Here is a 113,143-nt window from a genome sequence, read left to right as displayed (position 1 = left end):
GGCAATCGCTTCGTCTACGGACGAGACTTTCAGGCAGGGCAGGATGGGGCCGAAGATCTCCTCCTGCATCACCGGGTCGTCCGGCTTCACGTCTTTCAGGATCGTGGGTGCGAGGTAGCGGTCGGCCTTGTCCACCTCGCCGCCGACCACGATCTCGCCTGCGCCGAGCAGCTTCTCGAGCCGCTCGAGATGCCGCTCATTGACGATGCGTGCGTAGTCCTCGGAGGCTTGGGGGTTCTCACCGTAGAACTGCTTGGCCACCTCGCGCAGCGTACTGATGAAGTCGTCGTAGATCTCCTCCTCGATCAGGCAGTGGTCCGGGCGCACACAGAGCTGCCCTGCATTCATGAAAGCCGCCCAGACGATGCGCCTCGCCGCCACGTCGAGATTGGCGTCCTTGCAGACGATGGCCGGGCTCTTGCCGCCGAGCTCCAGGGTGACGGGCGTCAAGTGCTTTGAGGCCGCCTCCATCACGATGCGCCCGACCCTGCCCCCGCCGGTGTAGAAGATCTTGTCGAAGCGCTCGCGCAGGAGGGCCAAGGTCTCCTCCGCCCCGCCCTCGACCACGAAGAAGCAGTCTGGGTCCAGCACCTCCTCGGCGATTTTGCGCAGGAGGGCGGAGGCGTGGGGCACGGCCTCGGACGGTTTGAGCACGGCGCAGTTGCCTGCGGCGATGGCGCCGATGAGGGGGCCGAAAACCTCCTGGAGCGGATAGTTCCAAGCGCCGATGATCAGCGCGACCCCCAAAGGCTCCGGCGCGATATAGGATTTGGCCGGAAGCGTCGCCATCGGCGTGCCCACTTTACGCGGCTTCGCCCATGTCTCGAGGTTCTTCGCGGCGAGCTTCGCCTCCTTGGTCAGATAGTCCACCTCGGCCACTGCCGCCTCCAGGGCTGGCTTGCCGAGATCGGCCTTGAGGGCCGCGACGATCTCGTCCTCGTAGCGGGCCACCGCCGCGCCGAGCGCCTCGATCTGCCGGCGGCGCCAGGCGAAGTCCAGCGTCCTGCCTGAGGCGAAGGCCTCTCGAAGGCGTTTCACGTCCTCACCGTAGCTGATGCTGCCGGCAATCCCTTGCGAGCCGTCCATGGCGTCTCTCCCGGTTCGTTTGGGAAGCTCTTACGCCATGACCTAGGTGTTGGCTAACTGCCCGGTCAGTCGGCTAGGAAGGCGAGCGCCGGGATGTCCGCCAAAGGCACCTGCCACACCTGAAGGATGGGCTCTTCGCCCTCCTCCACCGGACGGCTGGAGGTGAAGACCAGGCTCTTGCCGTCGGGGGTGATCCGGCCTGCAAACTCAGCATACGCTGTGTTGACGGCAGGGCCTAAGGACTGCGGCTCCGTCCATTTCCCGTTCTTCCTACGGAAGACAAAGAGATCACCGCGCCTTGCGCCTAGCCGTCCGTCGATGGAGAGCAGCATGGTGTTGCCGTCGGCGGACACCCACGGGTTGTCCTCCCTCGCCGATGTGTTGATCGGTGCGGGGAGGGGTTCGGCTTCGAGGAAACCTCCCTGCCCGTCGCTTCTCGCGACGAAGACGTCCCGCTCGCCGGACCCCTCGTCTAGGCGTTCGGTGAAGAAGTAGAGGTCGCCCTCTTCGGTCAGGCTGGCCGAGCTCTCGTTGTGGACGTAGCGAAGCCTGGCGATCTTGCCGCCGCGCACGCGGTTGATGTCGGCCTGGTCGAGGGGTTCCGGCTCCTCTGTCCCGTCCAGTCGCCAGCGGTAGAGGTCGAAATCGTCGACGACGCCCCGCCCCTCGTGACGCGGGCGCTGGCGCCTCCACGAGAAAAGAAGGCTGCCGCCGTCTGGGGTGTAAAGGGGCCAGTCCACCCGGTCGCCTGCGGTGACGGCGACGAGCTCCGGCCTCGACCATCCAGACCCCCTACGCTGGGTACGGAAGAGCTGCTGGGGACAGCGGACCACCGTGCGGCAGTCGCTCTGGGTAAAGAACATCTCGCTTCCGTCCGGCGAGAAGCCCGGCGAGAGGGTGGCACGCCCGTTCTGACCAAGGTCGTCGGGATAGAACCGTTCGGCCTGCCCATGCGCGAGGGCGGGAAGGAAAGCGGCAGCGGCGAGAAGCGGTTTGAGCATGAGCGCAACCCTACCGTCCAGAACCAGGCGGTTGGCGGCGTTTTCCGCTGCGCTTTCGGCGTAGTGAGGCGTTTGGAGTGGTCTGCGCGGCGGATCGCGCCATTTTTTCGGGATGGACGATTTCGACCGCAGGCTCCTGAACGAGCTGCAACGCGACAACAGGCAGAGCTACGACCGTCTGGCCGAGGCGGTGAACCTCTCGCCGACCGCCGTGCGCAGGCGGGTGACGGCCATGCGCAAGAGGGGGGTAATCGCCAAGGATGTCAGCATTCTCGCTCCCGCCGCCTCGGGGGTGACGGTGATCGTCTCGGTGCGGTTCGAGAAGGAGAGCCACGCCACCTACCGCGCCTTCAAGGACAAGATGCTGGCCCTACCCGAGGTGACCCAGTGCTACGCCGTGTCGGGCGAGGTGGACTTCATCCTGATCGCGCAGATGCCGGACCTGGCCGCCTGGGACCGGTGGATCGACGAGCACCTTCTCAGCGATGACAGCCTGGCACGCTCGACGACCAACATCGTCACCAGCGAGGTGAAGTTCGAGACGGCGGTGCCGGTCTAGGGTCCGGACCCTAGCTCTCGTCCTTGCCGAACAGGAGCTCGGACTGCATGTCGACGATGGCGGCGAAGATCTGCGGCGGGAGGGTCTGCCCGGTGGAGGTCGATGCCGCGTGCGGCGCATAGGGTATCTCGGTGACCGGAGGGGCGGCGTGCCTGGTGGGCACCGGTCCCCTGGGGGCGAGGGGCACCTGAACGTCGGCGGGCGTGCGAGGCTCTTCCACGCCGATATGGAGCGCTAGCTTGCCCTTGAACTCGGCCACGCTGAGGGGCCGGGCGCCATCGAAAAAGAGGCTTTTGTTCGCCCCTGCCGCCTTGGGGTCGATGGCGGCGGCCTCCGCCCCCTCGCCCGCCTGCAGCATACGGATGGCTCCCCGCTCGCCGAGGAAGTGCGCCATATAGACCTCGGACGGGTTCGCCTCACGGCCCAGCGCCTGCGACACGCGGGCCTTGGCCGCCGAGAGGGTCTTGCCTGCGACCTTGGCGGCGATGTCGGGCTTGAAGCGGAGGTTCAGGATCTCCTCACGGCGGGCCGGGTCGGCGACGACCAGCTTGCGGCCCTCGCGCGTAATGTCTTTCGCATAATCACCAAGACCGAGCGCCTCGCCGTGCTCTTTCACCGCGCCGAGCCAGGTCTGGTCGATGAACTGGAAAAGGCCGGAGGCGGAAGATGTCTTGGCCTTGGCATCCGCCTGCAGCGAGCTCTCGCGCTTGGCGACGCCGAGGAGGAGGTCGAAGTCGAGGCCGGACTGGCTCGCCGCGCTTCTGATCGCCTGCTTGATTTGGCCTGCTGCGCCCTCAGTGGACTTCAGGGCGGACAGGGGCTCGATGCTCGTCACTTGGCCTCGCCTAGCGTCTTGCCCTGAAGCTGAAGGACCTCTTCGAGGGCGCGGGTTTCCTCACGCCGCCGGTCTAGCGCCTTCTGTTTACGCTGGCATTGCGCCTCATAGGCCTCGAAGCGCTTCTGGTCCGCGAAGCAGTCCTCGAGCTGGCGCCTCGCCAGCACCTCGGCCTGGGCGATGCGCTCGGCCTCCTGACGGAGTCTGTCGGCGGCCATGAGGGAGGCGCGGGCGTAACCGGCGGCGGCGCGGGCGGCGGCGGGGTCCTGAAGGCCGTCCTCGTAGCCCGTCTCGATGCCGCGGAGGGTGTCGACCTGGCGCTTGAGCGCATCGGCGCGCCGCTGCTCAAGCTCGCCGCAGATGCGGGCGGCCTCGTCGGCGCGGGTCTTGAAGGCGCGGTGGATCTTGTCGGGGTTACGCATGGTGCCCCTCTCCCCAAATCGAAAGATTTGGACCTCTCCCTAGGGAGAGGTTTCTTNATGCGGGCGGCCTCGTCGGCGCGGGTCTTGAAGGCGCGGTGGATCTTGTCGGGGTTACGCATGGTGCCCCTCTCCCCAAATCGAAAGATTTGGACCTCTCCCTAGGGAGAGGTTTCTTGTCTCTCCCTGGGGAGAGACCGGCATCTTCGATGCCGAGAGAGGGGTCACTAATACACCATCTGGCTTTCGCCGCCGCGCTCGATGACGATGACGCCTGCCTCGGCGAGCTCCTTGGCCTTGCGCACCATGGTCGCCTTGGCCGCTTCCACGTCGCGCATGAGGACCGGGCCGAGCGTGTCCATGTTGTCGAGCAGGATCGTCCGTGCACGCTCGGAGAGGTTGCCGACGATCTTGTTGCGCACCTCGAGGTCGCAGCCCTTGAGGGCGTAGGTGAGCGTGTCGCTCTCGCAGGAGCGGATGACCGTGCGCAGGGAGTGGGGGTCGAGCTCCATGAGGTCGTCGAAGGTGAACATGAGCTGCTTGATCTGGAAGACCTCTTCCTCGTGCTGCTCCTTGAGGTATTCGAGGAGCTGGTCGGAGCGTTCGGTCTCGGTACGGTTGAAGATCTCAGCCATGTGGTTGAGGTTGTTGGTCTCCTGGCTGGACTGGTAGTTCAGCATCAGGTCCCGCTGGAGCATCTCCTCGATATCGGCGAGGACCTCCTTCGGCACCGAGTTCATAGAGATCATGCGCTTCATGACGTCGGGCACGGTCTTTTCGGGCAGGTTGGCGAGCACATGGGCGGCCTGGTCGGCATCGACCTTGGAAAGGACCACGGCGATCGTCTGGGGATGCTCGCCGTTGAGGTATTTGGCGAGCATGTTGTTGTCGACCATCGCGATCTTCTCCCAGGTGGATGCACCACCGGGGCCGCGAATGTAGTTCATGATGTCGACGACACGGTCCGCCGGGAGGAAAGACCGAAGCATGCGCTCGGTACTGTCCGCCGAGCCGATGACCGAGCCGCCCTGGCTGAACTGGGAGGTGAAGCGGCGGATCAGCTCTTCGAGCACCTCGCCGGTGATCGAGCCCAGGGTCGCCATGGACCGCGTGATGATCCTGACCTCGCTGTCATCCATTCGCTCGAGGAGGGGGCCCGCCTGCTCCTCGCCGAGGGTCAGCAGCATGACCGCGACCTTCTCAGGACCCGATAGGGCGTCGACGTCGTTTCTGATCTTGACGGTGGGCATAGGGCTTCCCTCGGGTCGTCAGGCTAGAAGAAGGACATGACGAGGCTCTCCGAAAGGAGCCTCCATCCGTCGATGAGAACGAAGAAGATGATCTTCATGGAGAGCGATACGGTCTGGGGCGGCAGCATCATCATGCCCATGGACATGAGGATGGCGGCGACCGCGAGGTCGATGACCAGGAACGGCATCATCAGGAGGAAGCCGATCTCGAAGGCGCGGGTCAGCTCGGAGATCATGAAGGCGGGGACGAGCTGGCTCAGCGGCGGCAGGTCGGGATCGGCGGCCCTGCCCGGATAGAGCATCTCCTCGATCTCCTGATCCGTCATCATCCCGGCGGGAAGCGTGTCTTCGGGCAGCTCGTCCATCTGGCGGGCGGCGAGGTTCTCGAAGAAGAGAAGGTCGTCGGGCTCGGTCTGCGCCGCCATGAAGCGTTGGAGGGGAAGGGTCGCCTGGCGCAGCCCCGTGCCGGTGTCGACCTGGTCCTCCATCATCGGCACCACGCCGTTGTTCCACGACTCCTCGAAGGTCGGCGCCATGATGAAGCCGGTGAGGAAGAGCGCCAGCGCGATCAGCACCATGTTGGGCGGCGCCTGCTGCAATCCGATGGCCGAGCGCAGGAGGGAGAACACCACGACGATCCGGATGAAGGAGGTGGTCATCACCAGGATGCCCGGCGCCAGGCTCAAGACGGTGACGGCCAGGAAGAGCTGAATCAGCCTTCCCGAATAGGATGCCCCTTCGTCGCCAAGGTCCAGGGTGACCGCTTGCGCGGAAGCCTCGGGCGCGATCATCAGCGCCAGAAGGACCAGGGTGACCAGGCCTGCGTTTATCGCGAGGCGCTTCATAACGGTCAGTCTACGTTAGGCCGATCAGTGCAGGTTCGGCGAGTTGGTAATGATTTCCGTCAGCGTCACGCCGAGACGGTCATCGTCGACGATGACGATCTCGCCGCGCGCGACGGGTCGGTGGTTGATGTGGATCTCGACCTGCTCGCCCACGCGGCGGTCGATCTCGACCACGGCGCCGCGGCCGAGCTTGAGGATGTTGCCGATGGGCAGCTTGGCGCGGCCGAGCACGACCTGCACCTCCACGGGCACCTGTCCGAGGGCGGACATGTTGGTGTAGGCGCCGAAGCCGCCGCTCTTCTGGGCGGGGCCGGCGCCGCCTGCGTCGCCCGCGCCGCCGATCATGGCGTCGAGGGTCGCGGCGATCTCCGCCTCGCTGGCAGCGCCCTGCTCTTCGCCGGGCTGGCCTGGTTCGGTGCCGGGGGCGCCGTCATCGGTGGGCAGACCGAACGCCTCGGGATTGTCCTCGGGGGTGTCGCTCATCTTACTCTCCAACAGCAGGCGGGTTCGTCTCGCCGCTCGTCAAACTTGCCAGGGTCTGCGTGAACACTTCGTCGATCTCACCGGTAAAAGCGTAGGGGTCGAAGGTTACCTTTCCGGTTAACCATGCAACCTCCAGTGGAGGCTGATCCTCCCCTGCGACCGGCTCGAAAGTGATGCGGTGGGCCGCTGCCTCTTCGTCCGTGGGCATGCGGAGGACGGCGCGAAGAGCGGGCAGGAAAGCCTCCGCCGCGCGAATGGTTACCCGCTGCTTACCGCGCACCGCGCTCAGCGCGCGCATGGTCACGTCTTCGGCGAGGCGCTGGGCCTCCTCCTCGCTGAGCTTGCGGGCGAGCTGGTGGACGAGCGCCAGCATGAGCCGCGAAGTGCGGGTCTGGAGGCGCTCGAAGAGCTCCTCCTCCTTCGCGCGGATCTCGGCGAGGTGGCCGGTCAGCTCCTCCACGGCGCCGTCGAGGCGGGCGGCGATGGAGGCACGCTCCTCGGTCTCGCCTTCGAGGCGTCCGGCGGCGCGGCCTTCCTCATAGGCGGTGCGGCGGGCGTTCTCGATCAGCTCGGCCACCTCCTCGGGGGTGAGCCGGTCGTCCGGCTCCGGCAGCTCGGGCTCAAGACCGGGAAACTCCTCCGGCTCCGAGAAGTCCCTCAGATTGGCAAACGCGGCGAGGCTCATGCCGCGTTGCTTTCCTGCTCGTAGATCCAGGTGCGGAGGATCGCGACCACTTCTTCCGGGTACTGCTCGGCGATGCTGCCGAGCTTCTTGATGGAGGAGGCTCGGACCTTGCCGTCCACGTCGCGCAGCTCGAGCATCATGTCGAGGTTGTCGGCCACGGACTGCTTGGGTGCGGCGAGCGCCGGGTGGCTGGTCGGGTTGCCGTCCGCACCGATCATGCCGGGCAGGCCGCCGCCCTCTTCCCCGCCGCCTAGGCCGAGATCGTCGAGGCTGAGCTCGCCCATGGCCACCGGCTCGAGGTCGGTGCCGGCCCCTGCGCCGCTCGGCAGCAGCCTCGAGAGGACCGGGCGGACGATGCCGAAGATGATGGCGATACCGATCAGGAGCAGCGCGACGGCCTTCGTGATCGAGTCGAAGTTGCGGTAGACCACCTCGGTGATGTTGCTCGGCGCGAAGCGCGGCATGGTGTCGTCGAGGTCGACGAAGGGCAGGTTCTCGACGGTGATCTCGTCCCCGCGTGAGGCATCGAAACCCACGGCCGAGCGCACGAGAGCGGCGAGCTTCGCCAGCTCCTCTTCCGTGCGCGGCTCATAGGTGACCTCGCCGTCCGCGCCGGTGATTCGCTTGTTGTCCACGATGACGGAGATGGAGAGCCGCTCGACATCGCCAGGCTCGATCACCTGCTCGGAGCGGACCGAGCTGATCTCGTAGTTCACGACGCTTTCGGAGCGTTCGAGGTTGGAGCTGTTGCCCTGCGCGCCGCCGACATTGCCGACTTCCGATTCGGGTAGGTTCTGCTCGACGGTGACCGGCTGGTCGCCATCGGCGCGGGTCTCAGCCTCGGTCTCGTCGATGGTCTGGCGCGAGCGGAGGGCGGTCTCCTTGGGATCGAAGCGCTCCTCGCGGCGCACTTCCCTCTCTGTGCGGAGGTCGGCGGCCACCTGCACCCGGACGCGGCCCGCGCCCAAGGTGGGGACCAGCACGCTCTCGGCGGCCCTTGCGAGCCGGGCTTCGATCTCTGCCTGGAGGCCGTTGACCGAGGCGGCGCCCGCCATGGGGCCGTTCTCCTCTGCGAAGACCGCGCCCATGCGCGCATCGAGGACGGAGACCTTGCCGGGGTTGAGCTGCGGCACGGCGGAGGCGACGAGGTGGCGGATGGAAGCGGCCTGGTCGCCGTCCAGCGCCCGCGCGCCCCGCATGCGGACGACCACGGAGGCCGTGGGCTCAGCCTTCTCGCGGCTGAAGGGGTCGCGGCGCGCCATGACGAGATGCACCCGCGCCGATTCGACCGTGTCGAGGGTCTGGATGGTACGGCTGAGCTCCCCCTCCATGGCGCGGAGCCGCGTCATGTCCTGCATGAAGGAGGTAAGGCCTAAGGAGGACTTGTCGTCAAAGAGTTCGTAGCCGACAGCGCCGCCGGACGGCATGCCCTTCTCGGCCAGAAGCATCCTCAGGCGCGGAATGCGTCCCTGCGGCGCGTAGATGGTCCGTCCGTCCGCCGACAGGTTGACGGGGACGTCCATGGCTTCGAGCTCGGAGACGACCGCGCCGGCATCGGCATCGGTCAGCCCTGAGAACAAGACCGACATCTGAGGTTTCGAGAAAGCCAGGATGATCGCCACCAGCGCGGCGATGACGAGGGCGCCTACGCCGCCGGCCATCATGAGCCGGTTGGCACCCATATCCTTCAAGCGTTGAACGATGTTCTCCATGTTCACTGACATTCTGCCTAGCGTCAGGGAGGTTGTGCGAGCCCAGCCTTTAAACTGGCGTCAAAGAGGGCCCTGTACCCACTGAGACGTGGCCGAACGACCGACTCTCTTGCCGGTAAGGTTTTATGGATAATTCTGAACAGACTCTGAACAAGCCGCCCACGGCGATGGAAAAAGTTAAGGCGCAGATGGCCAAGCTCGGCCCTGCAGCCTTCGGCTTCCTCGCCTTCTTCACCGCGGTGGGCTCGTTCGCGACCGGCGGCTACATCTCCTTGGGCCAGGAGGGGCTGGTGGAGCTGGCGGGCAAATTGAGGACTGAGCCCGACCCCGCGCTCCGCCCCACCCACGAGTGGATCGAGATCGAGAAGACCATCTACCAGCTCGACCGCCGGGAGGACGCCAAATACGTGCTGGCGAAGTTCACACTCCGCGCACCGATCGACAGCGCCGAAGAGGTGCGCCGCCGCCTGCCCGAGGTCGAGTTCGCGCTGCAGACCTATATAAGAGAGCTATCGAGCCGCGAGCTTCAGGGCGCGATGGGCCTCTACAATCTGCGGAATGCCTGCCTCTTTCGGGCCAGGCGCATCCTCGGGCGCGATGCCGTTGACGACATCTTAATAGGTGAGCTCCTAGTCGAGTAAACGAAACCTTTCTTTCCAGGACGAACCGGTGAGTAGGCGTATGAGAACAGCAGCAGCGGTCGACCCCCGGCAGGTGATGGAACGCCTGGCCAATTCGGGCGTCACCCATGAGCGTCTTCCGATGCTCGACGTCGTCTTCGACCGGACGGTCCAGATGCTGACGGAGAGCTTCCTGCACCTGACCTCGCAAGAAGTCGCGGTGCAGCTCGAGGACATCTCCTACGCACGCTTCGCCGACTTCATGGGAGAGCCGCCCGAAGCGCCGGTCATCGCCATCGTGCGCGCGGTGGCTTGGGACCAGAGCTTTCTTCTGATGCTCGACGGGAGCCTGGTCTTCACCATGGTGGAGATCCTGCTCGGCGGTCAGCCGGGTGCGGACTACCGCCAGCGTGCGGCACAGCGCCGCCCCACCTCGATCGAGCTGCAGCTCACCACCCGCATCTTCCGCCTCATCGCCGACCGCCTCGCCGAGGCCTTCGAGCAGATCGCCGAGGTCGAGTTCAGGGTCGAGCGCCTGGAGATGAACCCGCAATTCGCGGCCATTACCCGCACCACTTCGGCCTGCGTCCGTTCGCGCTTCCAGCTCGACATCGCCCGCTCCAAGGGCGAGCTGCAGGTCCTCTTCCCCTACGCCTCGCTGGAGCCCGTGCGCGAGCATCTCAGCCAGATGTTCGTGGGCGACCAGTTCGGCGGCGACCGCTCCTGGCACCGCCATTTCGAGGACGCGCTCAACAAGACCGAACTCTCCTTCGACGCGGTGCTGCACAGCCAGCTCACCACCCTCGCCGAGGTCATGGCGTGGAAGCCGGGCCAGACCATCTCCTTCGAGAGTTCGGGCGAGAGCGAGGTGCGTTTTATGATGGAGGAAATGGAGTTCTTCCGTGGGCCGATGGGCCGCAAGGGCGGCAAGATCGCCGCTCAGGTGGAGGAGATCCTCATCGCTGGCCGCCAGGAGGAGGAAAGCTCCGGCGGCGGGTTCGGGTTCGGTGATCTATGATCAGGGTGGTTCTTCTCGCCGGGGTCTCCACCGCCACCGTGGCGGTGCCCGCCGTTCTTCTCTCCGGCCCTTCGGTCGAGACCCAGCGCCCCGACGAGAACAGCCGCGAGTTCGGCGAGCACGACCGTCCCTGGGCGGAGGATGCGCTGGAGGACGGCTATGTCATCCCCGAAGAGGTGACCCCCGCGGTCAAGCGCGGCCTCGCCCAGTCCCAGGCCAAGGTGCAGGAGATGCTGGAGCAGGACAGCCTGCCCCTCCCCGCAGCCCGCATCTCTTCGATGGCCGCCGTCACCGAGGTGCTCGCCACCATCGGTGCGGAGCGTGAGAAGCTCGATGCAGAGTGGGCGCGTCTCGAGGATCAAAAAGCGGAGGTGGCGCTCGCCAACCGCCGGGCGCTGGAGGAGATCGAGCGCCTCGAGGACCTGCGCGCGGAGGTCACCGCCCTCATCGACGAACTCAAGGTCGAGGAGGACGAGAACCTGCAGCAGGTGGTCGACATGGTCGCCAACATGACGCCCAAGAACGCAGCCCGCCTCCTGCAGCAGAACGAGCCGCGCTTCGTGGTCCAGGTCCTCGACCAGGTGGGCGAGCGCAACGCCGCCGACATCCTATCCAAGATGCAGACAGCCAAGGCCACCGAGCTCATGGAGATCATGGCCGAACGAGGGCGGCCCGACGAGCAGATGTTCTGAGGGTTAGGAAGCCGACCGGACGAAGAGCTCGTTCTCTATCTTATTAAATGCGTTGGTATACACCTCTGCATCTAGTACCGGCTTGTCATCCGACGAATTTTGTCCCCAACCGGACGAAGATTTTCGAGCATTTACGAAGTTCAAACGAACTCGAGTTTCGCCGTTCATTTCTTCAATGGTAGCAGTAGCTCTTGTGCTTGATGTGTATCGGTTTGCTCGCGCGCCGATTAATGCCAGCTCAAGCATATTCGTGGAGGTCTCAGCAGTGCTTTCCGCCGTAATAAATCCTGTAGATACATCAGCTTGCCTAATGGTGTAGCCGAGGTTCTGGAACATAGACATCACGGATGCAAAAGTCTCTGACTTCTCTGCCTCGAATGACCTAGTCTGCATCGACTGTATCTCAAGGGGAGTCAATGAGACTTCGGGAGTAGTGGCGCAAGCGGTCATGAGAATGGAGCACACGGCTAGAGTGGCAAAACGCATAGGTCTCTCCTAGAAGTTACTTGATCGGCTTTGGAAATCCGAGACGACGTCATTCTCATCAAACTTTATGATGAGGGTCATCATTCGGTTAGATTGACTGAAGCCAGCTGTAGAGCGACCTTGACCTGCAAGGATTACTGACCATCCACCGGTTGTTGACTCAGCCTGCGCAACCGTGGCCTGTCTCTGGTAACTCCAAACCTCTCTGCCCGCACCATCTCGCGTGACAATATTTGGGGAGCCGAACGACTCTAAAACTTCAGACTTAGTTGTGCTGTCTACAACAAGGTTGGTCTGAACATTCCCTTGGGTCAGTATCGAATTACGATTATCGACCGGTGTTGGTTCAGTGGCACATGCGGAGACTATTCCGGCAGTGATACCGATTGAAATTAGAAGACTTCGCATACTCGCTCCCAGCTAGGAGAAGTGCGTATGTCGAAGTTAACCAGGAAGCAACAAACTCATGCAGTTGTGCCGAGACCGTCCCGCTACCGCCGCCCGGTCTCCTGCACGATCAGCCGGTCGATCAGCACGCCGGTGATCTCGCCGATGCCAAAGGTGGTCTCGAGGTCCGCCTTGATGGCCTCCTTGATCTCCTCCGGGTTCAGCTTGCCCGGCTTGATCTCGCCGCGGCGTTCGAGCTCGAAGAGGGTTTCGAGCACGGTGGCGCGGACATGGGGGCGGTTGTTGGAGAGGAAGCTGACCTGGTCGTAGGCCTCCACCTCGATATTGATCTCGGTGAGGAGGAAGTAGGGCACCCGGCCGCCGTCGAAGAGCGGGATGGTGAACTGGCCCGCATCGAAGATGACCGCCTCCTCGTCGATATTGGTGCCCTGCTGGCGAATCTTGTCCGACATCTGGGAGATCTCGGCGAGGGCGTAGCCGCCGCCGCCGCAGACCACGGTCAGGATGAGGAGGATGACGATCTTGGGCACGCTTCTCTCTCCTAGAAGGGGACGACGACGTCGTAGACGCGCTGGCCGTAGCCCGGCTGCTGCATCCGGCTGATCGTGCCGCGGCCGCCGTAAGCGATCCGCGCCTCGGCCACCTTGAAGTAGGGGATGGTGTTCTCGCCGGTGATGTCCTCGGGGCGGATGACGCCCGCGATGCGCAGCTCACGGAGCTCCGCGTTGACGCGAACTTCCTGGCGGCCCGCGATGACGAAGTTGCCGTTGGGCAGGCGCTCGGTGACCACGGCGGCGATGCGCAGATTGATGCGCTCGTTGCGGTTGATCTCCCCCTCGCCCCGGCTCTCCGACGAGCTTTCGAGGTCCACCGAGGGCTCGAAGCGGTCGGGCAGCGCATCGTCGAGGGCGCCTGCGATGCCGAAGAGGCTGCCCACCTCGAACTCGTTCTCCGCCTCGCGGCTGCGGCTCGTCGTGTTGCGCAAGCGCGCCTGGTCGGAGATGTCGATCAGCACGGTGAGGATGTCGCCGACATTGTTCGCCCGCTGGTCGCGGAAGAACGAGCGCTTGTTCGCCTCCCAGAGGCTGTTGGGGGACTGCACCGGCGAGTGGTCGGTCGGCATGGGCATACGGACGATCCGGGCCTCGCGCTGCTCACCGGGGTCTCCCACCTCGGAAAGGTCCGGCCCGTCGAGCGGGTTGTCGAAGCTGGCGCAGGCCGAGAGAGCGAGCGCGGCGGCGGAGAGAGCGGTGAGCCTTCTGAGCATGATCGTTCCCTATCGGATGATGACGCGGCCCGGAGCCACGATTTCGGCGCTGACCTGGCGGTCCTGCCCCTTGGCCTGCACACGGACGAGGTCGCCGATGGCCCCTTCGTCCAAAGCACGGCCCATGGAGGAGAGGGTCACGCCGCTCCGGTCGTAGATGATCTCGACGGCGGCGTTCTTGGCCACCACCAAGGGCGCGCCGACATCCTGCGCCCTGATCGGACGTCCGGCCGCCAGCGAGCGGCGGACGGCGAAGCCTTCGAGGTCTTCTGGCAGGATGAACACCTCCCCCGGCACCTGACCGAGCGGCACATAGCGCAGCTCCAGATCATCGAGACCCAGCGTGTGCCCTCGGCGCAGTGTCCTGACGGCGGCGACGACGGGTACGCTGACGACCGCGCGGCCCGAAATGCGGGCGGAGGTAGCGCCGAGAGCGATCCTGGCATCGAATCGGCCCGTGCGGCGGTCGAAGCGGGTGACCTCCACCGTCTCCACCCGCCCGCGAACAGGGGTGATCTCGGCGATACGCACCTCGGCGTCGTCGGAGAGAAGTGCGCTCCGGCGCACCGCCTCCTCCACCTTCTGGACGAGGGGCACCTCTGCCGCGGCCTGACCGAAGAAGAGGAGAAGAGCCGTAATGGATGCAACAAGCCAGGGCATTCAGCCTACCTCATATTGGAGATGCGCTGCGCCATCTGGTCGGCGGTCTCGATGACCTTGGCGTTCATCTCATAGGCCCGTTGGGCGGAGATGAGGTCGGTCACCTCCTCCACCACGTTGACGTTGGAGTTCTCGACATAGCCCTGACGGATCGAGCCGACACCCTCCTCGTCGGGAAGGCCGAGGAAGGGCTGGCCAGAGGCAAGGGTCTCGCGGAACATGTTGTCGCCGAGGGCTTCGAGACCCGCCTCGTTGATGAAGGTCGCAAGGCTGAAGCGGCCCGCGAGCTGGGGCTCGTCCTGACCTGGAACATAAGCGAAGACCTCGCCCGAGCGGTTGACGGAGATGTCCGAGACGTTCTCCGGCAGGGCGATGCCGGGGTCGAGCTCGAAGCCTTCGGGGGTCACGATGGCGCCCTCGGGGGAGAGCTGGAACGTGCCCGTGCGCGTGTAGCTGTTGGTACCGTCGGGCATCCGCACCACGAAGAAGCCGCGGCCCTGGAGCGCGAGGTCGAGCTTGTTGCCGGTCTGCTGCAGGCTGCCCTGCTCGGTGATGCGGGCGACGGCGGCGGGCTTCACGCCGAGACCGATCTGCACACCGACGGGCACGATGGTGCCTGCATCCGAGGAGAAGGCGCCGGAGCGCTGCTGGCTCTGATAGATGAGGTCCGAGAACTCCGCACGCCCGCGCTTGAAGGCGGTGGTGTTGATGTTGGCGATGTTGTTGGAGATGACCTCGACATTAGTCTGCTGCGCCATCATGCCGGTGGCCGCGATCTCGAGAATACGCATCAGTGTCTCCTTATGGTCACGGCCCTGCCCGCCGTGAGTTCAGTTGTTCCGCCTACTGGTTCTTGGACAGCCGGGCGATCGAGTCCTTCTTGGTCTTGTGGATGTCGTTCGAACTCTCCGCGACCTGGGTGTAGGCGCGGGAGAGCTCCATCAGCTTCACGATCTCCTTGACCGGGTTGATGTTCGAGCCCTCGATGGCGAACTGCTGCACCGAGCCGTCCTCCTTCAAGAAGCCCTCGGCGGCGCCGGTGTAGCGGCCGCCCTCCTCCCGCACGAGGTTCTGCGGATCGTTGAAGTCGATGATCCCGATACGGGCGATCTCGATGGGCAGCGGCTCGCCCTCGAGGTTCACCGAGATCGTGCCGGCCTGCGAGATGTCGACGCTCTGCGCCTGCTCCGGGATGAAGATGCGCGCGCCGCCCTGGTCGAGGATCGGCGATCCGTCGAGGGCGGTCAGCTCCTGGTTGGAGTTGATGATCATGCGTCCGTCGCGGGTGTACTTCACCCCTTCGGGCGTCTCGACCTGAAGCCAGCCCTCGCCGACCACGGCCACGTCGAGCTGGTTGCCGGTCTGGTTGATCGAGCCGGTCGAAAGATCCGTATAGGACGCCCGGTCGATCACATAGGAGACGTCCTTGGCTGGACCGCTTTGAAAGGTGTACTGGTCGAACATGATCCGCTCGGCCTTGAAGCCGGTGGTGTTCACATTGGCGATGTTGTTCGCGACGAGCTCAAGCCGTCTGTTGAGGGAGCTCTGATATGAAAGGTTGACGTAGAGGGAGGTATCCACGGCCAAAAGCCCCTTCGAGATGCCTGGCGGACAGCCCGCCTTCGCGAAACGCAGGATTAAACTTCGGGCTCTCAGTTTAAACCCGGATTTCAAGGTGGCTTTATGCGTAGGCTGAGAAGATGGACCCTGGCCTCGGGTGCGGCGCTGGCCGCCCTTCTGCCTGCGGAGGCGGCGGCGCAGCGCAGCGCCTACGGCATCGACTGGTCCTGCGGCTACCGCGACGGCGCGGACTTCGTGCGCAAGATCAAGCAGGCCTATGAGGACGATCTCTCCTGCCTCGCCGGCGCCGGTTTCTGGGAGGAAGCCTACCCCCGGATCGGCGGCGCCATGGACGAGGACCGCCAGCGGCTGAAGAGGCTCCTGGGCGCGGTGCTCGAGGGCAATCTCGAAGGGATGGCCTTCCTCCTCGAGGACCTCAAGGCTGGCCAGGACGAGGCGGCGCTGTGGCTTCTCGTTGCCAACGGCGAGCGGGGGCTGCCTGAATCCACCCGCCGCACCCGGACCGTCGCCGTGAACCTCTTCGCCTCCCTCCCCCCATGGGCTAGGGAGCGGTTCAGCACGCAGCTCGCCGACGCGCTTCTCGCCGAGGGGGACACGAGGGCCGCCCTCACCCTCGCGACCGCCCTTCGAGCGATTGCTACCGAGAAGGACGAGGTGGCCAAGGCCGCGATGATCCAAGCCCGCGTCATCGAGACCTTCGGCGACGTGGACAAGGCGGTCGCCCTATATGACGAGGTGACGGAGATCGGCTCAGACCGCTTGGTCGCCGAAGCCGAGCTGCGCAAGATCGCGCTGATGTGGCGCACCGGCTACGTCAAGACCGACGAGGCCGTGGCGGTGCTGCGCGAGCTCGTCACCGTCTGGCGCGGCGAGAGCCTCGGCACCGGCATCACTCTGGCCTTGGCGAGGGCCTACTTCTTCGACCAGCAGCTCGCCCAGGCCATGCGGCTTCTCTTCTCGGTCTACGGCTCGAACGCGCCGGAGGAGGTGCGGGAGGAGGCGCGCAAGCGCATCGTCTCCCACGCCGAAGACCTCTTCATCCGGCGCACCGACCCCTCGACCATCGGCGACCTGATGGATGTCTACGAGCTAGTGCGCCCTCTCATGGCTGAGGAGGACGAGTTCTGGCTGGGTGACCTGAAGCTTGCCGAAGTGCTGGTGGCGTCGGGGCTGATGGCGAGGTCCGAAACCCTCCTGCGCAACGCGAGCCCCGAAGCGGTGGCGGCGGCGGGCGGGGCCGAAGCCTCCCTCCTCGCCGCCAAGCTCAGCCTCGCCTACGGCGACCGGCAGGGCATTCTCGACCATCTTGCCAAGGTGCCGCGTCAGGGCCTGACGAGCCGCGAGCAGCTCGACCTCGCCGTGATGGAGGCCGAGGGCGCAAAGATCGAGGAGCTAATGGCCTTTCTCGTCCCCGGCGTTCACAGCAATGTCGTCGCGGTCATCGCGCGCAGGGCCTGGAAGGCCGAGGCCTACGGCCTCTACGCCGCTGCCCGCTCCTTCGAGACCGATGGCCAGAGCTGGCGCGAGCCCGCCGCCGCCTACCTCTCCTCCGGCGCGAGGCTGAGCGGCGAGGAGCAGGCCGCCGCGAAGGACACGCGCACCAAGGTGCTCGCCGCCACGCCGAAACCTTCCGTTTACCACGCGGACGACTTGCGCCCTCTCCTCTCGCCTAGCGCGGAGGTTGCAGACTTAGCCCTCAGTTTAACCCAGATCGGGCAAGAGCTGTCCCAGGATACGCCCGAGCCGTCCACGGACGAGCCTGAAGGCGGCAACGCGAAAGACGAGAAAACACGATGAAGTTCGGCGTCGGATTGATCATTGTCACCATCTCCGTGCTCGGCGGCTATCTAGGCGTGGGCGGCAAGCTCGGCGTCCTCTGGCAGCCCTACGAGATCATCATCATCGTCGGCTCTGCCGTCGGCGCCTTCGTGATCTCGAACCCCAAGCACGTCATCTTCTCGACGGGCTCCACCCTGATGGGCTCCATCAAGGGGGACGGCCTCAAGAACGAGGACTATATCGAGCTCCTCTCCCTCCTCTTCACCATCTTCCGTGAGGGGAAGGCCAAGGGCGTGATGAGCCTCGAGAACGATATCGAGCACCCCTATGAGAGCGGCCTCTTCCAGAAATACCCCCGCGTCCTCGCCAAGAAGCGCGCGGTGGCCTTCGTCTGCGACTATCTCCGCCTCATCTCTCTGGGGGCGGAGGAGCCGAAGGAGCTTGAGAACCTGATGGATGAGGAGATCCACACCATCCAGAAGGATCTCTCCCGCCCAGTCACCGCCCTCGGCTCGGTCGGCGAAGCCCTGCCCGCCTTCGGCATCGTCGCTGCGGTCCTCGGCATTATCAAGGCCATGGCCTATGTGAACCAGGCCACGGAGATCTTGGGTAAGATGATCGCCGGTGCGCTCTGCGGGACGTTCCTCGGCGTTCTTCTCTCCTACTCCATCGTCATGCCGCTCGCTGCCCTCATGGCCCAGCGCCGCGACGAGATGGTCAACTACTATTCCTGCATCAAGTCCGGGCTCGTCGCTTTCCTTCACGGCTACCCGCCGCAGATCGCCATCGAGTACTCGCGCAAGGTGCTCATGGACGAGGTCCAACCCTCCTTCGATGATGTCGAGAAGGCCACCTCCGAAGCCATCCGCGCCGCTGCCGCCGACGCAGCCTAAACCCCTCGAAGCCCCAGGGCGGGAGACTGAACCATGGCCGGCAGGCGCAGCGACGACAACGGGATGAACTCCGGCATCTGGAAGATGGTCTATGCGGATTTCACCACCGCGATGATGGCCTTCTTCCTGATCCTGTGGCTCGCCAACACCGCCACCGATGCCGAGCGCGACCTTCTGGCGGACTACTTCAACCCCATCTCGATCAGCCGTGACAGCTCGGGCACGGACGGGGTGCTCTCGGGCCGCGCCAACGACAAGGACGGGGTGCAGACCAACGATCAGGCCCAGGACGATGCGCCCCTGCCCATGGGCGCAGACACCGACACCATGACCGCCACCGGCCCCTCTCTCATGGACGATGTGCTGGAGGGCTCCGGCGACAGCGGCGCCGAGGCTGGCCTTGCCGCCCTTGAACAGAAGCTCAAGCTCGCCCTCGAGACCCGCGTCGATCCGCTCGGCCTTCAAGACGTGGTCTATATCGAGCGGCGCAGCGACGCGGTCTACATCCAGATCCACGACGACCGCGCCTTCAACATGTTCGGCGTCGGCCAGGCTGCCCTCTCCCCCGAGGCGCAGGAGATCTTCAAGGCCCTCGGCGAAGCGCTGCGCACCGTGCCTAACGTCGTGCGGATCGCAGGGCATACGGATGCTTCCGGTTTTAGGACCGGCGGCCGGGGCAATTGGGAGCTCTCCTCCGAACGCGCCAATGCCGCGCGCCGAGTGCTGGAAGAAGCTGGCCTTCAAAGCGACCGCGTCGAGGCCGTCGAAGGCCGCGGCGCCCGTGAACTCGCCATCCCCTCTCGGCCCGAAGACCCCAAGAACCGCCGCATCACGATCAGCGTCCACGCGGATGTGGCGGCGTCGGGCGACCTGCTTTTTTCTCCGGTGAACTGATCAGGCACCCTGCGATCCTCCCCCTTCCAGGGGGAGGTGCCCGAAGGGCGGAGGGGGACTATCAAAAATCGCTTTTGCTGGCGTCGACTCCCCTCCGTCAGCTTCGCTGACACCTCCCCTGAAGGGGAGGAAACGGCGCACGCCACCCCAACCCTTAACATTCCCCTACTGACCATCAGCCCGCGCTTTATGCCGGTTTAAACGAGCTGTCCTACCCCGCCTGATGAGAAGGAGCGCCCGCGCTCCGCCCATGCAACTCAGGCCGAGGACGGAACGATGTCGATTGGTAGTGCGCTTCAGACAGGTGTGAACGGGCTGAGGGCCCAGGCGACGAAGCTCGCCACCATCTCGGACAACATCGCCAACTCCTCCACCGTCGGCTATAAGCGCTCCACCGCCCAGTTCTCGACCCTCGTCGTCAACGGCGCTGGCGGCGGCTCCTACACGGCGGGCGGCGTCACCACCCAGATCAGGACCGAGGTCTCCCGCGCCGGCACCATCCTCGGCAGCGATACGAACACGGACCTCGCCATCGCGGGCCGCGGCTTCTTCGCCGTCGCCAGCCAGCCCGACGGCACCGGCTCGGCGGTGACCCGCGCAGGCTCCTTCCGTGCCGACCAGTTCGGCAATCTGCGCAATGATGGCGGCTACTACCTCCAGGGCTTCGCGCTCAACGCCGACGGCACCTATGCCAATGGCGCGCCGAGCCTGACCACCTTCGACAGCATGGAGACGGTCAACATCGCCTCCATCCAGGGCTCCGCCCGTCCAACCACGGAGCTGAACTACGCAGGTAACATTCCCGCAGGCGCCGCAGGCCCCTTCCAGGCGAGCGTTCAGTACTTCGACGAGTTCGGCGGCAACCAGACCATGACCCTCAACTGGGTGCCGAACGGCGCTCCGGGCTCGAACATCTGGGACCTGCAGATCTTCGACGGCACCACCGCAGGCCCGCAGATCACCACCATCGCGGGCATCGACTTCACCGGCGGCACGGGCTTCACCGCAGGTACGCCGGACTTCCCCGCCGGTGCTCCGGCTGCAGGGCCTGGCTACACGGTGACGGGCTGGGACGAGGCGACCGGCTCGGTCACCATCCAGCTCCCCGGCCCCGCCGCCCAGGAGATCACCATCGCCCTCGGCGACCAGGGCGGCCTCAACGGCATCACCCAGTTCGGCGGCGATTTCACCCCTCAGACCAATGTGGACGGCTCGGCGCTGGGCAAGCTGCAGCAGGTGGACATCGAAGAGGACGGCACGCTGGTCGCGATCTTCGACAATGGCGAGGTGCGCCCCGTCTACCAGATCCCGATCGCCGATGTGGTGAACCCGGAAGGTCTGACGGCGGTGGACGGCAACGCCTTCACCCTTTCCGCCAACTCCGGCGACCTCCGCGTGGCGGTGGCGGGCTCGGCCAATACCGGCACCATCTCCGCCGGTGCACTCGAAGGCGCCAATGTGGATGTGGCCCAGGAGCTGACCGCTCTCATCGAGACCCAGCGGGCCTACTCATCCAACGCCACCGTCGTTCAGACCGCAGACGAGATGCTTGAGGAAGTTTCAAGACTCGGCCGCTAATACCACACCTGCTGTAGACTGAAGGCTAACCATGTCGCTGACGACCGCCCTCTTCAACGCCAAGTCCGGCCTCGCCTCGACCCAGAGGCAGGTGGCGGGCACGTCGAACAACATCGCCAATGCACGCACCCCCGGCTATGTCGCGCAGGAGGCGCGCATCACGGCGAACAACACGGCAGGGATCGGCAGCGGCGTCAGCGCTTCCGTCGTCAGAAGCCCGGTCGACAGCATCCTCCTCCGCGATGTACGCGCCGAGGCGGGCAAGCTCAGCCTCATCGACGTGCGCGCTGGAGCCATCCAGCAGCTCGCCCAGGTCTCCGGCGATCCGGGCGACGAGCGCTCGGTGGCCTCCTCGCTGACCAAACTGGAGACCGCCTTCCAGCGCCTCTACGACAGCCCCGAACGGCCCGAGCTCCAGCGCGAAGTGTTCTTCGCCGCGCGGGACCTCACCGACAAGTTCGCCGCCGCCCAGGACGCCATCAAGACCTCGCGCGAGGCTGCCGACCGAGAGATCGCCGTCGGTGTCGCGACCGTCAACGACGCCCTTTCCAGCATCGCCGACCTCAACCTCAAGATCGCCGAAGGCCTCGGCAATCCGGACATCGAGGTCTCGGGCATCATGGACGAGCGCGACCGCCTGATCGACGTGGTGGCCGAGCAGATCGGCATCAGGACCTTCACCCGCGACCGCGGCGAGGTGGTCATCACCACCACCGAAGGGGTCACCCTCCTCGACGGTACGCCGCGTGAGATCACCTTCACCCGCACCACCTCGATCGACGCCAGCACACGGATCGACGCGACCCCTTCCCTTCTGTCGGGACTGGAAGTGGACGGCTTCGGCATCGAGCCAGGCCCGCTGGCCGGTCCCCAGGCCCTGCGCAGCGGCGCCATCGCCGGGCACTTCCTCGCCCGCGACGTGGACCTTATCACCTATCAGGAGCAGCTCGACGCCCTCGCCAAGGAGGTCGTGGTCCTGTTCCAGCAGTCCGACGCCCAGGTGGCGGCCCTTCGCTACGGCGCCTTCAATGGCGGCCCCGAAGCGCCGGTGGACGTGCCGGGCCTCTTCACCGATCTCGGCAACGGGGTCGATCCGACTGCAACGGATGCGGATATTATCGGCCTCGCCAGCCGTCTTCGGGTGAACGACCTCGTCAACCCCGACGCACCCGGCGGCGACCTCACGAGGCTCCGCACCGGTATCGTGGCCACGTTCCGCGACGATGCGGCAACGCTCGACTTCTCGACCTTCCCCCCGACCGTGGGCGGACCGGCCTATGACAACCCTGGCTCTCCCACCTTCGACGGCTATACGGATCAGCTCGAGAAGTTCCTGACCGGCCTCGCCGCCCCCAGGCCGTTCGCTCCCAATGGCGGGCTGACCTCCGAGACGAGCCTTCAGGCCTTCGCGAGCGAGTTCGCCAGCGGCATCCAGACCGACCGGGCCAACCTCGAAGTCCTCTCCGAGCGCAGCCGGGTGATCTTCGACACGCTGGAGATCCGCAGGCAGAACGAGAACGGCGTCAATGTCGATGAGGAGAGTGAGAAGCTTCTCGAGCTCGAACAGGCCTACGCCGCCAACGCCCAAGTCATCAACGTGATCGCCAGGATGTTCGACGAACTCCTCGCCCGCGTCGCGTAAGGGAGCCCTTCGATGAAACCGATCTCCACCTTCGGCCAGACCACCCTTCGCAACACCCAGCTCCGCCGCCTCGAGGGCGAGCTTGCGACCTCCAACAACGAGCTCTCGACAGGCAAGAAGACCGACGTGGCCCGCTCGCTCGGCCCCGGCCTCATCCGCCTTCAGACCATCCGTGATCAGATGGAAGTGAACGAGAGCTATATCCGCTCCGCCGAGCTCTTCAAACAGCGCTACGACCTGATGGAGAACTCCTTCTCCCAGGTCGAGGCGGCGGCCCAGGACCTCATCAAGGTGGCGACCGTCAACGGTGCGGACGCTTTGGACAGCGCGTTCTCGATCAACCTTGTCGCCGACGGCGTTCTCGACAGGATCGCCAACGTCCTCAACGTCTCGATCGGTAGCCGATACCTCTTCGGCGGCGCCAATGTGAACGAGCGCCCGGTCCAGCCCTTCGACGCTCCGAACGCGAACGGCGTGCGGCCCAACGAGGTGATCCAGGCAGCCATCGAAGGCACCGGCCCGGCGGCGCCCCTCAATACCGGCGTCGATCTCAGCCTGCCCGCTAGCAATGCCGAGGCGCTGGAGCTGCTCGCCCGGTTCGAGTCGATCTTCGGCGGCGCGAACTTCGCCGCAGGTGCCCCGCTCGACGATTTCAGCTTCGAGGGCAACCTCTTCAACGGCGAGATCGGCGGCGCGCTCTCCGAGATCCGCCTGGCCAACAACCAGTATCTCCGTATCGAGAACGACCAGTTCGTCCAAGGGGTGCGCGAGCTCTTCCAGGGCGCTTTCATCCTGTCCTCGCTGGACTTCGACCAGATCCCCGATCAGGAAGCCTACCGCACCATCATGACGGGCCAGGACGGCCCTCCCCCGGTGCCGGGTGCCCTCTCCCTCATCACCCGCGGCCTCAGCCAGATTCAGGAGAGCCGTACCCAGATGGGTCTGCAGTACCAGCTCGTGGACAGCGCCGAAGAAGCACTGCGCAGCCAGAACGCCCTCTACAACAACCAGATCGTCGGCATGGAGAATGTCGACCGCGCCGAGGTTACCACCAGGCTCCTCGACATCGAGAGCCAGCTCCAGGCGAGCTACACCGTGACCGGCCGGGTGATGCAGTTAAGGCTGTTCAACTTCGTCAGGTAACTTTAGGGCGGTCAGCTCGCAGAGTTGGCCGTGTTTGTTGAGTGCCGAGCACTGAGCGCGGCCAGCTTCGGTGACCGCCCTACTCTTTTCGGCGCTTTCCCATGGCGACGCGTTAGCGGCGTCCATGGGACCCAACTCCTGTGGGTGCGATGATGTTCAGCGTTCAGGTGATGGGTCCCACGGACCGCTTCGCGGCCGTGGGAAGGCGCCTAGAAGGAAGCGCCCAGCACTTGTGGCTGCCCTCCTTCGCTTTGGGGGCAGTTATGGGGATACGGGGGCGCGCGGGCGTGGCCACGGCTGGTGGTGGTTGTTTATTCTAGGGTCGGCCGTGGCCTGAAGTGACCAAACCACCGCCCGCTCGCTAGGTCTTCTTCTTCTGGCGGCCGATCCGCAGCTCTCGCCATCCGCCTGTCACTACACAAGGCGCGAAGACCCGCCCGGACCCAAGAGAAGTGACGTCTCTCCCCCGCAAGGCCGGATGAGGGGAGCATAGAACAGGGCGAGAGGGCGAGGATAAGTCCGTAGGGTGGACGCCGGTAGGCGGCCACCTGTACCAAGGCCCAACGCTGCAAGGTGGCCGCTGCTCGCGTCCACCCTACAGGGTTGCGGCGCTCACAGATGTTTGGGGGTGGGCAGCCGCCCTACGCTGCCTTCTTCTTCGCAGTCAGCGCCTTGCGCCCTCCCCCGCCAAGGCGTTGGACGACCGTGTTCTCCGGCTTGTCCATCTTGTAGCCGCGGCAGTAGACCGTCTCGATGAACTGCTGGCCGCCGGTGGCGTCCGACAGTTTTTTCCTCAGCTTGCAGATATAGACGTCGATCACCTTGTCGAAGGGCTCGCAGTCCATGGATCCGTAGACGGCGGAGTAGACGCTCTCCTTCGAGACGACCCGGCCGATGTTCTGGGCGAGGTAGGAGAAGATGGCGTGCTCGCGGTGGGAGAGCTTGATGCGCTCGCCAGCAACCTCGGGGTCGCGCCCGTCGTAGAAGATCGTCAGCTTGCCGAGCTTGAAGGCGGTGGATGCCTGGCCCAGCGCCCGGCGGGAGCGGGCGAGGATGCGGGCTTTCAGCTCCTCGGCGTTGAACGGCTTGACCACGAAATCGTCCGCGCCCGCGCTGAAGGCCCTGATGGCGAGCGCCGGGTTTTTCACGTCAGATAAAAGAATGATGGGTGTACCGCCTGCTGAAGCATGAAGCTCCTCGATCAGGCCGCAGGGCTCCTCCACCGAGCCGACCAGGATCGCACCGTAATGGGTGAGGTCGCGGCCCGCGACGGCCTCGATCTCTTCGCTGGTGGACAGGATGTCGACGTCGATCTGTGACTGCGCGCAGCGGCCCTTGAGCGCTTCGGCAATCACGGCGTTCGGTTCCAACAGGATAATCCGCATGCTTCCTCACCGTATCTGTGGCGTCCCTTTTGCCCTCGGGCCGCCGCGCCCGTCGCCGTCCGAAACTTCTGCCGGGACGAGGAGCTAACCTTGTTTGAAAGTAAATTGGTGGAGAAAGTGTTCGCATACCGCCTATCCAGGGTAGGCACACGCCTTGCCATACAACCTATCCGATAGCGGGCGGTTGAGTGATCCTTTAAAGTCCGTTTCATCAGCGCGCCTATGATTGCGCCCATGTCTTCTTGGCTCATCAGCGCTGCTTCACGACTGCGCAGGCGGAGAACCGCCTTGGCTGGGACGCTGCTCGCCCTTGGCAGCGCCCTCCTACCCCTTGCCCCCTTGGGCGCGAACGCCTCGCGCCTGAAGGACATCACCAAGATCGAAGGTGTCCGCGAGAACCAGCTCATCGGCTACGGCATCGTCGTCGGCTTGCCCGGCACCGGCGACCGGACGCAGAACGCGCTGTTCACCGAGCAGTCCGTGCGCGCCATGCTGGAGCGCTTCGGCGTGGCCCTGCCCACCGACCGCATCCTGCAGACGAGGAACGTGGCCGCGGTCATGGTCACCGCCTCCCTGCCCGGTTTCTCACGCGGCGGCGACCGGATCGACGTGACGGTCTCGGCGCTGGGCGATGCCCGCTCGCTTCAGGGGGGCACGCTGCTGGTCACCCCGCTGACCGCCGCCGACGGCAATGTCTACGCTGTCGCCCAGGGACAGCTCATCATCGGCGGCTTCCAGGCACAAGGCAACGCCGGTTCGGTCAGCCGCGGCGTGCCCACGCAAGGCCGCGTGCCCGAGGGCGCCACGGTGGAGCGGGAGCTGGCCTTCCCGATCAACGATCTCGACCGGGTGCGGCTGATCCTCAAGAACCCCGACTTCACGACGGCGAACCGCATCGCAGGCGCCATCGACGCGCGCCTCTCCGGACGCTTCGCCCGCGCCGTGGACCTCGCCACCGTCGAGGTCACCGTGCCCGCCGCCTATCAGGGCGAGGTGACGACCATGCTGGCCGACCTCGAGAGCATCGACGTGGAGGCTGACGAGGTGGCCCGCGTCGTCGTCGACGAGAGCTCAGGCACGATCGTCATCGGCAACAATGTCCGCATCTCGCCAGTGGCCATCACGCACGGCAACATCACCATCCGCATCTCCGAGCGGCCCCAGGTCAGCCAGCCCTCCCCCTTCTCCCGCGTCGGCGAGACGGTGGTGGTGCCGCGCACAGACATCGTGGTCGAGGAGGAGCTCGGCAACGGCTTCCAGGTAATCGAGGAGAACGTGACCCTGCAGGAGCTGGTCGACGGCCTCAACGCCATGGGGGTCACCCCGCGCGACATGATCTCGATCCTCCAGACCATCAAGACGTCCGGTGCGCTTCAGGCGGAGCTGGTGGTCCAATGACGGAAGTTGCCCCCCTCCAGCCCCTCGGCGCGGAAGCCTCCCCCGAGCTCGACATCGCGGGCGCGGCCCGCCGCCTTCAGGCAGCCAAGCCCGACGAGGCTCGCGAGGCGGCGGAAGGCTTCGAGGCCGTGTTCCTCAACCAGTTCGTGGACACGATGTTCTCGGGCATGAAGACCGACGGCCTTTTCGGCGGCGGCAATGCCGAGAAGATGTGGCAGGGCTTCCTCGTCCAGCACATCGCCGACGCTTTTGCGGCCAGGGGCGGGATCGGCATCGCCGACATGGTGATGGCCGAGATCAACCGCATCTCCGAGCTGCCCGAAGACCTCCCCTCCCCCACTGAAACGCCTGGGATGAACCCGGACGCCACCACCAGCGAGAACGCCGACCATGAAAGAGAACGTTGAGCGCCTGAGCCGGGAAGAGCGTGAGAGCCTCTTCCCCGAGTTTCGCCGCGATGAACGGGCGCAGCCCGCGCCGGAAGCTGAAGCGGCGGTGGAGCCGACCGCCAAGCCCAAATCCGAGCCCCTGGTCCTCTCCGTCATGGCCAAGCTCGCCGACGTGCTTCGCCGCGAGACCGAGGTGATCAAGGCAGGCGACTTCGAAGGCTTTGCCGAGCTGCAGCGGGAGAAGAGCGATCTGATCCGCCAGGCCGAGCGGCTGGAATACAACCGGGGCGCGATGCGGGCCGTCGAGGACCTCGACCCAGGCGAGCTGCAGGCCAGGATCGGCGGCTTCAACAAGACCGTCGAGGGCAATATGCGCGCGATCGGCGCGGTGAAGGATGCGATCGGCCAGGTCCGCTCCCAGGCCATCCGCAAGCTCGAAGACGAGAAAGGCGACGGGGTCTATAGTAAAGATGGTGCTAAGAAAAGTCTCCAGCACCTGTCCCTAAACGGGACGCAAGTTAAGCTCTGAATTTCACGACCGCTTAACCTAGCCCCCCTAGCTTCATCCCAGCACTCGGTTCGTGAGGGACCGCATTGCCCGGCGTCAGAAGGCGCTCCTGTCAAACTTGAGAACTCAAGGAGCCCAAACCAATGGCATCTCTGCTTACCAACGCATCCGCGCAAACCGCGCTTCGCACTCTTCGTTCGGTTCAGTCGAACCTGCAAGAGACCCAGGACCGTATCTCCACGGGCCTGAAAGTTCGCAGCCCCAAAGAAAACCCCGCCTTCTTCCTCGTCGCTCAGACGGTGAAGGGTGACGTTGCCGTTCTCGACGGCCTGAAGGACAACCTGACGGTTGGCGTCAACACGGCGAAAACCGCTTCGGCCGGCCTCAGCGGCATCACCGAAGACATCAACTCCATCCAGTCCGCGCTGACCACCGCGCAGACCGGTACGGCGCTGAAGGAAGTTCAGTTCGCCATCGGCCAGGTCGTCGAGCAGATCGAAGGCCAGATCGACGCCACGTCGTTCAACGGTGTGAACCTGCTTGCTGGTTCCAAGACCACCACGCTGACCACCACCCTGACCCGCGACAACGGTTCGTTCGAGCTCAGCACCTTCACCCTGCAAGCGCAAAACCTCGACAGCCTTGAGCTGGCCGGTGTGGCTCAAGGCGGTTTCACCGTCGCCCAGGCTGAAGCTCAGTTCGACGCACTGTCGCGTGCCTTCAACTCCGGCTTCGGTGACCGGCTCGACGAAAATGGCGACGGCAGTGTCGACCTGACCCAGGGCGCGAACTCCGACTCCGTCATCACCCGCGAGCAAGGTGCGGCTGCGGAAACCTCCGCCAACGCCTTCACCTTCTACGGCTCTGAGGAAGACCGGAACTTCCTGGCCTCGATCGGTATTGCCACGTCCAACCTCGGCAAGGTCGGCAACGACACCAGCCGTGACGTGATCGAGATCACCGACATCACCGCAGCGCCGAGCCAGGCTCTCGTCGATGCGTACTACACGGACGGTGACTCCGGTGGCGCGAACCCCTACACCTTCGCCGGTGTCGCGGGCTACACGAACGGTGACGAAGTTGCTGCGGTGGACTACAACGCCTCCAAAGCCAACGCCTTCGCCACCGCTGGCGGTGACGCGTTCGCCTCGGGTGCCGCGTTCCTTCAGAACGCTGTCTTCTCCGACAGCAACCTGCGTTCGTTCGCCAACGACTCCGGCTTCCGCGCCGTGGCTCGTCAGATCGACGTCGCTGGTGAGACCACCGGCAACGTTCAAGCCGGCTTCGTCATCGCCGACAGCCTGATCGCTCGCGTCAACATCTCGCAAACGGTCATCGGTGTGTTCGAGTCGACCCTCGACAGCCGTCAGAACTTCCTTTCGGACCTCACCGACAGCCTCGAGCTCGGCGTTGCGGCCCTCACGGAAGCCGACCTGACCGAAGAGTCGAGCCGTCTGCAGAGCTTCCAGGTGCAAGAGCAGCTTGCCACCCAGGCGCTCTCCATCGCCAACCAGCGTCCGCAGTCGCTGCTCAGCCTCTTCCGTTAATCGGCAGGCCCCAAACACCGGCCCTCGGGATCATCCCCGGGGGCCACCCCCTTCCTTCTTAGGTATCAAACCAAGAACAATCAGGACGAGAACGATCTATGTACGGCAGGGCCCAGGCGAAAGCCGCCTACAAGCAGACCATCACCGAGACAGAAGATCCGCGCGCGATCGAGCGCAAGGTCTTCCTCCAGATCACCGGTGAGCTCGAACGCGCCTCGCGCGAAGAGCAGTTCCCCCTCTCCAGTTTCGCTCTCGACGCGCTCAGCAGGAACCAGAAGCTCTGGGGTGAGCTGATGTTCGACTGCGCGTTCCAGGACAACCCGCTTCCCGACGAACTGAAAGCCGGCATCATCTCGCTCGCGCTCTTCGTCGACCGCCACACCCCCGAAGTGATCTCAGGCGACAAGACCATGGCGCCCCTTCTCGAGATCAACCGCAACATCATCAAAGGACTCGCCGGAGAAAAACCGGAAGCCGCGCCCGAAGAAAAGACCGAAGGCGCGGAGCTACAAGAAGCGAGCTAACCTCATGGGACTTCGTCTGAGACTGCGCCCCAACGAGCGCATCATCGTCAACGGTTGCGTGCTGACCAATGGCGACCGCCGCAACACCATTACCGTGTCGAGCTTCGGCCAGGTGCTTCGCGGCAAATACGTGCTGCAGCCCGAGGACGCGAAGACCCCGGTGCGCCAGCTCTACTTCGCCATCCAGATGCTCCTGATCTCGGGCGCCGACGAGAAGGCCCTGCGCCATGCGTCCAAGCTGGGCGCCTATGTCTTCACCCAGGTGACGGAGAACGACGCCAGAGCGGCGATCCTCGAGGCGATGGACCAGGTCCACCTTCAGGACTTCTACAAGGCCCTGGTGCGCCTTCACCCGCTGCTCGAGCTCGGTACGGAACAAGAAGCGGCGCCCGCCGCCTCCCCCGACGTGCCGCGCGAGTTGGCCGCGGAGAACGAGGCGTTCCACGCCGCCGCAGAGGCGCGCATCAACGATCAGCAGCTCAGGGCTGCCAGCTAGGAACCGGTCACGCGCCGGTAACGGAGGAAAGCTGCCATGACCTCGACCTATCTCAGCTATCTGACGTTCGAGCGAAATTACGGCCGCCCTCTGGAGCCCATCGACACTGCCGAGGCGGAGGGCCGCCGCGACCTCGAGGCGGAGGAAGCCTATTTCCGCGCCAAGATCGGCTCCGTCTCGACCGGTGCCGAGCTGATCGCCGACGAGCGGCTCCTGAACTACGCCCTCACCGCCTTCGGTCTCTCGGACAAGGCGGACGATCCGGAGCTCATCCAGCAGATCCTCGACGAGGGGGTGTTCGATCCCTTCAGTGCCGATGCGAAGCTGGAGCAGACCGGCACGAACGAGATCGACACCCTGGCCAAGGCCTTCTGGTTCTCCGACGACCTCGTCTTCGATTTCGAGAAGCAGAACGCCATCGACACGGTGGCCAGCCGCTTCGCCACGCGGACACAGCTCACCGGCGCGGCGCTGACCGAGGCGATCACCTATTTCCGCAACAATGTCGGCAGCCTCACCACGGGCAAGCAGCTCGTTCAGGACGACAAGCTCCTGGCCGTGGCACTGACCGCCTACGGTCTCGGCGGCGAGCAGGAAAACCGTGAGCTGATCGGCAGGGCGCTCGATGCGGGCTTCTACAACCCCTCCGCCGGGGACCTCGCCGAGGAGTCCCTGGCCAACACCGCAAGGGACAGCCGCTACGGCATCTTCGCCCGCGCCTTCGCCTTCGCCGAGGTCGGGCACGGCAATGTCCGCAACCCGAAGTTTCTCGACAGCGTGGTCTCGAACTACAACCGCGAGACCCTGAAGGCGGAGGCCAAGGCAGCGCAGGATACCGGGCGCCAACTCCCGCTCGCCAAGTTCAACGAGCGTGAGATCCAGTACTTCCGCGAGAATATCGGCAATGTGTCGTCTGCGGAGGAGCTCCTTGCGGACGAACGCCTCTACCGCTTCGCCCTCACCGCCTTCGACCTCGAGAGCCAGGTGGACAGCCGCGCGCTGGTCAAGAAGGTGCTGGAGGAAGGCGTTGCCGATCCTGACAGCCTCGCCAACAAGCTCGTCGACAAGAAGTTTCGCGACTTCGCTCGCGCCTTCGCTTTCGCGGAGAGCGGTGACCGGAACGTCCGTAACCCGAACTTCGCCGAGGAGGTCATCGGCAAGTACCGCCGGGTGAAGCTCGAAGGCGATGCGGGCGAGGACAATATCGGCGTGCGCCTGGCCGCTTACTTCGACCGCAAGGCCCCCGGCCTGACGAGCTGGTTCTCCGTGCTCGGCGACAAGGCGCTGCGGGAGGTGATCTTCACAGCCCTCGACCTGCCCGACGAGATGCAGCGGACGAACCCGGACAAGCTGGCCGAGATCTTCGAGGACCGTCTGGACCTCGACGAGCTGAAGGATCCCGAGGGCCGCAAGAAGTTCCTGCAGCGCTTCACCCTGCTCTACGACATCAGGAACGGCGCACCGGGCCAGGTGTCGAACACCCTCGCCCTCTACGGCATCGACCCGACCCTCGACGCGGGCGGCGGCGCTGGCGGGATCGTCTCGATCGACCCGGCCACCCTCGGCGCGACGTTCTTCTAAGAAGCCCTACGCCTCAGCCGGCAGCATCTCGGGCGCCACGTGGCCTAGCACCTCCTTCAGCGCCACCATCCCCGCCTCGGCAGGCAGGGTCTCATGGCGGTCTTGGGCGCAGAAGGCCTCGATACCGGGGACGCGTTCGATGGCCCTGTCGGTCTCGGGGTCGGCGCCTCGCTTGTAGAGGCCGATGGCGATGACGTCGCGCTTCTCCTCGTAGACCGAGAGCAGCCTGCGGGCTTCGGCCGCCGCCTTGGCATCGTCCGCGGCAGGATAGCAGTCGGGGGCCAGGCGGGAGACCGATCCGGGTACGTCGATGGCGGGGAAGCGGCCCCTGGTGGCCACTTGCCGCGACAGGACGAGGTGCCCGTCCAGAATACCGCGAGTGGCATCGGCCACGGGGTCGTCATGGTCGTCGCCGTCCACGAGCACGGTGGCAGCCAAGGTGATGTCCCCCTGCTCACCCATGCCGGGGCCTGAGCGCTCGAGAAGATGCGCCAGCTCGCCGAAGACCGAAGGAGGGAAACCCCGGGCCGAGGGAGGCTCGCCCACGGCGAGACCGATCTCGCGCAGGGCATGGGCGAAGCGGGTGACCGAGTCCATCATGCAGAAGACGTGGCGGCCGCGCTTCCGCTGGTCCTCGGCCACGGCCATGGTGAGGTAGGCAGCCTGGCGCCTGGCAAGAGGACTCTCGTCCGAGGTGGCGACGACCACGATGGAGCGCTTGAGCCCCTCCTCGCCGAGGTCGCGCTGCAGGAACTCCTGCACCTCGCGGCCCCGCTCGCCGATCAGGCCGATGACGTTCACATCCGCCGCCGACGAACGCGCGAGCATGGAGAGAAGCGTCGACTTGCCGACACCGGAGCCCGCGAAGATGCCCATGCGCTGGCCGCGGCAGATGGGGGTGAAGGCGTCGATGGCTTTGACGCCGGTGTCGATCATGGCGCCCACCCGGCGCCGCGCGAAGGCTGGCGGCGGGGTGCCTTTGAGGGGGGTGGCGAACGCGCCTTCGGGCAGCGGACCCTTGCCGTCAATGGGCTGCGCCATGGGACCGATGACGCGGCCGAGCCAGCCGTCGGAGACCTTGATGCGGAAGCGTGCCTCAGGGAAGGTCACCTTAGCGCCCGACGCCACGCCTTCGGTGTCGGAGAAGCCCATGAGGAGCGACTCCTCCTCCTCGACGCCCACCACCTGGCAGTCCAGAGCGCTCATGCCCCGGCGCTCGACCTGACAGAGATCGCCCGCCGAGAGGATGCCGGAGAGGCCCTTGACCCTCAAGACCGTTCCGAGGGCGGAGGAGATCTCTCCCTCCCAGACGGGGCCGGGCAGCCCGCGCAGGCGCGACGCCGCCTCGTCGAGGGCGGTGAGGGCTTGGCTCGTGCTTCTCTCGCCAGGCATGCGGTTCTCCTTCATGCAAGCAGCCTCGGTCCTGCCCCCTCGCCTTTTATCCGGGTTTAAAACCTGCCCGCTTCGTTAACGCTGATCCGGGCCGCCGCCCGGCGGGAGGGCACCCATGATCGACGGCATCAGCCTGTTCGCCACGATGACGAACAAGATGGACTATCTGACGGTCCGCCACACGCTCCTGGCACAGAACGTCGCCAACTCCGACACGCCCGGCTACAAAGCCCAGGACCTGCGCACCTTCACCGAGGCGCTGCGCACGGTGGAGCCCGCCTCCATGAAGGCGACCCATGGCCGTCATATGGTCGCCGATCTCGGCAACACCACCTTCCGCGAGAACACCCATGTCCAAGGCTGGGAAGTCGCCCCCTCGGGCAACCAGGTCACGCTGGAAGAGCAGATGATCAAGGCCGCCGACAATGGCCGCGACTACCAGCTCACCACCCAACTGATGAAGAAGCACGCCGGCATGATGAAGGCCGTGCTCTCCACCCGCACTTAAGGAGCAGGATGATGGACGCCATCAGCGCCACCATGAAGATCGCCGCCTCCGGCCTCGAAGCGCAGTCGACGCGGGTACGGATGGTCTCGGAGAACATCGCCAACGCCAACTCGCTCGGCTCCGCCCCCGGCGCCGACCCCTACCGGCGCAAGACCATCGTCTTCCAGCCCACCTTCGACAAGGCGCTCGGCGCCGACACGGTCACCATCAAGAAGATCGGCACGGACCCTGGCGAGTTCAAGCTCTCCTACGACCCCTCCCACCCGGCTGCCGACCAGCGCGGCTACGTCAAGGTGCCCAACGTCAACCCGCTGATCGAGATGACCGACATGCGCGAGGCGACCCGCTCCTACGACGCCAACCTTAACGTCATCGAGCAGGCGCGGGGCATGGCCATGGCCACCATCGCCCTTCTCGACCGCTAAGGGGTAGACTGAACGATGATCGAAGCCGTCTCCGCCCTCGCCAACGTCACCTCCACCACCGGCGTCTCCACCGAGTTCACACGCAGCGGTGCGGTTTCCGGCGCGCCGAAGATGAGCTTCACCGAGGCGATGAAGTCCGCCGCCATGGAGCAGGTGCAGACCGTCCAGCACTCCGAAGCGATGACCATGGGCGCCATGCACGGCAAGGTCTCGCTTCAGGAGGTCGTCGGCGCCACGATGAAGGCCGAGATGGCCGTCGAGACCGCGATCTCGGTACGGAACAAGATGATCGAGGCCTATCAAGAAATCATGCGGATGCCCGTCTGATGACCGAAGCGGACGTCATCCAGATTATCCGCGAGGGTTTCATCACCGCGATGATCATCTGTGCGCCGCCTCTCATCGCGGGCACTCTGACGGGTCTCGCGGTAGCGCTGTTCCAGGCGCTGACGCAGATCCAGGAGATGACGCTGACCTTCGTGCCGAAATTCGTGGCCATCTTCGTGACCATCGTCCTCTGCCTGCCGCTCACCTTCCAGCGCATCTCTATGTACGCGGCGCTGATCGGCGACAAGGTGATCCGGAGCGGCGGGGGGCTCTAGGCCGTCTTGACCGCGGCCTCCTCGGTAGGGGGCCGGTTCGGTACCATCTCTCTTGCGGCACTCTCTTCGCTGGCCATCTCCCTCGCCGTCATGAAGCGGAAGACGGCACGGGCGTCCTTCGTCGCGAGTTTCTCCGGGTCGATGTCATCGCCGCAGAGGGGACGGAGGGCTTCTAGAAGCTCCGCGCGGATCGTCTCGCTCCTGTCCTGCCTTGCCTCCCAGGTCTCGAGCGCTTTCGTCCGGATACGGCGCAGGAGGGATGCCGGGTCCCGCCTCCCCTCCAGAAGGCCGACCGTCATGTTGGCCCGGTCGAGCACGTAGTGCCTCGTGCCCGAGTAGATCGGCACGTCGAGGATGCCGCTGTCATGGGCTGCGATCAGGGTGAGCTGGAAGCGGTCCCCCTCCCGCCACTCAGGAGGTACGGCGAGGAGCTGGTCCTGTAGCTGGGACGTGAAATGAGGCGCGAGGTAGTAGCAGAACTCGTTGAAGGCCTGGACGTTGAAGCTTTCCTTTGAGGTCTTGGTGCTGGCCCATAAGGCGACGGCAGCCTCCGGCGTGATCATCCCGCCCTTCACCGGGACCCCTGCCGCCTCGGCGATCTCCCCCACGGCCTCCTCCACATGGTCGAGATAGGCCTCGCGGGCGGGCGCGCTTCGGAAGACGTCGAGATAGGCTGAGGCGTAGCGCTTGGCGAACTCCCTGACCCCTACTGGCTCCTGCCACGACCAGATGCGGGCATTGGTGAAGCCGGGGCCGTAGCCTGCGAGCTGAAGATCGGGGTAGGGATCGATACCCCCCTCGAAGGCCTCGATGATGCGCTCCGTGCCGCCGTAGGGGAGCTTGAACCCGTAGCGCTGCCGCAGGAGACGGCGGCGCCTCTCGTGGGGGACGTGATGGCCGCTCCAGTCCATGACCGTCAGCTCGCTGCCGAGATAGCGGGCCAGGTCCTGCGCCGCCACCCGGTCCTGGCGGCGGGTGTTCGTCAGAGCGCTGTTGCCTTTGCCGTAGAGCAGATGGCCGGCCATCCCCGCCTCCTTCGCGGCGGCCAGGACCAGCCGGCTGTCGAGGCCGCCCGTGGCGTTGACCGCCGGGCGGCCCGCGCGCTTCGCAACCTGGAGCATGGACCTGGTCGTTTGGGCGTAGGCTTCGACCGCGTCGCCGAAGCGGCCCCGAGCGCGGCGGGGCTCGGTTCGCTCGGCCCTGCGGAGATCGAGACGCCAGCCGCGCTCGCTTCTCGTCAGCGCGGCATACTGATGGCCCCGCAGGCTGAGGACCCCTTCCGCGGTGCTGCGCCAGCCAAGCCCCCTCTCGCCATGGAACGCGGCGACGAGGGCCTGCCGCTCGCCGATGGTGCTGCCAGCCCACGGCGCTTTCATGCAGTCCGAAAGCGAGGTGGCGACGAGGAAGTCCCCGCTGACCGAGGCCGCGACGTAGATTTCGTAGCTGGCGATGGGGTCGCAGAAGACGAAGGCGCTGCCGCCCTGGCGTACCGCTACGCCGTAGTGCCCGAAGAGGTCCGAGCGGCTTTTGAGGGGGGCGCTCGGGTCGAAGCGCCGCAGGAGCTGCGGCAGCGCCTCCCCTCCCCAGCCATCTTCGAAGGAGCCGTAGCTGCCGGTTGCGATGAGCCAGCGGTCAGGCCCTTCGCTAGCGGCGTTGACGTGCTCGATCGAGCGCTTCTTGGCCGAGGCTGCATAGAGGTCGCCCTCCATCGGCGCCGAACGCAGCCCCGCTTCCTTCCATCCCTCCTCCAGCCGCCGCCTGACAGGCGCGCTGTTGGTCACGTAGAACCTAGCCACTCGAAACTTCCTTCCTTCCGAGCCGTCCTACCGAGCGAGCCTTTGCGGGCAGGCCTTCTAGAACCAGCTCACCGCCTCCACCTTCGGAAGGGGGTCGTGTTCCACGCCCTTGCTCTTGGCCAGGGCGGCGTTCACCACACTGACGAAACGGTCCGAGGCGAAGGGCTTGGTCAAGACGCCGATGGCGTAGGCGTGGTGGTTCTCGGCTTCGGCGGCCTGGCCCGTGACGAAGAGGCAGCAGATGCCGTGGGTCTCGCGGAGCATCCGCGCGAGGTCCGTGCCCCTGTCCCCGCCGGCGAGGTCGATGTCGACGAGGGCGAGATCCACGGCGGCATGGGCGGCCTCGAGCGCCTCGGCGTTGCGGGCGAAAGGTCCGAGCACCTGGTGACCGGCCTGCTCGAGGTCGAGCTGCATCATCATGGCCACCATGATGTTGTCTTCCACCAGAAGAACGAGGCTCATCGTCTCTCCCCCCTTCTCAGAGGCAGGTTGAACTCCGCGCGAAAGCCGGGCGAGCCGAAGCTGAAGTCGACCGAGCCGCCGAGCGCCTTCGCGCTGGCCTGCATGAACGTCATGCCGTAGCCGCGCTTGGTGGGTTCGGGGGCGGGCGCGCCGCCTTCCTCCCGCCACACCATGTTGAGCACATCGCCGCCCGACCAGACCAGGTTCACATGGGCCCGGTCCGATTTGAGGGCACCGTGCTTGATGGCGTTGGTGGAGAGCTCGTGCGCGATGAGGGCGATGCTCTGGCCCATCTCCGCACCGACCTCCGTATCGTCTCCCTCCACGCGGAACCTTCCGGCCGTCTTGAAGGGCGCCAGGACCGCTTCGATCAGGTCGCGGACGGGGGTGGCGCCGTAATTGCTGTTGAAGAGCACCTCGTGCAGACTGCCCATGGCCGAAAGGCGGGGCTGGAAGACCTCCTTGAAACTGTCGAAATCCTCCGCATTGCGCGCGGCCAGCGTGTAGACGGCCTGCACGGTGGCGAGGATGTTCTTGACCCGGTGGTTCAGCTCCCGGCGCAGGAGCTCCTGACGTTCGATATGGAGACCGAGCTCGGCCTGCCGCCTGCGCGAGAGGCGCATGGTCTCGACGGCCGTTTCGAGCTCGGAACGGCGCACGGGGCGCTGCAGGACCAGCACCTTGGTGCGCGGAAGCGCCTCCTGAAAACGGGCGAGCGCGCTCATCGTGTTGCCGACGGGGTCGACCAGGAGGATGATCGGCAGGGCCTGCCAGGGCTCCTGGTTCATCAGATAACGCTCAATGGTCTCCATCACCTCCGGCTCCAACGCTTCTTGGGTGAGGATCAGCACCCCCACCTCACCCTGTTCGGCAAAACCGCGCGCAAGGTCACGGGCATCACGGGCGATGCGGATGCCGTCGCCCCGGCTGAGGGACGCACGCAGAAGGTCGGCGTCCCGCCCGGTGGGGGCGAGAAGCCAGACCGGCACCCTTACGGCAGGGCCGGCATCGGACAAGCTGACGCCCCCGCCATTGGACACGCTAGTCGTAGTCCGGCTTGGGCGAGGGCCTGCCTGGGGGCGGCGGGACGAAGTCCTGGATGGAGATGCCTTTCTGGCTGATCTTGATCTGCCTGATGTCGAGGTCATGCGGGCCGTGGCGCTTCTTCACCACCGAGATCGTGCGGCGGATCACCGCTGGCCACTCATACATGCGCAGGAAGATCACCGTGTCGCCGAGGAAGCTGACGTCGATATCCGTGTCCATGTTGTGGCCGAGAAGCCCGCGCTGGGCCACCACCAGCACGGTCAGCACGTTGCGCCGCGCGAGGTACTGCAAGAGGAGCTGCATCTGGATGATGGCTTCCTCGGGCTGCGGAAGGCCGGAGACGTAGCCGGTGAAGCTGTCGATGACGACGACCCTGGTGTCGTTCTCGTCGACGGCGTTGAGGGCCATCTCGTTGAACTGGCCTTGGCTGATCTCCGACGGGTTGAAGTCGTAGAGCCGCAGCATGCCGCTCTTCTCATACTTTCGCATGGGAAAGCCGAGGCCCTCGGAGCGACGGAAGAAGGTCTCGGGCCGCTCCTCGAAGAGGAACATGGCGCAGTTCTCGCCCCGCTCCAGCGCCGCCCATAGGTAGAGCGAACTGAGGGTGGACTTGCCGGTGCCCGCCTGGCCGACGACGAGGGCGGTGGTGCCCCGCTCCATGCCGCCGCCGAGCATCTCGTCGAGATCCTCGATGCCGCACTGGATGAGGTCGCCGCCGGTCTCCTCCGGCGCGAGCTCCGGCACGACGCGGGGGAAGGTGACGACCCCGTCCTCCTGCAGGATGTCGATGTCGTGGTAGCCGTCGAAATAGTCCACGCCGCGCATCTTGGAGACGTCGAGCCGCCGCCTCGCCTTGCCGTAGGCGGGCAGGTCGCGCTCGAGCTGGAAGATGCCGTGGGCCATGCTCTCGACCTCGAGGTCGGTGTGCTCGCGCGGGCCGGTGTCGATCAGCAGCGTCGCGATCCCTTTGTCGCGCACGAGCTGCTTGAAGTTGATCAGCTCGCGCTGGAAGCGGTAGTCGTCGCGGGCGAGCTGCCTGATCTCCACCAAGCTGTCATAGACGAGGCGCTTCGGCTCGTGCCGGTTAATGGCCTCGATGACGGCCTGTCTCGTCGTGTCCAGGCGCACATCGACGGGGTAGAAGACGGTCTGGTCGTCATCCTCGGGCTTTTCCGCCTGCAGCTCGACGATCTCGATCCCGTCCAGCGACCAGCCGTGGCTTCTGGCGATGAGCTCCAGCTCGTGACGGTTCTGGGAGAGGGTGACGAAGAGACACTTCTCTCCCTGCCGCATACCCTCAAGAAGGAACTGCAGCGAAAAGGTCGTCTTGCCGGTGCCCGGCTCCCCCTGCACGAGGTAGGTGTAGCGCCCCGGCAGCCCCCCCTTGAGGATGTGGTCGAGATTGCGGACGCCGGTGGGAATGCGGTTCATCTCCGCGCTTCCTGCTGACTGGCTCATGATCAGCTCCCATGCCTTGTGGTTACCGTTGGTTCGGTGCTTGGACGGGCTGAATAGGCAGCAGGGCCAGGCTTCACCCCTTCCGTAGGGAAAGGCTTCTTCCAAACCTATATCGCGGCGGTACCGACACACGCCGGTGTGACCGCTTTTGCGGTCTTCGCTTGTGACTGAACGCGATTGCCACCCGCCGTTGCGGCGTCCTGTCGCAACCGCTCCCGCCAGGGTGGCGCCGTGCGTCGGCGCCTCGTTCCAGAAGGGTTCAAACCCCACTTTAAACCCCCGTTCATACCTTCGCCGCCGGGGCAGAACGCCCTTTTCACCGGGTCGGCAGAAGCCGTCCCTAGCGCGTTGGAGAGCGAGAACGTGGACGCAGCGCTGCGCCTGATCGGCAACGATTCGAACCGCGACGTGGTGTTCGCGGCCGGGGTGATGACCATTCTGGTGGTCTTGTTCGTACCCCTCCCCGGATGGGCCTTGGATTTGGGGCTCACCTTCTCCCTCGCCTTCTCCATCCTCATCCTGATGGTGGCGCTTTGGATCGAGAAGCCGCTCGATTTCAGCTCCTTCCCGACAGTGCTGCTGATCGCGACGATCTTGAGGTTGGCACTGAACATCGCCTCGACCAGGCTGATCCTGGCCAACGGGCATCAGGGGACGGATGCCGCGGGCGGGGTCATCTACGGCTTCAGCCAGCTCATGGTGGGCGGCAACTACGTCATCGGTCTGATCGTTTTCGCGATCCTGGTGATCATCAACTTCATCGTCATCACCAAGGGTGCGACCAGGATCGCCGAGGTTGGCGCGCGCTTCACCCTGGACGCGATCCCCGGCAAGCAGATGGCCATCGACGCCGACCTCTCCGCGGGCCTGATCGACGATGTCGAGGCGCGGAACCGGCGCAAGACCCTGGAAGACGAGAGCGCCTTCTTCGGCGCCATGGACGGTGCGTCGAAATTCGTGCGCGGCGACGCCATGGCCGGGATGATCATCGTCTTCATCAACATCATCGGCGGCATGATCATCGGTGTGGCCCAGATGGGCATCACCATGGGGGATGCGGCGAGCTCCTACACCACGCTGACCATCGGCGACGGGCTGGCCAGCCAGATCCCGGCGCTCGTCATCTCGCTGGCCGCGGGCCTTCTCGTCACCAAGGGGCGCAACGAGGGTTCGGCGGAGAAGGCGGTCCTCAGCCAGCTCGGCGAGTACCCCAAGGCGGTGCTCATGGTGGCTGGCATGATGGCGGTGATGGGCCTCACCCCCGGCCTGCCCTTCCTGCCCTTTGTCGGCATTGGCGGGCTGATCGCGGTGGGCGGCTTCGTGGTGCCCAGGCGCAAGAAGAAGGCCGCAGCGGTCCTCAGTGCTCAGACGCAGACCCAGGAAGCGCCCAAGGAGATCCCCGCCGAGGAGAGCCTCAAGATCGAGGATCTGGAGCTCGAAGTGGGCTCGCGCCTCCTCACCATGATCTCCAACCCCGAGCGCGGGCTTCCGGCCAAGGTCAAGTCGCTCCGCAGGCGTTTTGCTTCGGAGTTCGGCTTCCTGCTGCCGCCCGTGCGCATCAAGGACAACCTCTACGTTCCGCCTGACGAGTACAGAATTTCCGTGCAGGACGTGGAAGTTGCCAAGGGCCTCGTGCGGCCCGGCTGCGTCATGGCCATCGACCCGGCCGGCGGCGAGGTGGACCTCCCCGGCGAGCCGACCCGCGACCCGAGCTTCGACATGCCCGCACGCTGGCTGCCTGAGACCTCCTCCGAGGAGGCCGAAGGCAAGGGCTACACCGTAGTCTCCGCGGACAGCGTGCTGATCACCCACCTCTCCGAGACGATCAAGGACCACCTGCCGAGCCTTCTCACCTATTCGGCCATGCAGAAGCTGATCGACACGCTCGAGCCTGAGTACCGAAAGCTTCTCTCCGACATCGTGCCGAGCCAGCTTTCCAATGTCGGCCTACAGAGAGTATTGCAGAGCCTTCTCGCCGAGCGGGTCTCGATCAGGAACCTGCCGACGATCCTAGAGGCCGTGGCCGAGAGCACCGGTTTCACGCGCAACCCGCAGACCATCGCCGAGCATGTGCGCCAGCGCCTCAGCAAGCAGATCTCGACGGCTGTTCAAGGCGAGGACGGCTTCGTCGCGGTGATCGCCATGTCCGGGCGGTGGGAGCGCGCCTTCATCGAGAGCCTGCAGGGCGAGCCTGGCGGCGAGCGCATCTTCGCCATGGCCCCCGGCCACGTGCAGGAGTTCATCACCGCCGCCCGCGCCGTGATCGCGAAGTATAAGGACGATGATCAGCCCCCCGTCATCCTCACCTCCGCCGATGCCCGGCCCTTCGTGCGCAGCCTTCTCGAACGCGCAGCACCCCACGTGCCGATCATCTCGCATAACGAGCTGCACAGCTCGGTGGCCATCAAGACCGTCGATCAGATCGCGTGACCGGGCACGCCGAAGAGGAGCCCATGAGTTTCGAACGACGACTGATCTTCCTCTGCGGCGAGGCGGAGGGCGAGGCCTTTCAGAACCATGTCGAGAAGCTCGACGCGGGGCTCGAGACCGTCTGGTGCTCGTCCGTCGCGAGCCTCGACCTCGTCACGAGGTCCGGCGGCCACCGCACGAGGCTCATCAGCTTCCTGACCGACGTCATCGTCCCCGACGAGATCATCCAGCGCCTGAGGCCCAAACCCATCAACATCCATCCCGGACCGCCCGAGTACCCCGGCGCCCACGGGCTGACCTTCGCCATCTTCAACGGCGCCAGCCATTACGGCGTCACCGTGCATGAGATGACGGCCAAGGTGGATGACGGCCCCATCCTGATGGTCGACCGCTTTCCCCTACCGGGGGACGCCGAACTCGTCCCCTACGGCAACGAGGTCTACGCCCGCGCCGTGGCGCTGGCCGATCACGTCATCCACCACTGCGTGCGCACAGAGGGTCCGATGCCGCACGCTAGAGGCGAGGCGTGGTCGAAGCACCACTGCACGAGGAGGAGGCTTAAGGCTCTCTTAACGGCGCAGGACTATCTCACACCCTCGGACCAGGAGCGCCTCATCCGCGCCGCAGGTCCTCTTCTGGAGAAGCCGGAGAAAGCCGCGAAAGGCCATGGTTGAGATCCCGCTCGGCAGCGCCAGCGATCAGCTGACCGTGCTGCTCCTCACCTTCGCGAGGATCGGCACCATCTGCATGCTGATGCCGGGGCTCGGCGAGGGCTATGTCAGCCCGCGGATCAGGCTGTTCATCGCCGGCGCCATCAGCTTTCTCCTCTCGGTCACCGTCGGCGCGCGCATTCCCGAGCTGCAGGGCTTCGGCTCGGTGGTCTTCGCCATGATGAGCGAGGTGGTGGCGGGGCTGATCTTCGGCGGCGCCATGCGGATGTTCCTCGCCGCCCCCCAGATCGCGGGCCAGCTCACCTCGCAGCTCACTTCCCTGTCGAACATCTTCGCGTCCGGCGCGCAGCTCATGGAAGCGAGCTCGATCCTGGGCGCCTGGTTCGTGGCGGGGGCCATCCTCTTCACCTTCGTCTCCGGCATGCACTACCTCATGCTCGACGCGATGGCGGTCAGCTACAACGTGATCCCGCTCGGCGGCTTCCCGAACATGGGCGACGCGGCGAACGCCGTGGTGCGCATCTTCGCCGGGGTCTTCGCCTTAGGCGTTCAGATGGCGGCGCCCTTCATCCTCCTCTCGCTGATCTTCAACATCAGCGTGGGGCTCGCCAACAAGATGATGGCCAGCCTGCCCCTCTACTTCGTCGCCATGCCGATCTCGATCCTCGGCGGGCTCTATGTTCTCGCCTACGCCATCGGCCCGGTTTTGGCTGCGTTCCGCGCAGCTTTCTCCGCCTGGCTGACCGCGCCGTTCGCGTGAAGGAGGGGCCGTGGCTGACGAACCGGACGAGTCCCAGAAAACAGAAGAGGCCTCCCCAAAGAAGCTTGCGGACGCCCGCAAGAAAGGGGACGTGCCCGTCTCCAAGGAGGTCGCCACCTTAGGCTCCATGGTGGCCGCGATCATGCTGATCGCGTTCCTGGCGCCGTCCCTGGTACGGACGATCTCGGGCAAGACGACGCCCTTCGTCGCCAGCATCCACGAGATCCGCGTGCAGAACACCCAGTACGACGTGCTGGCGGTGCTGGGCGAGCTCTTCACCAAGATCATGGCGGCCATGTCGCCGCTCTTCCTGGCCTTCGCCGGGGCGGCGCTGCTGGCGACCCTGGGTCAGAACGCGCTGGTCTTCGCCGTCGACCGCATCAAGCCCAAGGCCGAGCGCCTCAACCCCATGAAGGGGCTGAAGCGCATGTTCAGCCAGGACAGCCTGGTCGAGCTTGCCAAGAACCTGGTCAAGGTCGGCGTGGTCACGGGGGTGGTGGCGCTCTTTACCCTGAACGAGCTGGAGAACTTCACCGCCATGGCGAGCTACGACCTCAACGAGGTCCCCCGCCGCATGCAGGGCATGGTCATCAAGCTTCTGGCGGCGGTGCTGATCGTGATGATCCTCGTCGCTGTGATCGACGTCATCTGGAAGCAGATGGAGTGGAAGAAGAAGCAGCGTATGACCAAGCAGGAGGTCAAGGACGAGTTCAAGCAGACCGAGGGCGACCCCCAGATCAAGCAGCGCCTCGCCGAGATCAGGCGCTCGAAGAAGCGCAAGGACGCGATCGGCAAGGTGCCCGACGCCACGGTCCTGATCATGAACCCGACCCACTACGCCGTCGCCCTGCGCTATGTGCCGTCCGAGGGCGACGCGCCGGTCTGTATCGCCAAGGGCCGCAACCTCATCGCGCTGGAGATGCGGAGGAAGGCCGAGGAGCACAACGTGCCGGTCATCGAGAACCCGCCCCTCGCCCGCGCGCTTCACGCAGCGTTGGAAGAGGACCAGCCCATCCCGCCGCAGTTCTTCAAAGCAGTGGCCGAGATCATCAACTACGTCTACCGCTCGGGCCAGCGCAGCCTGTCGCTGTAGGTTCTAGAAACCGGCGGCCACCTCTCCCGCATGGGCGGGAGAGGTCAAAACCTGGCGCAGTCAGGTTTTGGGTGAGGGCCTCGGCGAAGCCGTTCTGCAACGCTTGGTATCAAAACCTGCGCTCAGAACCCCCTCACCCTCGGTCCCTCTCCCGCAGGCGGGAGAGGGAGGCGGCACTTGCCAAACTTTCGACTGAAGACACTACCCGTCGAGCCCATCCTTTGCATCACCGGCGGGTTTCCTGCACACTTCGCCAAAAAGGGCCGTCTTATGTTCCGTACCGCGCTGCTCGGCATCCTGGCCGGGATGCTTCCTCTCGCCGCCGCAGCCCAGAACACGGGCGGGGTCTTCGGCCCGGTGGTGAACAAGGGGCACCGCTATGCAGAGTACCGCATCACCGTCTCCCCTTCCGATGCGGACGGCCTGGACACCGTCTGGGCACAGCGCTTCCACGTGGAAGACACGCCCACGGACCGCATCATGTGGCGCGTCTTCGCCCAAGTGAGGCGCGACCCTTTCGGCGAGACCGAGTTCGATTCGGCGCAGGCGGAGATCTTCACCGAGCTGCGCGGACCGGAACACCGGTGGCGGACCGGTTTTCGCTTCGACGGCCGGGTCAGGGGCGACGGGCCGGGGCAGATGAGCGTCAACTGGACCAACGAGTTCGCCCTGTCCGAGAAGCTGATCACCAGGGCCGTGCTTCTGACCACTAAGCAGTTCGGCGACCGGGCCTCGGACGGCGTGCTTCTCGAGACCCGGCTCAACCTGCAGTACCGCTTCGAGAACCGCGTCCAGGCGGGGGTCGAGCTCTATAACGGGCACGGATCGACCGCTGACTTCCAGACCGTCTCCGATAGGCTCCAGGTCGGACCCTACGCCTTCATCCCCATCGGCGAGCACTGGCGGGGCTTTGTCGGCGTCCTCGCAACGACCGGAAACGGCGCCTACCCCGCCGACACCCGCTTCTGGCTAGGCAGGAGCTTCTGAGGGCTCCTCCACCCCCTCCTTGACGCCGGACTGGGACGCCAGCTCCCGCACATAGACGTCCTGCTGGGGGAAGGGGATCTCGATGCCCTGCTCGCGGAAGGCTTTGTGGATGGCGACCCTCAGCTCCGTCCTGACGCGGAGGCTGTTCCCCACGTCGCGGATATAGCAGCGTAGGGAAAAATCGAGGCTCGACGCGCCGAAATCCTCGAACACAACCGCCGGTGCGGGATAGTTGAGGATGTCGCGGTTCTCCCTCGCCACCTGCTGCAGGATGCGCATGACCTTTTCCGCGTCGCTGTCATAGGCGGCGCCCACACGGACGATCACCCGGCCCATCTTGTCCTTATGCGTCCAGTTGGTGACCGCCTGGGCGATCAGCTCGGAGTTGGGGACGATGACGGAGGACCTGTCGAAGGTCTCGATCTCCGTCGAGCGGACCGAGATGCGCTTGACGATGCCCTCGCCCGAGGCCGTGACGATCCAGTCGCCCACCTTGATGGGACGCTCGAAGAGAAGAATCAGTCCACTGACGAAGTTGTTGACGATGGACTGGAGGCCGAAACCGATACCGACCGAGAGGGCGCCGGCGATGATGGCGAGGTTCTGAAGGTCGAAGCCCAAGGTCCCCACGCCGATCATGAAGGCGATGACGAGGCCCACATAGCCGATCAGCGTGCGAAGCGAGTTCTGCACCCCTGGGTCGATGCGGGAGCGGGGGAAGATCTGCGTCTCGGCGGTCTTCTGCACCTGGCGGGTGACCCATAGAAGGACCACGAAGATGCCGATGGCCGAGAGGATCTTGCCGAAGCTGATCCTGACATTGCCGACCTCGAAGCCGATCAGCGCGTCGACGATCCATCCGCGCACGTCGGACCACTCGGCACCCAGGATGAGGAGCGCGGGCGGGATGAAGATAAGCACCGCCACCGCGTCGATGAAGATGCCGATCCAGGAGTAGAGGAGCTTCTCGTCCTCCTCGTCGGCGGTGCTGGAGAAGTCCTTGTCTAAGACCCGCACGGTCTCCCGCAGCATGGCCCTGATCGCCATGACGACGCCGAAGAGCGCCACCAGGAGGAACGCCCTCGTAGAGACGTAGTAGCCGAGATTGACCCAGCCGAGGAGCGCCGCTCCGGCGGAGAGACCGCCGAGGACCCGCCCCAGGGTCCGCAGCTTGCCGAAGAAGCTGCGCTTCTTAGGCTCGTCCGGCTCGACCGCCACGGCGGGGGTTTCGGGGGCGCCCGGCGGCGCCTCGCCCTCGACGAGCTTGGTGGGGGCGGGCTCCTCCTCGTCGTCCTTCCGGGTCCAGAGCCCGTCGCGGGAGAGAAGGTAGAGAAGCGCGCCCAGCGACACCGCCACCACCCCCTGCTGGGCGTAGGAAAGAAGCGGCGAGCCGACGAAGAGGTCCGCGCCCCGCGCCAGCACCATGTTGGCCACCAGGATCGCCGCCGCGGAGATGGCGAGAAGCCTGACGGCGAGGAGGCTGCGGCGCGGCAGGGGTGCGACCCGCCATTCGGGCCGCAAGGGCGCGAAGACCGCGGAGACGGCGGCATCGGCAAAGACCAAAGCGAGGAAGCCTAGCCAGAGCGCTTCGGCGAAGTCCTCCGCCTCGTCGGGCACGGCGCCGATGAACTTCAGCGTCTCGATCAGGAAGAACCCGGCCACGATGCCGGGCACCATCTTCGAGGCCGTGCGAAGGGCCGCGACCAGCACGCGCCGCGAGGGGTAGGGCTCAAGCGGCTCGATGCGGCGGAAGATCTGCCTCTCGGTGAAGCGGCGCAGGGGGATGAGGAGCAGGAGCGCGATCACGACAGCCAGGCCGAGATAGAGGAGAGAGCGGGCCAGGCTTCCCTTCTCCCGCATCTCGTCGCGCCAGCCGTTCGCGGCCATGATCGCGTCCTCCGCGCCGCCGAGGAACTCCGCTGCCGCCCCCGTCCAGAGCTGCGGTGAGATCAGCAGGTCGCCGCGCTGCTGCAGGCGTCCGGTGAAGGCGTCGCGCCGCCTGGCCGCGATGGCCTCGCCGATCCTCGTGCTGGCCGCGATGTTCAGGTCGATCTTGGCGCTGAGCGCTGCGAGATCGCCGAGCCGCTTGCTGATCTCGACCCGCTCCTCCTTGAGCGCGTCGCTCTCCGGCGGCTCGCCCTCGGCCGGGATGGGGCCGAGGCGGTCGAGGTCCGAACGCAAGGTCTCGATGCGCTGCTCCAGCGGCACCAGGGCCGTCTGGGCATCGGTGCGGAGGGTGCGCAGCTCCTCCCTCAAGGTCAGGAGTTCGTCAGTGCCCAAGACCTCCGAAGTCAGCTCCTCTTCGATCTCGGCCAGGCGCTGGGTACGGACGGCTACCTCCTCGCGCAAAAGCCCGATCTCCGCCGAGGGCGGCTGGGCATGGGCAAGGCTGAGAAGGGCGAGAACGGCTAGGACAAAAACGCGCATCGGGTGGGCGATAGCGCGGCTGCCGCGAGGTGCAATCCCACAAGGCAGTGAAAGAGGTAAACGAAGGAAGCTGCTGCCGTCTCTTCCGAAAGGCGTTTATATCTTCTGCGAGCTCAGATGGCCCCCTCCGCCCCTTCGGGGCACCTCCCCCACCAGTGGGGGAGGAACACAGCACCAGCGCCGCTCCCTACTTCGCTCCCCCTCTAGAGGGGGAGCTGCCGGTAGGCTGAGGGGGAGGAAGCAGCAGCGCCTGCAATCTCCGTCTGCTTGCAAACGATACAATTGCCGCAAGCAAAGGCTGGGCGGCCAGTGCACGTGTCAGGGGGAGGTTGCACTGGCCGCCCCCGGAAACCGAAGGCAGGCGGGGTCAGGGGGCACAGACGTCCCGCCTCAACCATAAAGATCAGCTTCCGGATGAAGCCTGCTTGGCCGCTCGCCGGAGGGGGCAGACCTCGTATCGCGAGCGGTGAAGGAGGCATCTAGGGATGCGCGAAGAGCTGCGAAAGGCCCAAAAGGGAGAAAGCAGAATTGCGCACGTTCCGTGCAAAGACGCTTCTCGATTGAGCGTTTACGAGCCCGAGGCGAGGGCGACGCGCTCGATTTGATCGGGGCTGACGGTGACCCCGCCATCGAGGATCAGCTTCGTCTCGCCGCCTTCGAAGCGGACCTCGCGCACGAGACCGCCGGAGAGGATGCGGCCGGCCAGACGCTCCTCACCCTCGGCGTTCTTCGCCACGACCTGGGCGCGGTAGACGCCGGGGGCAGCTCTCGCTCCAGACAGGGTCTCTCCGTCCCAGCCCGCATCGTAGCGGCCGACATCGCCGGAGACGTCGAACTGGGCCATGAGGTTGCCGCCCTGGTCGAAGATGCGCAGCTCGGCCTCCTCGGTGGGCGAGGTGATCTCGAAGTTGAAGCGCACGCCGGAGGTGCCCATGGACAGCTCCTCGCTCTCCACCTCGACGGCGCGGCCGAGAAGGTTGAGGTCGCCCTGGCGGTCGCCGGTCGAGAGCTTGGCGGAGATCTCCTTCAGGGTCTCGCCCTGCTCCACCCCCTGCTCGAGCTCGGAGAACTGGGTGAGCTGGTCGACGAACTGGTTCGTGTCCATCGGTTGCAGCGGGTCCTGGTTCTGAAGCTGCTTGGTCAGCAGCGTCAGGAAGGTGTCGAGATTGTCGGTCAGGGCCGAGCGGGCGACCGAGGCGCGGGTCGGTTCGGCGACATCGCTGGTGGTCTGGCTGATCGGGGTAATGGTGCTCATGGGCTTGTATCCTTAGAGGAACAACTGGCGGTCGTCGGCGCTGAGGGCCGGACGGATGAAGACTTCACGCCGCTCTTCGGCGTGCTCGCGGGCCGAGCGGCGCTCGCCGTGCTGTTCGCGGCGCTCTTCATAGGCCTCGCGGCGGCTGCCGCTCTCCTGGTCGTCGCCCTCGCGGTGGGAGAAGCGCAAATCGTCGGTCTCGAACCCGGCCTGGGAGAGGCTCTGCTGCAGACCGCCCGCGCCCCTCGCAAGGGCATCGAAGGCCTGGGCTGTCTCGGTGACGATCGTCACGCGGGTCACCGTGCCCGATTTCTGAAGCTGGATCTGCACCCGGCCGAGCTCTTCGGGGTGAAGGCTGAAGCGCATGCGTTCGACATCGCCGCGGGTGATGAACTGGAGGTTGGTCGCCACCTGACGGACCACGGCGGCGGAAGGGTCGGGGCGGCCCTGAAGCTGCGCCGCGTCCGCGCGGGCCGAGGAGCCGGTGTCGCCGCCTTCGGGGAGGACGGGGGCCGTCTTGGTACGGACCTCGCCGAGAAGCTCTTCCTCCGCAGGCATGACGGGCGCGTTTGCCGCGGTCTGTTGCTCGGCAGTTCTCTGAACCAGCGGCTGCGGGGCCAACGCCTCACGCCGAACATCGTGGCGGACCGGTCCCTTGGCAGGTTCGATCCTGCCCTCGGTCAGCGTCTGGGGTTTCGGCTGGACTTCCCCCGCCAGGACCGATGCGGCGGCCTGCTGAAGCTCCGGCGCGGCTGCAGCAAGGTTCCCTGGTTGCGCGATCAGTTTTGCAGAAGCCTGCCCTTCGCTGGATAGCGGGGTTGTGACAGGCTGGTTCTGCAGGAGGGGCGCGGCCAGTCCGGCCAGCTCCTCGACCTCGCCCAGAAGCTCCGCAAACCCTTGCTGGCCCTGGGGAAGCCCCTGCCCCTGGGCCTCGTTCTTGACGATAGGACGAACGGTCTGAACCGGCTTGGAAGCCACCAGGAGCGCAGAAGCTGACATCGGCACCTCTTTTTACAGCTTCCCAGTGGAACGCAGTCGTCTCAAGGTGAGTTTAAAACTTCGGGGGTCGCACAAGCTGCGTGCCTCTAAGCGTCTGCGTAGAAGTCGTTTCGTGTGCAAACCGAACCCTTCCCCCAGTGCCCTGCGCTTCAGCCGCTCGGGCGCTCTACCAGCGAGAGGCATCACCTATGGCCAGCCAGCTAGGCGTAGCGATCATCGGACTATCAGGACAGGCGGCGTCGGCCGCCGTGGCGACGGTCGAGCTGGCGCGGCGTGGCCGCAGCAGCCGCGCCGACCTTCCCCTCGGCGACCGTCCCAACCTCGCGCCCTATAGCGGCTTCCGCTTCGCCGGTTGGGACATGAAGGGGGGCAGCGTGCTCGACGCTGCCTTCCGTCACGAGGCGGTGGACCCGCAGAAGCTCGGCACGATCGAGGCGGCCTTGCGCGCGGTGAAGCCCTGGCCCGCCCTGACCGGGGACGGCGGGGCGCCCCAGGGCTGCAGCGGCGAGCACAAGCGCGGCGAGATCACCCTCCGCGAGCGGATCGAGTGCATACAGGACGATCTCGACCGGTTCAGACAATCCGTCGGCGGCCGAGCCGTGGCGGTGAACCTCTCCACCCCCGACTTCCTCACCTCGCGCGCCGCCGAGGCCTTCCAGTCCAGGCGGGCGCTCGAGGAGGCGCTGGACCAGCAGGACCGCAAGATCGGCCCCGCCATGCTCTACGCCTACGCCGCCATCGACTGCGGCGTGCCCTTCGTCGATTTCACCGAGAGCCCGGCCACCTGTGCGTCGTCGATCATCGACTTCGCCATCGAGCGGGGGGTGCCGCTCGCCGGACGGCCCCGAGGCACCGAGCCCAGCTTCCACCGAAGCGCCGAGGCCGCACCGCTCGTGATCGAGGTGACCCGCCTCATCGACTACGCCGCCGCCCACGGCGCCCGCGGCACGGTCGAGACCTTGAGCCAGAGCCTCGGCCAGCTCAGCGGCCTCTCCCGCAGCAAGGCCCGCGCAGAGCTCGATATCTTCGGCTCCCTGAAGCTCTGGCTGCGCGAGCAGGAAGCCCGCGCCGACGAGGACGGCACAAGCCAAGCCATCAGCCTCCCCGACCGCCGCGAGCAGAGTGCTGGGGTGAGGTTGAATTAGTTGGCGCTACCGCTCGCTCGCGCTCGCTACTTGAGCGCCGGCTCGACTTCGCTCCGCTACGCTCGCGTTCTTGGCGGGCCATGGTAGTGTGGCGCTTCCCTCCCCCGTTTCGGGGGAGGTGCCCGAGGGGCGGAGGGGGACTCCCAACTAGCGAAGTCCTCAGTAGCGAAGCCCCTCCGACCGCTTCGCGGCCACCTCCCCTGAAGGGGAGGAATTAAAAGAATCTACCCCCTAGCCGCCATGGCCTTCTGCACGAACTTCATCGTCTGGCCCGAGCCGTCCTCCAGCATTTTCTCGCCGTCTTCGTTCAGGATCTCGTCCATCTTGGCGGCGATGGCTTCTGGGGTCTGCTCGCTCTCGCCGAGATAGATGCCCTCGGTCTCGGTGATCCGCGTGGCCGCATAGCCGCCCGCGCCCGCCGCCAGGATGAGCCGCGAGGGGGCTTCGTCGCAGGCCAGGTAGAGAAGCGCCGCCGTGACGCTCTCCGGCGTCATCACCTTCAGCACCTCCTCGGGGATCAGCCCCTCGGTCATGCGGGTGGCCGCCGTCGGCGCAAGAGTATTGACGTGGATGCCCTTGGAGCCGCCTTCGAGGTGGAGCACGTTCATCAGACCCACCAGCGCCATCTTGGCCGCGCCGTAGTTGGACTGGCCGAAATTGCCGTAGAGCCCCGAGCTCGACGAAGTCATCACCACCCGGCCGTAGCCGCGCTCCCTCATATGGTCCCAGACCGCCTTGGTGCAGGTGACCGAGCCCATGACATGGACCTCCATCACCATGCGGAAGTCATCCAGGGACATCTTGTGGAAGCTCTTATCGCGCAGGATTCCGGCATTGTTCACTAGGATGTCCACGTGGCCGAAGGTCGAGATCGCCTCCGAAACCATCTCGGCGACGGCTTTCTCGTCGGTGACGTTGGCGCCGTTGGCGATGGCCTCGCCCCCCGCCGCCTTGATCTCCTCGACGACCTTCAGCGCTGCCTCCGACGACGCCCCCTCCCCCGAGACCGAACCGCCGAGATCGTTCACCACCACCTTGACCCCCCGCTTCGCCAGGGCCAGCGCGTGCGAACGGCCAAGCCCCGCCCCCGCTCCGGTGACGATGGCGACGCGGTCGTTGAAACTGATGCTCATGGGGGCTCCGTTGGGTGGCGTTTGGGGCGCCTTATCCTGCCCCTCCCCTCTTCGCCAGACGGGTACCGGCGATAGGCTGAACCCCATCCAGACCATCGGCTGAGGCGCTACCATATTGCGCTGCAGCGCGCTCGGTGCTCTATCGCTGCGCATTCTCCTTGACACACCGACCTTCCAGAGGATGCGCATGACCGCCCCCTTCCCCAAAGCCGCAGGCTCCCCCGTTCCCGTCACCCTCGCTTACGGCGACGGCATCGGTCCCGAGATCATGGAGGCCGCGATCAAGGTGATCGAGGCGGCGGGCGCGAACATCGCCTTCGAGAGGATCGACATCGGCGAGCGGGTCTACAATGCGGGCCATTCGGCAGGCATCACGCCCGATGCCTGGGAGAGCCTTCGCCGCACGGGGGTCTTCTTCAAGGCGCCGATCACCACGCCCCAGGGCGGCGGGTTCAAGTCGCTCAACGTGACGATCAGGAAGTCCCTCGGCCTCTACGCCAACACGCGGCCTTGCGTGTCGCTGACACCCTTCGTCGACACCAAGCATCCGAGCGTCGACCTCGTCATCGTGCGCGAGAACGAGGAGGACCTCTACGCAGGCATCGAGCACCGCCAAACGCAAGACGTCTACCAGTGCCTGAAGCTCATCAGCCGCCCCGGCTGTGAGAAGATCATTCGTTTCGCCTTCGAATATGCCCGCGCCAACGGCCGCAAAAAGGTCTCCTGCTTCACCAAAGACAACATCATGAAGCTGACCGACGGCCTGTTCCACAAGGTCTTCGACGAGATCAAAACCGAGTACCCCGACATCGAGACCGACCACTGGATCATCGACATCGGCACAGCGCGTCTCGCGGACACGCCTGAGATCTTCGACGTCATCGTCACCTCGAACCTTTACGGCGACATCATCTCGGACGTGGCGGCGCAGATCACGGGCTCGGTGGGCCTTGGCGGCTCGTCCAACGTGGGCCAGCACGCGGCCATGTTCGAGGCGGTACACGGCTCGGCGCCGGATATCGCAGGTCAGAACATCGCCAACCCCTCCGGCCTGATCCTCGCCAGCGTCCTGATGCTGCAGCATATTGGCCAGTCCGAGGTCGCCGAGCGGGTCCACAACGCCTGGATGAAGACCATCGAGGACGGCGTGCATACGGGCGACATCTACAAGGAAGGCCGCTCCGCCGAGAAGGTCGGCACCAAGGCCTTCGCCGACGCAGTGGCCCAGCGCCTCGGCCAGGCGCCCAAGGTGCTGGCCAAGGCCTCCTACGAGAACGGCGCCAAGTTCGCCCTGCCGCAGATCGAGAAGCCCGCGCCGGTGGAGAAGAAGCTCGTCGGCATCGACGTTTTCTGCGACTGGGACGGCAGCGCCGATGCCCTGGCCGAGAAGCTGCAGGCGGCGCAGACCTCTAACGTGAAGCTCGAGCTGATCACCAACCGCGGCGTCAAGGTCTGGCCTGAAGGCCTGCCCGAGACCTTCTGCACCGATCACTGGCGCTGCCGCTTCTCCGGTGAGATCACCAACGCTGACGTGGCCGAGCTGCTGGCCGCGTTCGCGAAGGCGGGGATCGACTTCATCAAGACCGAGCACCTCTACACCTTTGGCGGCGAGCGCGGGTACAGCTTGGGTCAGGGGCAGTAGGCTTCGCCGTCATCCCGGCCGAAGCGAAGATCCGGGACCCATGGACCTTCCGTTTCAGCAGGTGCTACGCAATGGTCCATGGGTCCCGGATAGCCTCCGGCTTCCGGGATGACGGTGGTTTTACAGTTTTTCTAACCCCCTACCCTAGCAGAGCGAAACTCTTTCCTCCCCCGGCGCGAACCCCTATGTGCGCCGCAACAGAAAAACTGATGAGAGACCGCCCGTGAGTGAGACCGTCGCCGAGAAACCTGCCGTGAACCCCAAGCTCGCCAGCGTCGAGAAGGTGCTGTCGGTCCACCACTATACCGACCGGCTGTTCAAGTTCCGTATCACCCGGCCACAGAGCTTCCGCTTCCGCTCGGGCGAGTTCGTCATGATCGGCCTCCTCCAGGATGGCAAGCCGCTCCTACGCGCCTATTCCGTCGCCTCTCCCAACTGGGACGAGGAGCTGGAGTTCTTCTCGATCAAGGTGCCCGACGGCCCGCTGACCTCCGTGCTTCAGAAGATCCAGCCCGGCGACGATGTGCTTCTGGGCAAGAAGCCCACCGGCACCCTGGTGCTCGACGCGCTGACGCCGGGCAAGCGGCTCTACATGTTCTCCACGGGTACGGGCTTTGCGCCCTTCGCCAGCCTGATGCGCGACCCCGAGACCTATGAGAAGTTCGACGAGGTCATCATCACCCACACCTGCCGCCAGGTGAACGAGCTCGCCTACTCCGTCGAGATGGCGGAGAACCTGATCAAGGACCCGCTGATCGGCGAGATGGCCGAGGGCAAGCTGCGGCACTACACGACCTGCACCCGCGAGGAGCACCCCCATACGGGCCGCATCACCGACCTGATCGAAAGCGGCAAGCTCTTCAGCGATCTCGGCGTGCCGCCCCTCGACCCAGCAACCGACCGGGCGATGATCTGCGGCTCCATGGAGATGATCAAGGACACCGCCGCCTTGCTGGAAAAGGCAGGCCTCACCGAGGGTTCCAACGCACAGCCAGCGGAGTTCGTCATCGAGAAGGCGTTCGCCGGGTGATCGATCTCAGAAGCGTCACGCGCAGCGGTAAGCCGAACCAGTTCCTTGCTGCACCGGAGAACTATCTCGCCAGCGAAACGGCCGATATGGTACCGCCGGTCTACTCTGCTGCGCCTGATGCCTTGATGACGAGGCTCCGTTCTCATGTGGAAGCTGAGAAGGCTGTCAGCGACATCGAGACAGCGGGCCACCGCCTCTCCTATGTCGCGACCATTCCGGTCTTCGGCTTCAAGGACGATGTCGACGTGGAGGTGCTGCCTGCAGACGGAGGCAGCACGCTGGCCGTCTTCTCACGCAGCCGGGTCGGCTACTCGGATCTCGGCGTCAACGCCAGAAGGGTGAAGCGCCTTCTGGAGGCTCTGAAGAGCGGCTCTTGAGCCGACACTAGCCCATATGGGCTATCCCCTCCCGCGATCCTGTTTTCTAGGTCGAGGCCGCAGCTACGGATGTCGGCCGTGTCCTCGCCCTTCGACCACCCTCAAGCGCAGATGGACGCGCAGATCGTCCAGGCGGTCTACGCCGTCGTCAACGAGCCCCAGAGCCTGCCTCAGCTGATGGGCCTGTTGGCCATGCGGGTGGAGGGCGTGCTGTCCTCTGCGGCGAGCAGCACCGAGATCACGGCAGCGCTTCTTCACCTGAGGGAGCACTTCGAAAGCGCCTCCGCCCTTCTGGAGCGGCGCGGGCGGACCAGCGACCCCGCTGCCGGTGCCGTGCGGAACCTGCGTGAGAACCCAGGGCCGGCCTTTATTCTCCGCCCGAGCGGCACGGTGCGCTACGCCAATGCGGCAGCCATCGAAGCGTTCGGCCTCGCCGAAGAGCGTGCGCTCCCCGAAAGCCTCTTCACCCCGCCGGTGAGACGGCGGCTGCTAGGCGCCCTCTCCTCCCTAAGCGAGAACAAGCACACCGTCATCGACACGTTCGAAGCCCAGACGAGGCTGGCCGCCAAACCGCTGCTGCGTCTGGCGCTGACCGCCACCTCCACCCCGGAGGGTCTTCTCGGCAAGCTCTCTTCGGCCTCGGTCATCTGGCTCGACTATGTGGGGCGGCACTTCGCCGCCGCCTACGGCCTCACCCCGGTGGAGACCGAGATCACCAAGGCTATCATCATGGGTCAGAGCCTGGAGGACCTGGCCGCGACCAGGGGCCGGGCCATCGGCACGCTGCGCAACCAGAAGAAGCGGCTCCTCGCCAAGCTCGGCATCCACTCCCAGACGGAGCTCGCCTGCCTCTATGCCGGGTTTGCCCAGCTCTCCCGGCTGCCCCCCGAGGCGGACAAGGTCTGGGCCTTCTCCGGCGAGGCTGACCGCGCCAGCATGACCCTGCCCCTGTGCGATGACGAACGGCTTCACATAGAGATGGTCGGGCCGGAGGACGGCAGGCCTGTCCTCTTTCTTCACTCGCTCCTCGGCGGAACGGGGCTGACACCGCAGCATCGCCGCCTGATCAGGCGACGCAAGCTGCGTCTCATCATGCCGCTTCGGCCCTTCTACGGTGCAACGCGGATCGGCGGCGGCCCTCACGGGCAGGCGGAACGCTATGCCGAAGCGCTTCTACGGCTCCTGGACGAGATCGGAGCGGCGAGCGTGCCGGTGATCTTCGCCAATGCCGCCTCCCCCTACGCCTTCGCGCTCGCCTCCGTAGCCCCCTTGCGGGTGGAGCGTCTGGTGGGCGCGGGCGCCCATCTGCCGCTCAAGGAGACGGAGGCGATCAGGGCCATGAACCCGGTCTCGCGGCTGTCCCACACCTTCGCCGCGCACTACCCCTTCATGCTCGACTTCTTCTGCCGCTCCGTCCTGCACATGACGGGGTCAGGCTTCGATGAGGAGTTCGTGCTCGGCATGCTGTTCGGCTCCCAGGCGGACCAGGCCATGATCGCCGACGCCGAGTTCCGCTATTTAGCGCGCAACACCCTGACCTATATCGGCCAGGAAGAGCCTAACCCGGCCGCCAACGAGCTCGCCGTGGCCGCCCTGCCCTGGTACGCGCTCACCGCCGACCAGGGGGTACCGGTGACGCTGTTCTACGGCGAAGAGGACCCCCGCTTCGGCGGCCGCCCGGCCGAGCGCCTGACTGCCCTGCGCCCCCATATCGAGACGCGGACGATGCCCGAGGCGGGCCAGCTCGTCTTCTACCAGCACTGCGCCGAGGTGCTGGACGAAGCGATGGGCCGCAGAAACTCCGTCCCCGCTTGAGGGAACACCTTCGAGGTTCTAGGGCTTCGGACCCGAAGCAGAGAACTGAGAGCGCCCGCCGTGACCCAAGACCCTTCCGTTCCCGTTCTCTCTCTGGCCGAAGGCATCGACGCGGAAGCACTCTACCGCGCGCTGATGCGAACAGGGTTCGTCGTGCTCACCGATCACGGCATCGACCTCTCCCGCCTGCACGAAACCTACGAGACTGTCGCGAGCTTCTTCGCGCTGCCCGAGCAGACCAAGGAGCGCTACGTCGTCGGGCGTGACGGCCAACGGGGCTACACCCCGTTCGGCCGGGAGAACGCCAAGGGGAACCCGGTCCCTGACCTCAAGGAGTTCTGGCATGTGGGCCGGGACGCCATTGCGCCCAATGTCTGGCCGGACGAGCCTGAAGCCTTCAGGCGCGACGTCGCCTGGCTCTACGAGGAGCTCGACCGGGTGGGGCTCGATCTTCTTCGTGCCCTGACGAGCCCGCTCGAGGTGGCTAGGGCTTATTTCGACGAGATGGCGGCGGGCGGAAACTCCGTGCTGCGCCTTCTTCACTACCCGCCCATTCCCGAAGGCAGCGATCCCAATGCCGTGCGCGCCGCCGCCCATGAGGACATCAACCTCATTACCCTTCTCGTCAGCGCGTCCGCGGCAGGTCTCGAGCTGATGGACAGGGACGGCGTTTGGCGGCCCATCGAAGCCCCCGCCGATGCCATCATCGCCGACGCGGGCGACATGCTGGCGCGGATCACGAACGGGCATATCCCCGCTACCACCCACCGCGTGGTGAACCCGGACGGTCCAAACACGTCGCGCTACTCCATGCCCTTCTTCCTCCACCCCCGTCCTGATGCGGTGCTCAGCGTGCTACCGCAGTTCAGGGGGGAAGGTGCGGCAGAGGACATCACCGCAGGAGATTTCCTGGCGGAGCGGTTGGCTGAGATCGGGCTGAAGTGAGTGGCAACGTCCCGGTTCTCATCTCTCCCTCGGGAGAGATCGACATCTTCGATGTCGAGTGAGGGCGAACAGCAAACGTGGTTGGCTCATGAGAGCCCTCACTCAGACCCGCCTTCGGCAGGGGTTTGACCTCTCCCAGAGGGAGAGGTGGGCGCGCATCTTGCGAGATGACGCTGCCGAATATTCCGTGCCATAAACTCCCCAGCGCAGGGGCACCTCATGACGGCAGCACTTCTCTTTCTCTATGTCGTAGCACAGATCGCCCTCGCCGCATGGGCCGCGCGGGGGACGAGCGACGACACCGACTACCTCGTCGCGGGGCGCACTCTCTCCACGCTGCAGGTTGCCTTCTCCGTCTTCGCCACCTGGTTCGCCGCCGAGACGGTGATCGCCACCTCCGCCGAGGTCGCCAGCGACGGCCTGGCCGGAGCCAGGGTCGAGCCGCTGGGCTACAGCCTAGGCCTCGTCGCGCTCGGCTTGTTCCTGGCCTTCCGTTTGAGGGCGGGTGGGTACGTCACCGTGGCCAGTTTCATCGGCGAGCGGTTCGGCGGCAAGGCGGAGCTGGCAGCCGCGCTCTTCACCGCCATCGCCGCGACCGTCTGGGCAGCGGCGCAGCTTGCCGCGCTGTCGGTGATCCTCGCCGAGGTGACGGGCCTGCCCGCTGGGTGGATGCTGCTGCTCAGCACGGGGATCGTTCTCGTCTACGCTTTGGTTGGCGGCCTCAAGGGCGATGTGGTCACCGATGTGCTGCAGGGCGGGATCATTATCGCCGTGCTCCTGGTCCTTCTGGTTCTGGTCCTGATGATGGCGGGCGGTATCGGCCCTGCCTTTGCCGCCGTTCCGGTCAGCGATTTCGCTCTCAACCGGGCAGGTGAAAGCTGGCTGCTGCGCCTGGAGCTCTGGGCGCTGCCGATCTTCGGGACCATCGCCAGCCAGGAGGTCATCTCCCGCATGCTCGGTGCGAAGAGCCCCGAGGTCGCTCGCAAGGGGTGCCTGATCGGCGCAGCGCTTTTTCTCACCGTGGGGATGATTCCCGTCCTTCTCGGCCTCATCGGCCCTGAACTGGGGCTCGAGCTGGCCCAGGACGACGGCTTCTTCACCAGCCTCTCGCGCGAAGTGCTGCCCCCCTGGCTCTACATCATCATTGCCGGGGCGATGGTCTCGGCTATCCTCTCCTCCGTGGACAGTGCGCTTCTGGCGGTCTCGGCGGTGATGACGGAGAACGCCCTCACTAAGCTCCGCCCTCGGACGAGCGGTGCCGAACGGTTGCGCATGGCCCGCCTGACCACGGCATTGGCAGCCGTAGCCGCCATGCTGATTGCGGCGGGCGGGGACAGCGTAAGAGCCATTGTCTTGACTGGGGAGGGGGTTGCGGGGCTTCTGGCGGTGCCTCTGATCGTCGGTCTTTTGACGAGACGAGGCGGACAGTGGCCGGTGGTGGTAGCCTTGAGCACATCAATGCTCCTGACCGCGCTTCTCGACTGGCGTCTCGGTGTGGAAGGCGCGTTCCTCTACGTCCTCGCTGCCTCTACCATCGTGCTGGTCGCGGGTCTGCTAGCCGAGAGCAGGCTTCTCAGGACCAGTCATCCTCTTTAATGCCCTGTATGCTGAGGAGCGCCGTCAGGTCCGCATAGCGCAGCACCACATCGGCCTCGGCCTCCAGTAGAGGCTTGGGCCGGTAGCCGACGCCTAGGCCTGCGGCCCTGATCATGCCGAGATCGTTGGCACCGTCGCCGACGCAGACGACGTCCTCCGGCGTGATCCCGGAAGCGTCCGCCAAAGCACGAAGACGCTCCTCTTTCCCCTCGCGCCCGAAGATCGGCTCGCCCACCTCACCGGTCAGGACACCATCCGCTGACTGAAGACGATTGCAGTACATATCGCGGAAACCGAGGCGTTCGGCGATGGGCGCTGCGATGATATCGAAGCCGCCGGTGAGAAGCGCGGTCCCCGCTCCCCTCGCCTTCATCGTGCGAACGAGGACTTCCGCGCCCGGATTGACGTTGATGCGCGGCTTCAGCGCCGCAGAAGCCGCCGCGATGTCGAGCCCTTTGAGAAGCGCTACGCGAACGCGAAGCGCTTCTTCGAAGCCGATCTCGCCGCGCATGGCCTTCTCGGTCAGCTTGCTGATTTCCTTCTTGAGGCCCACCACTTCGGCCAGCTCATTTAGGCTCTCCTCGGCGATGATGGTGGCGTCCATGTCGCAGACAAGCAGCTTCTTCTCACGCCTCTCTAGCGGCACCACGGCCACGTCGAACCCCTTGGCCTGGCTGAGTGCGGCGGCGAGACGCCCCGCCTGATCCTCAGGCAGATGGACCTCCGCCGCCGCCCTTCCCATGACCACCGGAGAAAGCGGCAGACTACGGACGGCTTGCGCCAGCGCCTCCGGCGCTCTCGGTCCGAGAAGGAGGACGGCGTGGGTCATGGCGAGCCCCTCAGAAGCGAAGCACTGCCGCCTGGCGAACCTGCGGCAGGGCGCGGATGGCATCGAGCGGCGGGGTGCCGTCGGGGCAGTCGAGGGCGATCAGTGCCAGCGCCTCGCCCCCCTCCGCCCGGCGACCAAGATTGAAGGTGGCGACATTGAGGTCCGCCTCGCGCAGGGTCTCGCCGAGCGCCGCGATGAAGCCCGGCTTGTCCTCGTTGACGAGGTAAAGCATGCAGCCAGATAAGCTGGCTTCGAGCCGGACATCGTCGATACGGACGATCCTCGGCTCGCCGCCGAAGAGAGCGCCGGTGACGCTCAGCGTACCGCTCGCCGTCTCGACACGCACGCTGAGGGTGCTGCCGAAGTTGGGTGAGGTCTCGGTCTTCTCTTCGGTGATCTTGACGCCGCGATCCTTGGCTAGGGTCAGCGCGTTGACGGCGTTCACCGTGGCGAGCTGCGGTTTGAGGACGGAGGATACCACGGCGGACACGATCGGCGCCGATTTCAGCTTGGCGACCTGCCCGGCAAAGCGCACCGTGATCCCCTTGACCGCACCGTCAGCAAGCTGACCGGTCAGGCTGCCGAGTTTCTCGCCGAGATTGATGAAGGGGCGGAGCTGCGGTGCCTCCTCAGCGGTGACCGAGGGCATGTTGAGGGCGTTCTGCACGGCGCCGGTCAGAAGATAGTCCGCGATCTGCTCAGCAATCTGCACCGCCACGTTCTCTTGCGCCTCCTGGGTCGAGGCGCCGAGGTGAGGGGTGACCACCACGTTCTCATAAGAGAAGAGCTTGTGGTCCTTGGCCGGTTCGGTCTCGTAGACGTCAAGGGCGGCGCCCGCTACCCGTCCGTCATCGAGCGCTTCGGCCAGGGCGTCCTCGTCGATCAGCCCGCCGCGCGCGCAGTTGATGACGAAGGCGCCCGGGCGGATCACCTCAAACGCTTCACGGCCCAGAATGCCGCGCGTCTTGTCGTTGAGGGGCGTGTGCAGAGAAATAAAGTCCGCCCGCGTCAGAAGTTTGTTCAGGGAGACGAGCTCGACGCCCATTTCCTGCGCCTTCTCCTCGGTCAGGAAGGGGTCGAAGGCGATGACCTTCATCTTGAGCCCCTGTGCACGGCTGGCCACGATCGAGCCGATATTGCCCGCGCCGATCAGGCCGAGGGTCTTGCCGAAGAGCTCGCGGCCCATGAATTTCGACTTCTCCCACTTGGACTGGCGGGTGGAAGCGTCCGCCTGCGGAATGCGCCTGGCGAGCGAGAACATCATAGCGATGGTGTGCTCGGCCGTGGTCACGGCATTGCCGAAGGGTGTGTTCATCACCGCGATGCCCGCGGCGGTCGCGGCCTCGATGTCGATATTGTCGACGCCGATGCCCGCCCTGCCGATCACCTTCAGCTTGGGCGCGGCGGCGATCATCTCGGCGGTCATCTTTGTGGCCGAGCGAATGGCGATGCCCTCGGCATCCTTCAGCGCTTCCCTCAGGGCAGCGTCGTCCTTGCCGAGAGCCGGGTCGAAGTGCACGTCAATGTCTCGCGCTTTCAGAATACGGACCGCGTCTTCGCCCAGGGCGTCGGAGATGAGAACTTTGGTCATGGAAGTTTCCGTCAGTATGCTTGTCTAGTTCAGTTCGGCCTTGGCCTCGGCGAAGGCCCAGTCGAGCCAGGGCACGAGAAGCTCGAGGTCGCGCGCCTCCACCGTGGCGCCGCACCAGATGCGAAGCCCCGGCGGCGCGGCCCGGTAGCCGGCGATGTCGTAGGCAGCGTGCTCCTTGGCGAGGGCGCCGGTCATCGTCTTGACGAAGGCGGACTGCTCGTCCTTGGACAGGCTAGCCACCGCCGGGTCCGTGATCTTGAGGCATACGGAGGTGTTGGATCGGATGTCCTCGGCCGCAAGGAAATCGGCCCAGTCCGTTCTTTCCACCCAGTCCGCCAAAACACGAAGATTGCGGTCCGCGCGTGCCTGGAGCGCCTGAAGCCCACCGAGACCTCTGCCCCAGTCCAGCGCATCGATATAGTCCTCGACGCAGAGCATGGAGGGGGTGTTGATCGTCTCGCCGCGGAAGACGCCCTCGTTGATCTTACCGCCCTTCCTGATACGGAAGATCTTGGGGATCGGCCAGGCGGGCTTGTGCGTTTCGATCCGCTCGATGGCGCGAGGGCCTAGGATGAGGACGCCGTGCTGCCCCTCCCCGCCCAGCACCTTCTGCCAGGAGAAGGTCACAACATCGAGCTTGTCCCAGTCGAGCTCCTGCGCGAACGCCGCCGAGGTCGCATCGCAGATCGTCAGCCCCTCGCGGGCCTCACTGATCCAGTCGGCATTCGGCACGCGAACACCCGAAGTCGTGCCGTTCCAGGTGAAGAGGATGTCGCTCGCCTGATCCACTTCGCTGAGGTCCGGCAGCTCGCCGTAGGGCGCTTCGAGCACGGTGGGGTCCAGCTTCAGCTCGGCGGTCGCGTCCTTGACCCAGTCGGCGCCGAAGCTTTCCCAGGCGATCGCCGTGACGGGTCGGGGGCCGAGCAGGTTCCACATGGCCAGCTCCACCGCGCCGGTGTCCGAGGCAGGCACGATGCCGATCAAATGACTCGCCGGCACCTCCAGCACCTGCCTAGTCAGCTCGATGGCGTGGGCGAGGCGAGCCTTGCCGACAGAAGAACGATGAGAGCGGCCAAGGCTCGGCCCCTCCAGGCGCGAGGCTCGCCAGCCGGGCCGTTTGGGGCACGGGCCGGACGAGAAAGAAGGCTGATCGGGGCGTAGGTGCGGCTTCTCCATGGGCCTTTCTTGGACCTTCCATGCTGCAGTGCAAGAGGCCCGTTCGGGCCGCATCAGCGCATCTGCAGCGCCCTCGAAGCTTGGCAACCGTCGCGACCCAGCCTATCAGTGGAACCGTTATGATGGAAAGCGGTTCAGAACAAGCACCTGCGGGGCTGGTTGCGGAGGCCTCCCTGGCTCTAGGCCGCCTCTCATCGGCCGCCGAGCGCTCGCCCCTCTACCCCTTATGGATCAGCCATGAAACGGGGATAACCGTGGCCCACCTGTTCAGCCGCGGCGCGGCACCGATCGAACCTTGGGAACTGATGGCGCTGGCGGCAGGTCTTCCGGGGGCTCGTCCGAGCCTCGAAGAGAACGCCGCCCGGCGCTTCTGGGCTAGAGCCAGACGGCTCTGGTCTGTCCGCGTGACCGACAGGCCGCTGGCAAGCGTCCCCGAAATCACGAACGAGCTGTTCAGGCTTTCACGGGAGGGAATGCCTCCCGGTGACTTAGCCCTCGAAGCCCCGCTGCGACTGGCGCGATCCACCTGCATCCCCCTGCCCTGCTGCGCTGCCGCCATGCCGTCGCCGGAGGAAGAGGCGTGGAGCATCGTCATACTGGAAGGCCTGAAGGACGCTGCCGAGAGGAGCTACGATAGGCTGCTGCAGCTGGAGTGGGACTTCGCTCGGTGGCAGGCAGCGCTTCCCGATGCGCGCGGCGATAGCCGTCTCGGCGACGTTCTCGTGCTATTGGGGACGACCTACAGCCTCAGTCCCCGCTTCGTGGCGGAGACGTTGAAGATTACGCGGCAGGCCGCCGCAAGGCTTTTGCGCCGTTTGGAAGAGGCAGGGGTGGTTCAGCAGATGGCTCAACGCCAGCGCTGGCTTGTCTATCTGGCGACGAACCTAGGCGCACCGTCGGTCCGTGAAAGCACGACGGCCACCACTGCTCAGATCCGCCCTACGGTCGATACGGCTTCCCTCGACCGGGTGCTGGAGCAGGCCTATGCGGCGCTGGACCGGAATATCCGCCGAGAGGGCACTAGCTGAGCAGTTTTTCGATCGCCTTCAGCACGTCGTCTTTGTTCGCGAGCCTCGCCTTGGGAATGGTCAGCACGTGGCTGCGGCTGCGGCGCTCAATGGTGGCCAGAACCCGGCCCTCCGGGTCGAACACCGACTCAATCTCGCGGGATGGCTGCGGTATGGCCGCATGTTTTAAGCGTTTGAGCGTCTGCGACGCGGTAAGCTTCTCGCCCCCTCCCAGCTCGGCAGCGATCTTTTTCGCCTCCATCAGCAGCGCTGGTTCGCTGTCCGAGCCTAGGATCGAAGACAGTTCAGCAGCGTGGCGGATGCCGATCTCGCGGACGTCCCCATAGGCACGAATCACCTCCTGGGGCAGCTCGCCGATGCGCAGGTACCGGCTAAGCCAGGTGCGGTCCACGCCGATCCGCTCGGCCATGAGGGAGCGGTTGCCCTCGTAATAGGCTTCCAGCGCCCGCCCGTAGTCCCGGCTGCGCTCGAAATCAGAGATATCCTCCCGCTCACGGTTCTCAAGGTCGGAGAGGCGGAACGCCTCCTCGTCGGAGATCTCGCGAATATCGACCAAATAGAGGATGTCCTGGCGGTGCTCTTTCTCGCGTAGATGGCTGACGGCGAAATGTCGCCTGGCGCCGCAGATGACCTCGTACTGGTGCTTCTCACCAGTCAGAGGGCGCACAATGGCGGGCATTTCCTGGCGTCCTGATGCTTTGATCGACTTTATAAGGTCGCCGACGCTGTCGGGCGTCATCAGGTCGTAGAGACGGTTGTGGCCATCCCACATGCGGCAAGTAGAGGGGTCCACCAGCCTGATCTTGCCGTTCTTGAGACGTCCATCGGAAGCTTCGGCGATCAGGCTTTCCCGTTCGGGAGTGTAGGCGCGGCGTTCTTGATCACCGTCGTTCTTCTCCTCCAAGCGCGAGCTGATAGCGTCAGCCAAGATGCGGGCACGTTTTCTAGCCATGGTTAGTCCTCAAACGGGTGTGCACATGTGCACGATAACGGGCTGTGCACATGTGCACACTACGCGATTCCCTCGGCGCGTAGCTTGCCGCGGTGGCTTGGCCAGGTCTGGCGCACTTTCATCTCCAGATCACCCATGACAGCGAGAAGATTGTTGCGGCAGCGGCGAGCCGTCCGCGACTGACCGCCAGTAGCCTCGAACACGGTGCGCATCTCGACCGATGCCGTATCGAACTCGGCCGAATCGAGGAGCGCAGTGGGAAGGATGGAGCCGGAGAAGGCTCGGCCCATGACCTCGCGCATGGTCTCGTGGGCTCCCTTCTGCTCTACCACCTTCGTGGCGAGCAGAGATACGAAGCTGAACTCCACAGGGCTCTCGGTCTGCTTGTTCAGCGCCTCGACCACCTCTTCCAGCATGGCGAGGTAAGCGGCGGTGGAAGCGAAGTCGATAGAGCTTGGCGGGGTGGGGATCAGGATGGCGTTGGCCGCCTGAAGCACCGATAGCGAGATCATGCCGAGGGCAGGCGGCGGGTCGATGATGAGGATGTCGTAGCTCGCCGCTGCCTCGTCGAGACCGGCCTTCAGCCGCGACAACCGCGAGACGTCGCCTTTTACCTGCTGGCTGAGAATATACTCCGCCGAGTAGAGACCAAGATTGGCGGGCACGAGGTCGAGCCCGTCCCAGCTCGTCGGCCTCACCGCATAGCCGATCCCGTCCGAGCGGTCGGCGATGAGATAGGGCAGGAGCGTCGTATCGGTCTCGATGTCGACATCGGGGTTGAAGCCGAACAACGTCGTAGTTGAAGCCTGGCTGTCCGTGTCGATGATGAGCACGCGGTAGCCGCGCTCGGCGAAGTACTGGGCCGCGTGGGCGGCAATGGTGCTCTTGCCGACGCCGCCCTTGAAGTTCTGCACGGCGAGAATGAGGGGCGGGTCTTCGGGGGCGCGGTAGGGCCTGGTGCCGAAATGATCGCGCATGAGGTTCACCTCGCGCAGGGTGTAGCCGGCGCGCTGGCCTGAGCTGCGCAGGGTGGGCTGGGGCAGATCTCCCGCGGCCTCGGCGCGGCGCACCGCATCCACCGAGCGGCCCGCGAGCTGGGCCGCCTCGGTCAGCCGATAGCGCCGCGGCCCGGTATCGGCCACCCGGTCCTCCGCCATGTCCCGCATGGTGGCGATAATGCCGTCAGCCGTCTCCACGAGGCCGCTGATGGTTTCCAGCGTTGCCGCTGATTTCGCTTGCTCGACCAAGAATACTCCTCCCGCCGCAGTTTCGCCGACTAAAGAACGAAAACCGCAGCGCATGCAAGAAGCGCGATTCGCGGCGCGGAGTCTCCTCGTGCTTTGGGGGATGTCCTCAGATCACCCCTCGTGCAATCGCGGCCTCAGGGTCGTGTCTTCACGGACGCCCCAATCGTTCTTTCGAGGACCCGGTTTCGTGTTTTCGGGGCAAAGGTCCGTGAAATCTCCTAGGGAATCCAATGCACTCACCTACTGCTAACCTAGTAACCTTCCTAATTGGAATCTAATCTGAGATTTGCTGGAGTTTTTGGAGAGTTGATTCGAAATCTGCAGCGCGGCTGAGAATCGATCCGAGTGATTCCGCCGTCATCAAGCTTAGCTTCGTGCCTTCAGGGACGAAACAGGCCGTTTGTCCTCGAAAGCACGACTCTTCACCACCCGTCTTTCAAAGCGTAGGATTCCCTAGCCTAACCCGGAATTCCAGAGGCTCCTCACCCCCCATGCTCGTGCTTTTGGGGAAGAATCCCCGAAGACACGAAAGCGAATCGTGGACTCTTCTGCGGCGCGCGTTCCGATAAGCGGTCACGGCGAAGGCGAGAGAGAGACCCCATGGCTGAGCAGATGGCCCTTACCAACCTCGACAGCCCCCTTCACGGCAAGGTGAAGGGGGAGCGCTCAGTCATGGCCTTCCCCTTCTTCGCCTTGTCCAAGGGGCGGCGTATGCAGCCGATCACCTATTCGGACGACTATGTCTCGATCGAGGTACGGCCCAGCCAGACCGGGGTGGCGACGATCTACGACAAGGAGATCCTGCTCTACATCGCCTCGCTGCTGGTCAGCCAGATGAAGCGCATGGAGACGCCGAGCCAGGAGTACAGCTTCACCGCCCATGACTTCCTCCGTGTGATCGGCGGCAACCGTTCGGCCCGCTCCTACCAGCGCATCAACGGCGCGCTGGAGCGGCTGCAGGGCACGCAGATCAAGACCAATATCGAGGCCGGCGGCGAGGGCGAGGACGGCTTCTTCTCCTGGGTCTCGGAAGCCAAGATGAGCTACACGAAGACCGCCGACGGCACGAAGCGCCTGAACCGGGTGAAGGTGCGGCTCTGCGACTGGCTCTACCGGGCGCTGATCAAGGACCAGAAGATCCTCACCTATGACGTCAGCTACTTCCAGCTCTCACCCATCGAGCGCCGCCTCTACGAGATCGCCCGCGTCCATTGCGGCCAGCAGCGCTTCTTCCACATCGGCCTCGAGAAGCTGCAGCGCAAAGTCGGCTCGGAGGACCGGACGGCGAAGTTCAAGGCTGCGCTGAAGGAGGTGCAGGCCCGCCAGCCCATCCCTGAATACGATCTCCTCGTGGTGGACGACCCCCACTCGGACGGCGCGCGCCTGATCCAGTCCGGCGGCTTCAGCGTCACTCCCGGCAAGCGCAACCCCATGGTGGTGTTCAAACCCAAGGGCCGCCCCCGCCGCCAACAGGTAGAGATCGAGGCACCGGGAAGCTTCGAAGGCGACGTGCCCCAGATCGCCAGCGAGCCCTGCCGGGCCAGCGACCTGGAGGTCAGCCCCTACGCCATCGAGCAGGCGAGCCGCCTTTTCCCCGGCTACGATAAATATGCCGTGCTGGAGGAGTGGAAGCGCTGGGCGCTGACCAAGGAGCCGCCCAAGCGGCCTGACGCGGCCTTCCTTGCCTTCTTCAGCACCTATGCCAAGAGGCACCCGCTACCCAATTGATGGCCTACCGTTTCCTGCATACCGCCGACTGGCAGCTCGGCAAGCCCTTCGCCGGTTTCGGACCCGAAAGGGCCGCGCAGCTACAAGGTGCTAGGCTGGAGATCATCCCCAAGTTGGCGGACCTCGCGCGGCGTGAGGGCGCGGCAGATGTGTTGGTGGCGGGGGATGTCTGGGACCAGCTCGAACCCTCGGATGCACTGCTGCGCAGGACGCTGGACCGGCTGGGTGAGCAGAAGGGCGTGCGCTGGTGGCTGCTACCCGGCAACCACGACCACTACCGCGACGAGGGGCTTTGGCAGCGGCTGCAGCGTATCGGCCTACCGCCCAATGTGGAGCTGCTGCTCGACGGCCAGCCGCGGGAGCTCGCGCAAGGGGTGACGCTGCTTTCGGCGCCGCTCAAGGGCAGGCGGGCGGGCCGCGACCTGACCGAAGGCTTCGAGGGGCGGGCCTTCGAGGGTGCCGTCATCGGCATCGCCCATGGCGGGGTGCAGGCCTTCGGTAGCGGTGACGATGCCGGGGTGATCGACGCCGAACGGGCCGAGAAGGCAGGGCTCGCCTATCTGGCGCTCGGCGACTGGCACGCGACCAAGCAGGCGGGGCCGCGGGCCTTCTACGCGGGTACGCCGGAGGCCGACGACTTCCGCACCACCGATCAGGGCAACGCGCTGATCGTGGACCTCGCCGATGCCGACAACCCGGTGAGTCACCGGATCAGCCGCTACACCTGGTCGGCGCAGCAGGAGAGGCTGTCCCCTGGCGAGAAACCTGACGAACTGATGGATCGGCTCTTTCCCTCGGGCCAACGTCTGGACGAAACGCTGATGCGCCTCACCCTCACGGGCAGCACGGAGATCGCGGCCCGCTCGGCAGTCGATGAGGCTTTGAACGAGGCCCAAGACCGGCTTTTCCATCTGGACTTGCGGACGAAAGAACTATCGGTAACCGCCGATGCGGAGAATGTTGAGGAGCTTTTGGGCGACGGGGTGCTCGGACGGGTGGCGCGCAAGCTCGCTGCCATGCAGGACGGCCCCGATGCCGACGAAGCGCGGGCCGCCCTGCGGGAGCTGACCAAGCTGGCGCGGCAGGCCTGATGCGTTTCTCCTCCATCAAGCTGCAGCATGTGGGCAGGTTCGGCGAGGAGGGGGTCGCGCTTGAGGGCCTCTCCCCTGGCCTGAACCTTCTGTGCGAGCCCAACGAGTTCGGCAAAAGCACGATCTTCGAGGCGCTCAGCCAGGCGCTGTTCGTCAAGGACAACGCCAACAGCGCGGTGTCCAACGCCCTGAGACCTCAGGGCAGCGACGCCGACCCCTATATCGAGGTGGCCTTTGACACTGGCGGCGAGGCCTACCGTTTGGCCAAGCGTTTCGCGAAGGGCCGGAAAGACAGCCTAACCAGGCTGGAAACGGGCGTCTCGACCTGGCTCGCGGACGAGGCGCAGCAGAAGCTCTGGCAGCTTGTCGGCGCGGAGGCGTCGGGCAAGGGGGCGCCCGGTCTTCTCTGGCTGAAACAGGGCAGCTCCCTCGACGGCGCACTGGGCAGCAAGGCGGATTTTCTAAGCAAGGATGACAGCCGCACGGTCTCGCAGCTTCTCGTCGGCGAGGTCGAGGATGCGTCGGGCACGGGGGCGGCTTCGCGGGTGGAGGAGCTCGGCCGCAAGGAGCTCGGCGAGCTTGAGCAACCCAAGAAACAAGAGCCCCGCAAAGAGCTGAAAGCCGCGATCGAGCGGGTCGCCGATCTGACGGCGAAACGCGACCAGCTTGCGGCCCGGCTGCGCGAGAGTGAGGAGCTTCGGAGCAAGCTGACCGAGCTACGTGCGACCCTCCGTTCGCTCGACGACCCCGAGGACCGCAAAGCTGACGAAGCCGATCTCGCGGAAGCGAAGGAGCAGGCGCAGGAGGGCCAGAAACTCAAGGCGGAACTTGGCCATACCGAGGAGCTTCTGCGTCGCGACCAAGCGGAAAAAGCGCGGCTGGAGGAGGAGATCGAGCAGTTCGACGCGGAGCAGAAAGCCGCGAAGAACCTGCGGTCTACGCAAAGTATGGCCGCGGGGCAGGTTCAGAAACTCACCGAGGATATTGGTACTACCGAGACCGAACTAGCGGCTCAAGAGGAGCGCCGGACCACCGCTGACAAGAAGGTGCAGCAGACTAATACGGGGCTGCAGGAGTGGGCGACTTTTGTAAGTCTAGCGGAGACCCGGCGGGGGGCGGCAGAGCGGTCCGAGCGTCTAGCTAAAGCGCAATTCGTGGAGAAGGACCTATCGGCGCTTCCGCCGCGGGCCGCTGCTTTCGACCTTCCCGCCCTCCGCAAGGCTGCCGAGCGGTTAGCTCGGGTGGAGGCCAAGCTGGAGGCGGAAGCACCGCGCCTGGAGGTGATCTCCGGGGAGGGCGTGAACCTTGATGGCATGGCGCTGAACCAGGGTGAGCTGCGGACCGTAACGGGGGAGGGCAGGATCGAGGCGGGCGGCGCGGTGATGCGTCTTCATGTTTCTCAGAAAGCAGCGCTGCGCCAAGAGTACGCCGAAGCCGGAAACGCGCTCTCGACGCTCCTCGACACTGCCGAATGCAAGAGCCTGGCAGAGGCTGAGGCGAAGGCGGAGCAGCAGCGCACCGCGGAGCAGAAGCGTCAGGCACTGGAAGCCAGCCTCACAGCCCTGGCACCCGAAGGGCTTCAGGCTCTCGCAGCACGGGTGGAGGCTGACCGGGCCGCTCTTTCTCAAGCTCCGGCTCAGCCCGACACCTCGAAGGAAGAGCTGGAGCGGGGCCACGCTGACGCCCTGGACGAGGCCGCCGACGCTGCCGGGCGCATCAGAGCCCTGGCGGAGAAGCTGGACGGGCTGAAGGAGCGGCGGCGCGACGCCCAAGTGGAGGCGACCACGGCCATGCAAGCGCTGAGGTCGTTGGAGGCGAGGCTTGGCCCTGAAGAGGATCGCCCGGCGAGGCAAGCGAAGCTGCAGGAGAAGCTCGATGCCCTCGGCGAGAAGATCGCTGGCGGCTTCTACCGCAAGACCGAGATCGACAAGGCGCTGCGCCGGGTGCGCGAGGCGGAGACCCGGCTCGCAAGGCTGACCGAAGCCGCTGCCGCGCGGGCGGGGCGCCGCGAGAGCCTGCTACAGAACATCGCCTCGACCGAAACCCTGCTGCGCGAGCGCCAAGCGGAGGGGATCGAGGAGCAGCTCGGCACCGCGGCGGGCGAGCTGGAGCTGGCGACGGAGAAACGCGATGCGTTGGAGCGGCGCCGGGGCGGGCTGAAGCTGCTTCTAGGCCTCCTGGGGGAGGAAGCCGAAGAGCGCCGCCGCCAAGTCACCGGCCCGGTCATGCGTGAGCTTCTTCCCATGACCGAGCGCCTGTTCGGCGAAAGCCAGCTTCGTTTCGATGACGAATGGAACCCCGAAAGCCTTGAGCGACCAGGGGGTAGCATGCGGGTGGCGCAGCTCTCCGCCGGGACCCGCGAGCAGCTCGGCATCCTCAGCCGTCTAGCATTCGCCAAGCTGATGGCGGCGCGCGGCGAGCCGGTGCCGGTCATCCTCGACGACGCGCTTACCTATAGCGACGACCGCCGGGCGGGGGTTTTCTTCGATATCCTGCACGAGGTGGCGCAGGAGACGCAGATCATCGTTCTCTCCTGTCACGAGCGGCTCTTCCGGGACTTCTCCGGCCACCGGATCGAACCGGTTCCGTTCCTTACCGAAAGATGAACATCTCTTGAGCCGCCCGGTTTTCGTGTTAGTCTCTCACTGGGCACACTGCAGGGACTGACGAGATGTCGTACGGAGACAACAAGCGTAACCAGATGGACAAGGCGTTCGGGCCTCTATCCGTCATGGGTTTCGGCACCGCCTCGGCGCTGGGTATCGCGACGGCGGTGGTGGTCGACCTCCTCCAGGCGCGCGAGGCCTCGGCTCTCTACATGATGAACCGCTGGCTTCTCGAAGTGACCGGGATGATGGGTGTCGAGGCGCTGCCGCTCTCCGCCGTCATGGGCATCCTGATGGCGATCGGTGCGGGCTCGATCTTCGTGACCGAGCCGATCTCCATGCGCGGCGCCTATGTCCAGGGCTTCGGCGCGCTGGCCGTCTTGATGACCATGGCGCCCTCGGACCTCGGCGCGCCGCTCCAGGCCCCGGACTACGGCCCGTCCATGCAAAGCAATCCTTCCCTGCGTGAGCAGTTCGAGCCCGCGAGCCTCACCCAGTTCCGCTCCACCAAAGTCGCGGCGCAGGAGGTGGGCAGCTACGACCTGCGTATCCAGGTGGAGTTCTCCAACGGGCTGGAGGGCAGCCTGCAGGAGATGCTCCGCCGCAAGAAGCTGGTGGGCAAGCTCTACAACAAGTCCACCGGCATCAAATACGACCTCTTCCGCAACTCCGGCGCGGAGATGGACTATGATGACGGCACGCTGCGCATCGTCACCAGCATGGACGCGTCTGCCCAGAAGGCGGAGCTCTGGCTGCTGATCGAGGCGGAGGGCTACCGCATCACCGAGGAGCGGTTCATCGCCAGCGTCGGGCCGAACCCCATCTGGAACGTCCAAATGCAGACCAGCCGCCAGCCCCTCATCGTGCAGCGTCTTCGCCACGCCTATCGTTTCTAGCTATAAGCCGTAGCCAGCCGCTTAAACTGTTATATGTCCCCTCCTGAACCGGAGGGGCCAGCGTGGCGGAACGAGCAGTCTTCATTGTCGGCGCGGGACTTGCCGGCCTCGCCTGCGCCAGGGTCCTGACCCGGCACGGTATTCCGGTGACCATCGCTGATAAGGGCAGGGGGCCTGGCGGTCGCTGCTCGACCCGCCGGAGCCAGCAGGGGCGTTTCGACCACGGCGCCAACTACTTCACGGTGAGAGACGAGGCGTTTCGCGCCCAGGTAGAGGTCTGGCAGGGGGCAGGGGCCGTTGGCTTGTGGGAGCCGCGCACCGGCCGCGACGGCGAAGCCAGTAAGAAGCGCGAGCCCTGGTACGCCGGCACCCCTAGCATGAGCGCTCCCATCGCCCATGAGGCGGAGGCGCTCGGCGCGGAGTACGGGCTGGAGATCGCCCCGCTGAGCGAAGGCCGAAGCGGTTTCGAGCTGCGCAGCAAAGCCGGACATCAGATCGCGGCGGCGCCCTTCGTGGTCCTCGCCTGCCCCGCCCCCCAGACAGCACATCTTCTGCCCCGAGGAAGGCTGAGTGAACAGGCTGCAGCGGCCCGCTACGCACCTTGCTGGACACTGATGGCAGCGTTTCCTTCGCAAGAAGGCGGTTTCGAAGCCGAAACCTTCTCGGACGGTGATCTGGACGCGGTCTTCCTACAGTCCTCCAAGAGCGGCCGGGAGGAGGGGACGCGCTTCACCGTCCATGCCTCTCCCCGGTTTTCCGAGCGGTACCTGGAGGACGACCCCGACGAGGTTGCCGGCATTATGCTTGAGGCGCTCGCAGCGAAACGACCGGGCTTGGGCGAGCCCGTCCTGACCATGATCCACCGCTGGCGCTATGCGCGGGTGACGGAGCCGACCGGCAAGGAGTTCGGTCTGGATATGGATCGCGGGCTGGCGACCTGCGGCGACTGGCATATCGGCCCGCGGGTGGAGGCGGCGTGGCTCAGCGGCTACCGTTTGGGACAGAGGCTGGCGAAGGAGCTTTCCTAAGCGCCGAGAAGCCTAGGGATCTGCTTGCGCAGCTTGAAGAAGCCGCGGTCGCAGGACGGCCAGGCTTGGCGGTCATAGTCGCGCAGGATGAAACGCAAGGGTACGCCTTCGCTTTCCAGCTCGGGGGCAAGCCGGGAGAGAAGATCGTGCACCGGCCCCTGGGGCGGGTAGAAGGCGACGATCTGCTCAGCGCCAGAAGCCTTTGCCGCCTCACCGATCTCCTCGGGGAGGAGGGGTCTTCCCTCCCTACCGAAACGGCGAGACCCGCGGCCGAGGGCGTCGGCCAGGGCCTCTTCGGAGAAGCGCAGCACACGCTCTGCGACCCCGAGCGGCGAGCGTCCCGGCGTCGCCGTCACACCGCCGAGGCCGGTGATGTCGAAGCGCTTCGGGTTGAGGCTCTCGGGGTGGAGCTCGTCGTCGTGAAGCAGGAAGAACGTCCTCGCGCCCTCCTTGGGGGGAGGAGGCGAGGGCAGGCCCTCCGCCTCACCGTTCCAGTCGTCCTCTAAGGGTTCGGGGTGCTCGTTCAGCCCACTGGGGTCGTAGCGGCCGTTCGTATGCTTACGGATGTTCGAGACGCGGGCGGCATAGGCCTTACCTCTCGTGTGAAGCCCGGCGGTCCAGCGCCAGGAGAGGGTATTGGAGGCGGCATCGCCGTCCAGAAGGTGGCGGTAGAAGAAGTCCGCTCCAAGCACCCAGGGCAGCCGCAGGGTGAAGATCCAGATCGAGCTGAACCACATGCGGGTGTGGTTGTGCAGATAGCCGACCTGCGCGAGCTCCCTCGCCCAGTCGTCGAAGCAGGCGATCCCGGTCTCGCCCGCGACGGCGCGATCATAGGCACGGCGGCGCTCGGTGCTCAGGCTGTCGAGGGCTAGCTCAATAGCTTCCTGGTAGAGGGTCCAGACATGGGACCGGAGCTCGAGCCAGCCTTTGAAATAGGTGCGCCAGAAGACCTCCGAGACGAACTTGTCGGCATCCCCCGGTCCGTGCTCGGCAACGGCAGCGCGCCCCACCTCCTCCTCCAGCAGCATCCGCCGGGAGAGATAGGGGGAGAGGCAGGAGGTACCTAAGCGCTGGTCCGGGCCGAAATCGGTGTTGCGGGTCTCGGCGTAGCGGCGGCCTGCGTTCGGCAGGAAGTGCTCCAGCCGCAAGAGGGCATGCTCCCGCGTGGCGGGGAAGAAATCGTACTGATCGGATACGTCGGACATGGGCCTCCGCGGGGTTTGCGGAGGAGATAGGGCGGGGGACCAACAAACCCCGCCGTCATCCCGGAAAGCGCGTCAGCGCTTATCCGGGACCTATGGACCGTCCCTTCCCTTCGAAGGCGAGGGTCGGCGCTGTTGCAGCGCTGGTCCATGGGTCCCGGACAGCCTTCGGCTTCCGGGATGACGGCGCAGCTTTAGAGAACCGGACGGAGCAGCCCGGCTATCCCCTCGTCCTCTTCAGGCCCCTCGCGGAAGGTCGGAACGAGGCGTTCCGGCAGGATGTCCTCCATGGCTTGGCCCACGGCCAGCACCTCGGCATCGGACCATCTCGCGCCCATGATCGAAAAGCCCACGGGCAGGCCGCGCACATCGCCCATGGGCACGGTGAGGTGCGGGTAGCCGGCGATGGCGGCGATCCAGCCGGCCCCGGCGCTGCCGCCGATCTTGTCACCGCGCACGAGGTCGATGGCGAAGGCAGGCGCGAAGCTGGGCGCTACGAGAAAGTCCACCTCGTAGTCGGCGAGCAGCCGGTCGATGCCTTCCTCGCGGGTGGCGCGCTGCACGTTGGCGACGGCCTCTTGGTAGTCCTGGCCTTGCGTGCCGCCGGTCTCCTCGCTGCCGGTGAGGATGTCCTGGCCGAAAAGGGCGAGCTGACGCTCCTCCGCCTCGTTGAAGGCGATGACATCGGCCAGGGTCCTTGTCGTGACCGCCGGGGCGGCGTCGGCGAGATAGGCGTTGAGCCCGTCCTTGAACTCGGCCTGGAGCACCAGATAGGCCTCTCCGCCATTGAGGCTTACCTCATGATCCTCGATATCGACCAGAATGGCGCCTGCCTCCTCGGCGCGGCGCAGCGCCTCGTTGAAGACTGCCTGCTCGCGCGGGTCGTCGGACTGCGCGCCGCGCAGGACACCTAAGCGCACGCCTTCCAGGTTGGCGCCTTCGAGGGCCGCTACGAAGTCGGTTGCATACTGATCCGCGTCGAGGGTGGCCTCGTCGCCCTCATCGGTCCCGGCCATCGCGGTGAGGATCATCGCCGCGTCCCGCACGCTGGTGGTCATCGGGCCGATCGTGTCCTGGCTGGCGCTGATCGGCACCACGTGGCGGCGCGAGACGAGGCCGACGGTGGGCTTGAAGCCGACAATGCCGTTGCTGGCCGAGGGACAGATGACCGAGCCGTTGGTCTCCGTGCCGAGCGCACCCCAGGCGAGCCCTGCCGCCACCGCCGCGCCCGAGCCCGAGGAGCTGCCGCAGGTGTTGCGGGTGACGTCGTGAGGGTTGCGGCTCAGACCGCCCACCGCCGAGTAGCCGCTGACCGACTGAGACGAGCGGAAGTTCGCCCATTCGGAGAGGTTGGTCTTGCCCAGGATCACCGCGCCTGCCTCACGCAGCTTGGCGATAGCGGGTGCGTCGCGCTTCGTGTCGTTCTCGAGGAGTGCCAGCGAGCCCGCCGTGGTGGGCATATCGGCCGTCTCGATATTGTCCTTGATGAGGATCGGCAGGCCGTAGAGGAGGGGCTTGTTTTCCGCCTCGCCATAGGTCTCGGCAAGCTGTTCCGCCTGCGAAACGGCCTCGTCGTTGATACGGAGCACGGCGTTGATGAAGGGGCCGCTATCGTCGATCTCGTCGATGCGGCTGAGATACTGCTGGGTTATCGCCGCCGGGGTGATCTCGCCTGCCTTCAGGGCTTCGGGTAGGGTCGAAGCATCAGGAGCCGCCGTGACCTCTTCCTGCTCGTTCTGCGGAGCCTCCGCATCGGTCTCGACTGCGCCCTGCTCGCAAGCCGCCAGCAGCGCAATCAGCGCCGCGCCCGTCAGATGTGTTCTCATCGGATCCATGCCCCTTCTCGAAGGCCGCCTAGGCGGCTTGGTCTTGACCCGCCCTTCTGACCTGCTACGGGCCTTCGCTTCAAGACGGGAAGTCTCCGAAAAGCCGCCGTTGAGATCGTGTGCCGCATGGGGCGACGCACCGGCCGGGGACGCTATGAAAGAGTGACGACATGTCCAAGCGGATCTCCGCCAAGTACAAGATCGACCGCCGCGTCGGTGAGAATATCTGGGGCCGCCCCAAATCCCCCATCAATAAGCGCGACTACAAGCCCGGCATGCACGGCCAGCGCCGCGCAGGCAAGGTCTCCGACTTCGGCCAGCAGCTCATGGCCAAACAAAAACTGAAGGGCTATTACGGCAACATCTCCGAGAAGCAGTTCGAGCGCCTCTATGAGACCGCCGCCTCGTCCAAGGGCAACACGGCGGAGCTTCTGATCGGCCTCCTCGAAAGCCGCCTCGACGCTGTCGTCTACCGCGCGAAGTTCGTGCCCACCGTTTTCGCGGCGCGCCAGTTCGTCAACCACGGCCACGTTATGGTCAACGGTAGGCGGACCAACATCCCCTCCTACCGCCTGCGCCCCGGCGATGTGGTCGAGATCCGCGAGAAGTCCAAAAACATGGCCCTCGTCCTCGAGGCTCTGCAGCTCGCCGAGCGCGACATTCCCGACTATGTGGACGTCGACCCCAAGAAGATGACGGCGACTTACGTCCGCGTGCCTGAGTTCTCCGAGGTGCCCTACGCGGCCACGATGGAACCCAACCTCGTGGTCGAGTTCTACGCTTCGTAGGCCTGCGGATCATCAGAACCAAGAAGAGCCCGGCCGTTGTGCCGGGCTTTTTTATACGCGTTGAGATAATGATTGAGTTCTGTGTGCGATCGTTATGGTAAGAGGCGCTAGGTACTCTTCTTTTCCCCCGTCGCGTAATATACCTTCAGCGACAGCTTCGTTCTGTTGAGCAGCGAGAGCTGACAGTTCCTGAACGCGCTTCCGGATGAAGGGTTCGGAGATGCCGGTCACCTCTGCTAAAACTGTCCACGATCGTTTGCCGATGTCTTCAAGACGCACCTCGCCGCCGACCCTCATAGCGAAACGATCACTCAGATCAGGATACTGGATAGTCGACAGTAAATCGTAGAGTGGAGCCAGCTCGGTTTTGAAACCCCTATATAATAAGCTGAAGTTCTTTCCGTGGGCGTCACAGTTTCCTATAAGCACATTGAAGATGACGGCGTCGAGAAGGCGCAGGACATTGGCAGCGGGGCGGGTCGTGACCCTGCGCACAAGGTTGAAACAATCTCGTAAACCCGGTCCACCTTCACCAGCATATTTTTTCGACGATGGTAGGCCAAGTGCCTGACAAAAGTCTTCCTGATGTATCCGCGCCGAGACATCAAAACTAGTTTCCAACCTATCGTATCGTTCAACAAGAAGGTAAGGTTTTTCTCGCACGTATCGTAACTGTGCCAATGCTGTACTAAGTCCCATGGCGCTAGCTAGACTCAGACAGAACGCTTCATTCTCTGTAGTTCCATTAAACCGGTCGATCGGCGGCTTGAGGATATGCGTGCTCGGTTGCCCAGGAGCGGGGAGTGCCAGACTGCCTTCTTTATCGAGAACAACTGGAAGTTTCCCTTGGGCACCAGCAAGGGATAACCGGATACCCTCCTGTCCAGCCAACATCGGGCGTTTGGGAAGGTTTTCGATCAGTGTCGCAAGCTCGTCTTCGTCCAGTGGCTTACTCACGTGAGCGCTTGAGGGCCGAGGAGGAGCCATTCCTTCCGGCCACAAACTGATCGCTCCCGCAACATCCCCCCCAAGTTCTGCAAGCAACTTGAACTCGTTTGCTTCTGATATGCCGAGTGCCTGAGCAATAGCCTCGCGCTGTCTCTCCTCGGGTAGCAAACCTTCGAAGAACGCACGGCACTCGCTCCGTGAAAAACTCTCTCGTCGCAAGGGGAGGGACTGGGAGACAGGCCGAGCCTCAGCTCGATCAAGCCAGTCACCATCATAGATGAAGCTTAGGTCTCCGCTCTGATCAACAGAGAGGTAGCCAACTACATGCTCCATCCACCAGACGGCGAGCGAGGTGGTCATTCTCACTCGTCTCCTGTTGGATATACTTCAACTCTGATGCCGAGTGCGGAGAGTACTTGGAGGGTCTTTGCAAGTTGCGCGGTGGGTTTGCCAGCTTCCAGCTCGACCAGAAAACGGGTACCTACACCGGCCGCGGCTGCCAGTTCATCCTGACGCAACCCTTGCCGTCGCCGTTCCGTCCGGATCCTATCGCCTATATCGTTCGCACTGATCATCCCGTACGGGAATATTTGCGGTCGGTGCTGCTACGTCAAGACCGATAATTCCCGATCGGGAAGAAAATGCGCCATCCATTACGAACTACGCTCGAATATTCCCGTGCGGGAATCAAGCCGCCTCCAGCACGCCCTTCTCCTGCAGGTAGGGCCTGAGCTCGCCCTTCTCGAACATCTCCCTCACGATGTCGCAGCCGCCGACGAACTCGCCTTTGACGTAGAGCTGGGGGATGGTGGGCCAGTCGGAGAAGGTCTTGATGCCCGAGCGCACGCCCTCGTCGGCGAGGACGTTCATCGAGCCGTATTCGGCGCCTAGATAGTCGAGGATCTGCACCACCGCGGCGGAGAAGCCGCACTGCGGGAACTGGGGCGTGCCCTTCATGAACAGCATGACCGGGTTCTGGTCGATGGCTGACTTGATGGTCTCTTGAGCGGTGTCGGTCATGGTCATCTCCGTTTGGCTTCAGCTAGAGAGCCTTCCGTGTCCCTGCAAGATGCCCCCTCCGCACTGATCGTCGCCGGACCCACCGCCTCCGGCAAATCGGCAGCCGCGCTCGCCTTGGCTGAGCGTCTGGGCGGGGCGGTGATCAACGCCGATGCCATGCAGGTCTACCGCGACCTGCGCGTCCTCACGGCCAGGCCTTCCCCGGAGGAGGAAGCGAGAGCGCCGCATCTCCTCTACGGCTATGTGGACGGGGCGGAGCGCTACTCCGCCGGGCGCTTCGTCGGCGAAGCGGTGGAGGCCATCGAGCGTTGCCGCGCCGAGGGCCTGATGCCGATCCTCTGCGGCGGTACGGGCCTCTATCTGAAGGCGCTGACGGAGGGGCTTTCGCCCATCCCTGAGGTCCCCGCGCCGATCCAGACCGAGGCTGAAGCGCGCTGGTCCGAGGATCCCGTTCGCTTCCGGGACGCGCTTCTGCAGAGCGACCCCGCCATGACGAGGCTCGATCCCGCCGACCGGCAGCGTCATGTGCGGGCCATGGCCGTCCTGGAGGCCACAGGACGCCCTCTATCGTCCTGGCAGGAGGAGCCGCCTGTCCCGCCCCTGCCGGGGTTTCGCTTCGCCGCCGCATGGATCGCCCTGCCGCGGGAGGAGCTCTACCGGCGCTGCGACCTTCGCTTTAGGCGGATGCTGGAGGAGGGGGCGTCCTTGGAGGTAGAGCGGCTCCTGGAGAGAGGGCTCGACCCCTCCCTACCGGTGATGAAGTCCCTCGGTGTGCCCGAGCTGGCGGCGATGCTGCGCGGCGAGCTCTCTCCCGAAGAAGCCGAGGCCAGAGCTGCTCAGCAGACCCGCCGCTTCGCCAAGCGCCAGACCACCTGGTTCTCCAACCAGACGGGCTGGCCGTCCTTCGGGGCGCCCGAAGCGCTGAAAGCGCATTTTCTGCACCAAGCGATGTAACTTCCCCTCCGCGCGCGCGAACAGGGTTTCCGAACACGATCGGAGGCACATTCATGTTCCTAGCAGCAATCATGGCCCTGTTGATGGGCGCCGAACTCGGACCGGCTGTCGGCTCGACCATCCCTGAGGCCGAGCGCTTCGAGGCGATGATGGGCGAGGAGGGCGCGACCATCGTCTTCGTCCGCTCCGTCGACTGGTGCCCGTTCTGCAAGAAGCAGGTGACCGAGCTGTCCGAAGTCAAGGCCGAGTTCGCGGAGGAAGGTCAGCCCCTCATCTTCGTCAGCTACGATGCGGCGGCAAAACAGGCGGCCTTCCAGAAACGCAGCGAGATCGAAGGCAACTTCATCGCCGATGAGGGCTCCGAGCTGATCATGGCCTTCGGCCTTCTCAATGAGAGCCACCGCCCAGGCAGCCGTGCCTACGGCATTCCCCACCCGGCGGTGATCGTGGTCGACGAGAACGGCGTGGTGGAAGCCAAGCTCTACGAAGAGGACTACACCACGAACGCCAAGAGCTACCGCAACCGTCCCGCGGTCGAAACGATCCTCGAAGCGGTCAAGGCCGAGTAGCTTGGGATCCGGACCCGCGAAGGTTGCGCCGCTCCAAGCTAGAACGGCCAGACCAGCACCGGCGGCAGGTCCTGTCCTGTCACCGCGCCATGGGCGAGCCACGCGACGAAGCCGGCGTAACCAAGGGCTGCGAGCCTGACGAGCCAGAGCCCTAGGGTTTTGGGTAGCGCTAAGGCCAGAAGCCCTGTGAGGGGCAAGGCCTGCAAAGCGTGGGTGGCGAAGAAGTGGGCGGCCCTGAGATCGCCGCCCTCGACCCGCCAGCCGAAGAGGCCTGGCTGAGGCCCCTGCACCGAGCCGCCCCATGCACCGCCGCTATAGCCGATCAGCCCGGCGGTCAGAAGCGTCAGGGGGAAGGTCAGCATCAGGCCGTAGGCGATGGAGGCCGAGAGCGCCCGGTTCCGCCCTGGTTCTCGGCTGGCGCGGTGCACCCCCAAACCGATGCTGAAAGCGCCTAGAACGAGGATGATGGCGAAAAGCCCGGCCAGGTTGAACGCCGCTGCTTCCGCGCCGGAATCGATGTTAAAGTGGGAGCGGACGCCGCGCGCGCTGGCCTGCCACAGCCAGATGCTCTCATAGGCGGTAGCCAGGACGAGCCCAGCAATGGTGAGACGGTACCAGAGGCGCCTGGTCGCTCCCTCCCGCAGCCAGTGGGTGAAGAAGGCAAGGCTGAGAAGGAAGACGCCGAGCGAGATGCCGAACTTCACCGGTTTGAGCCAGGTGCTCAGCCCGTCCACCGTTCGCTCGTCGATAAGCCCGAGAACGGCGAAAACGGGCACCAGCAGAAGCTGCAGCACACCCATCCAGGCGAGAACCGGTAAGCGGCGGAACACCGTCGTGATCGCTTCCATACCGGACGCCCCTTCTCGGCTAGCTCGAGCGCCCGCCGATCCGGGAACTATCCTATGATAAGAGGAGCGGCTGGATCAATACGGCCATGCTGGAGGCTAGGGGCAGTTTCGACCGAAAGCGGGAGTAGTTCTCGCGGAGAGCCTACCCTTCTCCATCTCTCCCTCCGGGAGAGATCGACATCTCTGATGTCGAGTGAGGGCGGGTAGAAGACTGAGCTTGGCCGTAAGAACGACCCTCACCCGAAGCCTGCTGACGCAGCCTTCGACCTCTCCCGGAGGGAGAGGTGGGGCAGCGTCGGTTCCCCGCTGAAGTGTTCGAGCTCATCCACTAACTCCTGCCGTCTTTCCTAGGCCCCGCGCTCGGCAGACGGTAGGAACTACCGGACCGCGAAAAGGGGAGAGTGCCGTGAGTAGAGCGACGAGACGGAGTGCCGCCTGGTGGCTGCCCTTGGCGGCGCTGGTGTCGTCCTGCACCCAGGGAGAGGAGCCGGAACCCAAGGGCGAAGAGGAGAGCTACCGCCTCTACCTTCTGGCGGGGCAGTCCAACATGGAAGGCTACGGCGACGTAGCGGAGCTGCCCGAAGGCCTGCGCGGGCCGGTTGAGGGGGCGGTGATCTACCATCTGGCATCGACGCCGGACGACGAGCCGTCGGAAGCGGGTGCCGAGTGGCGGGAACTGAGACTAGGCTTCGGTTCCGTCTACCCGCCCGAGGGGGTGACGGAGCAGTTCGGACCCGAGCTCTCCTTCGGCCGCGCCGTGGTCTCCGGGGGGCCGGTGGCGCTAATTAAATACGCACGCGGCGGCACGGCGATCATGCCGGGGGTGTCGGGCTACGGCTCGTGGGACCCGGCCTATGGCGAGGGCGAGGGGGTGAACCAGTTCGATCACGCACTCGCCGTTCTCGAAGCCGCCAGGGCCGCTGATGATGTGGACGGTGACGGCAGGGCGGAGAGGCTGGTCCCCAGCGGTATCGTCTGGATGCAGGGAGAGGCGGATGCCTTCGGCAGCGCCGAGGCTGCCGCCGCCTACCAAGCCAATCTCGACCGCCTGATCGAAGGCCTGAGGGAGGCCATGGGCCGCGCGAACCTGCCGGTGGTGATCGGGCGGATCGTCGACTCCCGCCCGCCAGGCGGCGAGCCGGTGATGGCCTATGCTGCCGAGGTCCAGGCCGCACAGGCGAGATGGGCGGAGGCCGATCCCTGCGCCTCCCTCGTCACCGCCCTGCCCCAGAAGACCGAACTCGGGGACGGTTGGCACTACGGCGCGGAAGGCCAACTGAACCTGGGCCGTGCCTTTGCCGAGGCGCTTGCGGCGCTGGAGGAGCGCTGCCCTCCCGCGGAGTAGCGGGCGGCTTCTGGCTAGCCCGCAGCGGCGCAGCGCCGGGTGACGGCCTGCAGAACCGTGCTGTTGGGGGTGATGATGTCGGCGAAGCCCTCCGCCTGGAAGGTGATGCTTCCCGCCGTGGTCATGGCGTCGACGATGGGATGAGCCGCGGGGATGCGGGTGACGCCCCGCTCGACGTTGTCGCTCACCCCCCGCCAGAGCCCCACCACCCGAGCCTCGCCCGCCGTGATGGTCATGGCGAGCTCGTCGTCCTGGCCGAGGGGAAGGCTCCTGCTGATGACCAGGTCCTCATTACCCGCCTCGCAGCGGACTTCGAGGATGCGAGGGCCGTTGCGGGGGCCGAAGCGGGCGCGACCACGCTCGCTGACCCAGCGGCTGTCGAGGACGTCCGACCCGCTCACATAGGGCCGCTCGGCTCTCGTCGGCGAGATAGTGGTCTCGGGCGAAGACGGCTTGGGGTCGGGGGGAAGCCTTCTATTGACCGGCTCGGGCTCCCCGCCGCAGGCCGCCGCGACAAGGAACAGGAAGACAAAGAGAAGCCGGCGCTTCCCCATGCCGGCCTCTAGGCCACCTTCATAAAGTCGGGCACGTGGTCGCCGAAACCCTTGACGTCGTCGGCATGGGTCATGGCCGGGCCGTCGTCCCGGCGTCCCCTGCCGCGCCCGCGACCACGCTCGGAACGCTCGCCCCTGTCGCTGCGCTCACCGCGTCCGCCGGAGCGTGAGCCGCGCTGCGGCCGGTCCTCTTCCTTGTAGCCCTCGAAGAACTCCTTGAGATCCAGCTCCTCGATCTCCTCCATGCCGGTGGTCTTGAGGACGGCGCGGAACTGCTTGTCGTCGCCGCCCGTCACCAGCATCACCGCCGTGCCCTTGCGCCCGGCGCGGCCCGTGCGGCCGATGCGGTGGACATAGTCGTCGGCATTGACCGGCACGTCGTAGTTGAAGACGTGGCTCACCTCGGGGATGTCGAGGCCGCGGGCGGCCACGTCCGAGGCGACCAGGAGCTTCAGCTCGCCGTCGCGGAACTTCTGCAGCGTCTCCATGCGGAAGGCCTGGGCCAGATCGCCGTGGATCGGGCGGGCGTCATAGCCGTATTTCTGAAGGCTCTTGGCGACGATATCGACGTTCTTCTTGCGGTTGCAGAAGATGATACCGTTCTTCAGCCCCTCTGCCGTGTCGATCACCTGGCGCAGGGTCGCGCGCTTCAGACGGTCGTCGCCTTTGGGCAGCACGACTTGAAGCTGGCGGATGGTCTCTGCCGTCTGGGCGGGGCGCGACACCTCGATACGGGCAGGCGCCGACAGGAAGGCCTGGGTCAGGCGCGTGATCTCCGGCGGCATGGTGGCCGAGAAGAACAACGTCTGGCGAGTGAAGGGCGTCAGGTTGAAGATGCGCTCGATGTCGGGGATGAAACCCATGTCGAGCATCCGGTCGGCCTCGTCGACCACCATGACCTCGAGACCGGTGAGAAGAAGCTTTCCGCGTTCGAAATGATCGAGCAAGCGCCCCGGCGTCGCGATCAGCACGTCGACGCCGCGGGTCAGCGCCATCTCCTGATCCTTGAAGCTCACCCCGCCGATAAGAAGCGCCATGGAGAGCTTGTGGTACTTGCCGTACTTCTCGAAGCTCTCGGAGACCTGGGCGGCCAGCTCCCTTGTCGGCGCCAGCACGAGGCTGCGAGGCATGCGCGCACGGGCGCGGCCACGGCTGAGGCGGTGGATCATGGGGATGGTGAAGGCGGCGGTCTTGCCGGTGCCGGTCTGGGCGATGCCAAGGACGTCACGGCCCTGAAGCGCCTCGGGGATGGCCTTGGCCTGGATCGGCGTTGGCGTGTCGTAGCCCGCGTCGAGAATGCCCTTGAGGAGCTTCTCGTCTAGGCCGAGATCGGCGAACTTGACGTTCACTTCGTCCTCGGAGGCGGTCTCTTCTTGAGCCTCCGCTTCGGGTTCTACGGTGTCCTGCGTGGCCGTCTCAGGCTCCGCGGGCCTCTCTTCCGCCATCTCGGCGGCGCCGCTCACCACTTCGGGGGCGGGCGTCTGGGAATCGTCTAGGGTCGGCGTCTCCGCCTTGTCGTTGTCAGTGCTCATGCAGTTGTTGCTGGTCTCGGTTCAGGTTGGTGGGATCGGGTTAGCTTTATCCAAAAGCGCCCGGCCCACCTTCCGAAGAAGCAAGCAAGACGCCAGACGGGTCTCTGGCGAATGTCTGACTTTGTCCCGCGCCACGCGCAGGCTGCATCCGCCGCGCGAGGGGAATAGTCGCGCGGCTGCTCGCTGTAAAGATAGCGCAGCTAAAGGCTTGGCAAGTGTTACCTTGTGAGCACAACTCGGTAGCGCGCCTTGCCGTCGCGCAGGTGCTGCATGCCTTCGTTGCAGTCCTCCATGGCGAAGACTTCGGTCTGCGGCGCGATCCCGTGGCGGCCGCAGAACTCCATCATGCGCTGCATGATAATGGGGGGCGCGAGGGAGGAGCCGCCCATCTTCTTCTCCCCGCCGATCAGCTCGAAGGCGCCCGCTTGAAGGGGCGCATCGACGAAGCCGCCCACGGTGACGAAGCGCCCCTTGGCGCAGAGCGCGCCCATATACTGCGACCACGGCAGCTCGGCGGCGGTTGTGTTGAGGATGAGGTCGAAGCTGCCGCGAAGCCTCTTCAGCGTGTCCTTGTCGCGGGTGTTGGCAACGTGGTGGGCGCCGAGCTTCTTGGCCTCCTCGGTCTTGTCGTCCGAGGTGGTGAAGGCCGTGACCTCGCATCCCCAGGCTCTCGCGAACTGAAGCGCCATATGGCCGAGCCCGCCAATGCCGATCACCCCCACCCGGTCCATGGGCGAGACCTCGTACTGGACCAGCGGGTTGAAGACCGTCGCGCCGCCGCAGAAGAGGGGGCCTGCGGAGATGGCATCGACGCTGTCCGGGATCGGGATGCACCAGAGCTCCGACGCGCGCACCCGGTCGGCGAAGCCGCCGTGGCGTCCGACGATCAGTCCCTCGCCCTTCACGCAGAGATTGTGGTGCCCGGAGAGGCAGGGGCGGCACTTTCGGCAGGATCTCGCGAACCAGCCGAGCCCGACCCGGTCGCCCACCTTCACCGAGGAGACAGCGCCGCCGATCTTCGCCACACGGCCCACGACCTCATGACCAGGAACCAGCGGGTAGCTCGACATGCCCCACTCGTTGTCCACCATCGACATGTCCGAGTGACAAATGCCGCAGCTCTCCACCTCGATCTCCACATCGTCGTGCTGGAGCTCGCCGGGGTCGTACTCGAAGGGCTGAAGCTCGCCCCCCTGCTCCATGGCGGCGTAGGCGTGAAAGGTCGTCATGGCAGCTCCTCGATCAGAGGGCCTTAGCTAGATTTTTTGGATTCGGTGTCACGGAGGATTGGCAGACGCTTCCGCTCCTGATAATCACTCGCAAAACGAGCGAGGCCCGATGTCAGACACCACCGCCCCCCGCATGGCGGCTTCCGAAGCCAAGCCGCGGGCGAAGACCATGTACCCCTTCCTGCCGAGCGAGCTGCAGCGGGGCACGTTCCTCCTCTGGCTGAAGCGCACCCATGCCTGGACCGGGCTGTTCGGGGCGTGCGTCTTCGTACTCCTGGGCTTCACCGGCATTCTTTTGAACCACCGCGCGGTGTGGAAGATCGACACGGGCGCGCCCACGGTCTCGGCGGTCGAGTTCGTCTATGAGGGCACACCGTTTGAGGACCGAGACGGTTTTGCCGCTTGGGTGCAGGACAGCTACGGCGTGGCGCAGGAGGCGGGCTCCTCACGAGATGCCCCAACCATTGAGCGGGTCAGCTTCGAGGGTCAGGAGATCGCCGCGGCCGAGCGCTGGGACATGCGCTTCCGCGGGCCGAACGCAGTGCTGGAAGCGAGCTACGTTCCAGCGGCGAACCTCGTGGCGCTGGAGCGGACCGAGCACAGCTTTCTCGGCTTCCTCAAGGAGCTGCACAAGGGCCACGGCATCGGCATCGTCTGGATCCTGCTGATCGACGCGGTGGGCGGGGCGCTCCTCCTGATGAGCCTGTCGGGCATTCTGCTCTGGTCGAAGCTGCACGGACCTAGGCTCGCGGCGCTAGGGCTGCTGGGCGCTGCGGCGGTGTGGCTTTTCCTGGGGGCGGGCACGATGACGATCGGGGGGCTGTAAGGCACTCCTCCCTCTCCCCACGGGGGAGAGGGATCGAGGGTGAGGGGGACCACAGCATCAAATTACAGGCGGTCAGGTGATCGACAGCTCACGCAGTGTTCTGAGAACCCCGAACACATTTGCTGAGGTTGCAGCCCCCTCACCCCCAGCCCCTCTCCCCGCCGGGGAGAGGGGCGCCCGACGTTGCACTGCTCGCTTTCGCTCTCTACCGTCGCCGCTTCAGTAGGAGCACCGAGATGACCTGGCAGCCCGCTAGCTGGCGCGAGAAGCCCGCCAAGCACATTCCCGACGACTATCCCGACCGGGGCGCGCTGGACGCCGTGGAGCGGGAGCTCGCAGGCTATCCGCCGCTGGTCTTCGCCGGTGAGGTGCGCACCCTGCGCGAGCGGCTGGCGGCGGTATCGCGGGGCGAGGCGTTCCTTCTTCAAGGGGGCGACTGCGCCGAGAGCTTCAAGGAGTTCTCCGCCGACAATATCCGCGACACCTTCCGTGTGCTGCTGCAGATGGCCGTGGCGCTGACCTATGGCGCCGCCGTCCCGGTCGTGAAGGTCGGGCGTATGGCTGGCCAGTTCGGCAAGCCGCGATCTTCCGCCACCGAAACGATTCAAGGAGTGACGCTGCCTAGCTACCGGGGCGACAACATCAACGGCATGGAGTTCACCCCCGAGGCGCGCATTCCCGATCCCCAGCGGCTCTTGCGCGCCTACGGACAATCGGCGGCGACGCTCAACTTGATCCGCGCCTTCGCCAAGGGCGGCTATGCCTCGCTTCGCAACGTGCACCGCTGGAACCTCGAGTTCGCGCGCGGGCCGGAGAACGAGCGCTACATGCAGATCGCCGACCGCATCTCCGACGCCATGGCCTTCATGGATGCTTGCGGTCTGACCGGCGGGGGCAGCAAGGCGCTCAACGAGGTCGAGTTCTACACGAGCCACGAGGCGCTTCTCCTGGGCTATGAACAGGCTATGACGCGTACGGATAGCACGACGGGCGACCCTTACGACACCTCCGCTCACATGGTCTGGATCGGCGACCGGACGCGCCAGCCGGATGGCGCCCATGTGGAGTTCTGCCGCGGCATCCAGAACCCCATCGGTATCAAGTGCGGGCCTACCTTAGAGCCTTCGGAGCTCTTAAAGCTCCTCGATGTTCTGAACCCTGACAATGAGGCAGGGCGCATCGTCCTTATCGCCCGCTACGGCACGGACAAGATCGCCCAGCACCTGCCCGCGCTTGTCCGCGCCGTGACGAAGGAGGACAGGCGCGTGGTCTGGTCCTCCGACCCCATGCACGGCAACACGATCAAGGCGGTGGGCGGCTACAAGACCCGCCGGGTGTCCTCCGTCCTCGGAGAAGTGCAGCAGTTCTTCGACCTCGTCCGCGCCGAGGGCGCCTATCCCGGCGGGGTGCATTTCGAGATGACCGGCCAGGACGTGACCGAGTGCCTAGGCGGCATGCAGGCCATCGGCGAGGAGGATCTCTCCTCGCGCTACCATACCCATTGCGACCCGCGTCTCAACGCCAGTCAGGCGTTGGAGCTGGCCTTCACCCTGGCGGAGGAGCTCCGTGAGGGGAGGGAGCGGCGGGCGGCTTAGGGTGTGTGTTAGTCTCTCCCTTGCGAGAGACCGACATCTCTGATGTCGAGAGAGGGGGAGGATACTGGAAGAGAGCTACTGCCCCTCTCCCCAAATCGGAAGATTTGGACCTCTCCCCAGGGAGAGGTTGTAGAGACAGCTCAACCCTCGCTGCGCACCTCGATGAAATACCGCGGCGGGTTGGCGCCCACGACCGGCATTACACGGACCATCGCCTCCTCGCCGAAATGTGCGAAGCAGCCCTCGATCAGACCGCGGCACATATCGGGGAGGGGCACATCGGAGCGGTAGTCGATCATCAGCACGCCGTCGCCGATCTTGTCCGCCTTCACCGTCCAGCGGCGGCCTTCGCGCACCTTGCCGCTGCCGAAGCCCTCGAGATAGGCGAGAGCGCCCTCCACCCCTTCGAAATGCTCAGGGTGCTGCGCGGCGAAGCGGGTGAAGAGCTCGCGGCCATAGGCGCGGAGCTGCTCGGTCTCGCGGCGGTGAGGGTCGGCGAGGCCTTGGGTGCGGAAAGGGTTCTTGTAGGTGACGCCCACGGGGAAGGCGCGGACGACGCGGCCCTCCGGCTTCGGCGCGGCAGGGGGCGGCGATTTCGCCTCCACCACATCGAGGATCGCCGCCAGCGCAAAACCCTTCATTCCCATTGCCCCAAGATAGCCCAAACAGAGCCTTAACCTTAGTGACCGCAGGGTTAACGCATCGTGAAGCCTGGCCCGGCAGAGCATTCTCCGCCGAAGTGGATACCGGTTCGGCGGTTCGAAAATGCGATCAACAAACCACTCTAGAAAACCCGCAGCACCGTGGCCGAGCGGCCCTTGTCGATCAGCAGCGGCATGGCCCGGCCGAAGGGGTTGGGGCGCACGGCGGCGGTGGCCGGCATCCTTAGGGTCTCGCGCAGACCGCGCAGCGCCTCTTCCAGCGCTTCCTCGCAAAGCTTATTGTTGGCGAACAGCATCCGCATATCATCTCCACCACGTTCCCGAGGAAACTTGTTGCGGACAAACAAGGCCAGCCGCCGAAGAAAATGGGGCGATTTTGAGGCAAGAGGGACCCGATTGAGGCAGGTGAGGGCTTGCGCCGGGGGGGCTCTCCCGCGCATGGACGCCTCAGCGTTCGAAGAGGGTCGCAAGATGGCGGAGAAACTGAGGGCAGGCGTCCTGGGCGCCGGTGTGTTCGGCGGCTACCACGCAGGGAAATACGCCGAGAGCGAGCAGGCCGAGCTCGTCGCGATCTTCGACCTCGACATCGCGCGGGCGAAGGAGGGGGCGGAGCGGCACGGCGCCCTCGGCACCTCCGACCTCGACGCTTTTCTGGGTATGGTGGACGTCGCCACCGTCGCCACCCCCGCCACCACCCACTACAAGTTCGCCAGGATGGCGCTGGAGCGAGGTATCCACGTGCTGGTCGAGAAGCCGGTCGCGCTGGGTCTTGGCCGGGCGGACACGCTGATCGAGCTGGCCCGCGAGAAGGGCCTCATTCTTCAGGTCGGGCATCAGGAGCGCTACGTCGCTGAGGGCTTTGGCCTTCTCGGGCGCGGCAAGCCGGAGCGCATCGTCTCGCGCCGCCTCAACCGCTACAGCGTGCGGGCCAAGGACGTGTCGGTGGTGATGGACCTCATGATCCACGACCTCGACCTCCTCGCCAAGCTGACCGGAGAGGGACGCGCCGAGCATGTCGAGGCGAAGGGCCGCTACGAGAAAGGGCCTCATGCCGACCGGGTCGATGCGGTCATGACCATCGGCGGGGTGAGGGCGGAGCTCTCCGCCTCGCGCCTGGAGGACGAGCCGACCCGTGACCTGCGCCTCGTCTACCCGGACGGCGAGGTGCATCTCGACTTTCTGAAGCGCGAGATCAGCAACACCACGCCCGAGCCGGTGAAGGCTGCGTTCGAGGGCGACGACCTGCCGCCCGAGCTGCGCGACCCCCTCTCTTTCGGGACCGAAAGCTTCCTGGCCGCCGTTCGTGGTCGAGCCGAGCCTACGGTTACCGGGGAGGACGGCCGCCGCGCTGTCGCTCTAGCCCTTCAGGTGGAGGAGGCGCTTCGTGGCTGACATCCTCAAACTCGCCCTCGTTCAGCTCAACCAGGTGGTCGGCGACCTCGAAGGCAATGCCGAGCGTATTCTCAAGGCGCAAGCGGAGGCAGGGGACGCGGACCTTCTGGTCACGCCTGAGCTGTCGCTCTCCGGCTACCCGCCGGAGGACCTCGTTCTGCGCACGAGTTACGTCGCCGCCTGCCGCCGAAGGGCGGAGGAGCTGGCCGAGGCCATGCGCGACGGCCCCGCCGTCCTGGTCGGCTGCCCCTGGTGCGACGAGGACGGAGCGGCCCACCCCTACAATGCGGTCCTGCTGATGGACCGGGGCAGGATCAGGGGCATTGCCCGCAAAGTGCATCTGCCCGATTACGGCCCCTTCGACGAGCCGCGGACCTTCGTCTCCGGCCCAGGCCCCCAGCCGATGGAGCTGCGCGGCTTCAAGCTCGGCGTCATGGTCTGCGAGGATATGTGGTTCCCGGAGGTCAGCCGCAGTCTAAAGGAGGCGGGGGCGGATGTCCTCATCGCCCCCCACGGCTCGCCCTTCCGCAAAGGGGTGAAGCGCGAGCGCCGCGAACATGCCGAGAACCGCGCCGGCGAGACCGGGCTGCCCCTCATCTTCGTCAACCAAGTGGGCGGGCAGGACGAGCTCATCTTCGACGGCGGCAGTTTTGCCGTGGACGGATCGCACATGGCGTCGAGCCTCCCCCTCTACCGCAAGGGAACGGATATCGTGACCCTGCGCCGCAGCGAAGAGAAGCGCAGCCTTGAGGGAGGCAAGCGCGCCTCCTGGCCCGAGGACGAGGCGCTGGTCTACGGCGCGCTTCTGACCGGTACGCGGGACTATGTGAGAAAGTCCGGCTTCTCCCAGGTGGTGCTGGGGCTATCGGGGGGCATCGACAGCGCGCTGGTCGCGGCCATCGCTGTCGATGCGCTGGGTGCGGAGAACGTTCACTGCGTGAGACTGCCTAGCCGCTACACCTCGGAAAGCTCGATGACCGACGCCGAGGCCTGCGCCAAGGCCCTCGGCGTGCGGATGGACACGATCCCCATCGAGCCCGGCGTCGAGGCGCTAAGCGGCATGCTCTCGGAGGTCTTCGCCGCCCGCCCGCCGGACCTGACCGAGGAGAACCTTCAGTCCCGGCTGAGAGGCACGGCGCTGATGGCGATCTCGAACAAGCTCGGCTCGATGATGCTGACCACCGGCAACAAGTCCGAGATGGCGGTGGGCTACGCCACCCTCTACGGCGACATGAACGGCGGCTACAACCCGCTCAAGGACGTCTACAAGGTCGAGGTCTTCGCCCTCGCCCGATGGCGCAACCAGGCCAAACCCTCCTGGGCGCTGGGTCCTGACGGGGTGGTGGTGCCCGAGAGCGTGCTGACCAAACCTCCCTCAGCGGAGCTTCGTGACGACCAGACCGACCAGGACAGCCTTCCGCCCTATGACGTGCTCGATGCGATCCTGCGCGGGCTGATCGAGGAGGAGGCGGGGGTCACCGAGATCGCCGCCCGCGGCTTCGACGAAGCCTTAGTCAAACGGGTACAGACCATGCTGTTCCGCGCCGAGTACAAGCGCCGCCAATCCGCCCCCGGACCGAAAGTCTCGGTGCGCTATTTCGGCCGCGACCGCCGCTATCCCATCGTCAACCGCTTCGAGGGGTAGGTTCTTTTGTTTGCTCCCCTTCAGGGGAGGTACCGTAACCAGCGATTTCGCTAGCGGACAGTCCCCCTCCGCCCCTATGGGGCACCTCCCCCACAAGGAGGGGGAGGAAAGCGCGGCGGCGAAATATGTTCCCAGTAAACCAACGCCGCCGCTGGAAGGCACCCGGCCGGGTGCCCGGACCGCATGCGCTCAAGTAGCGAAGCGGTAGCGCACTACTAAGAATGCCTCGCCCCGTCGGAGGCGCTGCGCGCCGTGAGACAAAAGAAGTAACCTTCGTGCCCGCTTCTCGAACAGGAGGATGTGCAACCACGAGGGATGCCTCACCGATGAAAAAACTGATCTCCGCTGCCGTTCTCGGCTTCTCCGCCGCCGCTTTCGTTCCGACTGCGGCCAATGCTGCCGACCCTGTCCACACCGGCCTCTTCAACAACACCGCCGTTGGCGGGTGGGATGCCGTGAGCTTCCATGACGGCGAAGGCGTCGAGGGCTCGAAGAAGTTCTCCACCACCTATAACGGTGCCGAGTTCCGCTTCGCCAGCGCCGAGAACCTCGCTCGCTTCGAAGAGGACCCGGCTCGCTACGCCCCGGCTTACGGCGGCTACTGCGCCTGGGCGATCGCCCAAGGTAACCTGGCGCCGGGCAACCCGAAAAACGCCAATGTCGTCGACGGTGTCCTGTACCTGAACTACAACGACTCGATCGAGGAGAAGTGGCTCGCCGACGTGCCCGGCTTCATCAAGAAAGCCGATCAGGAATGGCCCGAAGTTCTCGGCTAGGACTGAAACCTTTTCGGAGCGCCTAGCGAACAACGTTCTGTGAGCCGCTCTGACTAGCCTTACCCCTTTACCCCTGGCCGGTGCTGTTCGTCCCCCTGATGCGAGCAGCTCTTCCTCCCCTTCACCGGCCTGGGGGCAGGCTGCCCCCGGAGCTCTGCCGCGTTACGGCAGGACCGGGGGTACGCCTGTTCCTGCCGCCTGACATGGCGGTAGAGGGCGACGTCATCGGCATAGAGGTCGTAGACGGACTGCCGGTCGGCCTCGCTGATCTCGTCCTGTGAGCGGCTCTCGTTCCGCTTCGGTAGGGCGGCAAACTCCGCATCCGGCACCAGCTTTTCGGCAAACTCGGGGAAGATTTCCGGCATGCGCTCGAAGCTGATGAGGCGCTTGAGGCGGGCATGGCCGCTGCTATCGGTGAGTTGTTCCGTCTGCGAAACGGCCTGCTTGGGATAGCGCCGAAGCCAGTCCGTCAGAAACTCCGTGAAGCTCATCTTACCTGTCCAGCGATCGGGCTTGTTCCGCTCGAACCAGCTATCCTTGTGCGAGCGGTAGAGGCTGTGAAGCCGCTCGGCAGGCTCGCGGACCACGGCGAAGCTCTCGAACTTCTCGAAGGGCTCTTCTTCGAAGATATAGGCGAAGCGGTCCATGACCTCGCTCAGCGTCATGTGCTTGCCGAAGCGTGTGTGGGCGATGTGGATACTAGCGTGGGGCGCCAGCGCCGCCTCGATAGCCGTCGAGGCCGTCTTGAGGGTGGCGATGAAGACGAAGCGGTGTCGGGTCGAAAGAAGCACCCACGGATAAGTAGAGCGCGGGTGCGGGACGTCGCCTGCCAGTTGGTCGCAGGAACACCGTCATCCCGGAAAGCCTTGGGCTTATCCGGGATCCATGAACCAAACATCAGGGATATAGCGACCAGCCGGTCCATGGGTCCCGGCTCTTCGCTGACGCTACGGTCGGGATGACGCCCAATTATGCCTCAGACGTACTCGACCTTCTCGATCTCGTAGACGCGGCTGCCGCCGGGGGCCGCCACCTCGACGCTGTCGCCCTCCTCCTTGCCGATCAAAGCGCGGGCGATGGGGGAGGAGATGGAGATGCGGTTCTGCTTGAGGTCCGCTTCGAGCTCGCCGACGATCTGGTAGCGCTTCTCCTCTTCGGTGTCCTCGTCGATCAGGGTCACCGTGGCCCCGAACTTGACCGAGGGGCCACTGAGGGAGGCAACATCAATCACTTGCGCGCGGGAGTGCTTGTCCTCGAGGTCCATCACCTGTCCCTCGATCCAGGACTGGCGCTCCTTGGCGGCGTGGTACTCGGCGTTCTCACTGAGGTCGCCATGGGCGCGGGCCTCGGCGATGGCTTGAATGATGGCCGGGCGCTCGACGCTCTTCAGGTGCTTGATGTCGGCCTCGAGCTTGTCGAATCCGGCTTTGGTCATAGGGAACTTGTCCACCATCGGGTGCACCTCGAAATCACGGTCAAAGAAGGGTGCTGCAGTGCAGCAGGGTCAGCGGTTGTAGTCCTGCAGCGGCCTGACTTCAAGGCCGCCCTCCCGCCTGGCCCTGATGGCCCTGACCACCGCTCGCGCACCATTGATCGTTGTAATGGTGGGGATGCGCCGCTGCAGCGCCGTGGTCCTGATCGAGCGGCTGTCCGACACCGACTGCGCCGTCTCGGTGGTGTTGATGACCATGTGCACCTCGCCGTTGATGAGACTGTCGACGATGTGCGGCTGGCCCTCCAGCACCTTGTTGATGCGCTTCACGGTGAGGCCTTTTTCGGCAAGGAAGCTCTGCGTGCCGCCGGTCGCCATGAGGTTGAAACCCATCTCGGCGAGGCGGTGCGCGACCCGCTCGATGGCCTCCTTGTCCTGATCCTTCACCGAGATGAAGACGCAGCCCTCCGTAGGCAGACGAGTGCCTGCACCGATGAGGGATTTGAGCCGCGCCTTGTCGAAATCGCGGTCGATGCCCATGACCTCGCCAGTGGAGCGCATCTCCGGGCCGAGCACGGTGTCGACACCCTGGAAGCGGGAGAAGGGGAAGACGACTTCCTTCACCGCCGTATGCGGAAGGTCTTGCTCTCGAAGGTCGAACTCGGAGAGCTTGGCTCCGGCCATAATCCGTGCACCGATCTTGGCCACCTGGATACCGGTGGCCTTGGCGACGAAGGGCGCCGTGCGCGAGGCGCGGGGGTTCACCTCGATGAGGTAGACCTCGCCGTCCTTGATCGCGAACTGGACGTTCATCAAACCCCGGACGCCCAGCTCCTTGGCCAGCGCGCGGGTCTGGCGCTTGAGCTCGTCCTGGGTTTCGGCGGAGAGCGTATAGGGAGGGATGGAGCATGCGCTGTCGCCAGAGTGCACGCCCGCCTCCTCGATATGCTCGAGGATACCAGGGATGAAGACCTCCTCGCCGTCGCAAAGAGCGTCCACGTCGCACTCAATGGCGTTGTCGAGATAGTGGTCGAGGAGGAGAGGGGCGGCACTGGAGAACTGCACCTTCGACGTATCGAGATAGTTCGTCAGAGAAGCCTCGTCGCGAACGATCTCCATGGCCCGGCCGCCGAGGACGAAGCTAGGGCGGGTGACGAGGGGGTAGCCGATCTTGCTGGCGGCCTCGAACACCTCCTCGCGGGTGGAGGCGGTGGCACCTGCTGGCTGTTTAAGCTTGAGCTTGCGCACGAGCTGCAGGAACTGCTCGCGGTCCTCCGCCCGCTCGATGGCCTCGACCGGGGTGCCGAGGATGGGCACGCCGAGATCCGCCAGGGGCCGTGCAAGGTTGAGGGGCGTCTGCCCGCCATACTGAACGATGACACCGAGAAGCTCGCCCTTCTCCATCTCTCTACGGATCAGCTCATAGGTGTCTTCGGAGGTGAGGGGTTCGAAGTAGAGCCGGTCGGAGGTGTCATAGTCCGTGGACACCGTTTCAGGGTTGCAGTTGACCATGACGGTCTCGATGCCTGCTTCCTTGAGGGCGAAAGCAGCGTGCACGCAGCAATAGTCGAACTCGATGCCCTGGCCGATGCGGTTCGGCCCGCCGCCGAGGATGACCACCTTCTTGCGATCAGAAATGCCCGCTTCGTCGGTGCCGTGCGCTTCGTAGGAGGAGTAGAGATAGGGGGTCGCCGCCCTGAACTCGCCGGCGCAAGAGTCGATACGCTTGAAGACTGGCGCGACGCCCGTCTCCTCACGAAGCTGACGCACCTCAGCTGGCGTGCCGCCCGCGAGCTGAGCCAGCCGCTCGTCGGAGAAGCCCATGGATTTGAGGCGGTGCAGCCCCTGACTGTTCGCAGGCAGACCGTCCCGCTCCACGTCGCGCTCGGCCTCAATGATCCCCTGCATCTGCTCAATAAACCAGGGATCGTAAGCGGTCATGGCGCGGATCTGATCGGCGGGGAAGCCGAGGCGGATGGCCTGGGCCGCGACCCGCAAACGCTCCGGTGTCGGAGAGCTGAGCGCACGGCGCAGCGCCGCCACGTCATCGTCACCGCCCAGGCCCTCGATCTTGATGGGGTCCAAGCCGGACAGACCCGTCTCCAGCCCGCGCAGTGCCTTCTGCAGGCTTTCCTGGAAGGACCGACCGATGGCCATCACTTCGCCCACGGACTTCATGGCGGTGGAGAGAAGCGGCTTAGCGCCAGGAAACTTCTCGAAGGCAAAGCGCGGAATCTTGGTGACCACATAGTCGATGGTCGGCTCGAAGGAGGCGGGGATGGCGCCGCCGGTGATGTCGTTGCCGAGCTCGTCCAGCGTGTAGCCCACGGCGAGCTTGGCCGCGACCTTGGCGATAGGGAAGCCCGTGGCCTTGGACGCTAGCGCAGAGGAGCGGCTGACCCGCGGGTTCATCTCGATGACCACCAAGCGCCCATTCTCGGGATTGACCGCGAACTGAACGTTGGAGCCGCCGGTCTCCACCCCGATCTCGCGCAGGACCGCGATCGAGGCGGTGCGCATTTTCTGATATTCTTTGTCCGTGAGCGTCATGGACGGCGCGACGGTGATCGAATCGCCCGTATGCACGCCCATGGCGTCCACGTTCTCGATGGAGCAGATAATGATGCAGTTGTCCGCCCGGTCGCGGACCACCTCCATCTCGTACTCTTTCCAGCCAAGAAGGCTCTCGTCGATCAGGACCTGCCCGACGGGCGAGGCATCGAGCCCTGCACGGACGATCTCGGAGAACTCGTCCTTGTTGTAGGCGATGCCGCCCCCCGTGCCGCCCAGGGTGAAGGCGGGCCGAATGATGGCGGGTAGGCCGATCTCCGGCAGGGCAGCCATGGCTGTGGCGTAGCCCGCCACCCGGTCGTAATCGACCACCTTACCCTCATCGTTCTTGATGGCGGGGGAGGAGGCGATGGCCGAGCGGGGGTTCTCGAGCCCGATCTTCTCCATGGCGAGGCGGAACTTCTCCCGGTCCTCGGCCTTGTCGATGACGTCCGCCTTGGCGCCGATCATCTCCACGCCGTAGCGGTGGAGGACGCCGGTGCGGTCGAGCTCCAGCGCGCAGTTGAGCGCCGTCTGGCCGCCCATGGTGGGCAGCAGCGCGTCGGGGCGCTCGCGCTCGATGACCTTCTCGACGAACTCAGGCGTGATCGGCTCGATATAGGTGGCGTCGGCGAATTCCGGGTCGGTCATGATGGTGGCCGGGTTCGAGTTGACGAGGACCACCCGGTAGCCCTCTTCTTTCAAGGCCTTGACCGCCTGGACGCCTGAGTAGTCGAACTCGCAGGCCTGGCCGATGACGATCGGCCCCGCGCCGATGATGAGGATGGTCTCAAGATCGGTGCGTTTGGGCATGGGCTTGGTTCTCCGGAGCGCGCGTAAACGGCTGAGCCGTTAGGCCCGCACGCAGCGGAAATCAACGGGGCTTGGGCGCCTGGCGTTCCGGGACTAGTGGGTCATCAGGTAGAGGGCACCGCCGCCCGCTGCCATCAACAGGATACGAGCTTCGCCCCATAGCGACACGCGGTGAATAGCGCGCAGATTGATGAGCGTGATCGGGACGGCAGCCAGGCTGAGGATGACGAAGGCGAAGACCGTTGGCAGCGTCCCGAAATAGACATAGGCCAGGGGAATACCGATAAGCGCCAGCACAGCGCCGGTCAGCTCGCCGACCGCATGGGTCTGACTGTCTCCCTCGCTGAGAAGGAGCTGCTTCAGCAGGCCGAAGGAAGGGGCGATGAACAACGGAGCGACGAAGGGGACGAACTTGGTCGCCTCTTCGTAATCGGCAGGAAGGAAAAGATTGAGAGCGAACTCACCGAGGAAGAGAAAGCCCAGAAACGCACCGCCGCAGACGAGGTCCGCCATCAGCCGGAAACGATTATAAACACCGATGAGCTGTTGAGGGCTGTTGCGCCTGCACTCCGAAAGGGCAGGAAGACAGAGCTTCTGAACGATGGTCCTGATGAGGTTCGTGCCAGCCCGAACCCAGATCATCACCACACCGTATAAGGAGAATGTACGGGCATCGAACAGCCAGCCGAACAGCACCTGGTCGGCTTGGGTGAGAAGATAGGTGCAAAGACTGGCCAGAAGGATCCACTTGCCAAACGAAAAGATCTCGTCAAACGCCGCACGTTCGAAACCAAAGCCCATCCGAACACCGGGAATAATGGTATGGGAGGCTATGGTGATGAAGACGGTTTGGAAGATCGTCCCGATCAGAAGGCTCCACGGACCACATCCGAGCACTGCCGCGCCGATCATCACGAAGAGGCTGAGCACCTTTGAGGTGATCTGTATGAGAGTGACCCGCTTCAGCTCCAGGGTACGGAGTGAGACAAGGAGAGTGGTTGAGGCGAACCCCGCTATTAGGATCGAACACGCCGCCACACTGATAAAAAACGGTGTGATGTCGAGAGCGTAGAGGCTTTCCGCCGGTACCGAGCCCTGGTTGAAATAGAGGAGGGCCGCCAAACACTGCACGACAAGGAAGATCGTCGTGTTGCGGATGATCTGTGTAGACCAGACGGTCCTGAGGAAGGCGGGGTCCTCACCTCGATCGCTGCGGATTACATTCCCTGACAGCCCCACATCGGTCATCATCCCTAGAAGAGTGACCAGGCTGAACGCCACCGCCACCAGGCCGAAAGCCTCCGGCGCGAGCAGACGAACCATGATGAAGTTCGACAGAAGTCTCAGTAGGGTCTGGACCGCTATGTCGATCGTTAGCCAGCTTCCCGCTCCGGCCGAACGCCGGAAAAGCTGGCGCATGGCAGGGCTGCCGAGAAGCTTTTCGCGGTAGCGCCCAGCTAGGTTCTGCAGCGAGTTCGCGGAAACGTTCATGCGGGAACCGTTCCGGGCCAAGGCTTGGCCAGCCCATGAACCGCTTTGCCGCCGGGGGCTTCTGTAAGAACGCGTGCCGCGATCCTGTTATAGGCCACGGCTAATCCGGAGAGGCCCATGATAATGACCTCGAAGTGAGCGCTCATGGACGTCGCGGTGAAGCCGATCATCAGAACGGAGATGCCGGCAACGATGGAAGCACCGATAAAGGCCAGCTCAGCATCGACCGCCCTGAGCTTAGGAAGGGTCGTCGCAGTCCTGATGGTGGGAACCGCAAGGATGGAGACAAACAAGACAGTATAGGGAATGCCGTGTTCTAGGGCCTTGCTGAGATAGGTATTGACCATGTCGATGATACCCTCTCCCTGGCGCAGGTCCTCTAGTTTGTTTCTATAAAGATGATCGCCGAACAAAGGAGCGTCCCAGATGATGTCCATGCCGCGCTCGAAAAGCCGAACCCGGTAGTCGTCGGTACCGCGCTCACCAACCAGCGGAAGGTAGCTTAAAAGACCAGCACCGAACGGAGTGAGCTGCAGCAGAAGAAGTGCGATTATTCCGACGACGCCTCCTGCGAACGCCCGCGACATGGCGTTCCTACCCATCAGCGTCAGCGTTCCAAAACCGATTGCTGCGGCGAGAAACGGAGTCCGTGAGCCGCTCATCAGAAATCCGACCACAAGACTTATGATGACGACACTCTTAGCAATCGTTCCCCTCAGCTTGGCTATCAGCGGAAGGGCAAAATAGAGCAGGCTCGCAAGGATGATCCCGAAGCTGATATAGGCCTGGCCGAAGGTGGAGGTCATGCGAAGGAGGGCCCCACGCGACTTGGTCCGGATCAGCAAACCGAGCAGCTCCCTCGCCCGTCCTGAATAGAAGTTCCAGCCCACCAGCTGGCCGATGATCGCTACCCCGGCGAGCACCATCGCCATCGCCAGGATCGTGTGGATGACATTCATCAGCTTATCCCGAGTATCGATGGCGGACGCCACACCGAAGAACGCTCCGGCGATGATGACGTACTGGGTCAGCATGGCCCTCAGATCGTTTGTCAGGCTCGTCCGGTTGGTGACCGAGATCGCGTAGAAGAAAAGCATCGCCAGCAGCAGCTTGCCGGTCAGCGTGAAGGTCCGGTCCTTCTGCTTGTTGGTCGCAGCCGTCCAGAGCCCCGCAAAGCCTAGGATGGTAAGCGTGGAAAGGTCGAAGACGTAGTTGATGCCTGGTAGTTGGAGAAAGGAGATGTCCTTTCCCGGTACCGAAAGGATGATAATGAAGAAGACTACAGCGAAGTTCGTTTTCCGGGTGTAGAACAGCATCGTAAGTACGACGCCAAAGAAGAAGATCAACGGATGCGGTGAGAGGAAGAAAGCCACACTCAAGACACCAAAGGCCACGCCGACCCGCACGATCTCCTGGGATGACAACGTCTCTCTTCCAAAGAAGAGTAGCGTCGCCAGCGCCCCGCCCCCGCCAATCCCGGCCAAGATGAGCATGTAGAGGTTCTGAGTCACTGCATCGCTTCCAAGCCTTTACAGGCCGCCCGCTGCACACAGCGGGTGTCCAGCATACCACCTATGCCGAGGACTTTATCGTTCTCAGTCACGAAACCGCTGCTGCTCTGCCTTGCTGCCTGGATCAGGCACTTAGCACGCTGTCTGCCACAAAAGGGTTGCTGGCGCGTTCGTGACCGAAGGTGCTCATGGGACCGTGTCCGGAGATGAAGCGCGTGTCGTCGCCCAGTGGCCAGAGCTTGCCCGTGATGGAGTCGAGCAGGGTCTGATGGTGGCCGCGCGGGAAATCGGTTCTGCCGATCGACCCCTTGAACAGGACGTCGCCGACAAAGGCGAGCTTGGCCTCTTTTTGGTGGAAGACGACATGACCAGGCGTATGGCCTGGAGTGAAGTAGACGTCGAACACCACGCCGCCGATCTCCACCGTGTCGCCATCGTCGAGCCAGCGGTCGGGCACCACGTTCTCGCCTTCGCCTTCCACACCGAAGCGCTTGGACTGCTCGGCGATCTGGGACAGCCAGAACACTTCCTCCTCATGGGCGCCCTCGATGACGGCGCCGGTGCGCTCTTTGAGCTCCATCGAGCCTGAGGCATGGTCGAGATGGCCGTGGGTAAGCCAGATCTTCTTGATGTCCGCCTTCATCGCCTCGGCGGCGGCGAGCAGCTTGTCCACCTCGCCGCCCGGATCGACCACTGCCGCATCGCCATTAGCGGCACGGATGATCGAGCAGTTCTGCTGGAAGGGCGTGACGGGAACGATCTGGACCTGGAAGGGGTGCTCTTGGGACATGACGGAAGCAATAGCGCGGAGCGGTTTGCACCGCAAACGGCGATCAGCTGGAGCGGTCCTTGCACTGCTTGTGAACCTTGCCGCCTTCGAGCTGCTCATCTTAAACTCTAAGAAGGCAGCGCAGAGTTGGCAAGGGCGTGACTCAAAACCCAAGAAACCAGGTTTCGCTGACAAGGAAACTCGGGCGGCTTGGATCGGCGAAGGCCTGGAAGATCATTCTGCAGAATGTCCGCGAGTCCCTCGGGCCGTCGGATGCCGCCATCCTTGCACTGAGCGGGTTGATCACTGCGGGCGCCGATTTGGTGCAGCCGATCCCGCGGGTCCTCTGGCCGCTGCTCTTTCTCGGCGTCGTCGTCTTCCTTTACGTGGCGATGGAGCTCGTCTCTCGACCGATCCAGCGAAACCGCCGCCGGGTTCTGAGCCATGTTCTCCTCGCATCGACCGGCATCGTCTTCGCTTCTGGCGTCATCATCGCCTTAGGTGGGAACAGCGACGAGTCGAACATCGCTCAGCTGTTGGATCAGACGTCCTCCATCAGCCGCGATGCGAGCGACATAGCGCAGTCGACCCGCGACATTGCGACGAATACGGAAATGTTGAACACGTCGATCGAAGAAGAGCGCCTGGCGATGCAGATCCAGTTCAGGATCGACCGGTCGGCTTCTTCGGAGAACGTCTTCGAAGGCAGTATCATCTGGCCGCCCAACTACCAGGTGCGGAAGAATTCCTGCGAGTTCACGGTCGGCAATGATGACGGCGCTTTCGTCCGCTACGAAGCCCTGAACTGCGAACGTTTTCGGGCGACCGTGCAGCCCGATGTGGCGAGGCAAGGGATGGGAGGCTTGTCCGGGCTGTCGAGCTACCCTTGGCTTTCAGCACATCTACGGGACGGACGACGCCTCAACATCCCAACGTTCAACATGGCGACGGCAATGATGGGTGAGCTGACTCCACTCATGACGCAGATGATGACTGAGCAGATGACTGGCGGCACCGTGCCAGGTGAGGTCGGCATCGAGGTTACTCGGGTGCGAGGTGACTTTGTGGCCCAGGCTATGAGCGATGGTGAGCCCGTCAAAGACGGTCGGTGCCAATGGTACGACATGTCCATGGCAGTCACCACAGAGCCCATAGGTGGCGATTCGTGCAGGGTGAAACTCGTCGTCGGGCAACTGCTGACTGGCCGGGCGCTCAATCGGGCAGAACTCCAGCTGATTCTGTCGACCGGGATGACAGGACATTCCCAAGCCAAAATACCGGTGCCTCCTGAGATCTTCACCCAGTATGCTGAGCAGCAGGAGAGAAACTTTCCTGACCTCGACCCCTTTGTCTCCGTCAGCTCGATGGCGATAGGTGAGCAAAGTTTCGACCGGACTTCCTTAAAGTATTCGCTCGAGACGGCAGCTGAGTTGAGGGGCGCCTATTTCAAATTGACGGGCCTGAACGCTTTCATTCTCGACCGGTCGTCCGGCCACCTTAGCAACGCTTCAGTGACGCTTGGCGAACGGGGCGTCCACAACAGTATAGACGTGATCGGTGGTTCGGAGCTCAACGGCGGGTTTGCGGCCAGAGAAACACCTGAAGCTGTCGCGTTTTGCTCTGCAGCGCAGGTCGGATCAGATGTGCGGATCACGATATCCGTCTGGACGATCGACGGTGGGGGGTATGCGAAGGGTTACGAGCGCACGCTAGCTAGAAGCACCCAACAGAGCCGCTACGACACGAGCACAATGGACGCGGAATGTAGCACTCCGGGCGCTCTCCCGGTCACTACCCTCCAGCTTCTTGAGGACGCTCCGTCAGTGTCCAGGGACATGACCGTGGTTGCCTTCAAGCAGCGCCTCGTTCAAACCTGTTCGAATGCGTCAGCGTCCGCCGACAACCTCTTATTCTGTATACGCCAAGCCTCGAATGCGATGTTTGGTGGTGACTTCAGACCCAGACTGACGAGCAACGGCTATGTGCTTCTCGGGTGCGGGACGCTCCACGGGCTCTACGTCAAAGCCGTAACACAGCTCGCTCGGCAGGTTGCCATGCCTACAGTGTCGACGTCTCCATCCTGCGAGGTGTACGGAATGGCGGCAGAGGAGCTGCGCAAGGATATGGAGGCGTTTACGGAGCAGCATTCCAACAGAAAATGGACTTTCATTTATGAGCCTTATGCTCAGTTAGCGGCCGTTTGCCGAAAAGGTGGAGAAGGCCGACTGGATGCTTGCGACGCTACTTTCGCGCAAGGCCAACGCTTCCTCCGCACCTGGCGCGAACGGTGCAGCGCATCCTCGAACAGCCGCACGCATGAACAGTATCGCTCGGCGGTCCAACAAAAACGGCAGTCCGCAGAACGTCTTTTTGGGAACAAACCGCTCCAGCAGGGAGGTCATCAGGATGACGCCCCCCTTGCAACAGGTCTCGAGCCAGCGGCGCTGGAGTGGTACCTCGGTCAGATTGAGGCAGAGACCTGTCCGACCGCCTAACGGTGATGCTCGATATGGCTGTCCACGAGCGCCTTGTTGTAGGTTCTGAGCGCCCTGATCTGAGTGAGGGTGCCGAGGAGGTGGTTGTCGTCCTTGGCCTTGGTCACCGGCATGGCGGATACGTCCAGGCGCGCCATCTCGGCCAGCGCCTCGCCTAGGGTCTGGCCGGTGGTGAGGCGGGCGGCGTCTTCTTCCAGGGGCGCGGCGGAGGCAGGGACCGGGCGCATCACGTCGCGGACGCGGATCGTCTGGAGGATCACCCCTTGCGGTCCTTCGGAGAGGTCGTAGCCGCGCTGGTTGAGCTGGTAGTGGAACCAGCTCGTGCCGAAGAAGATCTGCGTGATGACGGTGGCCAGCCCCACCGCCAGCATGAGCGAGGCGGTCATGGTGTAGTCGCCGGTCAGCTCGAAGACGATCAGCGTGGTCGAGATCGGTGCGCCGATGATCGCGCCTGAGACCGCGCCCATCCCTATCATGGCGAAGAAGGTGGGGGAGGCGACGAAGTTGCCGAACACCATGCCCGCGACGATGCCGAAGGCGGCGCCCGACATTGCTCCCAGATAGACCCCGCCGGAGAACACCCCCGTGCCGAAGCGGCAGGAGAGGCAGAGCACCGTGGTGAAGATCTTACCGACGAGGAGGATCGTCAGCAAAGGCAGCGTATAGCCCCCCGCCAAAGCCTCGGTGGTGGCCTGGTAGCCGTAGCCGAGAAGCTCGGGGTAGAAGATGCCCGCTCCGCCCATGCCCACCCCCGCGATCAATGGCAGGAGGGCGGGCGGGAAGTGCCGTTTGGAGATAAGGCCCCGCACCGCGCCTCTACCCCATGCCGCGACGACGAGGAAAACGATCGACACCGCCCCCGCGATCACGCCGAGCGGGATGCCTAGCGCCAAGTCGAGGGGCGCCGCGCCGCCATATTCGGGGATGACGAAGCGGTGCAGGTCTCCGAGATGGGCGCGGGCTATGAGCGTCGCGACGATCGAGGACAGCGCGATCGGCGCGAAAATCGACAGGGCGTAGTTGGACAGCACCACCTCGAGCGCGAACAGCACCCCGGCGATCGGCGCGTTGAAGGCGGTGGAGACCGCGGCGGCAGCGGCGCAGCCGAGGAGGGTGCGGCTGTCCTTGGCCGACAGACCGAACCGTTTCGATAGCGCGACGGAGAAGGCGCCGCCTAGGAGCACGGCCGGCCCCTCCCGGCCGGCGCTCGATCCCGATCCGAGGGCGAGGGCACAGACGGCGGTGTTGACGAGCCCGGCCCTCAGCGAGATCGCCCCCGGCGGCCGGGCGCGGGCCTCGATCACCTCCGCCACCCCCTGGCAGCGCATATCGGGCAGGATGCCGCTGCGCTTCGCCCCCCAGAGGAGCAGCCCCACCAGGGCTCCGCCGATCACCGGCACGATGAAGGCGCGCTGGGTGTTCAGCGCCTTGATCCCCTCGGCCAGCATCGCCGTCGGCTCGCCGTAGGCGGTCTCGGTCATCCACTCGATGGCCAGGGTGAAGCCGATCACCCCGTAGGCCGTCAGCACACCGGTCACCGCCGCGAGGCTCCACACCTTGAGGTCGCTGAGGGCGGAGGCCCGCTCGGCGGAGTGCTTGAGCCACTGATTGGCGCGGATGGCGGGAAAGAACTTCATGGACTGGCGCGCCGCTATCACTCTTCGCCGCGGCTCGCCAGCGGCGCAGTGCGTTCCAAACCGCCCCTTGCGGCATTGGAACTGGGGCGCCACAAACGTGTGTGCTAGGCGACAGCCTTCGAACGACGTGACAAGGGCAACACCATGAGAGCGATCACCTTCGGCCTTGCGGCCCTCCTGGCGGCGGCCAGCAGCCTTCCCGCCGATGCCGAGGCGCAGCGTCGGCGCGGCGGCGATGAGGCGCGGCTCGAGGATATCGAGGAGCAGCTCCGCGACCTGCAGGGCGCCGTCTTCGGCCAGGACCGCGAGGGTGCCCCGGTTCGCTTCCAGGGCGCCGACCCCAGCGGCCGCGCAGCCGCTGCCGCGCAGGACCCCCAGATGAACGCCGAGACGCTGGTGCGCATCGGCGCGCTGGAGCGTGAGATCCAGAGCCTCACCGGCCAGGTCGAGCAGCTCAACTTCCAGCTCCGCCAGCAGCAGCAGATCATCCGCGAGCTCTACGCAGCCGTCTATCCCGACGGCGACGGGCCTGGGCTCAGCCTCGGCGGGCAGGCCGAAGTGGTGCGCTCGGGCGGCAGCCTCGACCCCGTCACCGGCGGCCCTGTCGACCTCGTCGGCGGCGGCGCGGCAGGCGATGCCCTCCCCACCTACGCCAATGCGGAAGCAGCCTTCGCCGCCGGACGCTCGGCGCTTCTCGAAGCGCGCTACGCCGATGCCGAGCGGGCTTTCCTCGCGCTCACGGAGCAGTTCCCCGATAGCGACCGGGCGGGCGACGCCACCTACTATCTCGGCGAGACCTATCTGGCCCAGGGCGACCTTGGCGCTGCAGCCCGCACCTTCCTCGACTTCGTGCGCAACTACCCCGACAACCCCCGCGCCGCCGAAGCCCACCTCAAGCTCGGCCAGGCCTTCGCCCGCGCCGACAAGGTCAACGAGGCATGCCGCGTCTGGGCACGGGGCCTCCAGACCTACCGCGACATGGACGAGAGTCTGCGGCGGCGCATGCAGGACATGCGCGACGTGACTTGTAACTCCTAAGTGGCGCTACCGCTCGCTCGGGCTCGCTACTTGAGCGCCGGCTCGACTTCGCTTTCGCTTCGCTCGCGTTCCTGGCGGGAGAGGTTCGCTTGCTGCCTTCTCCCCCGGCCCGGGGGAGGTGCCCGAAGGGCGGAGGGGGACTCGCAACAAGCGCTTCGCCGTAGGGCGGACAGCGGCGAAGCCGTTGGCCGCGTTTTGAAGCGCGGCGCACCGAACGCGGCCAGCTTCGCTGACGCCCTACGGGGTGGGTCTCTCTTCCGACTGTCTCTTTCTGGCGCTCACCACGGCGAAGACCGTGGTGCCCATCTCCTGCGTGTGTGTTCTCGTTCAGCCTTCAGGTGATGGGTCCCACGGTTTTCGCTGCGCTGCGCCGTGGGAAGCGTGTCTGGGGAACGTTGGTTCAGCACGAAGACCCGTCCGAACCCAAGAGAAGTGACGTCTCTCCCCCGCAAGACCGGACAAGAAGGGTTGTACGCGAAGCTGCGAGGGCGGGGATAAGTTCGTAGGGTGGACGCGAGCAGCGGCCACCTTGCGGCGGTCGGTCCTGGGAAAGGTGGCCGCTGCTCGCGTCCACCCTACGAGGTTGCGCTCGATCCGTTGCCGCCCGACAAGCAATCCGTGACCACGCTGCCCATCACCTGGCCCCTGCCCGAGGGCGAGCCCGCCGCTATCGCCGTTTCCGGCGGGGCGGACAGTTTCGCGCTTTTGCACTGGGCGGTGGGTCAGGGGCATCCGGTCGTGGCGCTCACCGTGGACCATGGCTTACGCGAAGGCTCCGCCGCTGAAGCCCAGGCCGTGCGGACATGGTGTTCGGAGCGAAACGTTCCCCACGAGACCCTGGTCTGGCGCGGCGAGAAACCAAACACGGGTATCCAGGCGGCGGCGAGGGAGGCGCGCTACCGGCTCCTCTGTGAGGCCTGCTACCGGATGGGGCTTGAGCATCTTCTCACCGCGCACAATGCCGACGACCAGGCCGAGACCGTCTTCATGCGCCTGCGCCGGGGGGCGGGCAGGGGGCTCGCCGGAATGAAGCCGGAGCGGAAGATCGCGGCGGGGCCGGGGGACCTCATCAACCTCCACCGGCCTCTGCTGGGCATCCGCCGGGCCGAGCTGCGCGCCTATTCGCAAGCGGCGGGCCTGCCCTTCGCCAACGACCCCTCCAACGAGGACGAGCGCTTCGAGCGGGTGCAAGTAAGGGCGCTGCTCGCAGCGCTGGAGCAGCAGGATTTGCTGACGATGGAGGCTTTGTGCCGAACGGCTGAACGTGTCGCTGAGCCCCTTGAGCACTACGAGAAGTTCGATCGTGACCTCTCATGGACTTCGGTGCGGATGGACAAAGATGACGCCATGCTACTCGAATGGCATCCTTCGGATACGGCCCTCAACCGAGCTGTCTTTGCTTGCGGGGGATCCGCTATTTACCGCGATATCGGTTCACTCGAGGGCAAACCTCTCATCGAGACCACCATAGCAGGCGCCATGCTCGCCATTCGGGACGACCCTTTTTACGATCATCTCGTCTTCCGAGAACCTGCCGCCCTCCTGGGCCGAGCCGACGGCACCCCCGGCCTCGCCCCGGTCCCCGCGCCGCCCGGCTCCAGGCACCTCTACGACCGCCGGTTCATCGTTTCGGTGCCCGAAGAAGCAGCCGATGGCCTTCTCCTCCGCCCTTTGGGCCAGCTTATGCCGCGCGATATCGCCACCTCTACCCTTGCCAGGCAGCGCATCTCGACGCTGCCCTGCCTGGCTGACGAGGGTAACCAGCTCCGCTACCTGCCCGAACAGGCAGTGGAGGCTGTGACAAAGGCACTCGCGGGTTGGAAGCAATGTGACAGCTTCTTATCTGCCATGGCAGGCACATTCCCTGCACACTCTCTGTTGGCAGAGCGGTTCGCAGGCGATGTGATCCGTTATTAGGGCTTTCCCGGTATCAGCCGAGGTCCGGGAGCTGGAAAGGAACCACGAATGAACGGTCGTCACTGGATGGTCTGGGGCTTGATGCTCGCCGTCGCCCTCATGCTCATCTACTTCTTCTCCTCCGCCACGCCTGCCCAGAGCGTGAGCCAGATGAGCTACTCCGACTTCCGCTCCCGCGTCGAAAGCGGCGCGGTGGAGCGGGCGGTGATCGAGGAGAACACGGTTTCCGGCACGCTCGCCGACAACACGCGCTACGTGGTGGCTGTGCCCTCCGGCGCGCAGGTGGCCGAGCTCCTCTACCAGAACGACGTCTCCGTCGAGGTCGTGCCCGAGCAGGACCCGCCGCTTCTCCTGTCGGTGCTGATCAACCTTCTGCCGGTGATCCTGATCCTGGGCATTATCTTCTTCGCCATGCGCCAGATGCAGTCGGGCAGCGGCAAGGCCATGGGCTTCGGCAAGTCCAAGGCGAAGCTCCTGACCGAGAAGCACGGCCGGGTCACCTTCGACGACGTGGCCGGCATCGACGAGGCCAAGGAAGAGCTCGAGGAGATCGTCGACTACTTACGCGACCCGATGCGCTTCCAGCGTTTGGGCGGGAAGATCCCGAAGGGCGCGCTCCTCGTCGGCCCTCCCGGTACGGGTAAGACGCTGCTCGCAAGGGCCATTGCGGGTGAGGCAGGCGTGCCCTTCTTCACCATCTCCGGCTCGGACTTCGTCGAGATGTTCGTCGGTGTGGGCGCTAGCCGCGTGCGCGATATGTTCGAGCAGGCCAAGAAGAACGCGCCCTGCATCATCTTCATTGATGAGATCGACGCGGTAGGCCGCTCGCGTGGCGCGGGCCTCGGCGGCGGCAATGACGAGCGCGAGCAGACCCTGAACCAGCTCCTGGTGGAGATGGACGGTTTTGAGGCCAATGAGGGCATCATCCTCATCGCCGCCACCAACCGCCCCGACGTGCTCGACCCGGCGCTCCTGCGTCCAGGCCGCTTCGACCGCCAGGTGGTGGTGCCGAACCCTGACCTTGTGGGCCGTGAGAAGATCCTCGGCGTGCACATCAAGAAGGTGCCCCTCGGCCCCGACGTGAAGATCCGCGACATTGCCCGCGGCACGCCTGGTTTCTCGGGTGCGGACCTCGCCAACCTCGTCAACGAGGCAGCGCTTCTGGCGGCAAGGCGCGGTAAGCGCATCGTCACCAACAAGGAGTTCGAGGACGCCAAGGACAAGATCATGATGGGTGCCGAGCGCCGCTCCACCGTCATGACCGAGGACGAGAAGGCGCTGACCGCCTATCACGAGGCTGGTCACGCCATCGTCGCCCTCAACGTGCCCAAGACCGACCCCGTGCACAAAGCCACGATCATTCCCCGTGGCCGAGCGCTAGGCATGGTCATGCAGCTCCCTGAGCGCGACCGCTTCTCCATGAGCAAGATCGAGATGGAGAGCCGCCTCGCCATCCTCATGGGCGGCCGCGTGGCCGAGGAGCTGAAGTTCGGCATGGACAACGTGACCTCGGGCGCCTCCTCGGACATCGAGCAAGCCACCAAGATCGCAAGAGCCATGGTCACCCAGTACGGCCTGTCCGAGAAGCTCGGCCCCATCGCCTATGCGGAGGATGAGGGCGAGGTGTTCCTCGGCCAGTCCATCGCCCGCTCCAAGTCGATCTCCGGCGACACGGCGAAGATCATCGAGGAGGAGGTCCGCCACCTCGTAGACACGGGCTACGAGCTCGCCAAGAAGATCCTCGGTGAGACCCATGCCGAGGACTGGGAGAAGCTCTCCCAGGGTCTTCTCGAATACGAAACGTTGACCGGCGAGGAGATCAAGGCGCTCATCAAGGGAGAGCGGATCATTCGCGACGAGCCTTCAGAGCCCTCCGGGCCGCCGCCGAGCTCGGTGCCCAGTGCAGGCCAGCCGCGTCAGGGTCCCCTAGGCGGACCGGAGCCGCAAGGCGCATAGAACGACAAAGGCCGGCCTTCGGGCCGGCTTTTTGTTGGCGGACAGAGGGCGCTAGTGGCCGCTCCCCCTCAGCCTACCGGCAGCTCCCCCTCAGTGAGGGGGAGCGAAGTATCGGCGAGGCAGCTCTTCTGCATTCCTCCCCCACCCCGTGGGGGAGGTGCCCCGGAGGGGCGGAGGGGCTGCGGCGCCCGACAAAGTACGTGAACGCCTTTCACCGACCTGCTCCGATACTTCACGCTTCCGCAAAAGAGCATTGCGCGACCCCCTAGGCATTCTTACCTTCAAGTAAGAGATCAAGGGAGCCCGCCACCATGAGACCGAACTTTCACGCCATCGAGGCCATCGCCTACGGCCTCGGCTACGGCATCAAGGGCCTGCCGACCTTCTTCAGGCTGGGCTGGCTGCCGCTGCTGCTGCTGACGGGGATCGCGTTCTTCCTCATGCAGCAGGGCGTGGACTTCAACTTCGGCGGCACGGAGACCGGCGCTAATGTCGAGGTGACCGAGGAGGGCATGTTCGGCTCCAGCTCGGTGTTCATGAACAAGGGTTTCGAGATCAATCCCGAGGAGTGGACCGGCTCGGTCATCCTCGCCAGCGCCGGAGCGCTTCTCGCGCTGATTCTTTTCGTTCCGGCTCTCGTGGCCATGACCCGTGAGGCGGCCGGGGTGGAGGTCAGGGGCGGCTTCCTTCCTGCCTTTGGCAGTCCTGAGGTGGCCTATTTGGTGGCCGTCATCCTCTCCGTCCTGATCTTCCTGCTGGTGATCCTCGTCGCAGCTCTCGGCATCGCCGTGCCGCTCGGCATTTCCGGCGCGCTGCTCGAGGGACAGCTCACCGAGGACTCCATCGGACCGATCGCGATCATCCTGATCCTGGCGTTCATCGCCTTTCTGATCTGGTTCGGCACCCGCTTCAGCCTCTTCTCCTACCATGCCGCCGTGACGGGTCGCATCGCGCCGCTTGAAGCGTTCGGTCTGACCGGCGGGAGGTTCTGGAAGCTCTTCGGCTCCTGGGTCCTGATCTCGATCGTTGTCGGCCTCTTGGGCGGTCTGATCGAGCTGATCGGCCTCGGCTTTGCAGCCTTCAACATGGTCTTCCTGCCGCTGCTTCTGCAGCTCGTCTCGCAGATCTATCAGAGCGTCGCGCAGACCGGCTTCGCTGGCAGGGTCGTTGGCGACTTGATGGCTACCCGCGAGCACCTCGCCGCCGAGAACGTCTGACCGAGCCTGAAGCGCCGGTTACCAAACCGGCGCTTCAGGGTTCCCCTCACGGCTCTGGGATGTTAACGGGGTGTTACTTCGTTCTCAGGGCAGGGAACCCTTACCGATGAAACGCAACTTTCAAGCGATCGATGCGATCGCCTTCGCCTTTGGTTTTGGGTTCAAGGGCTTCTCCATTCTCCTCCGGCTCGGCTGGCCGACCATCCTTCTCTACGGGATCGGCATCGGCATCATCGCCCACGCCTTCGGCGGCGCCGAGGCCATTCTCGCACCCTATGCCGTGGCGATGCAGGAGCTCGGCGTCGATGTCGGCGCGGCGGTGGCGGGCTGGATCGGCACGACCAGCAGCGCTGGCAGCACCGTGACCTATGACGAGGCGAGCCCCGCCGAGACCTTCGCCCTACTGGCGGTCTCGCTCGGCTCCTCGATCCTGATGGTCCCCGCCTACACCGCCCTGATCAGGGCGAGTGCCGGGCGTGAGCCGCGGGGCGGCGTGCTGCCTCTCTTCGGCCGCGCGGAGCTCTACTTGATCGCCGGGTGGATCCTGGCCTATCTTCTCTTCGTCCTCGTCATGCTGGTGCTGACCGGCGCGGCCATCGGTGGCTTCTTCGGCGCGGCGGCAGCCCTTGGCGGCCCGGAGAGCGTGCCGGCAGCGATCATCGGCGGTGTGCTCGGCTTTGCGGCTATCCTGACGCTGATCTGGTTCTCGGTCCGCCTCTATCTTTGGCCGGGGATCGCCGCCGTCACCGAGGATCTCAGCCTCAAGCGGGGTTTCGGTCTGTCGGGAGGGCGGTTCTGGAAACTGCTCGGCAGCTTCATCCTCTTCGCCCTCCTGATCGGCGTGCTGAGCCTCGTCGTTCAGATGGTCATGCTGGGCCTCTTCGCCACGGACCTGGTGATCCCGGCATTGGGCCTCTACGGCCTCCTGATGCTCTACATGACGAGCGCGCAGATGGGCTTTTACGGCCGCATCATCGGCGACCTGCTGGTCGATCCGGAGAACCCCGGCCGCTACGATGACATCTCCCTCGACACCCAGGACGACGACGAGTTCGACCTCGCGGATACCGGCGAG

The 113,143-nt window shown here is 65.0% G+C and carries 102 protein-coding genes (2 of these 102 cut by a window edge); 54 read left to right on the top strand and 48 right to left on the bottom strand.

Features of this window, described 5'->3' with window-relative positions; genetic code table 11:
- Window positions 1–1,086, bottom strand: partial view of an aldehyde dehydrogenase family protein gene (locus NOG11_RS09000; RefSeq protein WP_256619421.1) — the 5' portion only. 312 nt of this gene lie to the left of the window's left edge; 1,086 of the gene's 1,398 nt are visible here — the first part of the coding sequence; its start codon is at window positions 1,084–1,086; its stop codon lies off the left edge, out of view.
- A 65-nt stretch (window positions 1,087–1,151) separates the two neighbouring features.
- Window positions 1,152–2,087, bottom strand: coding sequence for a TolB-like translocation protein (locus NOG11_RS08995; RefSeq protein ID WP_256619420.1), 936 nt, complete (start codon window positions 2,085–2,087; stop codon window positions 1,152–1,154).
- 112 nt (window positions 2,088–2,199) lie between these two features.
- Between NOG11_RS08995 and NOG11_RS08990 the strand changes: the two genes are divergently transcribed.
- On the top strand, window positions 2,200–2,646 hold the full coding sequence (locus NOG11_RS08990; RefSeq protein WP_256619419.1) for an Lrp/AsnC family transcriptional regulator: 447 nt from the start codon (window positions 2,200–2,202) through the stop codon (window positions 2,644–2,646).
- Between the two features lie 10 nt (window positions 2,647–2,656).
- Here NOG11_RS08990 and NOG11_RS08985 read toward each other — a convergent pair whose 3' ends face one another.
- The 7 genes from NOG11_RS08985 to fliF form a co-directional block, all read right to left on the bottom strand.
- Window positions 2,657–3,481: a transglycosylase SLT domain-containing protein gene (locus NOG11_RS08985; RefSeq protein ID WP_256619418.1), complete on the bottom strand. Its 825-nt coding sequence runs from the start codon at window positions 3,479–3,481 to the stop codon at window positions 2,657–2,659.
- Window positions 3,478–3,903 (bottom strand): hypothetical protein, encoded by a 426-nt coding sequence (locus NOG11_RS08980; RefSeq protein ID WP_256619417.1) that lies wholly within the window; start codon window positions 3,901–3,903, stop codon window positions 3,478–3,480. The genes NOG11_RS08985 and NOG11_RS08980 overlap by 4 nt, the downstream gene beginning before the upstream one ends.
- A 224-nt stretch (window positions 3,904–4,127) precedes the next feature.
- Window positions 4,128–5,150 (bottom strand): flagellar motor switch protein FliG, encoded by a 1,023-nt coding sequence (locus NOG11_RS08975; protein ID WP_256619416.1) that lies wholly within the window; start codon window positions 5,148–5,150, stop codon window positions 4,128–4,130.
- Between the two features lie 23 nt (window positions 5,151–5,173).
- On the bottom strand, window positions 5,174–5,995 hold the full coding sequence (locus tag NOG11_RS08970) for a flagellar type III secretion system pore protein FliP (RefSeq protein WP_256619415.1): 822 nt from the start codon (window positions 5,993–5,995) through the stop codon (window positions 5,174–5,176).
- Between the two features lie 24 nt (window positions 5,996–6,019).
- Window positions 6,020–6,478, bottom strand: a complete 459-nt coding sequence (gene fliN, locus NOG11_RS08965) for a flagellar motor switch protein FliN (RefSeq protein WP_256619414.1) — start codon at window positions 6,476–6,478, stop codon at window positions 6,020–6,022.
- A 1-nt stretch (window position 6,479) separates the two neighbouring features.
- Window positions 6,480–7,163 carry a FliH/SctL family protein gene (locus NOG11_RS08960; protein WP_256619413.1) on the bottom strand — a complete coding sequence of 228 codons (684 nt, stop codon included), beginning with the start codon at window positions 7,161–7,163 and terminating at the stop codon, window positions 6,480–6,482.
- Window positions 7,160–8,887: a flagellar basal-body MS-ring/collar protein FliF gene (gene fliF / locus NOG11_RS08955; RefSeq protein WP_256619412.1), complete on the bottom strand. Its 1,728-nt coding sequence runs from the start codon at window positions 8,885–8,887 to the stop codon at window positions 7,160–7,162. The genes NOG11_RS08960 and fliF overlap by 4 nt, the downstream gene beginning before the upstream one ends.
- A gap of 155 nt (window positions 8,888–9,042) precedes the next feature.
- Here fliF and NOG11_RS08950 point away from each other — a divergent pair, with 155 nt between their 5' ends.
- The 3 genes from NOG11_RS08950 to NOG11_RS08940 are packed head-to-tail and all read left to right on the top strand — an operon-like array spanning window position 9,043 to window position 11,205.
- Window positions 9,043–9,516, top strand: coding sequence for a flagellar basal body-associated FliL family protein (locus tag NOG11_RS08950; RefSeq protein WP_256619411.1), 474 nt, complete (start codon window positions 9,043–9,045; stop codon window positions 9,514–9,516).
- 40 nt (window positions 9,517–9,556) lie between these two features.
- On the top strand, window positions 9,557–10,513 hold the full coding sequence (locus tag NOG11_RS08945; protein ID WP_256619410.1) for a FliM/FliN family flagellar motor switch protein: 957 nt from the start codon (window positions 9,557–9,559) through the stop codon (window positions 10,511–10,513).
- Window positions 10,510–11,205, top strand: coding sequence for a MotE family protein (locus NOG11_RS08940; RefSeq protein ID WP_256619409.1), 696 nt, complete (start codon window positions 10,510–10,512; stop codon window positions 11,203–11,205). Before NOG11_RS08945 ends, NOG11_RS08940 begins: the two co-directional genes overlap by 4 nt.
- Window positions 11,206–11,208: 3 nt before the next feature.
- Here the strand turns inward: NOG11_RS08940 and NOG11_RS08935 are convergent, their stop codons facing one another.
- From NOG11_RS08935 to NOG11_RS08910, 6 genes are all read right to left on the bottom strand, one after another.
- Window positions 11,209–11,691 carry a hypothetical protein gene (locus tag NOG11_RS08935; protein ID WP_256619408.1) on the bottom strand — a complete coding sequence of 161 codons (483 nt, stop codon included), beginning with the start codon at window positions 11,689–11,691 and terminating at the stop codon, window positions 11,209–11,211.
- A gap of 491 nt (window positions 11,692–12,182) precedes the next feature.
- Complete coding sequence (locus NOG11_RS08930) at window positions 12,183–12,629, bottom strand: flagellar basal body-associated FliL family protein (protein ID WP_256619407.1); 447 nt, start codon at window positions 12,627–12,629, stop codon at window positions 12,183–12,185.
- Between the two features lie 11 nt (window positions 12,630–12,640).
- Complete coding sequence (flgH, locus tag NOG11_RS08925) at window positions 12,641–13,366, bottom strand: flagellar basal body L-ring protein FlgH (protein WP_256619406.1); 726 nt, start codon at window positions 13,364–13,366, stop codon at window positions 12,641–12,643.
- Between the two features lie 9 nt (window positions 13,367–13,375).
- On the bottom strand, window positions 13,376–14,026 hold the full coding sequence (gene flgA / locus NOG11_RS08920) for a flagellar basal body P-ring formation chaperone FlgA (RefSeq protein WP_256619405.1): 651 nt from the start codon (window positions 14,024–14,026) through the stop codon (window positions 13,376–13,378).
- 5 nt (window positions 14,027–14,031) lie between these two features.
- On the bottom strand, window positions 14,032–14,817 hold the full coding sequence (flgG, locus tag NOG11_RS08915) for a flagellar basal-body rod protein FlgG (protein ID WP_256619404.1): 786 nt from the start codon (window positions 14,815–14,817) through the stop codon (window positions 14,032–14,034).
- Between the two features lie 52 nt (window positions 14,818–14,869).
- On the bottom strand, window positions 14,870–15,607 hold the full coding sequence (locus tag NOG11_RS08910) for a flagellar hook-basal body complex protein (protein ID WP_256619403.1): 738 nt from the start codon (window positions 15,605–15,607) through the stop codon (window positions 14,870–14,872).
- A 102-nt stretch (window positions 15,608–15,709) separates the two neighbouring features.
- Here NOG11_RS08910 and NOG11_RS08905 point away from each other — a divergent pair, with 102 nt between their 5' ends.
- The 6 genes from NOG11_RS08905 to NOG11_RS08880 all read left to right on the top strand — a co-directional run bounded on the left by NOG11_RS08905 (window position 15,710) and on the right by NOG11_RS08880 (window position 23,536).
- Window positions 15,710–17,404 carry a tetratricopeptide repeat protein gene (locus NOG11_RS08905; RefSeq protein WP_256619402.1) on the top strand — a complete coding sequence of 565 codons (1,695 nt, stop codon included), beginning with the start codon at window positions 15,710–15,712 and terminating at the stop codon, window positions 17,402–17,404.
- A complete protein-coding gene (gene motA, locus NOG11_RS08900) occupies window positions 17,401–18,279 on the top strand; it encodes a flagellar motor stator protein MotA (RefSeq protein WP_256619401.1) in 879 nt (292 codons plus the stop codon). The genes NOG11_RS08905 and motA overlap by 4 nt, the downstream gene beginning before the upstream one ends.
- Window positions 18,280–18,312: 33 nt before the next feature.
- Entirely contained in the window at window positions 18,313–19,173 is an 861-nt protein-coding gene (locus tag NOG11_RS08895; protein ID WP_256619400.1) for an OmpA family protein, read from the top strand.
- A gap of 276 nt (window positions 19,174–19,449) precedes the next feature.
- Window positions 19,450–20,751: a flagellar hook protein FlgE gene (locus tag NOG11_RS08890; RefSeq protein ID WP_256619399.1), complete on the top strand. Its 1,302-nt coding sequence runs from the start codon at window positions 19,450–19,452 to the stop codon at window positions 20,749–20,751.
- 31 nt (window positions 20,752–20,782) lie between these two features.
- Window positions 20,783–22,393, top strand: a complete 1,611-nt coding sequence (flgK, locus tag NOG11_RS08885; RefSeq protein ID WP_256619398.1) for a flagellar hook-associated protein FlgK — start codon at window positions 20,783–20,785, stop codon at window positions 22,391–22,393.
- Window positions 22,394–22,405: 12 nt separating this feature from the next.
- The gene (locus NOG11_RS08880; RefSeq protein ID WP_256619397.1) at window positions 22,406–23,536 is read left to right on the top strand and encodes a flagellin; all 1,131 of its coding nucleotides are present in this window, start codon (window positions 22,406–22,408) and stop codon (window positions 23,534–23,536) included.
- 641 nt (window positions 23,537–24,177) lie between these two features.
- Here the strand turns inward: NOG11_RS08880 and NOG11_RS08875 are convergent.
- Window positions 24,178–24,921: a response regulator transcription factor gene (locus NOG11_RS08875; protein ID WP_256619396.1), complete on the bottom strand. Its 744-nt coding sequence runs from the start codon at window positions 24,919–24,921 to the stop codon at window positions 24,178–24,180.
- A 288-nt stretch (window positions 24,922–25,209) separates the two neighbouring features.
- Here NOG11_RS08875 and NOG11_RS08870 point away from each other — a divergent pair, with 288 nt between their 5' ends.
- From NOG11_RS08870 to NOG11_RS08840, 7 genes are all read left to right on the top strand, one after another.
- The gene (locus tag NOG11_RS08870; RefSeq protein WP_256619395.1) at window positions 25,210–26,319 is read left to right on the top strand and encodes a flagellar basal body P-ring protein FlgI; all 1,110 of its coding nucleotides are present in this window, start codon (window positions 25,210–25,212) and stop codon (window positions 26,317–26,319) included.
- Entirely contained in the window at window positions 26,316–26,726 is a 411-nt protein-coding gene (locus tag NOG11_RS08865) for a rod-binding protein (RefSeq protein ID WP_256619394.1), read from the top strand. The genes NOG11_RS08870 and NOG11_RS08865 overlap by 4 nt, the downstream gene beginning before the upstream one ends.
- Window positions 26,710–27,237: a flagellar protein FlgN gene (locus NOG11_RS08860; RefSeq protein ID WP_256619393.1), complete on the top strand. Its 528-nt coding sequence runs from the start codon at window positions 26,710–26,712 to the stop codon at window positions 27,235–27,237. Before NOG11_RS08865 ends, NOG11_RS08860 begins: the two co-directional genes overlap by 17 nt.
- A gap of 122 nt (window positions 27,238–27,359) precedes the next feature.
- Window positions 27,360–28,763 carry a flagellin N-terminal helical domain-containing protein gene (locus NOG11_RS08855; protein WP_256619392.1) on the top strand — a complete coding sequence of 468 codons (1,404 nt, stop codon included), beginning with the start codon at window positions 27,360–27,362 and terminating at the stop codon, window positions 28,761–28,763.
- A gap of 98 nt (window positions 28,764–28,861) precedes the next feature.
- Complete coding sequence (gene flaF / locus NOG11_RS08850) at window positions 28,862–29,287, top strand: flagellar biosynthesis regulator FlaF (protein WP_256619391.1); 426 nt, start codon at window positions 28,862–28,864, stop codon at window positions 29,285–29,287.
- Window positions 29,288–29,291: 4 nt separating this feature from the next.
- Window positions 29,292–29,783, top strand: a complete 492-nt coding sequence (locus tag NOG11_RS08845; protein ID WP_256619389.1) for a flagellar biosynthesis repressor FlbT — start codon at window positions 29,292–29,294, stop codon at window positions 29,781–29,783.
- Window positions 29,784–29,819: 36 nt separating this feature from the next.
- Window positions 29,820–31,364 (top strand): DUF1217 domain-containing protein, encoded by a 1,545-nt coding sequence (locus tag NOG11_RS08840; protein WP_256619387.1) that lies wholly within the window; start codon window positions 29,820–29,822, stop codon window positions 31,362–31,364.
- Window positions 31,365–31,370: 6 nt separating this feature from the next.
- Here the strand turns inward: NOG11_RS08840 and NOG11_RS08835 are convergent, their stop codons facing one another.
- On the bottom strand, window positions 31,371–32,756 hold the full coding sequence (locus NOG11_RS08835) for a FliI/YscN family ATPase (RefSeq protein ID WP_256619386.1): 1,386 nt from the start codon (window positions 32,754–32,756) through the stop codon (window positions 31,371–31,373).
- Window positions 32,757–32,871: 115 nt separating this feature from the next.
- Between NOG11_RS08835 and flgB the strand changes: the two genes are divergently transcribed.
- From flgB to NOG11_RS08815, 4 genes are read left to right on the top strand one after another with little or no spacing between them, the layout of a single operon-like run.
- Entirely contained in the window at window positions 32,872–33,264 is a 393-nt protein-coding gene (gene flgB / locus NOG11_RS08830; protein WP_256619385.1) for a flagellar basal body rod protein FlgB, read from the top strand.
- Between the two features lie 11 nt (window positions 33,265–33,275).
- Window positions 33,276–33,689, top strand: a complete 414-nt coding sequence (gene flgC, locus NOG11_RS08825; protein WP_256619384.1) for a flagellar basal body rod protein FlgC — start codon at window positions 33,276–33,278, stop codon at window positions 33,687–33,689.
- Between the two features lie 15 nt (window positions 33,690–33,704).
- Window positions 33,705–34,016, top strand: a complete 312-nt coding sequence (gene fliE / locus NOG11_RS08820; RefSeq protein WP_256619383.1) for a flagellar hook-basal body complex protein FliE — start codon at window positions 33,705–33,707, stop codon at window positions 34,014–34,016.
- Window positions 34,016–34,291, top strand: coding sequence for a flagellar biosynthetic protein FliQ (locus tag NOG11_RS08815; RefSeq protein ID WP_256619382.1), 276 nt, complete (start codon window positions 34,016–34,018; stop codon window positions 34,289–34,291). The genes fliE and NOG11_RS08815 overlap by 1 nt, the downstream gene beginning before the upstream one ends.
- On the opposite strand, the gene NOG11_RS08810 is transcribed toward NOG11_RS08815, so the two are convergent.
- Genes NOG11_RS08810 through NOG11_RS08795 form a run of 4 tightly spaced genes read right to left on the bottom strand, consistent with a single transcriptional unit; the run spans window position 34,288 to window position 39,054 of the window.
- Window positions 34,288–36,087, bottom strand: coding sequence for a death domain-containing protein (locus tag NOG11_RS08810; RefSeq protein ID WP_256619381.1), 1,800 nt, complete (start codon window positions 36,085–36,087; stop codon window positions 34,288–34,290). The two genes, NOG11_RS08815 and NOG11_RS08810, sit on opposite strands and share 4 nt — an antisense overlap.
- 57 nt (window positions 36,088–36,144) lie before the next feature.
- The gene (locus tag NOG11_RS08805; RefSeq protein ID WP_256619380.1) at window positions 36,145–36,549 is read right to left on the bottom strand and encodes a response regulator; all 405 of its coding nucleotides are present in this window, start codon (window positions 36,547–36,549) and stop codon (window positions 36,145–36,147) included.
- Window positions 36,546–37,565 carry a sensor histidine kinase gene (locus NOG11_RS08800; RefSeq protein ID WP_256619379.1) on the bottom strand — a complete coding sequence of 340 codons (1,020 nt, stop codon included), beginning with the start codon at window positions 37,563–37,565 and terminating at the stop codon, window positions 36,546–36,548. Before NOG11_RS08800 ends, NOG11_RS08805 begins: the two co-directional genes overlap by 4 nt.
- 25 nt (window positions 37,566–37,590) lie before the next feature.
- Window positions 37,591–39,054, bottom strand: a complete 1,464-nt coding sequence (locus NOG11_RS08795) for an ATPase domain-containing protein (RefSeq protein WP_256619378.1) — start codon at window positions 39,052–39,054, stop codon at window positions 37,591–37,593.
- Window positions 39,055–39,417: 363 nt separating this feature from the next.
- On the opposite strand from NOG11_RS08795, the gene flhA reads away from it, so the two are divergent.
- From flhA to NOG11_RS08770, 5 genes are all read left to right on the top strand, one after another.
- Window positions 39,418–41,484 (top strand): flagellar biosynthesis protein FlhA, encoded by a 2,067-nt coding sequence (gene flhA, locus NOG11_RS08790; RefSeq protein ID WP_256619377.1) that lies wholly within the window; start codon window positions 39,418–39,420, stop codon window positions 41,482–41,484.
- A gap of 23 nt (window positions 41,485–41,507) precedes the next feature.
- The gene (locus NOG11_RS08785) at window positions 41,508–42,158 is read left to right on the top strand and encodes a formyltransferase family protein (RefSeq protein ID WP_256619376.1); all 651 of its coding nucleotides are present in this window, start codon (window positions 41,508–41,510) and stop codon (window positions 42,156–42,158) included.
- Complete coding sequence (locus tag NOG11_RS08780; RefSeq protein ID WP_256619375.1) at window positions 42,151–42,915, top strand: flagellar biosynthetic protein FliR; 765 nt, start codon at window positions 42,151–42,153, stop codon at window positions 42,913–42,915. Before NOG11_RS08785 ends, NOG11_RS08780 begins: the two co-directional genes overlap by 8 nt.
- Before the next feature lie 10 nt (window positions 42,916–42,925).
- The gene (flhB, locus tag NOG11_RS08775; protein ID WP_256619374.1) at window positions 42,926–44,008 is read left to right on the top strand and encodes a flagellar biosynthesis protein FlhB; all 1,083 of its coding nucleotides are present in this window, start codon (window positions 42,926–42,928) and stop codon (window positions 44,006–44,008) included.
- A 270-nt stretch (window positions 44,009–44,278) separates the two neighbouring features.
- Entirely contained in the window at window positions 44,279–44,995 is a 717-nt protein-coding gene (locus NOG11_RS08770) for a hypothetical protein (RefSeq protein ID WP_256619373.1), read from the top strand.
- Here the strand turns inward: NOG11_RS08770 and NOG11_RS08765 are convergent.
- The 3 genes from NOG11_RS08765 to NOG11_RS08755 form a co-directional block, all read right to left on the bottom strand.
- A complete protein-coding gene (locus tag NOG11_RS08765) occupies window positions 44,978–47,422 on the bottom strand; it encodes a mechanosensitive ion channel domain-containing protein (RefSeq protein WP_256619372.1) in 2,445 nt (814 codons plus the stop codon). The genes NOG11_RS08770 and NOG11_RS08765 overlap by 18 nt on opposite strands.
- Window positions 47,423–47,990: 568 nt before the next feature.
- Window positions 47,991–48,677, bottom strand: a complete 687-nt coding sequence (locus NOG11_RS08760; RefSeq protein WP_256619371.1) for a flagellar hook assembly protein FlgD — start codon at window positions 48,675–48,677, stop codon at window positions 47,991–47,993.
- 12 nt (window positions 48,678–48,689) lie between these two features.
- Complete coding sequence (locus NOG11_RS08755) at window positions 48,690–49,676, bottom strand: flagellar hook-length control protein FliK (protein WP_256619370.1); 987 nt, start codon at window positions 49,674–49,676, stop codon at window positions 48,690–48,692.
- Window positions 49,677–49,864: 188 nt separating this feature from the next.
- Between NOG11_RS08755 and NOG11_RS08750 the strand changes: the two genes are divergently transcribed.
- Window positions 49,865–50,821: an inositol-3-phosphate synthase gene (locus tag NOG11_RS08750; RefSeq protein WP_256619369.1), complete on the top strand. Its 957-nt coding sequence runs from the start codon at window positions 49,865–49,867 to the stop codon at window positions 50,819–50,821.
- A 224-nt stretch (window positions 50,822–51,045) separates the two neighbouring features.
- On the opposite strand, the gene NOG11_RS08745 is transcribed toward NOG11_RS08750, so the two are convergent.
- Complete coding sequence (locus NOG11_RS08745; protein ID WP_256619368.1) at window positions 51,046–51,954, bottom strand: SDR family NAD(P)-dependent oxidoreductase; 909 nt, start codon at window positions 51,952–51,954, stop codon at window positions 51,046–51,048.
- A 187-nt stretch (window positions 51,955–52,141) separates the two neighbouring features.
- On the opposite strand from NOG11_RS08745, the gene NOG11_RS08740 reads away from it, so the two are divergent.
- The 6 genes from NOG11_RS08740 to NOG11_RS08715 all read left to right on the top strand — a co-directional run bounded on the left by NOG11_RS08740 (window position 52,142) and on the right by NOG11_RS08715 (window position 59,359).
- Window positions 52,142–53,596, top strand: coding sequence for an NADP-dependent isocitrate dehydrogenase (locus NOG11_RS08740; RefSeq protein ID WP_256619367.1), 1,455 nt, complete (start codon window positions 52,142–52,144; stop codon window positions 53,594–53,596).
- A gap of 253 nt (window positions 53,597–53,849) precedes the next feature.
- Window positions 53,850–54,626, top strand: coding sequence for a ferredoxin--NADP reductase (locus NOG11_RS08735; protein WP_370468256.1), 777 nt, complete (start codon window positions 53,850–53,852; stop codon window positions 54,624–54,626).
- On the top strand, window positions 54,623–55,003 hold the full coding sequence (locus tag NOG11_RS08730) for a DUF1499 domain-containing protein (protein ID WP_256619365.1): 381 nt from the start codon (window positions 54,623–54,625) through the stop codon (window positions 55,001–55,003). The genes NOG11_RS08735 and NOG11_RS08730 overlap by 4 nt, the downstream gene beginning before the upstream one ends.
- 78 nt (window positions 55,004–55,081) lie before the next feature.
- Entirely contained in the window at window positions 55,082–56,818 is a 1,737-nt protein-coding gene (locus NOG11_RS08725; RefSeq protein ID WP_256619364.1) for a hypothetical protein, read from the top strand.
- A 60-nt stretch (window positions 56,819–56,878) separates the two neighbouring features.
- Complete coding sequence (locus NOG11_RS08720; protein ID WP_256619363.1) at window positions 56,879–57,763, top strand: isopenicillin N synthase family dioxygenase; 885 nt, start codon at window positions 56,879–56,881, stop codon at window positions 57,761–57,763.
- 219 nt (window positions 57,764–57,982) lie between these two features.
- Entirely contained in the window at window positions 57,983–59,359 is a 1,377-nt protein-coding gene (locus NOG11_RS08715; RefSeq protein ID WP_256619362.1) for a sodium:solute symporter family transporter, read from the top strand.
- Here NOG11_RS08715 and serB read toward each other — a convergent pair.
- From serB to NOG11_RS08700, 3 genes are read right to left on the bottom strand one after another with little or no spacing between them, the layout of a single operon-like run.
- The gene (serB, locus tag NOG11_RS08710; protein WP_256619361.1) at window positions 59,337–60,188 is read right to left on the bottom strand and encodes a phosphoserine phosphatase SerB; all 852 of its coding nucleotides are present in this window, start codon (window positions 60,186–60,188) and stop codon (window positions 59,337–59,339) included. The genes NOG11_RS08715 and serB overlap by 23 nt on opposite strands.
- A 10-nt stretch (window positions 60,189–60,198) precedes the next feature.
- Window positions 60,199–61,779, bottom strand: a complete 1,581-nt coding sequence (gene serA / locus NOG11_RS08705; protein WP_256619360.1) for a phosphoglycerate dehydrogenase — start codon at window positions 61,777–61,779, stop codon at window positions 60,199–60,201.
- 24 nt (window positions 61,780–61,803) lie between these two features.
- Window positions 61,804–62,955, bottom strand: a complete 1,152-nt coding sequence (locus NOG11_RS08700) for a phosphoserine transaminase (RefSeq protein ID WP_256619359.1) — start codon at window positions 62,953–62,955, stop codon at window positions 61,804–61,806.
- A gap of 122 nt (window positions 62,956–63,077) precedes the next feature.
- On the opposite strand from NOG11_RS08700, the gene NOG11_RS08695 reads away from it, so the two are divergent.
- Window positions 63,078–63,983, top strand: coding sequence for a helix-turn-helix domain-containing protein (locus NOG11_RS08695; protein ID WP_256619358.1), 906 nt, complete (start codon window positions 63,078–63,080; stop codon window positions 63,981–63,983).
- On the opposite strand, the gene NOG11_RS08690 is transcribed toward NOG11_RS08695, so the two are convergent.
- Together NOG11_RS08690 and NOG11_RS08685 are read right to left on the bottom strand one after the other, a co-directional pair.
- Window positions 63,976–64,935: a ParB/RepB/Spo0J family partition protein gene (locus tag NOG11_RS08690; protein WP_256619357.1), complete on the bottom strand. Its 960-nt coding sequence runs from the start codon at window positions 64,933–64,935 to the stop codon at window positions 63,976–63,978. The two genes, NOG11_RS08695 and NOG11_RS08690, sit on opposite strands and share 8 nt — an antisense overlap.
- Window positions 64,936–64,994: 59 nt before the next feature.
- A complete protein-coding gene (locus tag NOG11_RS08685; protein ID WP_256619356.1) occupies window positions 64,995–66,182 on the bottom strand; it encodes an AAA family ATPase in 1,188 nt (395 codons plus the stop codon).
- A gap of 600 nt (window positions 66,183–66,782) precedes the next feature.
- Between NOG11_RS08685 and NOG11_RS08680 the strand changes: the two genes are divergently transcribed.
- From NOG11_RS08680 to NOG11_RS08660, 5 genes are all read left to right on the top strand, one after another.
- Window positions 66,783–67,910, top strand: a complete 1,128-nt coding sequence (locus NOG11_RS08680; RefSeq protein WP_256619355.1) for a replication initiator protein A — start codon at window positions 66,783–66,785, stop codon at window positions 67,908–67,910.
- A complete protein-coding gene (locus tag NOG11_RS08675) occupies window positions 67,910–69,001 on the top strand; it encodes a metallophosphoesterase family protein (RefSeq protein ID WP_256619354.1) in 1,092 nt (363 codons plus the stop codon). The genes NOG11_RS08680 and NOG11_RS08675 overlap by 1 nt, the downstream gene beginning before the upstream one ends.
- A complete protein-coding gene (locus NOG11_RS08670) occupies window positions 69,001–71,607 on the top strand; it encodes an AAA family ATPase (protein ID WP_256619353.1) in 2,607 nt (868 codons plus the stop codon). Before NOG11_RS08675 ends, NOG11_RS08670 begins: the two co-directional genes overlap by 1 nt.
- A 65-nt stretch (window positions 71,608–71,672) precedes the next feature.
- Complete coding sequence (locus NOG11_RS08665) at window positions 71,673–72,503, top strand: hypothetical protein (RefSeq protein ID WP_256619352.1); 831 nt, start codon at window positions 71,673–71,675, stop codon at window positions 72,501–72,503.
- 62 nt (window positions 72,504–72,565) lie between these two features.
- Complete coding sequence (locus NOG11_RS08660; RefSeq protein WP_256619351.1) at window positions 72,566–73,531, top strand: NAD(P)/FAD-dependent oxidoreductase; 966 nt, start codon at window positions 72,566–72,568, stop codon at window positions 73,529–73,531.
- Here NOG11_RS08660 and NOG11_RS08655 read toward each other — a convergent pair.
- Both NOG11_RS08655 and NOG11_RS08650 read right to left on the bottom strand, forming a co-directional pair.
- Entirely contained in the window at window positions 73,528–74,736 is a 1,209-nt protein-coding gene (locus NOG11_RS08655) for an FAD-binding domain-containing protein (protein WP_256619350.1), read from the bottom strand. The two genes, NOG11_RS08660 and NOG11_RS08655, sit on opposite strands and share 4 nt — an antisense overlap.
- 191 nt (window positions 74,737–74,927) lie before the next feature.
- Complete coding sequence (locus tag NOG11_RS08650) at window positions 74,928–76,559, bottom strand: amidase (protein WP_256619349.1); 1,632 nt, start codon at window positions 76,557–76,559, stop codon at window positions 74,928–74,930.
- A 170-nt stretch (window positions 76,560–76,729) separates the two neighbouring features.
- Between NOG11_RS08650 and rpsD the strand changes: the two genes are divergently transcribed.
- Complete coding sequence (gene rpsD / locus NOG11_RS08645) at window positions 76,730–77,347, top strand: 30S ribosomal protein S4 (RefSeq protein WP_256619348.1); 618 nt, start codon at window positions 76,730–76,732, stop codon at window positions 77,345–77,347.
- 51 nt (window positions 77,348–77,398) lie between these two features.
- On the opposite strand, the gene NOG11_RS08640 is transcribed toward rpsD, so the two are convergent.
- From NOG11_RS08640 to grxD, 3 genes are all read right to left on the bottom strand, one after another.
- A complete protein-coding gene (locus NOG11_RS08640) occupies window positions 77,399–78,655 on the bottom strand; it encodes a type II toxin-antitoxin system HipA family toxin (RefSeq protein ID WP_256619347.1) in 1,257 nt (418 codons plus the stop codon).
- A gap of 2 nt (window positions 78,656–78,657) precedes the next feature.
- Entirely contained in the window at window positions 78,658–78,870 is a 213-nt protein-coding gene (locus tag NOG11_RS15170; protein ID WP_370468252.1) for a type II toxin-antitoxin system Y4mF family antitoxin, read from the bottom strand.
- Between the two features lie 112 nt (window positions 78,871–78,982).
- Window positions 78,983–79,315: a Grx4 family monothiol glutaredoxin gene (grxD, locus tag NOG11_RS08635; protein WP_256619346.1), complete on the bottom strand. Its 333-nt coding sequence runs from the start codon at window positions 79,313–79,315 to the stop codon at window positions 78,983–78,985.
- A 36-nt stretch (window positions 79,316–79,351) separates the two neighbouring features.
- Between grxD and miaA the strand changes: the two genes are divergently transcribed.
- Together miaA and NOG11_RS08625 are read left to right on the top strand one after the other, a co-directional pair.
- Window positions 79,352–80,269, top strand: coding sequence for a tRNA (adenosine(37)-N6)-dimethylallyltransferase MiaA (miaA, locus tag NOG11_RS08630; protein ID WP_256619345.1), 918 nt, complete (start codon window positions 79,352–79,354; stop codon window positions 80,267–80,269).
- A 53-nt stretch (window positions 80,270–80,322) separates the two neighbouring features.
- A complete protein-coding gene (locus tag NOG11_RS08625; RefSeq protein ID WP_256619344.1) occupies window positions 80,323–80,838 on the top strand; it encodes a redoxin domain-containing protein in 516 nt (171 codons plus the stop codon).
- A 38-nt stretch (window positions 80,839–80,876) separates the two neighbouring features.
- Here the strand turns inward: NOG11_RS08625 and NOG11_RS08620 are convergent, their stop codons facing one another.
- A complete protein-coding gene (locus NOG11_RS08620) occupies window positions 80,877–81,686 on the bottom strand; it encodes a hypothetical protein (protein ID WP_256619343.1) in 810 nt (269 codons plus the stop codon).
- 406 nt (window positions 81,687–82,092) lie between these two features.
- On the opposite strand from NOG11_RS08620, the gene NOG11_RS08615 reads away from it, so the two are divergent.
- Window positions 82,093–83,031 (top strand): sialate O-acetylesterase, encoded by a 939-nt coding sequence (locus NOG11_RS08615; RefSeq protein WP_256619342.1) that lies wholly within the window; start codon window positions 82,093–82,095, stop codon window positions 83,029–83,031.
- Between the two features lie 14 nt (window positions 83,032–83,045).
- Here NOG11_RS08615 and NOG11_RS08610 read toward each other — a convergent pair whose 3' ends face one another.
- From NOG11_RS08610 to ahr, 3 genes are all read right to left on the bottom strand, one after another.
- A complete protein-coding gene (locus NOG11_RS08610) occupies window positions 83,046–83,585 on the bottom strand; it encodes a hypothetical protein (protein ID WP_256619341.1) in 540 nt (179 codons plus the stop codon).
- An 8-nt stretch (window positions 83,586–83,593) separates the two neighbouring features.
- Window positions 83,594–85,117, bottom strand: a complete 1,524-nt coding sequence (locus tag NOG11_RS08605; RefSeq protein WP_256619340.1) for a DEAD/DEAH box helicase — start codon at window positions 85,115–85,117, stop codon at window positions 83,594–83,596.
- Between the two features lie 218 nt (window positions 85,118–85,335).
- Window positions 85,336–86,346 (bottom strand): NADPH-dependent aldehyde reductase Ahr, encoded by a 1,011-nt coding sequence (ahr, locus tag NOG11_RS08600; RefSeq protein WP_256619339.1) that lies wholly within the window; start codon window positions 86,344–86,346, stop codon window positions 85,336–85,338.
- Window positions 86,347–86,455: 109 nt separating this feature from the next.
- On the opposite strand from ahr, the gene NOG11_RS08595 reads away from it, so the two are divergent.
- Entirely contained in the window at window positions 86,456–87,172 is a 717-nt protein-coding gene (locus tag NOG11_RS08595; RefSeq protein ID WP_256619338.1) for a PepSY-associated TM helix domain-containing protein, read from the top strand.
- Window positions 87,173–87,408: 236 nt separating this feature from the next.
- Window positions 87,409–88,767, top strand: coding sequence for a class II 3-deoxy-7-phosphoheptulonate synthase (locus tag NOG11_RS08590; RefSeq protein ID WP_256619337.1), 1,359 nt, complete (start codon window positions 87,409–87,411; stop codon window positions 88,765–88,767).
- 140 nt (window positions 88,768–88,907) lie between these two features.
- On the opposite strand, the gene NOG11_RS08585 is transcribed toward NOG11_RS08590, so the two are convergent.
- On the bottom strand, window positions 88,908–89,408 hold the full coding sequence (locus tag NOG11_RS08585; RefSeq protein WP_256619336.1) for a heme NO-binding domain-containing protein: 501 nt from the start codon (window positions 89,406–89,408) through the stop codon (window positions 88,908–88,910).
- A 143-nt stretch (window positions 89,409–89,551) separates the two neighbouring features.
- Window positions 89,552–89,731, bottom strand: a complete 180-nt coding sequence (locus tag NOG11_RS08580; protein WP_256619335.1) for a hypothetical protein — start codon at window positions 89,729–89,731, stop codon at window positions 89,552–89,554.
- Between the two features lie 136 nt (window positions 89,732–89,867).
- Here NOG11_RS08580 and NOG11_RS08575 point away from each other — a divergent pair, with 136 nt between their 5' ends.
- The 3 genes from NOG11_RS08575 (at window position 89,868) to NOG11_RS08565 (ending at window position 93,242) form a co-directional block, all read left to right on the top strand.
- Window positions 89,868–90,821 carry a Gfo/Idh/MocA family protein gene (locus NOG11_RS08575; protein WP_256619334.1) on the top strand — a complete coding sequence of 318 codons (954 nt, stop codon included), beginning with the start codon at window positions 89,868–89,870 and terminating at the stop codon, window positions 90,819–90,821.
- Entirely contained in the window at window positions 90,814–92,466 is a 1,653-nt protein-coding gene (locus tag NOG11_RS08570) for an NAD+ synthase (RefSeq protein WP_256619333.1), read from the top strand. The genes NOG11_RS08575 and NOG11_RS08570 overlap by 8 nt, the downstream gene beginning before the upstream one ends.
- 326 nt (window positions 92,467–92,792) lie before the next feature.
- The gene (locus NOG11_RS08565) at window positions 92,793–93,242 is read left to right on the top strand and encodes a YHS domain-containing (seleno)protein (RefSeq protein ID WP_256619332.1); all 450 of its coding nucleotides are present in this window, start codon (window positions 92,793–92,795) and stop codon (window positions 93,240–93,242) included.
- 59 nt (window positions 93,243–93,301) lie between these two features.
- Here NOG11_RS08565 and NOG11_RS08560 read toward each other — a convergent pair whose 3' ends face one another.
- The 6 genes from NOG11_RS08560 to NOG11_RS08535 all read right to left on the bottom strand — a co-directional run bounded on the left by NOG11_RS08560 (window position 93,302) and on the right by NOG11_RS08535 (window position 101,829).
- Entirely contained in the window at window positions 93,302–94,033 is a 732-nt protein-coding gene (locus NOG11_RS08560; RefSeq protein ID WP_256619331.1) for a sulfotransferase family 2 domain-containing protein, read from the bottom strand.
- A gap of 185 nt (window positions 94,034–94,218) precedes the next feature.
- Window positions 94,219–94,692, bottom strand: coding sequence for a transcription elongation factor GreA (gene greA / locus NOG11_RS08555; RefSeq protein WP_370468255.1), 474 nt, complete (start codon window positions 94,690–94,692; stop codon window positions 94,219–94,221).
- 54 nt (window positions 94,693–94,746) lie between these two features.
- Complete coding sequence (gene carB / locus NOG11_RS08550) at window positions 94,747–98,037, bottom strand: carbamoyl-phosphate synthase large subunit (RefSeq protein WP_256619329.1); 3,291 nt, start codon at window positions 98,035–98,037, stop codon at window positions 94,747–94,749.
- 93 nt (window positions 98,038–98,130) lie between these two features.
- Window positions 98,131–99,528 carry an oligosaccharide flippase family protein gene (locus tag NOG11_RS08545; RefSeq protein ID WP_256619328.1) on the bottom strand — a complete coding sequence of 466 codons (1,398 nt, stop codon included), beginning with the start codon at window positions 99,526–99,528 and terminating at the stop codon, window positions 98,131–98,133.
- Window positions 99,525–101,012 (bottom strand): O-antigen ligase family protein, encoded by a 1,488-nt coding sequence (locus NOG11_RS08540; protein WP_256619327.1) that lies wholly within the window; start codon window positions 101,010–101,012, stop codon window positions 99,525–99,527. The genes NOG11_RS08545 and NOG11_RS08540 overlap by 4 nt, the downstream gene beginning before the upstream one ends.
- A 151-nt stretch (window positions 101,013–101,163) precedes the next feature.
- Window positions 101,164–101,829: an MBL fold metallo-hydrolase gene (locus tag NOG11_RS08535; RefSeq protein ID WP_256619326.1), complete on the bottom strand. Its 666-nt coding sequence runs from the start codon at window positions 101,827–101,829 to the stop codon at window positions 101,164–101,166.
- A 137-nt stretch (window positions 101,830–101,966) separates the two neighbouring features.
- On the opposite strand from NOG11_RS08535, the gene NOG11_RS08530 reads away from it, so the two are divergent.
- Window positions 101,967–104,303, top strand: a complete 2,337-nt coding sequence (locus NOG11_RS08530; protein WP_256619325.1) for a hypothetical protein — start codon at window positions 101,967–101,969, stop codon at window positions 104,301–104,303.
- On the opposite strand, the gene NOG11_RS08525 is transcribed toward NOG11_RS08530, so the two are convergent.
- The gene (locus tag NOG11_RS08525) at window positions 104,300–105,940 is read right to left on the bottom strand and encodes a chloride channel protein (RefSeq protein WP_256619324.1); all 1,641 of its coding nucleotides are present in this window, start codon (window positions 105,938–105,940) and stop codon (window positions 104,300–104,302) included. The two genes, NOG11_RS08530 and NOG11_RS08525, sit on opposite strands and share 4 nt — an antisense overlap.
- Before the next feature lie 144 nt (window positions 105,941–106,084).
- Between NOG11_RS08525 and NOG11_RS08520 the strand changes: the two genes are divergently transcribed.
- From NOG11_RS08520 to NOG11_RS08500, 5 genes are all read left to right on the top strand, one after another.
- The gene (locus tag NOG11_RS08520) at window positions 106,085–106,978 is read left to right on the top strand and encodes a tetratricopeptide repeat protein (protein ID WP_256619323.1); all 894 of its coding nucleotides are present in this window, start codon (window positions 106,085–106,087) and stop codon (window positions 106,976–106,978) included.
- A gap of 618 nt (window positions 106,979–107,596) precedes the next feature.
- Window positions 107,597–108,895, top strand: a complete 1,299-nt coding sequence (gene tilS / locus NOG11_RS08515) for a tRNA lysidine(34) synthetase TilS (protein ID WP_256619322.1) — start codon at window positions 107,597–107,599, stop codon at window positions 108,893–108,895.
- Between the two features lie 48 nt (window positions 108,896–108,943).
- Window positions 108,944–110,851 carry an ATP-dependent zinc metalloprotease FtsH gene (ftsH, locus tag NOG11_RS08510; RefSeq protein ID WP_256619321.1) on the top strand — a complete coding sequence of 636 codons (1,908 nt, stop codon included), beginning with the start codon at window positions 108,944–108,946 and terminating at the stop codon, window positions 110,849–110,851.
- A 311-nt stretch (window positions 110,852–111,162) separates the two neighbouring features.
- Complete coding sequence (locus NOG11_RS08505) at window positions 111,163–112,068, top strand: hypothetical protein (protein ID WP_256619320.1); 906 nt, start codon at window positions 111,163–111,165, stop codon at window positions 112,066–112,068.
- Window positions 112,069–112,174: 106 nt separating this feature from the next.
- Window positions 112,175–113,143: the 5' portion of a hypothetical protein gene (locus NOG11_RS08500; protein ID WP_256619319.1), read on the top strand. It continues 156 nt past the right edge of the window; only the first 969 of its 1,125 coding nucleotides appear in the window; its start codon is at window positions 112,175–112,177; its stop codon lies beyond the right edge, outside the window.

The organism is Parvularcula maris, from assembly GCF_024505085.1.
GTDB lineage: Bacteria > Pseudomonadota > Alphaproteobacteria > Caulobacterales > Parvularculaceae > Parvularcula > Parvularcula maris.
This window is presented reverse-complemented; position numbering and strand designations above follow the sequence as displayed.

Excerpts from the sequence above, each read along its gene's own strand:
- NOG11_RS08770 (WP_256619373.1), top strand. The coding sequence starts at position 44,279 with ATGTTCCGTACCGCGCTGCTCGGCATCCTGGCCGGGATGCTTCCTCTC.
- NOG11_RS08665 (WP_256619352.1), top strand. The coding sequence starts at position 71,673 with ATGTCGTACGGAGACAACAAGCGTAACCAGATGGACAAGGCGTTCGGG.
- carB (WP_256619329.1), bottom strand. The coding sequence starts at position 98,037 with ATGCCCAAACGCACCGATCTTGAGACCATCCTCATCATCGGCGCGGGG.
- NOG11_RS08525 (WP_256619324.1), bottom strand. The coding sequence starts at position 105,940 with ATGAAGTTCTTTCCCGCCATCCGCGCCAATCAGTGGCTCAAGCACTCC.
- NOG11_RS08535 (WP_256619326.1), bottom strand. The coding sequence starts at position 101,829 with ATGTCCCAAGAGCACCCCTTCCAGGTCCAGATCGTTCCCGTCACGCCC.
- serA (WP_256619360.1), bottom strand. The coding sequence starts at position 61,779 with ATGACCAAAGTTCTCATCTCCGACGCCCTGGGCGAAGACGCGGTCCGT.
- NOG11_RS08585 (WP_256619336.1), bottom strand. The coding sequence starts at position 89,408 with ATGAAGGGTTTTGCGCTGGCGGCGATCCTCGATGTGGTGGAGGCGAAA.
- NOG11_RS08795 (WP_256619378.1), bottom strand. The coding sequence starts at position 39,054 with ATGAGCCAGTCAGCAGGAAGCGCGGAGATGAACCGCATTCCCACCGGC.
- flgB (WP_256619385.1), top strand. The coding sequence starts at position 32,872 with ATGATCGACGGCATCAGCCTGTTCGCCACGATGACGAACAAGATGGAC.
- NOG11_RS08970 (WP_256619415.1), bottom strand. The coding sequence starts at position 5,995 with ATGAAGCGCCTCGCGATAAACGCAGGCCTGGTCACCCTGGTCCTTCTG.
- NOG11_RS08845 (WP_256619389.1), top strand. The coding sequence starts at position 29,292 with ATGGGACTTCGTCTGAGACTGCGCCCCAACGAGCGCATCATCGTCAAC.
- NOG11_RS08890 (WP_256619399.1), top strand. The coding sequence starts at position 19,450 with ATGTCGATTGGTAGTGCGCTTCAGACAGGTGTGAACGGGCTGAGGGCC.
- ahr (WP_256619339.1), bottom strand. The coding sequence starts at position 86,346 with ATGACGACCTTTCACGCCTACGCCGCCATGGAGCAGGGGGGCGAGCTT.
- NOG11_RS08655 (WP_256619350.1), bottom strand. The coding sequence starts at position 74,736 with ATGTCCGACGTATCCGATCAGTACGATTTCTTCCCCGCCACGCGGGAG.
- NOG11_RS08945 (WP_256619410.1), top strand. The coding sequence starts at position 9,557 with ATGAGAACAGCAGCAGCGGTCGACCCCCGGCAGGTGATGGAACGCCTG.
- NOG11_RS08805 (WP_256619380.1), bottom strand. The coding sequence starts at position 36,549 with ATGAGCCTCGTTCTTCTGGTGGAAGACAACATCATGGTGGCCATGATG.
- NOG11_RS08760 (WP_256619371.1), bottom strand. The coding sequence starts at position 48,677 with ATGAGCACCATTACCCCGATCAGCCAGACCACCAGCGATGTCGCCGAA.
- NOG11_RS08895 (WP_256619400.1), top strand. The coding sequence starts at position 18,313 with ATGGCCGGCAGGCGCAGCGACGACAACGGGATGAACTCCGGCATCTGG.
- NOG11_RS08765 (WP_256619372.1), bottom strand. The coding sequence starts at position 47,422 with ATGCGCGTTTTTGTCCTAGCCGTTCTCGCCCTTCTCAGCCTTGCCCAT.
- NOG11_RS08675 (WP_256619354.1), top strand. The coding sequence starts at position 67,910 with ATGGCCTACCGTTTCCTGCATACCGCCGACTGGCAGCTCGGCAAGCCC.
- NOG11_RS08935 (WP_256619408.1), bottom strand. The coding sequence starts at position 11,691 with ATGCGTTTTGCCACTCTAGCCGTGTGCTCCATTCTCATGACCGCTTGC.
- NOG11_RS08960 (WP_256619413.1), bottom strand. The coding sequence starts at position 7,163 with ATGAGCCTCGCCGCGTTTGCCAATCTGAGGGACTTCTCGGAGCCGGAG.
- NOG11_RS08625 (WP_256619344.1), top strand. The coding sequence starts at position 80,323 with ATGTTCCTAGCAGCAATCATGGCCCTGTTGATGGGCGCCGAACTCGGA.
- NOG11_RS08545 (WP_256619328.1), bottom strand. The coding sequence starts at position 99,528 with ATGAACGTTTCCGCGAACTCGCTGCAGAACCTAGCTGGGCGCTACCGC.
- flgC (WP_256619384.1), top strand. The coding sequence starts at position 33,276 with ATGGACGCCATCAGCGCCACCATGAAGATCGCCGCCTCCGGCCTCGAA.
- NOG11_RS08980 (WP_256619417.1), bottom strand. The coding sequence starts at position 3,903 with ATGCGTAACCCCGACAAGATCCACCGCGCCTTCAAGACCCGCGCCGAC.
- NOG11_RS08950 (WP_256619411.1), top strand. The coding sequence starts at position 9,043 with ATGGAAAAAGTTAAGGCGCAGATGGCCAAGCTCGGCCCTGCAGCCTTC.
- flgG (WP_256619404.1), bottom strand. The coding sequence starts at position 14,817 with ATGCGTATTCTCGAGATCGCGGCCACCGGCATGATGGCGCAGCAGACT.
- NOG11_RS08785 (WP_256619376.1), top strand. The coding sequence starts at position 41,508 with ATGAGTTTCGAACGACGACTGATCTTCCTCTGCGGCGAGGCGGAGGGC.
- grxD (WP_256619346.1), bottom strand. The coding sequence starts at position 79,315 with ATGACCGACACCGCTCAAGAGACCATCAAGTCAGCCATCGACCAGAAC.
- NOG11_RS08940 (WP_256619409.1), top strand. The coding sequence starts at position 10,510 with ATGATCAGGGTGGTTCTTCTCGCCGGGGTCTCCACCGCCACCGTGGCG.
- NOG11_RS08855 (WP_256619392.1), top strand. The coding sequence starts at position 27,360 with ATGGCATCTCTGCTTACCAACGCATCCGCGCAAACCGCGCTTCGCACT.
- NOG11_RS08780 (WP_256619375.1), top strand. The coding sequence starts at position 42,151 with ATGGTTGAGATCCCGCTCGGCAGCGCCAGCGATCAGCTGACCGTGCTG.
- NOG11_RS08640 (WP_256619347.1), bottom strand. The coding sequence starts at position 78,655 with ATGACCACCTCGCTCGCCGTCTGGTGGATGGAGCATGTAGTTGGCTAC.
- NOG11_RS15170 (WP_370468252.1), bottom strand. The coding sequence starts at position 78,870 with ATGATCAGTGCGAACGATATAGGCGATAGGATCCGGACGGAACGGCGA.
- flgK (WP_256619398.1), top strand. The coding sequence starts at position 20,783 with ATGTCGCTGACGACCGCCCTCTTCAACGCCAAGTCCGGCCTCGCCTCG.
- NOG11_RS08975 (WP_256619416.1), bottom strand. The coding sequence starts at position 5,150 with ATGCCCACCGTCAAGATCAGAAACGACGTCGACGCCCTATCGGGTCCT.
- serB (WP_256619361.1), bottom strand. The coding sequence starts at position 60,188 with ATGACCCACGCCGTCCTCCTTCTCGGACCGAGAGCGCCGGAGGCGCTG.
- fliE (WP_256619383.1), top strand. The coding sequence starts at position 33,705 with ATGATCGAAGCCGTCTCCGCCCTCGCCAACGTCACCTCCACCACCGGC.
- NOG11_RS08905 (WP_256619402.1), top strand. The coding sequence starts at position 15,710 with ATGCGTAGGCTGAGAAGATGGACCCTGGCCTCGGGTGCGGCGCTGGCC.
- NOG11_RS08605 (WP_256619340.1), bottom strand. The coding sequence starts at position 85,117 with ATGAGCACTGACAACGACAAGGCGGAGACGCCGACCCTAGACGATTCC.
- NOG11_RS08750 (WP_256619369.1), top strand. The coding sequence starts at position 49,865 with ATGGCCAGCCAGCTAGGCGTAGCGATCATCGGACTATCAGGACAGGCG.
- flgH (WP_256619406.1), bottom strand. The coding sequence starts at position 13,366 with ATGCTCAGAAGGCTCACCGCTCTCTCCGCCGCCGCGCTCGCTCTCTCG.
- NOG11_RS08610 (WP_256619341.1), bottom strand. The coding sequence starts at position 83,585 with ATGGGGAAGCGCCGGCTTCTCTTTGTCTTCCTGTTCCTTGTCGCGGCG.
- NOG11_RS08860 (WP_256619393.1), top strand. The coding sequence starts at position 26,710 with ATGAAAGAGAACGTTGAGCGCCTGAGCCGGGAAGAGCGTGAGAGCCTC.
- NOG11_RS08700 (WP_256619359.1), bottom strand. The coding sequence starts at position 62,955 with ATGGAGAAGCCGCACCTACGCCCCGATCAGCCTTCTTTCTCGTCCGGC.
- fliF (WP_256619412.1), bottom strand. The coding sequence starts at position 8,887 with ATGTCAGTGAACATGGAGAACATCGTTCAACGCTTGAAGGATATGGGT.
- fliN (WP_256619414.1), bottom strand. The coding sequence starts at position 6,478 with ATGAGCGACACCCCCGAGGACAATCCCGAGGCGTTCGGTCTGCCCACC.
- ftsH (WP_256619321.1), top strand. The coding sequence starts at position 108,944 with ATGAACGGTCGTCACTGGATGGTCTGGGGCTTGATGCTCGCCGTCGCC.
- NOG11_RS08595 (WP_256619338.1), top strand. The coding sequence starts at position 86,456 with ATGTCAGACACCACCGCCCCCCGCATGGCGGCTTCCGAAGCCAAGCCG.
- NOG11_RS08680 (WP_256619355.1), top strand. The coding sequence starts at position 66,783 with ATGGCTGAGCAGATGGCCCTTACCAACCTCGACAGCCCCCTTCACGGC.
- NOG11_RS08740 (WP_256619367.1), top strand. The coding sequence starts at position 52,142 with ATGACCGCCCCCTTCCCCAAAGCCGCAGGCTCCCCCGTTCCCGTCACC.
- NOG11_RS08670 (WP_256619353.1), top strand. The coding sequence starts at position 69,001 with ATGCGTTTCTCCTCCATCAAGCTGCAGCATGTGGGCAGGTTCGGCGAG.
- NOG11_RS08875 (WP_256619396.1), bottom strand. The coding sequence starts at position 24,921 with ATGCGGATTATCCTGTTGGAACCGAACGCCGTGATTGCCGAAGCGCTC.
- flaF (WP_256619391.1), top strand. The coding sequence starts at position 28,862 with ATGTACGGCAGGGCCCAGGCGAAAGCCGCCTACAAGCAGACCATCACC.
- NOG11_RS08575 (WP_256619334.1), top strand. The coding sequence starts at position 89,868 with ATGGACGCCTCAGCGTTCGAAGAGGGTCGCAAGATGGCGGAGAAACTG.
- NOG11_RS08580 (WP_256619335.1), bottom strand. The coding sequence starts at position 89,731 with ATGCGGATGCTGTTCGCCAACAATAAGCTTTGCGAGGAAGCGCTGGAA.
- flgA (WP_256619405.1), bottom strand. The coding sequence starts at position 14,026 with ATGCCCTGGCTTGTTGCATCCATTACGGCTCTTCTCCTCTTCTTCGGT.
- NOG11_RS08650 (WP_256619349.1), bottom strand. The coding sequence starts at position 76,559 with ATGAGAACACATCTGACGGGCGCGGCGCTGATTGCGCTGCTGGCGGCT.
- rpsD (WP_256619348.1), top strand. The coding sequence starts at position 76,730 with ATGTCCAAGCGGATCTCCGCCAAGTACAAGATCGACCGCCGCGTCGGT.
- NOG11_RS08590 (WP_256619337.1), top strand. The coding sequence starts at position 87,409 with ATGACCTGGCAGCCCGCTAGCTGGCGCGAGAAGCCCGCCAAGCACATT.
- NOG11_RS08505 (WP_256619320.1), top strand. The coding sequence starts at position 111,163 with ATGAGACCGAACTTTCACGCCATCGAGGCCATCGCCTACGGCCTCGGC.
- NOG11_RS08835 (WP_256619386.1), bottom strand. The coding sequence starts at position 32,756 with ATGCCTGGCGAGAGAAGCACGAGCCAAGCCCTCACCGCCCTCGACGAG.
- NOG11_RS08880 (WP_256619397.1), top strand. The coding sequence starts at position 22,406 with ATGAAACCGATCTCCACCTTCGGCCAGACCACCCTTCGCAACACCCAG.
- motA (WP_256619401.1), top strand. The coding sequence starts at position 17,401 with ATGAAGTTCGGCGTCGGATTGATCATTGTCACCATCTCCGTGCTCGGC.
- NOG11_RS08840 (WP_256619387.1), top strand. The coding sequence starts at position 29,820 with ATGACCTCGACCTATCTCAGCTATCTGACGTTCGAGCGAAATTACGGC.
- NOG11_RS08815 (WP_256619382.1), top strand. The coding sequence starts at position 34,016 with ATGACCGAAGCGGACGTCATCCAGATTATCCGCGAGGGTTTCATCACC.
- NOG11_RS08745 (WP_256619368.1), bottom strand. The coding sequence starts at position 51,954 with ATGAGCATCAGTTTCAACGACCGCGTCGCCATCGTCACCGGAGCGGGG.
- NOG11_RS08695 (WP_256619358.1), top strand. The coding sequence starts at position 63,078 with ATGGAAAGCGGTTCAGAACAAGCACCTGCGGGGCTGGTTGCGGAGGCC.
- NOG11_RS08865 (WP_256619394.1), top strand. The coding sequence starts at position 26,316 with ATGACGGAAGTTGCCCCCCTCCAGCCCCTCGGCGCGGAAGCCTCCCCC.
- NOG11_RS08565 (WP_256619332.1), top strand. The coding sequence starts at position 92,793 with ATGAAAAAACTGATCTCCGCTGCCGTTCTCGGCTTCTCCGCCGCCGCT.
- NOG11_RS08755 (WP_256619370.1), bottom strand. The coding sequence starts at position 49,676 with ATGTCAGCTTCTGCGCTCCTGGTGGCTTCCAAGCCGGTTCAGACCGTT.
- NOG11_RS08690 (WP_256619357.1), bottom strand. The coding sequence starts at position 64,935 with ATGGCTAGAAAACGTGCCCGCATCTTGGCTGACGCTATCAGCTCGCGC.
- NOG11_RS08995 (WP_256619420.1), bottom strand. The coding sequence starts at position 2,087 with ATGCTCAAACCGCTTCTCGCCGCTGCCGCTTTCCTTCCCGCCCTCGCG.
- NOG11_RS08620 (WP_256619343.1), bottom strand. The coding sequence starts at position 81,686 with ATGGAAGCGATCACGACGGTGTTCCGCCGCTTACCGGTTCTCGCCTGG.
- NOG11_RS08520 (WP_256619323.1), top strand. The coding sequence starts at position 106,085 with ATGAGAGCGATCACCTTCGGCCTTGCGGCCCTCCTGGCGGCGGCCAGC.
- NOG11_RS08990 (WP_256619419.1), top strand. The coding sequence starts at position 2,200 with ATGGACGATTTCGACCGCAGGCTCCTGAACGAGCTGCAACGCGACAAC.
- NOG11_RS08715 (WP_256619362.1), top strand. The coding sequence starts at position 57,983 with ATGACGGCAGCACTTCTCTTTCTCTATGTCGTAGCACAGATCGCCCTC.